This window comes from Bacillus mesophilum (assembly GCF_008923265.1).
Taxonomy (GTDB): domain Bacteria; phylum Bacillota; class Bacilli; order Bacillales; family Cytobacillaceae; genus Cytobacillus; species Cytobacillus mesophilum.
In genome coordinates this window covers 57,672-173,014 of the sequence record NZ_WBOT01000004.1, presented here as the reverse complement: position 1 = coordinate 173,014, position 115,343 = coordinate 57,672, and the positions used below count along the sequence as shown (strand labels likewise).

Genomic DNA, 115,343 nt, shown 5'->3' with positions numbered 1-115,343 from the left:
TCATTTATCGGATTTCACATGCTACCCATCATAACACAGGCGATCAATGGTGCATCTATCCGATGTATGCTTTTGCACATCCCTTGGAGGATGCCATTGAAGATGTCACACACTCGCTTTGTACAACAGAATTTGAGGATCAGCGTCCATTGTATAATTGGGTGGTACAAGAATGTGAAATGGAAAGCCAGCCGCAGCAAATTGAATTTGGCCGTTTAAACTTAACCAACACGGTCATGAGTAAACGGAAGTTAAAGCTTCTTGTAGATGAAGGCATCACAGATGGCTGGGATGATCCCCGTATGCCAACGATCTCCGGCTTAAGAAGAAAAGGCTTTACTCCTGAAGCTATTCGAGAGTTTGTAAAAGAAACAGGCGTATCTAAAGGCAGCGGAGCAGTTGATGAGGCAATGCTAGAGCATTATGTGCGTGAGGATTTAAAATTAAAATCTCCTCGTACGATGGGAGTCCTTCGTCCATTGAAGGTTGTGATTACAAACTACCCTGAAGGCGAAAGTGAAATGCTTGAAGCGGAAATCAATCCTGAAAATCCGGAAATGGGCATGCGCCAAGTTCCATTTTCACGAGAAATATATATTGAGCAGGATGACTTTATGGAGGATCCTCCGAAAAAGTACTTCCGTCTCTTCCCTGGCAATGAAGTGCGCTTAAAGCACGCATATTTTATTAAATGCCATGATGTCATTAAAGATGACGAGGGGAATGTCGTTGAAATCCATTGCACATATGATCCTGAAACAAAAAGCGGAACTGGCTTTACTGGCCGTAAAGTAAAAGGAACAATTCACTGGGTTGATGCAAACAGTGCGATCCCTGCAGAATTCCGTTTGTACGAGCCGCTTGTTCTCGACGAAGTGATGAAAGCAGCTGAAGAAGAAGGCGAAGATAAAACTTTCATTGATTATATTAATCCAAATTCAATCGAGATTATTAAAGGTTATATTGAACCAAATATGGAAAATGTTCAGCCACAAGACAAATTCCAATTCTTCCGCCATGGCTATTTCAATGTTGATCCAAAACACTCTGCACCAGGAAACATTGTGTTTAACAGAATTGTTTCACTTAAGAGTTCTTTTAAGTTAAAATAATCGCCCTGAAATAAAAAAGAAGGTAACGCTCTGCTACTGCTGAGGGGTTACCTTCTTTTTTATATTTTCAAAAGCAGTATGGAGAAAATTCAGTGCAGCCGCTAATGGATGAAATTATCTTATGACCAGCCATAATTCCTTTTATCCCAGTCCTTTTTCGGCAGTCCTGAGACAAAAGGGTTGCCTTTTACATAATATCGAAGCAGCGCCGATGTCCATATTCCTTTATTTGGGATACCAATGCGAGGAGACTCAGCAATTTCCAATGGTGTTTTTTTATCTGCCTCATGAATAAATAATTCGCAATCCCCGATGTTCTGACCGTCTATTGCTTTTGTGATCTCCATTGCTTTTGTTAGTTTCCCAGGACCATTGCTGACCTGTACCCCTATATGACTTCTATTTCTCTCCATGTGTTCTATTCCTTCTGCCGGTTCAATCGATCTTATTAAAACAGCCTGAGGATCTTCTTCTTCCTTTGTCACAATGTTTAACATATGATGAGTATGCATGGTGTATATGTAGATCGTACCGCCTATTTGGAACATAGAGGTTACTTTTGGCGTACGCCTTCCGCCAAAGGTGTGGCATGCCTCATCAGCAACACCCACATAGGCTTCAGTTTCAGTAATATAACCGCTATAAACCTTTGTTCCAATTCTATGAATAAGTTTTTTGCCAAGCAGCTGCTTGGCCACTTCTTCTGTGGAACTATTTACATAATCAATCATAGAATCCACCTTTCGTAACCCTTTTTTAACTTAGTATTCCTTTTTTATCTTTTGTTTAAGCTATTTACGGTTAGATTCGCAGTATTCGGTCGGTTAAAAATGAAGAAAGAATCCTTTTTTTCATTCATTCGGACAGTTTCCAATCAAAATTTATGAATTTCCTATCAAACTATTTCTGTTTCCTATCAAACTTGCTCGATTTCCTATCAAATTTTCCGGTTTTCCTATTAAACTTCATCCTTTTCCTATCAAATGCCTTTTTTGACTATTCAAAAGGTCACTTCCTCTCTGATATTAAATTAAAAAACGGATGCGATCAAATCGCACCCGTCTAACTTAGTTATTCATAAAACGCTCTGGAAAATCACTCATTATAACTTCAACTCCAGCTTCAAGAAGCGGATTTTGTTCGTGCGGATCATTAACCGTGTATACCCGCAATGGAAAACCTTTTTCTATTGCCTGCTGACCAAATGAAGAGAGAGCAAACTCCGGCTGACAATGGATTGCGTTCGCTCCGATTCTTTTGGCCGTCTCCACCGCATTCTCTGGAATCCCTATAATTAAGTAACCTATTTCAATCGTTTTCTGAAGTGAGCGAACCTTCTTTAAGCTTTCTGAATTAAAAGAAGAAATGATGACCCGATCTTCCAATTTATACTGCTGTATTAAATCGAGAACCTTTTCTTCCATTCCTTCATAGCGCAGCTGATCATTTTTCAGCTCAATATTAATGCTTAAATCATTCCCTGGCATAACTGCCCACTCAAAAACGTTTTTTAAGGTTGGAATGGATGAGCCCTCAAATTTTGATGAAAACCAGCTTCCTGCATCAAACCTTTTTAACTGATCGTATGAAAAGTCTTTAATATAGCCGATTCCATCAGTTGTTCGATCAATCTGCTCATCATGTATAACGGCAAGCTCACCATCTTTTGTGAGCTGGACATCCAATTCTATCCCTGCAGCCCCTGATCGCAACGCAGCTTCAAAAGCCTCCATTGTATTTTCTGGATAATCACCACTTACACCACGATGGGCAAAAATAGAAGCTTGCTTAGTCACATGAATCTCCTCCCTGTCATCGGCCTGATTGTATTTCTTTATTGCATCTGTATTTATGTTATTAGCGAAAGCCTTATTAATTCCCGCTTTTTTTGGCAGCTGCCTCCAAAGCCTGATTGGTTTCTTCCACAGCACGGTCAAGTGCTTCCTTAGGATCCACCCCTTGATATAAACTCTCCATAGCACTTACAACCTTTTGACGAGCTTCTGGGAATACTGATATTAAAGCACCTTGTGTAGCTGTAGATGGTTTCGTATCTTTCAGCTGATCAACAGTTACTTTTAATTGCGGATACTTTTCCCACTCTTCCTGAACGATGTCCTCTTCATATGCCGCTGGGTTAATTGCAAAGTAACCTGACTGCAAATGCCACTCAGCCTGTACTTCTGGAGTTGTTACATATTTCATAAATTCCCATGCAGCCTGCTGTTTTTCCTCTTCAATATCGCTTGTCATCCAAAGAGATGCGCCGCCAATAATAACCCCTTGACGCTTAGCTTCGTCTGGTACGGGCAAGTAAGAAGCGCCAACTTCAAATGGAGAGTTATCGACCATTGCTCTAATACCCGCTGACGAATCAATATACATGGCAATTTTTCCGGATTGGAAAGCAGCACGCATATCATCCCAAACTTGTCCTGTATTGTAGAAAGTACCCTCATTATACATGTCACTGATTAATTCAAAAACCTTTAAGCCTTCTTCACTGTTAAATACCGCTTCTGTTGCATTTCCAGCACGTCCGTTATCTTCATTTACAAACAAACCGCCTTGCGCAGCCAGAAGCTCTTCAAAGAACCAGCCATAATTCAAGATAGAGAAACCGACCTGATCGCCATTCGTTAATTTCTTTGCTGCATCCTTTAACTCATCATATGTAGCTGGAGCCTTTTCTGGGTCAAGTCCAGCTTCCTTAAAAGCATCTTTGTTATAAACCAGCACCGGTGTTGATGAGTTAAATGGCATCGAATATTGTACGCCATCTACTGCATAATAGTTTGTAATATTTTCTTCCCATTGAGAGGTATCATAGCCTTCTTCATCGATGAACTTTTGTACTGGCTGTATTTTACCAGAGTCTATCATATATTTTGTTCCTACTTCAAAAGTCTGCATAATGGTTGGTGCATCCTCTGTACCCGCAACAGTATTAAACTTTGTGATTGCTTCTTCGTATGTGCCCTGGAAAACAGGTTTTACTTCAATTTCTTCTTGAGAAGCATTAAAATCATCTGCTATTTTCTGAACAGCGCCTTCTAGTTCACCGCTCATAGCATGCCAGAATACAACCTCTGTTTTTTCTTCAGATCCAGCTTCCGTCTCCGTCTCACCCTCTGCTTCTGCTTCATTGCCAGCAGATTCACCAGAACATGCAGAAATCACCATAGAAACTGCCAATAAAAGCATAAATAACCATCTTTTTTTCATCTTAAAAACTCCTATCTTATTAGTTTTATATAAAAAAACTGATTACTTTAAAGCTCCCTTTGTTAACCCTTCCTGCAATCTTTTTTGTCCAAGGAATAAAAGCAATAATGTCGGTAAAATTACCATAACTACACCAGCCATCACCACCCCCCATTCTGTTGAAATTTCTTGAGATTGCATTTGCTTCAGGCCAATTTGGACGGTGCGCACTTGCTCGTCGTTTGTAACAAGCAATGGCCACAAATACATATTCCATGCAGTTAAGAAGCAATACATCCCAAGCGTCACCAAGCTTGTCTTAGAGACAGGCATTACAACTGAACGAAAGAAACGGAAATTGCTGATCCCCGCAACCTGCGAGGCTTCATATAACTCTTTTGGAATCGTTTTAAACTGCTGTCTCAGCAGAAATGTTCCAAATGCCATTGCAAAGAATGGAACCGTCAGGCCTGTGTAGCTATTGAGCCAGCCGAGCATCTGAACTGTCTGAAAGTTAGGTACCATCGTTGCTTCCCAAGGAATCATCATGGTTGAAATAAAGATAAAAAATAAAACGTTTCTCCCTTTAAAGGGAATGAACACGAAGGCAAAGGCTGCTAAACTAGAAAAAATCACCTGACCCAGCATGATAAGAAATGAAACAATCAGGCTATTAAACAAGTATGTTAACAGCGGCACTTTCTCAAATGCGTTAATATAATTGGCAAATGTAAATTCTTCTGGCCATAGATTCCCTTGCAGCACTTCTCCGCCTTGCATAAAGCTAATTAAGAAGGCATAGATAATCGGGAAAAACATAATGGCCGCAGCGATGAAAAGCAAAGCATAGGTGAAAATCTTTTGGCCCCAGCTCATTGGTAATGCACCTTCCTCTCACCTAGCTTAAATTGGATTAGAGTGACAATCAGAATACCGAAAAAGAGCAAAACTGCCTGGGCACTTGCAGAGCCAACATTGTAATTAATAAAAGCATCCTTATAAATCGCATACACAATGACATTGGTCGTTTCCATCGGTCCGCCCTTCGTTAAAATATCAATCTGTCCAAACGTTTGAAAAGCGTTAATCATTGATACTGTAATAACGAAAAACAATGTGGGTGAAAGCATTGGCAACGTTATTTTTCTCAATGAATAAAACCGGCTGACACCTGCTATTTTCGCACTTTCATAAAGCTGGCTATCAATATTCTGCAATCCGCCCAGCAGAATCATAAAGGTGAAGCCGGTATTCATCCAGATTGTTGCAATGGAAACGGAAATTAACGCCCAGCCAGGATCAAGCAGCCATTGAATTTCTGACAAGCCCGCCCAGGTAAGAAAACGGTTTGCGATCCCAATGGCCGGATTATACATAAACATCCAAATAACAGAAGATGCGGCCACACTCATTCCCATTGTCGATGAAAAAATAGTCCTAAAAAAACCAATGCCCCGCAGCTTTTCATTTGCTAACAAAGCCAATGCTAACGCTAATATAATTCCTGGCGGCACGGTATAGAGCACAAACAACAAAGTAGCTTTCATACTTGTCATAAAACTTGATGAGGAAAACAATTGTACAAAATGATCGAAACCAGCAAATGAAAGTGGAACACCTTGAGCATCTGAATAAAAAAAGCTCAAGTACAAAGTCTTCATTAATGGATAAAATAAAAAAACCGTAAATAACAAAATGGAAGGCAACAAATAGAGAAGCCCTTCTAAAAGCGATGCAAATCTCCTCGAATTCCCCAGCCATCTCTGCTTCACAAATGACTGTGTTTCCTGCTGTACCTGCGGAAGACTCATAATACAACCTCCAGCACATTTTTGGAGTGAGTTTCCTCCAAACGTTCTCCTGTAACCGCATCAAATAATTCGATTTTGTTTGGATCAACAGAAACCTGGAGAATTTCACCTATTTCAGCGCTCCATTGACCGGGCCACTTAGCAATCCACTGTTTATTTCCTTCTAATTCAAAAGATACTAGTGTCTCCGTTCCAAGGACTTCAACATTGACCACTTTAACATCTGCAGCAGGAAGCATCTCATTGGCAGGCAGTATGGCTTCTGGTCTTACACCTAAAATGACTTCTCCATCTTGATAACCATCGACCATTATGTCCCACTTGTTTGCGATCTGCAGCTTGCCTTCATTCACATGTGCAGCAGTTAAGTTCATTGGCGGTGAGCCAATAAAAGACGCAACAAATGTATTTTGCGGGTTATTATAAATATCGAGGGGCTTTCCAACTTGCTGTACCTCGCCATGGTTTAAGATCATCATCCGATCAGCCATTGTCATAGCCTCTGTCTGATCATGGGTAACATAAATCATGGTAATGCCGAGCTTCCGCTGAATTTGCCGAATTTCTGAACGCATTCTCGCACGGAGCTTTGCATCTAAGTTCGAAAGCGGCTCGTCCATCAGACAAATAGGAGCATGTGTGACAATGGCTCTTGCCAAGGCAACACGCTGCCTTTGTCCGCCTGATAATTCCTTCGGTTTGCGCTTTAAATAGTCAGATATCCCTAGCATCTCTGCTGCTTCCTTACAGCGTTTGATCTGTTCTGATTTGGCTATTTTCTTTACATGTAAGCCGAACATAATATTCTGCTCTACTGTCAAATGCGGAAATAGAGCATAGTTTTGAAAGACCATGGATAAATCTCTTTCATTTGGACGCAGTCTATTTGCTGTTTCTGAACCAATGATCAGCTCTCCTTCCGACACCTCTTCAAGACCGGCAATGATACGCAGCATTGTACTTTTCCCACAGCCCGAAGGTCCAACTAATACAAAAAATTCTCCAGGCTCGATTGCTGCATTGATCCCTTTCAGCACTTCAGGATTTTGACCATAGGACTTTCGAATATGCTTTAGCTGCACTGCTTTCATGAAAGCACCACCTTTTCCTCCGATTTATAAACCCTCCATAACTGCTGTTTCCCTGTAGAGGCTGCCATCGCCCCGCCTTCTATTGCATCTTGAATTTGGCTTCTATAATGTATAAGCCCGCCAGTAATAATAGGGATATCTGTTTCTTCCTTTATATCTTTCACAATCCCAGGAAGAAGCCCTGGCATAAGTTCCAATGCATCTGGCTTGATCTCTCTACTTACTTTTAAACCGTTTTCAACTGCTTCCGAATCAATGAGGAACAATCTTTGAATGGCAACCAAACCTTCTTGTTTGGCTATTTTAATCAGTGATGGTTTAGTTGCTACAATTCCAGTCGGTTTAATGAATTTTGAAATAAAGCGCAGGCCTTCCTTATCCTGACTAATGCCCGGGATCTTTTCTAAATGGAGAAAAACGAGTCTGTTGTGATATTTAAGCAAGTCAACATACCTTTTAATGACACTGATATTTCCCATTAACAAAAATGCAGTATGGATATCACGAGTTAAGAAGTAATCCAATGATTTTGGATCCTTGATAGCCGCGATCACCCGCTCTTCTTTCATGTTTTTCAGAAATTGCTGTTGCTGATCCGTCATATTAATCCTCCCAGCCATTTAGTTTCGGTAGGATAGACCTTACACTTTTAAAAAAAGCCATAAAAACATATGGAGGGATCAAGATCATCTCCATGTTTTTATGGCTTCTCATATTCATAACCGGTCTATTCACTTGTCATTCACAAGGCTCATTCTATCCTGTTATTGTGAAGAGCGTGTTAAAAAAATAGTATATTTTTGTAAATTCAAAATCATTCCCCTTGTGATTTCCATCATTTATAAATTTACCTTATAATAATAGTAAGATTATATGAATCTCAGAATGTTCAAAACTTACATATGAAGACAAAGGGGAGAATGATGAATGGGTGTTCGTCTAAGGAAAGGGCAAAAAGTAGATCTTACGAAATCAAATCCAGGCTTACAAGTGGTTGTCGCAGGCCTGGGCTGGGATGTAAGCGGCGGTCCGGCAAACTATGACCTGGATGCTTCCGCCTTCCTGACCAATGGTGCCGGCAAAGTACATAGTGATCTCGATTTTGTCTTTTATAATAATCCTAATGGAGGCAATGGTTCTGTTATATACACTGGTGATAATAGGACTGGTGCCGGCCATCAGGATGATGAGCAAATTAAAATTGATCTGAATCAAGTACCGGCATCAATTGAAAAAATTTCATTTTCGATTACGATTCACGACGCCCAAATGAAGGGGCAAAATTTTGGACAAATTCAAAACGCATATGTACGCATTTTTAATGCTTTTACAAATGAAGAATTGCTCCGCTTTGATCTTGGCCGGGAATTCACTGTGGAAACAGCAATCGTAGCGGCGGAGTTATACCGTCATAACGGAGAATGGAAGTTTAATGCAACTGGAGCAGGCTTCCAAGGAGGACTTGCTGCGCTGTGCCGCAATTTCGGCATTGCTGTAGACGACGAGCCTGCACCTGCACAGCCACAAGGAGGTAATTTTCAGCCTTCCTTCCAGGCTCCGCCAGTACAGCCATCTTATCAGCAGCCTACCTATCAGCAAAACACATATAGCCAGCAGCCATCCTACCAGAATCAAAGTCAGCCAGCTTTTGGTCAGCCTAACTATAACAGCAGCACTTCGTACAATCAGGCGTCCTACTCACAGCCTGGATACGGATCAGCAACACAGCCGACACACCAACTTCAGTCTTCATCCAATTATGGTGATAATGTCAACTGTACCCGGTGCGGTTCCACAAATGTAAGGACTGGTGAGAAAGGGTTCGGCCTTGGAAAAGCAGCGATTGGCGGACTGATATTAGGGCCAATTGGACTGCTGGGCGGTTTTATCGGGAAAAACCAGCTGAAATTCTCCTGCAATCAGTGCGGAAATAATTGGTCTCCCAATCAAACGGATTATGCACAATGGGCGAACGATCAAAAGAATAAAGCACAAGCTTTATTTGCCCGTTATAAAAGTCAGGATGTTCTTGATGCGGTTGTTGCCTCCTGTGCGCTTGTCGGCATGGCAGATGGCCGCTTAGATCCAAGTGAACGTCAAAAAATGATGGAATTTATTCACCAAAGCCAAGAGCTGAGAGTTTTTGAGACCAATAAGGTCGTTCAGCAATTCAATATGTTCGTGCAAAAAATTGAAATGGATCCGATTATCGGCCGTGCAGAGGCATTTAAAGCGGTTGGCCGTGTCCGTTCAAAACCGGAAATAGCCCGTTTAGTTGCCCGCTACTGTATCGCGATCGGCTATGCAGACGGCCACTTTGATCCAAATGAAAAACAGGCTGTCACTGAAATTTGCATGGAACTTGGCTTAAATCCGCATGAATTTCTTTCGTAAGATATGTGAGGTTAATTTCGATAAATTAATAGTATGACTCAGCTATAAAAAAACATGATTTATCTTATTTAAGGCTCTGCTTTTGCTGAGCCTTTTTTGCATCTCCTCTTTCTGATGAATAGTTCTTCTGCATTGAGGGTAAACTCTCTTAAATGATATGTGGCAAAGGAGCTGAGTTAAATGCATGAAAATTCTTCAACTGAACGATATATGCCTGTCACCTCTTCAACAAGCGGAATGATCCAAAATGCTGCAGATGGTGTATATGCTTTTACCGTTCAGATTGTTAATGTTTGTTTTGTTGTAACAAATACAGCTGCAGGAGAATGGGTATTAGTAGATGCCGGCATGCCTAAATCAGAAGAAAAAATTATGGAAGCTGCAGAGGAGCTTTTTGGAAAAGGCGCAAAACCAAAGGCAATTATTCTAACACATGGACATTTTGATCATGTAGGAGCCATTATAGACCTTGTAGAGAAATGGAATGTGCCTGTATTTGCACACGAATTGGAAATCCCCTACTTAACAGGACAGAAAAATTATCCTGAGCCAGATCCTTCAGTAGAAGGTGGTTTAATTGCAAAAATGTCTCCCTTATTTCCGCATGAAGGCATAGATCTTGGCGCCCATGTTCAACCACTGCCAGCTGATGGTACTGTTCCTGCAATGCCGGAATGGAAATGGATTCATACCCCAGGACATACACCAGGACATATTTCCCTTTTTAGAGAGAATGATAAAATTCTAATCGCTGGAGACGCATTTGTAACAGTTAAACAAGAATCACTTTACAAAGTTTTGACGCAGGAACAGGAGATAAGCGGACCTCCTAAATACTTAACAACTGACTGGAACGCTGCTCGTTCTTCTGTACAAACACTGCAGAAACTGGATCCTTATGTTGCCATTACAGGTCACGGCATTCCAATGGCGGCAGCTGAACTGGAAGAAAACTTGCTGATGCTCGTTCAAAACTTTGACTCAATCGCCATTCCGGAGCATGGGAAATATGTAGATGAATAACAAAATTGCTGCTGGGACTTAAGTATTCAACACGACCATAGAACAGGATGATTAGGAAGTGACTTTTTCTAATCATCCTGTTTTTTATAATTTATCTTTCTAAACATGAGTGAAATGGAGCGGAGGACACTCGACTCCTGTGGGCAATAGAGGTAAAGGTGAGACCCCGCAGGAGCCTGCGACGAGGATGCTCAGCTTGTGATCCCACGAAAAAACAGGGTCCGCAGCGCAATGCAACGGGCTTGTTTAAACAGCCAAAACTATGACATTTGTATATTTGAAATCTTATTATTGTTTTGTCCAGCCACATTTTAATACCGAAAAAAGTTTATCTTTATTCAAAAAAGGAACAGTAATACAAACATCATTGTTAGGAGAGGTTCCTTTATGTTTTTAGATGGATTTATAAACCAGAAGGTCCAAGTGAAATTTAAGAACTTGCCTGACTATTTAACAGGACCTGTCACAGGTATTTATGAACCAGATGAATGGTACTTAGTCAAACTTGTGAAAACAGAGAGCATGGGGATTTGGGTTGAAAATCCTTGTTACAAACGTACAAAGATCAAAGAAGAAGATGGAACAGATATACCAAAAGAAAAGCAAAAAGAAGAGGAATGCACAACAAACCTATTAATCCGCTGGGAATATGTTAGTTCAGTCATTACCTTTCCAAATGATGCTTCCTTAGGAGCAGATAAGCAGGCAAGGTTAATAGGATTTGAAATAAAGTAGGTGTTCGTTCAAGTCAAACGGAAAATAATTTTCCGTTTTTTCTTTTGTACTTTTCTCCTCCCCTTCTGTGAACCTTACTGAAGACCATTGCCTTAAAACTTTGAATTTTTGTTCATCTCGAAAGTTTGCTATGATTATAAAAAAAGCACAGGAGGTTTTTCAATGACGAAAAGAAAAATGATCATTACACATTCTATACATGAATCATACATCCAAGACATACAGGAAGCTGTACCTGACTGGGAAATAATCGTTGGAAAAGATCCTCATATTTGGCAGGAACATTTACAAGACGCTGAAATAATTGCAGGCTGGAAAAAGGGGATTGCAGAATTACTGGAGGGTGACAATCTTAAGCTCAAGTGGATACAATCCTGGAGCGCTGGCGTTAATTACATGCCTCTCTCTGTCCTTTCTTCCCAAAATATTAAACTGACAAGTGCTGCTGGCGTGCACGCGTATCCTATTTCTGAAACAATTTTTGCCCTTATGCTTGCTCTCACTCGAAAAATTGATCAGTATGTGAAAAATCAGCAGCAAAAAAAATGGCATCATGCTGATATTAACCTTGAAATCCATGGGAAAACAATTGGTATTTTTGGATTTGGAGCAATCGGAAAGGAAACAGCCAAGATTGCGAAAGCATTCGGCATGCATGTCATTGGCGTCCGTTTTAGCGGCAAATCAGATCCGTATGCAGATGAAATGTATACTGCTGAAGAATTAGATGAAATTCTGCCCAAATGTGACTACATAGCCGTTACTTTGCCTCTTACCGACGAGACAAAACACCTTTTTGGTGCTAAGCAATTCTCGCTGATGAAACCTTCATCCTTCTTTATTAATATTGGGCGTGGAGAAATTGCTGACGAACAGGCCCTCATCGAAGCACTAAGGGATAAGAAAATTGCTGGAGCTGGCCTGGATGTATTTGAAAAGGAACCTTTAGACGAAAACAGCCTCTTATGGGAGCTGGATAATGTCATTATTACACCGCATACAGCCGGCTCAACGGAACATTATGATCAGCGCCTAATTAGGGATATTTTCCTTCCAAATTTAAAGCAATACCTTGCTGGCGAGGATCCGCCTATTAACTTAGTTGACTATAAAAAAGGCTATTAAACCATTTTATCTTATAATAAAAAACGAGATTCCCGCATAGGGTATCTCGTTTTTTGGCTTCTACATCGTTTGTGTCTTATGCTTTCGCTTAGAAAGGATCTGTTCTAAAGCTCCTGATCCAAAGAGCACGCCGCTGACAATTAAAACTAGCCCCAGGAGGTGAGATATTGTAATCACTTCACCTAAAAATAAAGCAGATCCTGCAAGCGCAAAGAAAGTATTTAAGTTTAAGAAAATGGATGCTTCCGCTGCCCCAACCCTGCTGATCGCCGAATTATACACCATATGGCCAACACCGGTAGCAAGAATGGCAGAAATAAAGAATAATAGCCAAACATATCCTGGAGCAGAGGAAATTTCAGAGAGTCCTCTTGGCTCGACAATCAGACTGATGACAAATAAAATAATGGCTCCCCATACCAGCATATATCCTGTCAAAAGACGGGCATCCATTGTCTTTGATGCCTTGCTTATTAATATAAAACTGAGCGCCTGAGCTAAAATAGACAGAAACACATAGAAGTCACCGATTGATAAACTGGAGATTCCTTCACCGCCTGACAGAACAATAAATGTTACGCCAGTGCCTCCAAGCAAAAATCCGCACAATTGGATAAAGGTAGGACGATTTTTCAATATAACCGTTGAAAATATAGCCGTCAATAATGGACCTGCTCCTAAAATAAGACCTCCATTAGTAGCAGAAGTTTCTGTTAAACCGATCGATAAAAAAGCATGATGGGCGACAACATTTAACAGACCAGCAAACAGTATGTAGACCAATTCTTTTCCACTTGGGCCTCTCAGTTTTTTTAACAGAAACAAAATCAAAAACACAGTAATGCCTGCTGTTAAAATCCTTAATGACGTAATTGTAATTGGCGAAAAGCTGCCGACCAATACTTTTATAATGGAAACGTTAAATCCCCATATCGCCATCACACCTGTAAGCAGCAAAAACGTTGACAAGTTCTTCAACTATAATCCTTCTCTCCTATAAATTTACTTCTTATCTTAACATAGTGCAGAACCAGATGAGCAATCTAATTTTCAATGGAAACCCGTTGCTGTACAGAACAGATAGATGTATTGTAAAAGAAATACTAGAAACGGAGTTTTAACATGATACAGTTACAGTTTCAATTATCAAATTACTGTGTTAAAAAGGAAAATCAGCACATACACTTGCTGCGCAAAGAATTTTACTTATTACAGTTTTTATATGATCATGCCAATCAGCCTTTTACAAGAGAACAGCTGCTAGATGCTGTATGGCCGATGGAAATGCCTTCTGACAGGACGGTGGATGATCATATCTATCGCCTGCGAAAAAAACTAAAGCCTTGGGAAAATGATCTGAAAATCGAAACGATAAAAGGCTTTGGCTACCAGCTCAATTGTAAAAAAACTGAAAAGACCTTTGCTTTAAGTAATGATGAGGACTTTCAAATGTTATCTCAGCGGCTGCTAAGTTTATATCACTTATACGGACATGGAGAAGCAATTGAAAAAATCATTCAGCAATCAGAACTGGGAATTGCCATCCCATCACATTTTCATAAAATTATTGCATTTATGAAGGGCGACTTTTGGAGCCTTATTGATGATCATTTAAACATAGACGATAACCTTTATTTTCTTATCAATATATTTCAAACATTATCCCATGATTACCAAAGAACACTGCATTATAATACAACTGCTATTCAAAAAAATATGTTCTTAGGCAGCACCATGCTTGAAGCAAAAACGCTTGGCATGCTAACTGCTTATATCCTGAACAAAGACTTTACAGCAGCCAAACACCATATAGAAAATATTCCTGAGATTGAACCAAAGATTAAGGATCCAGAACACGGGTATTTTCCTTTTCTCATGACATTGCAATTAACGATCGCTATTTGTGAAGATAACAAAAAAGATATTAAGAGATTGATTTCTATCCTCAATCGTTTTTTTGAGGATCGGCCGTATAAAAGAGAAATGGGTATTTATAACATTCTGGAGGGCAGCTATCTTATTAAATCAGGACATATAGAGAAGGGCCGTTTAAAAGTCGAAAATGGATTTGACATTATTAAGCAGAGTCATTTCACCTCACATCTTTACTATGCAACAGATATTTCGCTTTTCCTTCTTAATAATTTCGTGGATGATCCAACACTCTATAAACAAATTTTGTCCATGCGTTCTATGCTTATTCCAGAGCAGCAGGCAGAAGAAGCTGTTGCAGTCTTAAAAGAAATTCTTGATAAAAAAATCGGAGAACGATGATATTCCTCTGACATACCGCCTCTATAGTTGAGATAGAAATCTTAATGAGAAAAGGTGATAGGATGTCAGAAAAAAACAAAACAAATAACAGTATATGGCGCAATTCGATTTTCATGAGAATTTTCGCTTCTTATTCCGTATCCATTATGGGCAACTACTTTGATTCGGTAGCACTTATGATCATGTTTGGCTATCTTTGGCAGGCGGAACCAATTGTAATCGCATTTATTCCTGTCGCGGTTGCCTTGCCTCAGGCTATATTAAGCCAATTTACAGGTGTCCTTGCGGATAAAATGAACAAAGTGAAACTCATGCTTGTTTCTGATTTATTAACAGCATTGCTGACCCTTTTATTGTTATGGGCTGCCAATCCATGGATTGCCTTACTTTTAATCAGCTTGCGCTCTACCGTTAACGTCGTTCACTTTCCAGCACAGCAAAGCCTGATAAAGCATGTTGTCCCAGAACAGCAGCTGCTTAAAGCTGTATCTTTAAACGGGATGGTTATGCAGCTTTCTAAGATTATCGCTCCACTTCTGGGCGGAATATTGGCTGGCGCTACCTCCCCGCAGGTTTGTATTCTTTTAAACGCAATTGCCTTTTTTATCTCAAGCGTCATTTTAATGACACTTGTAAAAAACAAGAAAATTTCTCATACATCTGCAGACCGTAATGAGACAGATGATGCTTCCGCACTTCCGGCTTCCTTCTGGCAGTCTTGGAAGGAAGGATGGGGATTTATTTTTAGCAGCCGCATTCTCAAAGTCAGCTTTTTACTATCCTTTATCGGACTAAGCTTTATCCAAATGATTGATGTCCAGTTCACCACCTGGCTCAGGGTTTACGCACCGGAACGGCCAGAGCTTATCGGCTGGATTTTCGCTTCTTCGGGTTTTGGCGCATTGATGATGATGATGTTTTTAAATCGGTTCGAGCATTTCCGTTCCTATGGAACCCTTCTTGGCGGCAGTATCTTATTTATCGGAGCTGGATTTGGCGGATTTGGTTTCTTAACAGAAAATTTTGCCATGTGGCTGCCTGTATTATTAGGTATTTTTATCGGTCTCGGTGTCGGTCTCTACTCCATCGGGTTTCAGTACATTATTCAAAAACATACGACGGAAAAGAGCATTGGCCGGGTATCTGGCATCAGCAACTCCATATCAAGCATGACCGTGGTGATTGCGCCGTTAATTGGGGGCATGCTCGTGCAGAAATGGGGACCTGGAGATATTTTCTTAACTATAGGGATTATTTGTACACTTATAGGAATTGCTTCGATCCTTTTACAAAAGATTTTATGGAAAGAATCAAAGGCAGTTAATAGTAGACTAGAACAAGAGCAGGGTATCTAGCCTGCTCTTGTTCTTGTGAATAGAAAAAACGGTAATAAGAGAAATAATAACAACCCTTTTTCTAAAAAATTGAAACCAAAGCTGCTTTATCTTTGTCTAACAGTTGTTAAGGAAGGAGGCCGGTGATGGAAAAAAGCGAAAAAGACAAATTATTAATTACAGCCATGGACGACTATGGCCATTACTTAGTTCGCCTCGCTTATGTTTTTGTAAAGGACGAAACTAAAGCAGAAGACATTGTTCAAGAAGTTTTCCTCCGATATTATTTGAAGCTCGAAGTCTTTGAAGGCAGGTCAAGCGTAAAAACCTATTTGTATCGGATGACCGTAAATGAGTGCCGAAATTATTTTAAGAGCTGGTCGTACAGAAAGTTGGAATTTTCAAATTGGGCAGGCTCTTTACTGATTCATCAGAATACACCTGAATCACAATACGTAAAACTTGAAGAAGAAAAAGCTTTGGCTTCCTTACTTGACAGGCTCCCCCTTAAATATAAGGAAGTTATCTGGCTTCATTACTATGCAGAATTCTCGATAGCGGAAATCGCCGGTATCTTAAATTGCTCTATAAACACGGTTAAAACGAGACTAGCGCGCGGCAGAAAAAAAGCAAAGCTCGCTCTGACTGAGGAGGAGTTCAAGCATGACGAAGAATATTAAGGAACGCTTAGATCATATTGTGCCAGACCATATTACCCTAACACATAGCAAAAAGAGCAAGATCCTAGCTGAAGCAGGTCACCATATAAACCACAAGCGGGGGGAAGCAAAAAGATCAATTATTCCTGTTTTAAGCGTCCTATTCATCATAATAGTTACAGGTATTTCGGCTGCCGCATTCATTCAGCAGCACGAGCAAGAATCTGCATTGCAAGCAGTTCTTAATAAGGACTTAAAAGCAGTTACGATCCCCGGAATCGATTACTCACAGCTAATTACTTCTCAATATATAGACGATACAAATGAGTTAGTATATATAAATGATGACGAAATATATGCCTACTCGACTGAAAATCAAGAAATTCAAAGACTGGTTGCTAGTAATGAAAATGCTCAAATTAATAATTTTACAGCAAATCAAAATTGGCTTATATGGGAAGATATTCACTCAAATACGCTGCATGTTCTTAATCGGCATACACAAGAACAGGATGTTTATCATCATTCATCAGCAAGTATTCAGCTAGCCGATGATTATCTGATAACCAACAGATTCGATTCATTTCCTGGTTATTCAATCATTCATTTACCAACAAAAGAGACTAAAAACGTTCACAGACAAACTGGTTTAGGTGCAAACAGCATGGCAGGTATATTAGGTGAATATCTCGTCATTCCAGAAAGATTTCAAGAAGGCAGCAGTAAATTAACCAGATTCTTTTTATATAATATAAAAAGCGGAAAACTGCTTGAGGAATATACACTACCTTATGAACAAGCTGAAAATATCACAATAACTGAAGAGAAGATATACGCTCAACTTTCCAATTCAGATGAGCCATACATTCTAGGGTACATTGATCTAGAAAGTGGCAAGTACCACAAGTTGGATGTACCCGCCTTTGATGCATATGCCGTTCATCATAATTATTTAGCATTAAGCATTCCAGATAAAAAAGGCTCTAATACTGTAGAATTATTTAAACTTGAAGAGAAGTCCACAAAGCCCATTCGAGCGTTTGCTGATATAGAAGAAAGGCTGGTTAAACCTCGGTTTACAGGTAACGGTACATTGGTTGTTAACAGTGAATCCACTTACTTTTCAATGTATTTATTGGATGTAAATAACTTGAATGAAAAATGAGGAGCCCCATCTGCTCCTCATTTCAGCTTTTAAAGTACAATAATAAATTACCCCTTCAGTACATCATGATCTACATAGCGCTCACCGTTTAGTTCGCTAATTACGTTAATTGCCACTTTTGCTCCATCCCCAGCAGTCACAATGGTATGTACACTGACACCAGCAACTGTCCCAGCAGCCCAAATGCCTCTAACATTTGTTTTCCCAGCTTCATCTGTATCAATGATGGTTTTTACACGCGGCTCTGTACCTTCCTTTGTTGTGACGCCTGCTTCCGCTGCCAAATCGGCCATAAAGCCTGTTGCAAGTATGATATGCTTTGCCTCATATAAAGCTTGATCTGTTTTAACAACGAATCCAGAATCTCCGCCTTTAATAGACTCAACGGTTCCCTGAACAAACTCCGCACCAAACTTTTCTGCCTGCTTCTTCCCCTGCTGTACAAGATCTGGTCCGGAGATTTCAGATACACCGTAATGATTTTCAACCCAGGCACGCTTTGTAACACCTTTATCATTGTCAATCACAAGTACCTTTTTTCCTGCTTTCGCTGCAAAAATGGCTGCACTTGCACCAGATGGACCAGCACCAACAATCAAAATTTCATACATTGTATCTCCTCCTTATCTTCTATATTTAAAGAATATTAAAAATAATTTTCTTTGTAAAATTGAAAGACTTAACCAGAAGCTATATTTTGCTCATTCAAAGAAATTTGTTCACAGAAAAATCAAGATTACCCGCTATCTCGCAAAACCGGTCTTTATAACACGAAGAGGGCGAGCTTCACTTATTAACGAAGCTCGCCTTCTTTTAATTCTCATCTCGTTTTATTGTGTTAATCAGTTTTTCAAGCCAATGGATGCTGGACTCATTTAGAGATGAAATATAGCTGCTCATAAAATCAACGAACCATTCATTTTCTTTGCTAACCTGCAGCTGTTCTTCAATTCCTTTAATTTCGTCCCAATGCCCTTTAACCTTTTCTAATCTATTTTTGAGAATGTTTACGACTTCATCTCGCTCAACATATTTTAAATTGACTAAGCCTACCGTCATGCCTTTAATATCATCTGCGTTTTTAAATAGACTGTAAATTAATTTAGGCAGCTCTTCACGGCCTTTAGCTGTAATTGAAAATACTTGCTTATCAGGACGATTTTCTTCTTTGATGATCTCAACAGTCTCAATTAAACCTTTCTTGGCTAAAGAATCAAAATGGTAATATAGCTTACTCTCAGTTAGTCCGCCTAGCTGATCTAGGGGAATAGGTTCTGAGAGCTGTTTTTTTAATTTATATGGATAAGTGTTTTCTTTCATTAGCTTGCTCAAAATAAAAATTTGAACGGACATGATTTTTGCTCCTTCAAGAAAAATGATCTCTTTATTATAGCAAAAACTAAGCAGTGACTTCAGTTGTATTCTTTAATCCTTCTGTTTCAAGGGTATCTTCTGTGTTTTCAACAGGCTCTGTTTTATGAACGAATGCAACTATTAGAATGTTCAGCAGCAATGCAGCTGCGCCAATAGCAGCCATTAACCAAATAAATGGTGCAGGGCTGATGCTTCCATAAAGGCTCGCAAAGTATGCCTGTACAGAATAATACATTGGCGAAATGTGGCTCATCCATTCATATGGCAGATACATCATATCACGAGTAACCGTAACCCCATTTGCTAAGGTTTGAATTAATAAAATCGGTAAGTTTAATACCATTCCGGCTTCACCAACTAAAAAGACGAAAACAGCTGTAAAGTTAAAACAAACGATATAATTTAAGACCTGATGTCCAAATAATTCTAAGAATAGATCCCCACTAGGTTTATTAATGAGGTACGTAATGCCTAACGCAAATAAAGATGATACAACAGCAACCAATATAGCCGTTAATTGTACATAAGTGAATAAACGTTTCTTACTTGCTTTTCCCCGGCTTGCTCTATAGGCACTTACTAATTGCATGGCACCAATCATAGCACCGGTATAACCTGCCATTGTTAAAAACATTGGAAGCATATTATGATGCATTCCATCTGGCACTTCATTGATTGTGATGACATTGCCAACATAAGCTGTTTCAATTTTATTCGCTAATTGTTCCGCTTGATCTTCCGGCACATTGAAATTCATGATGACTCCCTTGGCCGTCTGCTCTGAGAACTGTGCACTCAGCTGGCTGTTAATCTGTGTAACCACCGAATTCATCGTAGAAGAAACAGTTGTTGCACCAGCTTCATTGATTGTGAAATCAATACTGGATGAAACTTCTCCTTTTTGGAGATCATCAGAAAAGTTTTTAGGAATATGCACAACTAATGCTAAATCATTATGCTCTAAATCATTTAATGCTTGTTTATTCGTTAATTCCGTTTCAATTTCCTTAAAAGGCAGATTCTCTTTCAGCTGATCCGCGATCGTGGCCCCATAATCCCCAGCATCCTCATTAATGATCGCAATTGGCAATTGATCAACATTCCCCGGAATCGATGAGTAGCCCGGCAAAAATATTCCCAGCATAGCAACCGCATAGAATACACCCATAAAGATAGTTGCAATTGCCCCTTTTGTTTTTAGAAACTGAGTAAATTTCATTTTTCTATCTCCTTTATATCACAAATCTAATTAACAACTTTTTTCAAAGTGTTTTTTTCAAACTACTTTAAACAAAGTACTTATGAAGTTTACTCCAATCACTTTACGAAGTCAATATTCGAATTGTAGTTTTTGCATAAAAAAAACGCTAAGCAAACGAAATCATCTGTTTGCTTAGCGAGTTTTTGTTTCAATCTGTTATTAAAAGGAAAACATAAGATTAAGGATGGCTCTCAAACTAGCGAGTTTAGTCTTCATCCTTAATATCTATATCTTCTGGAATCGGTTCATTTAATATCTCTTCAATTAGTTGCTTATACTTTTCCACTTGCTTGAAGTGTGATTGAAATTGATCTTCATTAATTAAATACTCTTGTCCATCATAGAGAGCACGAATCTTATTGTCCAGGATTAGCTTTTTTACTTGAGATTCTGAGCAAGTCAATCGTTCTGCTGTTTCCTTAACGGTTAAATACATGATTTACATCCATCCTTCATTCATCGTTTCCATTTCCTGCGACTAGCTAAAAATAGGTACTTCATTTAAAATGAACTAGGTACAAAGATTCATCTTTTGAATACTAACTCATATTATACTAAAAATAAGACAATAAAGCGGTCGGACTTAAACATTTTCCTAATATAACTTTACTCTGAATGTTACTAAAAGGAAAATATTATAAAGCTAACATTCATATTTCGGCACGTACGCAAAAAGGAGCAAAGCTAAAAGCATGAATAAAAAAAAGATTATCGGTTTGTATTGCATAGCTGGCTTGATATGGATATTTGGCACGAATTATATATTGGAGCAATTTGAGCCTTCTCCTTTTCTGCAGTTTATTACCAGCAGTAAAGAAGTTTTATATATTGTTCTGACAGGATTACTATTTTATTATTTCATCAAAAAAACAGAAGAGCTCAATAAATCACGTGAAGAGGAACAGCGACTTTCTACGCTAATTAATTCCATGGTTGACTTCGTAAACTTTAAAGATGGACAAGGCAGATGGATTGAAGCAAATGAATTCGGATTGAAGCTCTTTGACTTAGAAGATGTCGATTATAAAGGAAAAAAGGATTCTGAACTTGCACAATACACGGAGTTTTACCGTGAAGCCTTAATCTATTGTGAAGTGTCAGATGAGGCTGCCTGGAAGCATGGCACCATCAGCCGCGTCGAAGAAGTCATTCCAATGAAGGATGGCAGCTCAAAAACCTTTGACACCATTAAAGTTCCCCTATTCAATAAAAACGGGAGCCGTCAGGGGCTTGTCATTATCGGGCGTGATATTACCGATCGAATTGCTGTGGAGCAGTTATTAGAAGAAACGAAACAGCAATATAAATCGCTTTTTGAATATAATACAGGCATTATTATGATGACAGATCTAAAAGGTCAAATTACTCAAGTTAACCCGCAATTTATAGAGTCTACTCGGTTTACAGAAAATGAAGTACAGGGAAAAGCCCTCTCGAGTTTTATTGAAGGAGAGCAGCATTCCGCTATCCTTGAAAAAATCAATGAAATGGATGCTGATCCCCTGCCAAAGATAAGTGAACTTGAATTAACGACAAAAAACGGCGAAAAGATTATGCTGGAATGTAACATCCTTCCGATTGTCATTAATGGGAAAACGGCCGGAATGATTGTACAAGGAAAAGATATAACAAAATTGCGGATGACAGAAGAGAAACTTCGCTTATCTGAGAAGCTTTCAGCCGTTGGTGAACTATCTGCCAGTATCGCCCATGAAATCAGGAATCCACTTACTTCACTTAAAGGCTTTGTACAGCTGCTGGAACGCGAAAATGAAAAGCATCATTTTTATTACCGCATTATGCAGGAAGAATTGGACCGAATTAATTACATTGTGAGCGAGCTTCTTTTACTGGCAAAACCGCAGGAAGTAAGATTTGTAAAGGCTGATATGCAAACCATCCTTTTTAATGTGACGTCCCTTTTGAAAACAGAAGCTACTTTGTTTAATGTCTCTATTGATTTAAAAAGAGCAAAGTTCCCTGCCGAAATCGAGTGTGAACCGAATCAGCTGAAGCAGCTGTTTATTAATATTATAAAGAACGCGGTTGAAGCTTCAATCAGCGGCGGAAAAGTAACTGTATCTTTCCATATCGAGCAAAACGAAGCTATTGTATCAATAAAAGACACTGGAATCGGCATAGCTGAGGAAGATTTAAGGAAGCTTGGCGAGCCATTTTACTCATCAAAGGAGACTGGAACAGGATTAGGTTTAACCGTCAGTTATCGTATTGTACAGCTGCATAAAGGAACAATGAGCTTTAACAGCAAAGTTAGTGAAGGGACTGAAGTACTTATTCGCCTCCCTCTGACCCGCTCAGCCCAGTAAAGGCAGATAAATGGAGCTAGTAGATGAGTAAGTTCCCTAGCGTCAATAGAAAGCATTGCAGCTCTAAAATAGGATCGGCAGGCTCCTCAGATAAAGAGCATTCCATCCGAAAAAAACTGAACCCCACATTCATACGTGAAACAATTTTATCAAAAAGCCGTTGCCTCATTCCGAGGTAACGGCTTTTTCTTTTTATTATTCACCTTTGATCTCAAGGAGTTTTACGCGAAGGTCATTTTCCATATTAGCAAGGTCCTGCTCGGCTTGTCTGCGTTTTGTTCTGCCTTCCTCTTGAATCCTTAACGTCTCTTCTAGTGTAGAAATTAAATTTTCCTGTGTTTTCTTAAGAGTTTCAATATCTACTAATCCACGCTCATTTTCTTTTGCTGTTTCAATCGTATTCGTTTTCAGCATTTCTGCATTTTTTAAGAGCAAATCATTTGTAGTTTTTGAAACTTGTTTCTGCGCTTCAACGGCCGACCGCTGGCGAATGAGTGTCAGTGCTATCGCCACTTGATTTTTCCACAAAGGAATGGCTGTCATAATGGACGATTGAATTTTTTCAACAAGCGCCTGGTTCGTATTTTGAATAAGGCGAATTTGCGGAGCGCTTTGAATCGTTATTTCTCTGCTTAGCTTTAAATCATATAAACGCTTATCTAAACGATCTGCAAATTGAATCATATCATTTACTTCTTGGAACTTCATTTGATCATTAGATTTTTCTGCTTCCTGCTTTAAGGCAGGAATGGTCTTCTCATGAAGTTCCTCCAGCTTTAACTCTCCAGCAGCGATATAAACATTTAAGGCATGAAAATACTCTTTATTGCTTTCATAAAGCTTTTCCAGCATAACAATATCTGTTAATAAAAGGTTTTTGCTGCGATCAAGCTTTACACTGATCCGGTCAATTTGAGCCCCGGTTTTCTGATATTTGGACAATACTTCTTGAATAGAACCTGACAGTCTTCCAAACATCCTTGAAAAGAAACCTGCTTTTTCCGGCTTTAACTCATCAGGATTTACTTCATTAAACTTTTTCATTAAATCACCAATAATCTCGCCTATTTCACCAACGTCCTTTTTCTGTACATGTTCAAGCATGGTATGTGAAAAGGAAAGCAGCTTTGATTGCGCTGGTGTTCCATACGAAATCATCGCCTGGTGATTTTTCGGATCTATTTGTTCGGCAAGCTGGTATGCTTTTGCCCTATTTTCCTCTGGAATGACATCAATGAGTCGAGGCTGTTTCTTTGCCCCAGTATCCTCATAGGCTGGCATTTGGGGACTTTCATCTCCAAATGGGTTTGCCAGCAAGTCATCGAGCAGATTGGCATCGTTTGTCTTTTTTAACAGAGGGGAATTTTGTTCATTCATTTTATACGCCTGCTTTCATCTGCATTTTTACGGGATTCCTGCAATGTTTTAATGGAATGTTTTGCAACATCTATTTCAAAGTGCAGCTGATCAATATCTTCTGCAATCACGTCATATAAGTCCTTCTCCACAAAAGCAGTTAATTCCTGCAATGTTTTTCTTGTATCCCTTAAAGAATGTTCAAGCTCCATGGTCATTTTTGGCTGAGAGGATAAAAAGACATACTTCTCCGCTAACTCCACAGCTGAGTCAAGATGTGAAAAATAAAACCGTTCAGCAAGATAAAATCGCTTTGGTTCTTTTTTCGTCAGACGGTAAATTTTTCGAGTAACCCGGATAAACTGCACCCGTTCTTTTAAGGACGGCATGTGCCGAATCGACATTAATGCTTTATGAAGCCTTGACAGCTTTCCTTTTGCTTCATCCAGATTTTTTTCAATATACGCATATTCCTTTCTGGAAAGACCATGCCGCTTTAAAAATCTTGATTTCATTACTGCACCTGATACCCAAAATGTGATAATGCCCGCACTGACCCCTATAACACCAGAGAGTGGAAATGTTTGATCAAAAGCAAAAAATGCAACGAGCCAGACTGATACAGCTGTTGGAGCTGCAATTAAAGATCTTAATATAAACGCTAAAAACGAATTCATCATTGATCGCTCCTATCCTAACCCTTTATTTATATACGAAATATGAACATTGAAGGTTTCAACAGACAAACACCAAATTTTTCATGTGAGGCAGTTTTCTTATCTTCTACGATACACGAAAATTCAACAAGTCTCCATAGACCACAATCCGATTATATTCTAAGACTTAAGGCTTAGGGCTTGTGTGTTTGGCCATTCTGCGCTGATAATTCTATCTCACAAGATGAATTACCTCTTATTTAATTATTGAATCCCCGATCGAGATATGGCAGCTGCTGATTCGATATATTTAACTGGTTTGATAGCGTTTGATATTAAAAACCTTTTGCATCAAAGGAAAAAAGCGCAGTGTAATTTGCGAACTCGCCTTTATTGCTGTGTAAATTTAGGCAGCTGAACTGTAACGATTGTTCCATGACCTGGTGTGCTGTCAATTTGCATGGTTCCATTATGCTCTTGAATAATCTTATTGCTGACAGTCAGACCGAGACCTATTCCCTTATCTTTTGTCGTATAAAAAGGAGTGCCCAAATAATGAAGGATTTCCGGCTCAATTCCCATACCTGAGTCAGAAATCTGAACTTCAACCATGTCTTCCTCTGTCTCACTGATACAGCAATGGATAAGACCTCCGTCTGACATGGCTTCTATGGCGTTCTTAAAGAAATTCATAAAAGCCTGCTGCAATTGATCTGGATTGCACTTAAGAAAGTAATCGTCTTCCTCGATAGAGTGAATGATCTTCACATTATGTATGTAAGCATCTGAACGAAGCATTTTTATCGAACTATTGATAATAGAGAACAGACTGCTGCTTTTTAGTTCTACGGCCTGGGGTTTTGCTAAAGCTAAGAATTCGTTGACACTTTTATCAATATTTTTTAATTCATCCATAATAATTGTTAAATATTCTGCTTGCCGTTCCTTTGCGTCACTATATTGAAGCAGTTTTGAGAACCCTTTAAGAGCTGTGAGCGGGTTTTTTATTTCATGCGCAATACTTGCGGCCATCTGTCCTATAATTGATAAGCGGTCTAAGTTCCTCAGCACTTCATCATTTTTAATGCGGTCATCTATATTTCTGCTGATTTTTAAAAAGAGGTCTATCTCATTTGCTTCGTTATATATAGGTGATATATTTGATTCGATATGCATGAATTCATTTTGCTTGGTTCTGGTTTTTGCCTGGATGATTTCAGATTTTCCATTCTTTGCGATTCTCTGCAGCAGTTCATCTACCGGTTCATCATTTATCGGCTGAATTAGCTTTTCCAGCTTTTGCCCTTTCAGTGTTTCAGGAGAAACGCCCAGTTCTGTATGGTGTGAAGGGGATGCATACAATACTTCATAATCCTTTGTATAGATTTTAATCATATCGGTTGTATTTTCAGTAATTAAGTTGTACAGCTTTTTGATCTGGATTAATTCTCTTTCCATTTCCTTTAGTTCCGTGATATCCCGCAAAACCGCAATAATCCCCATTACTTTTCCATTTGAGTCGCGAAAAGGCGAATAAGAGACAGCAATATCCAATTGCCTGCCATCTTTATGATAGCGGATCGTGTTTAAATTACTGTAAACCCTCCCTTTTTTCACTTCCCTGATAATATCAATAACGGATACAGGGTTCGGCATTTCTGCAATATTTCTTCCAAGCACTTCCTCTTCTGTATATCCAAAAATGTACGTAAACGTCGGATTAATCCTTCTAAAACAATCCTGCATATCAAAGATCGCTATTCCATCTGCACTGCTCGCAAGAAACAAATCAAGCACTTCATTGCAGCTCACACCTTCCGTAAAATCTAATTCCGGATCACCCTTCAGCATAAAAAACCTCTCCAGCCCTCTTTTTTATATTATTTTACAGAATGTTGGGATAAATAAGAATACCTTTTTTTATAGGGGTGTCACTGTGACGCCCCGGGTTTTGTCGATTCATGTCAGTATGTAGGAATGAATAAAAAAAGCAAGAGTCATTGATTTAACAACGCTCTTGCTTTTGCTGTGCTTATTATTTTTTAAATATCCCAAATGCTTTTCCTACCGGCAAAACAACTCTGCCAAAATGCGTGTTTAAGACCACAGCCGCTGAACCGTAAAACGATAATAAGGCAATTCCCATTTCAGCCAGTGCTGCCAGCATATGTGTAGCTTCTTCCATGATTCCGAAGCTGCTTAATGATAGACCAATAAATAAAAAATCTATAAGAACAAAAATAAAGAATAATACTTTATGTGTTTCCATTGCACCGACAGTCATGAACAGGCTAAAAATCAGATAACCAACAAATGCCATGCCAAGCTGATGCGGATCTGCTGCTGCAGCTAATTGTTCACCGAAAGCTCCAAGCTGAATCAGCCAGGTCATTCCTACACCAAACCAGAACAAACCAAATGCGCCAAACGCTGTCATTCCAAAGATATTATTATGCTTTGCATCTAGCACTGCCGCAAATAACTGCGCTAATCCGCCAAGAAAAAATGCCCATGGCAAAATGAGAGAAAGTCCCTCTGTTAATTCAAGCTTCTGCGATGAGGCTACAAAAGTGACCATCGCTAAACCGAACAGACCTAACGCTGACGGATCTGCTGTTGTAATCTTTACTTCTGTTTGATTCTGAATCCCCATAAAATCCTCCTATATATTCACACATATACATGTTCAATAAATAACAAACTCATCAAACATACTTATGTAATGTATAAGAATTGAGGGGGACATGTCAATAGAATTTTTTGGCTGTCACTGTGACGCCCCGGAAATCCTCGAATTTTGTCGAGAATTACTCGCCTTTAATTTATATGCCGCTGCATTTTGATAGTGTTATGATTCATGCTTCACCCCTTTTATTCAGCGGCAAAAGCTGGTGAGCCAAGCTCTGTGATGGATCATACATATTTTTTACATGATCTTTACACTTCCTCAAGAAATTTTTCAAAGTGGTCTAATACAATAATAGTAGAACTTTAATGGCTGGAGGGATGAGGTTGAGGATTACTGTAGTAGGAACAGGTTATGTCGGATTAATAACGAGTATTTGTTTGTGTGAAATGGGCCATACTGTCACGAATATTGATATTGATGACAAAAGAATCGCGCAGCTGAAGAACGGCCGCTCTGTTATTTACGAACCTGGATTACAGCAGCTGCTGGAGAACAATCTAAAGGAACGCAGACTCCTTTTCACAATTGATCCAAGGATTGCCTATGCACAAGCAGACCTCATTTTTATTGCAGTTGGAACTCCTGAAAATCCCGATGGCACAGCAAATTTAGAATATCTTCAGGAAGCAGTTTATGCGATTGCTTCACATATTGAAAAAGATGTCATCATTTGTACGAAAAGCACTGTTCCCGTTGGTACGAATGAAAAAATCGCCGAAATGATTAAAGATATGACACCTTCTCATTTGAATGTCAGCATCGTTTCTAATCCTGAATTTCTGCGTGAAGGATCTGCTATAAATGACTTTTTCCATGGAGACCGAATCGTTATTGGAACAGAGGACGAGAAAGCAGCTGCAGTTCTGCAAGAGCTTTATGCTCCGCTTAAGACTGAAATCATGGTGACAGATACCCGCAGCGCAGAAATGATTAAATATGCTTCAAACGCTTTTCTGGCAACCAAAATCAGCTTCATTAATGAAATTGCTGCTATTTGTGAAAAGGTTGGAGCTGATATTAGTCAGGTCGCAAATGGAATCGGCAAGGATAAACGAATTGGTTCATCGTTTTTAAAAGCTGGTATTGGCTATGGAGGATCCTGCTTTCCAAAAGACACAAAAGCACTTGTCCAGCTGGCCGGTCATGTTGATCATCCATTTGAATTACTTGAAGCAGTCATCGGCGTCAACAATCGCCAGCATACATTAGCTGTCGCAAAAGCCAAAGAAGCAGTCGGCGAACTCGCAGGCAAAAGAATTGCGCTGCTGGGGCTGGCATTCAAGCCGAATACCGATGATATTAGGGAGGCACCTTCTCTAACTATCTTAAAAATGCTGATGGAGGAAAATGCGGATGTGATTGCATTTGACCCTGCTGCTGTCTTAAATATACAAAGCATATTCGGGAACGAAATTCAGTATGCCGAAAACATAAATGAAGCCTTAAAAGATGCCGATCTTGCAATTATCGCGACAGAATGGGATCAAATCACCCAATTTCCGCTTGTTCAATATGAGGAACTAATGAAAACACCTCTGATCATTGATGGACGCAACTGTTACTCTCTCAGTGATATAGAACGTCATTCGATCACTTATATTTCAGTCGGTAGATCGCCCCATGCACAATCTGCCATAGCAAGGGTGTAAAGATATTAAGAAAGGACTTATAGATATGAAAATCTTACATGCTTTATATGGGATAGATTGCAGAGTTTTTCAGACGGTAAACCGCCATTTTGAAAACAAAATATTAAACCCATTTTTCCGCACCATTACCCATGTGGGGGGAGCGCGTTTCACAATCGCTATTACACTCTTGCTCATGCTTGCTGCACCTTTAAGAATAGCCGCTTATTCAAGTGCATTATCATTGCTGATCAGTCATTTGCCGGTGCATTTTGCCAAAAGATTTTATCCGCGCAAAAGACCATACCTGACGCTGGCCGATTCATTCAGTCCTGATAATCCATTGAAGGATCACTCTTTTCCATCTGGTCATACGACAGCTATTTTTGCTATCATTATTCCTTTTACTCTCTTAATTCCGTATATCGGTATTATTCTAATTCCGTTGGCTTGTATAGTTGGAATCTCGAGAATTTATTTAGGTCTTCATTACCCTACAGATGTCCTTGCAGGTTCGCTGCTTGGCACGATTACTGGAATAGCTTGCTTTTTTGTTTTTCATTCTTAAAACGAGAGGGAGATTCAGGTGAAAATAGCTTTTTTTACAGATACCTTTTACCCTGATATCAATGGTGTTGCCCGTACATTAAAACGTTTCACTGATTATCTATCCTCACAAAATATTGAAGTGAAGGTATTTGCACCAGATGGGGAAAATACAGATGAATATATCTCAGCAAATATCCATCGATTTAAAAGTCTTTCCTTTTTTTTATATCCCGAATGCAGACTTGCACTTCCTAATCTATTTAATATGAAAAGAGAATTGACTGAATTCCAGCCAGACCTTATTCATGTGGCAACTCCCTTTAACCTGGGTTTGTGCGGAGTCTTCTTCGCTAAGAAGTTAAATATTCCACTCGTAGGCTCATATCATACAAATTTTGATCATTATTTAGAGTATTATGACCTGCAATTCTTTTCTAAGATGGTTTGGAAATATATGAACTGGTTTCATCGCCCTTTTCGTAAATTATTTGTGCCTTCGCTTGATACAGAAGAACAATTAACTGTACAGGGATTTCACAATTTGGAAATCTGGTCAAGAGGAGTAGATTGCGAACTGTATCATCCTTATTATGATAAATATGCTGTTCGGCAAAAATATAATATTCGCAGCAAGTACCTGCTCGTTTACGTCGGCAGATTGGCACCAGAAAAAAACGTCGACACCCTGCTGGAGATTGCAGATGATCTGCCGCCTCATTTAAAAGAGAACAGTCACTGGCTTATCGCAGGGGATGGACCATCGCGAAGTGAAATGGAGAAAGCTGCACCTTCAAATATGACATTTACAGGTTTTTTAAAAGGAAAAGAACTTGCAAATATATATACAGCAGGCGATTTATTCGTTTTTCCTTCAACTACAGAAACCTTCGGAAACGTAGTACTCGAATCTCTGGCAAGCGGTACTCCTGTTATTGCTGCAAATGCAGGCGGTGTAAAAAATATTATCAAACACGGCTCCACAGGCACTCTATGTACACCAGGTTCTGCTGTAGAATTTGCAGATTCCATCATTTCCTTACTCTATGATGATAAATATCGCTATCAAATGGGCACAAATGCCAGAAATTATGCTCTCACCCAAAAATGGGACACCATTTTCAATACGCTTCTTGATCATTATTCAGATGTAATAAAAGAACGTTCTGCCGAAAAATATGCCTGAGGCACTGCCAAATGTCCTCTATAATAATAAATGGTTCCAGCTTATCAAACTGGAACCATTTTATGTATTCACTTATTTTTTTACTATCGCTAACTCTAACTGTTAGGTGCCAATACAAACACCATTAACGACTTATCTTCTTTAAAATTCCAATCAATCAAAATATCCTTTACATGGGATTTAAAAATGGATTCAAATTTACCGCTTCGATGGAAGTAACTTTTTTCGAGCTCGTCCTTTGTATATCTAAGCTCTTTTTTAAACCCTTGAGATATAAGTGCTTTTTCAATCGGGATTAATATTCCAATTCTTTCTATTACAAGTATCGTTTTCGAAAGAGGATAGGTGTTAATTTGGTCAGGCATCTTTTGCACAACTGCACTTATTCTCCCAACCTCATTTTCAAGACTTTTAATGTCTAAATCGGTTTGAAAATTTTCTCCCTCCCGTTCCTCCAGTACAAAGATCAGTACACCAGAGTTATTGGGGAAGTTCCAATCATGATAACAATCTGCCACATCAACATCTAATGTCACCTTCACAAGACCTCTAATTTCATCCAAAAGATGATTAATAATGGAGGTTCTGGCATCGTCCACATATTTCCCTTGTCCTTGCTGTATCAAGATCTCTTCCATCGGATTTATAAACCCCGTAATGTAGGTTACTAAATGTTTTTCGCCAACTGTAGTCCGACATGATTGTGGCCCTCTGCCAAAGTTTTTTCTTAATAATTTGCTAATATAACTGCTTATGTACTCTACTTTCGTATGCTCCATCTATTGGATCTCCCCTTCTTATAAGTATATTGAAGTATGTTGTAATCCAGATCTTTATTATGTAAAAAATTGAGAAGAAGAAAGGGAGATGTCCCGAATGGTAAGTTCACATCTCTTTTCGAAAAGTAAATACAAGCAGACTTTTATCACTTTGATAATCCCACATGATAAAAATGTCTTCGATTATGCGGTTAAAGGAGACTTCTAAAGAAGACTTTTGCTCAAAATATCCTTTTTTAACACTCTCAGAATAACGATAAAGGAGGTTCATTTTTCCCATTTGAAAGACTAGATTTTCAAGCGGAGCCATTATACTATCTGCTTCAATTATGCAAATACTGGGCGTATATTTTAGGATACTTAAATGTTCCGCTCTCTTATGGAAGCGTGAACCAATTTTATCAACCATAGCAAGAATTCTATTTTTGGTTCCTGCAGGCAATCTTTCTTCAACATTAGCTTTTCCGCTAACCAGCAGAATCATTCCAGTGTTTTTCTCGTAATTCCAATCATGATAAAAACTGGGATATCTCTGATCTAATGTTTTAGTAATTTCCGAAGAAAACTCTTTAATTACAGCTTCAATAATCGCCGTACGGAAATGAATGGCAATTTCCCATTGTTTACTCCCCAGTAACACTTCTTCCGCAGGAGTAATAAAATTTCGCATAAAAATATAAAGTTTTTCTCCATCTCCATTAACATAGCAAGTTTCAGGACCCTTACCGAATCTCCGTTTCAGCAACTTGCTAAGCGTACTGCTCAGATGAAGCATATGATCTTGAGTAGCGTTAATAATAACCTCTCCTTTCCCTAAATGTGGATGCTGGTCACTCAGCCCGAAAAAGCAAAAGATAGACTGAAATAAAGGTCGCTTTAACCTTATAGGGAGTGTATCTTCTGACATCATAGGGCTAACCGCTGCTGCAGCCAGTCATACTGAGATGCCAAAGAAACTGCCAAAGCTGCCCTTCGTTTGTCAAACTGGGGGCAACGTGCCAGCAAGCAACTTAGCGAGACTAGCTTCTTTTAAATTGAAGTGATGCTGACGGTAATGCTAAGATCAATTTTTCTTTCGCTTTCGGCTCCATTAATGCTGTACTGCCACATTTTTCAGCCGGCATCTTACAGGTACTATTCTTTTTCAATATGTGATGGTGATTATCGTATATAGTTAGTGAATTTAGGCACCCATTTTAGCTGTTGTGAATTAGTCAAACTGGACAATCTTCCTAATTAAATATATATGTCTTTTTCCCCAACTATCTATCTTTACAAACCACAATAGTGTCTATTTCAAAAGAAATGGTTAAAACAGAAGATTAATTAAATAGATTTCTGCTCAACATTTAGAAAACAAAAAGGCCTAACTTCCAAATTAAGAAGTTAGGCCACGGATAAGACGACTAATTATAGTTTCTTCCATTTACCATACAGAAATATGAATAGATATGTATTTTCTCAAAGAATGCACTACTCTAATCCTAATGACAGCAAGACATTAGACTATATTATTTTATCATTATAAAAGTGCTACTGCAAACATTACGATTCACGTGGTAAGACCACTTCAACTGATGTTCCCGTTGAGCTGCTGCTGATTAACATATCTCCCTTATGCTCTTTAATTATCTGATAACTGACCGGCATCCCCAGACCAGTTCCTTGCTCTTTTGTTGTAAAGAACGGCTCGCTAATCCGTTCTAATATTTCTGCAGGAATTCCCGGTCCTTGGTCAACTATGCGGATAATGACTTGATTTTCTGAGAGAAACTCTCCTTCAATTAGTATTTTACCGCCATCTGTCATAGCCTCGATTGCATTTTTTATATAATTTATAAAAACCTGCTTTAACTGATTTTCATCTCCATATATAGAAGCATCTTCAAAGCAATATGCAGCTTCAATCTCTATGTCATTAAGAAGTGCCTGCGATCGCATTAATGTGAGAATTTGCTCAAGCAGCGAATCCAAATTCACATTTTTATAGAAAACCTTATTTGGTTTGGCTAGGACCATTAGCTCTTTTAAAATTAATTCGATCCTTTCAATTTCCGATTTAATAATTTCAAAGTAGCTCGCCTTTTTCCCTTTGTAATCTCTCATCATTAACTGCAGGAATCCTTTTATGGCTGTCATTGGGTTTCGAATTTCGTGAGCAATCCCTGCCGCCAGCTGGCCTGCCACAGCTTGCTTTTCCGACATGAATTTTTGCTCTTTATGATGTGTCATTTCTTTTATAACAGCATAGCTGCCTATTATTGCTTTATGTAGGATGATTGGAAAAGCTGTAAGCTGAACATGAATCAATTCTCCTGATTTTGCTCTAATATGTATGTCAGAGTGGCACAGTGAATCTCGAGCAAACTCTTTAAAATAAGAATTTTCCTCATTCAGAGATGACGGTTGAAAAATATCAGAAATCTTCATAGTTTTGATTTCTTCAACTGAATAACCAATAAAACGCTGACACTCTTCACTTATATAGGCCAATTGCCCATTCTTTTTAAGAATTAAAAAAGAATCTGCTGTGTCAGATAGGATCGAAAAATCATTCATCCTATATAAATACGTCTCTAGATGGAGATTTTCCCATTCTTTTTCGCATATGGCCATTGAACTACCTCCTTTCTAAAATCTATATCAATAAAAATAAAAATAAAAAAGCCAAAATAAGTGTAGCTGCTCTACACTTATTTTGGCTTAAAACCCAGCATATCACTGGAGGATCTTTCCTTCTATCATATGAAGTTTTGCATTAATAATACTAGTAAGGTAAAGCTTCAAACTCAAACCTCATGTTTAATTTTATACTTATTTCTCCATTCTTTCAATTTGTTTTCATATTTTTCAGTTTTATATTTAATTTCAATCAATTTCAAAAAGGGAATTCTTATTTTCTATATACATCTTCCCGAGCATGAAATCCATCAAGAATAATGGTTTCGTCGATATTGTTAGCATCAACGGCGATTGGAGGCAAGAGCAGAAATGGGACATGAGACTTTCCATTATTTACCGTTTCTTTCACCCCTATATCCTCGCCAGCTGCCAGTTTCACCGCCAGCTCTGCCACTTCTTCGGCAAGTATACTAATCGGTTTATAAACAGTCATAGTTTGCGTACCATCAACAATCCGTTTTACTGCCGCTAGATCTGCATCCTGTCCGGCAACAGGAATTTCACCTGCAAGCCCCGCTTCCTCCAGTGCCTGTATAGCTCCGCCAGCTGTGGCATCATTTGCAGCAATGACAGCATCAATTTCACCAGCGTTTGCCTCTAGCGCTTGTTTCATATGCTTGTAGGCATTTTCCGGATCCCAGTTTTTTGACCATGCATCATAAATAATCGTGATATCACCCTGATCAATGGAAGGCTGCAGTACATTGAATACGCCTTTTTTAAATAGGTGGGCATTATTATCTGTTTCAGCTCCTCCAATGTAAACATATTTGCCTTTTGGAACAATCGAGCTGATTGCTTTAGCCTGCAGTTCACCAACTTGCTCATTATCAAAAGAGACATAAAAATCAATATCAGCATTGCGGATCAGCCGGTCATAGGAAATGACCTTAATTCCTGCCAAATGAGCCTTATGAACTATAGCTGCCGTCGCTTCTGCATTGTGAGGTACCACTACAAGCAGATCAACTCCTTGATCAATAAGCGTTTCTGCTTGTAAGACCTGCAGTGCGTCATTGCCGTTTGCAGCCATGACTCTGACGTTTGCTCCTAAATTCTCCGCAGCCTGTTTAAAAAGATCTCTGTCCTTATACCAGCGCTCTTCTTCTAGCGTATCCATTGAAAATCCGATTTCAATAGGATCCTTCGAAGGAGCAGGAGCTTGGATTTTTACTGGGGGAATAGGCTGCTGCTTCGCCGTTTCATTATTTTCACAAGAAGTTAAACAGGCTGCTGCCGCCAAAAGCATAAGAAGAAATAATTGCCGCAATGGTTTTTCCTCCATTCTTATTTTCGGAGCACTGATTTACGATATTCCATCGGTGTGATGCCGCACATTTTTTTAAACACCTTGCTAAAATAGTTGGGGTCATGATAACCCGTTTCAAAGGTGATTTCTTTTATACTTTTCTTTGAATCTCCTAATAAGCCTTTTGCCTTCTCCATACGGCATTGTGTTAAAAAATCAATATAATTTATCCCTAGCTTTTCCTTAAACATTTTACTAATATAGATGGGACTTAATTCAACAAGCTGTCCTAAAGATTCGAGAGAGATATCTTCATGTGAATGTTCGAAAATATATTGTTTCAGTTTGTGGAACGTGTCAGCTTCAAGACGATCATAATGGATCACATATAATTGTTTCATTCCTTCAAACATATGGTCAGTAGCTCTCTTAAGCTCACTGACATTTTTTAACTCATACGAATAGACAGGTGTTTCAACTTCCATGCCAAGCTCACTCATTACACGGGCAGCCACCCAAAGCACTTCGAGTACTCGCTGCTGTGTGGAGTGAATGGAGGTTCCTTTCTTTTCGTAATAAGTAATCATCTCACTTACATACCGTTTGATGTATTCCCACTGACCCAATCTTATTTGATCTGAGAATTCTTTGCGCTGATGAATCCGTGGCTTTCCATCACTTTTATTTCCTATTTTAGGCACATCCTCATAGAATCGATATTTCACAGGAAGAGATGTGTCCATCGTGGCGATTAATGCGTGCTGATATGACTGTCGGATTTCTTTCAGACTCTTACATACACTGCCAATACCGATAAACCATCCATCTGTTTTAGCTTTTGATAAAGATATTAGTTCACGTGCAAGGTTCAACGCCTGTGACCGATATGTTTTTTCATGATCACAGCATATAATGATGGGAAGCTGATTTCCATATATGGCACCGATCCAGCCCGTTTTTCTGCTTCGAATTTTTTCTTTTACCAAAGGATAAATATGTTCTTCTCCTGCCGGCACTATTAGCAGCATCACATACATATCCGTCGTATATGGAATTTCAAGCATCTCCACAAGCAGATCAACATGGACATCGTGAACATGATCAAATAAAAGCTGTGTAATGATGTCTGTTTCAGCTAGCGCAAGGGTTTTTTGCTGCTGAATCCTCCGTTTTTCCAAAGAAAGATGCTCAGCTTCAATTTTTTCCAAAACCTTTCCAATCACAGAGACAATATCACTGGCACGGCTGGGTTTCAGTAAATAATCCTTTACCCCCAGCTTTATCGCCTGATGTAAATATTCAACTGTATCATAAGCTGTCACCATAATAAACTGAATGTCAGGAAATTCATCTTTAATCATTTTTACAGCTTCCAGTCCATTGATCCCTGGCATTTTTATGTCCATTAAAATCAGATCAGGATGAAAAGTTCTGGCCATTTCAGCTGCCTCCTGCCCATTCCTGGCCTGTTCAATTAGAAGTGTCGAGAAGCTGTTCTCTAGTATCGCCTGCATCCCTTCTCTTTCAATTTGCTCATCATCCACCAACAGGAGTTTCATCATGACATTCAACTCCTTGCTTATTTATTTTCAAGACCACTTTCGTCCCGCTTCCTTTCTCACTTATGATCTCAATGACATCTTCGCATCCATAAAATAGCCGCAGTCTTTTTACAACATTCGGAAATCCAATTCCAGTTGAATGACCTTCTGTCTGAACTGGCCGCTCTTCAAGAATTTGCTGAATTTTTTCTTCTGGCATCCCATTTCCGTTATCCTCTATTTCTACGAGGACAAAGCCACCTTCCTCTTTTATGCGGAAATAGATAACCCCGCCTTCAATATTCGGTTCAACTGCATGAATCACAGCATTCTCAATAATCGGGTGCAGCGTTAATGCTGGAATTGGCACATTCAGACATGCAGGATCAACGTCGATATGCAGCTGAAGGCGATCTGTAAAGCGCGCCTTTTGAATATCCATATATTGCTGCAGTACCAGTACTTCTTCTTGCAATGAAACAGAGCGGTCCAGTTGTTTTAAGTTATAGCGAAGAATCCCTGCCACACTTACGAGAAGATTACTTGTCTCCTCTGAACCTTCGAGATACGCTTTTTTCGAAAGGGTATTTAGTGTATTGAATAAAAAATGCGGATTTATTTGACTCTGCAAGCCTCTAAATTGACTTTCCTGCAGAAGAATTTTACTTTGCTGCAGCTCCCGTTCAAGCTGAGCTTTATGTTTCATTTCGGAAATTAACCCATTAATATTGATTCGCATCCGATCAAAGGTTTTCGCTAAAAAAGCAATTTCTCCCTTTGTTTTTATTTCAATTGGCAAATCGAACCTTCCTTTGGATAACTCGTTTGCTGCTTTCGTCAGCTGCAAGACTGGTTTTGTAATACTTAAAGAAAACCAATAAGTCGCCACAAGCAGTAAAAGTGTAATCAGGAGCAATATCCATAATCCCAGTTTCAGCACTTCCTCCGATTGTGCAATAATGCCGCGGTAAAACCGATCATACGTTTTAAGCTCTTGATCTAATAAAGTTAACGTCATTTCTGAGATATAAGTTGAAATCCTTGTCGCCTCTGAAAATTCCTTCGTGTATGCTTCATTATCTCTTTCTCCGTAAAACAGAAGCAGCCGATCAGTGGTCTCTGTAAAACTATCAATCATATGCATATAATTGGTTAACGTAAATTGATTTTCTGCATTGCTTAAAGTGGATACTTCATCTTTCGTTTCTTCTATATGTGCCATGCTGTCATTCAATTGGGCAAGCTTGACCTCCGCAGGATCCAGCAGATAGTTGTTCAAGTCTGTGATTACTTGCTGAGTGGCATTCGTCATTTCATTCATGATTAAATATCGCTGCAGAATATCATTATATTGATTATGCGTTTTATAATTGTAGTATGTAAGCGTTATCCAAATTGTCGACATAAAAACCATAACAATCGTTGTTAACATTAATATATTTCTTTGAATACTGCTCATTGCATGTTTCCTGCTTTCACAATGTGAATATCGGTATAGTATCCATTGATATTCAGCGGAACGGTTTCCCCATCTAACCACTCAAGGAGCCTTTGAACACCAATTTTACCCATCATTTCCGGATCTTGTTTTACGATGCCATCCAGTTTTTCCTCTTCAAGCAGCGGCTGAAGTTCTGGACCATCGTCAAAGGTGTAAAGAAACATTGGTTTTATTTGAAAACGTTTACTAATCTCTTGAATCATCGGCCCTGCCATCTTCCCATTTAATGCAATAAATGCTTTTGCATCCGGGTACGTGTTTAATACCCCCTGTGTAGCAGCAATAACGGGTTCTCGCGTATGTGCTGTTTCCGTTAGAACGAGCTTAATATCCGGATATTGGCTGAATTCATCCTGTATACCTCGCAGCCTTTCCTCCTGATAAAATTCAGAATGACTATCATACAGCAGCACGACACTTCCAGCCTGGCCCATATCCTGAATTAAACTTGATGCCAGCATTTTTCCGGCCTTGAATTGATCTGATCCTACATAAGTTTTACGAAGACTTTCTGTCATTGGCACATCATTAGCGATCGTTATAACCGGAATGCCATAAAAGGATGCTTTCACTTTCGTCATTTCTTTAAACTCTTCTGTATCTAACCCTTGGAGAATTAAACCATCAACCTTTGATTGTATAGCAATATCTATTTTTTTTAGAAATTCTTGTTCATTATTATTATAACTGCCCCAAACCTCAAGGCTAACAAGCTCCTCTTCAGCCTGCTGTGCTGCGCCGCCGGCAACTCCATCCCAAAAGGGCGTATCTAAATCTTGAGTAATTAATACGAGTCTTCGCTGTTCCTCTCCTTTTATCGAGCTGATTTTCTGTGAATCTGAGCGAAGAATTTTCTTCGCAGAATCTACTGTTAAAAAACACAGTGTAATCAATACACTGATCAGCAAAATAAGAGCCGCTTTTTTTCGCAATCGAAATGACCCCTTCCCCCTATGCGAATCTAAGATCATTTTATCATGACCATAAAAAATTTGGATATTAGTATTTTTGGATAAAATAGGCCGACCAGGTGCACAATTCGAGGATTATCAGATTTGGGGTCTAGCTTTTATCTAGATGAAATAATAAAGGGGACTTATTTTTTATAGCCCCCCTTGCAATCTATCTTTTTTTCCTTGTCATAACATCAAAAATAACTGCTCCAGCAAGCACTCCGCCGCGGATCATATATTGATACGAAATCCCGACACCAAGCAAGTTCATCCCATTTGTCAGTGAAGCCATAACAATTGCACCAATGATGGCACCTGTTACCTTTCCAACACCGCCAGCAGAAGAAACCCCGCCTACGTATGCAGCAGCAATTGCATCCAGTTCAAATAAAGTTCCTGCTGTTGTCGTCGCAGACTGCAGCCGTGCCGTAAACAAAATACCTGAAAGAGCCGCCAGCATCCCCATCGAACCAAATACAATATAAGTAATCTTTTTGACATTCATACCGCTCAGATGGGCTGCTTCTGGATTGCTTCCCACCGCATAAATATGACGTCCCAGCACGGTCTTCGTTGTAAGAAAGTGATAAAGTATTACGACAAGCAGCATAATGATCACTGTCCATGAAAAACCATTATATCCTGCTAAAATCCATGTAATATAGGCAATAATCGCCGAAACAAAGACTAATTTTAAGACAAAGATACCTTTTGAAACAACCTCAAATTCATACTTAATTTTATTTTTTCTGTTGGAGAACTCACTATAAATATAGAATAAAATACCGGCAATCCCGACTAAAATAGAGAGCAGATGCAGCCCGCTGACTTGCAGCAGAGATGGGATATAGCCATTTCCAATCGCATTAAACGTATCATCCTGAATAATAATGGTTCCAGTTTTTTCAGTTACCTGCAATAACGCTCCGCGGAAAATGAGCATCCCTGCCAATGTGGCCACAAAAGAAGGAATCCCAATTTTGGCAACAAGGACCCCATTTAACAGTCCCACCATTACCCCAAGAATTAAAATGATTGGAATGGTTAAAAACACGGACACACCGGCCTGTGTTAATAAAATTGCGGCAATGGCGCCGAGAAATCCAGCTGCATAACCAACTGATAGATCAATATGCCGGATGACAATCACAAGTGTCATCCCGACAGCAAGCACCGCAATATAACCTGCTGAATCTAATAGATTACTAATGTTGCGGGAAGACATGAAAAGGCCGTCCGTCATAATCGAAAACGTCAAAATAATAACGAATAAAGCAATATACATGCCATAATCACGAATATTTTCACTAACGAGCGTTTTTGCTTCGTTAAATAAGTTCATCTGTTTAACCTCCTATTGCGTTGCGAGTTCCATGATTTTCTCTTGATCGGCCTCTGCTATTGAAAGCTCACCTTTGATCTCTCCCTGTGCCATCACATACACCCGATCACTCATCCCCAGCACTTCTCCCAGTTCAGAGGAAATCATGATAATACTTAATCCGTTTTCAATCAGCTCATTCATAACCGAATAAATCTCAAACTTAGCTCCAACATCAATTCCTCTTGTTGGTTCATCTAAGATCAGCAGCTTCGGCCCTACAAACAGCCACTTTGCAAGTGATACCTTTTGCTGATTGCCGCCGCTTAACTTGCCAACATTCTGTTCAATAGAAGAAGCTTTTATATATAGTGACTTTTTATAGCTTTCAGCCACTTTGATTTCCTCATTATCATTAATCACCCCGCCAGAAGCGATATGATGCAGATTGGCTGCAGAAATATTGTTTTTAATATCCTGAAGAAGGAAAAGTCCATCTCCCTTTCGGTCCTCTGTCACATATGCTAATCCAGATTGAATCGCATCACTTGTATGCTTAAATTCTTTTAACTCTCTATTGACCATTAAGTCCCCTTGAAGCTTATACGACTTGGCATTTCCAAAAACGCTAAGAGCCAGTTCTGTGCGCCCGGAGCCCATCAAGCCCGCAATACCGATAATCTCTCCCCGCTTAACATGAAGATTGACGTTTTTAACGACATTTCTGCCTAATTGCGGATCATAAGCAGACCAATTATGCAGCTCCAGAATTTTCTCTTCTGAAGTGTGTTTTGGTCTCTTTGGATAAATATCATCGATTTCGCGGCCAACCATATTTTTAATAATGACGCTCTCTGATATTTCACCCTTCATCGCATCAAGTGTGCAGACGGTCTCTCCATCTCTCAGCACTGTTGCTTTATCAGCAATTGAGATAACTTCTTTGAGTTTATGAGAAATCATAATACTTGTAATTCCCTGGTCCTTTAACTCCGATAAGAGATTTAGGAGGTTTTCACTGTCATCTTCATTGAGAGCGGCTGTTGGTTCATCTAAAATCAGCAGCTTTACATCTTTTGTTAGTGCCTTAGCGATTTCTACAAGCTGCTGTTTCCCAACACCTAAATCCTTCACAAGCGTTTCTGGATTCACCTGTAAATTCACTTTTTGCAGCATTTTTTTCGCTTCAACAATGGTCTGATTCCAATCAATGACACCGCCATTTTTCACTTCATTGCCGGCAAAAATATTTTCATAGACTGTTAAATCCGGGAATAAGGCCAGCTCCTGATAGATAATGGCAATTCCCTCTTTTACACTATCGCTTATTTTATGAAACTGCTGTACTTTTCCTTCAAAAACGATATCGCCTTCATATGTTCCATAAGGATACACACCGCTGAGCACCTTCATTAAGGTTGATTTCCCAGCACCATTTTCACCTATTAAACAATGAATTTCTCCTTTTTCGACTTTAAAGCTAACATTGCTTAAAGCTTTGACACCCGTAAAGCTTTTTGAAATTGAGTTCATTTCTAGAATATTTTGAGCCATACTTTCACTCCTATCACCTAAGCGGATGTGTACATCACTTCACCCGTTCACATTCTTCACCAGCAAGGGGCTTAGAATGGCGAAATAGTGATAGATTGCTCTATCACTACCTGCCACCAGCAATCTTACAGTCCTGTAAATTCGCTTGCCTCGTAATACTCTGAATCAATTAATTCCTTCTGCACATTTTCTTGGTCCACGACAATGACGTTTGTCTGCTTTGCTTTGACTTCAACTGCGCCATTATCATAAGAACCTGTTGTTTCAGGTGTATCACCGTCTAGAATTGAAATCGCCATTCCCATTGCATCTGTTACAAGGGTACGTACATCTTTAAAAACGGTCATAGATTGTTTGCCATCAATGACATATTGAATGGACGCTTTTTCTGCATCCTGCCCTGTCACTGTGTAAGAAGAAATATCACCATCAGAAGCAAACACATCTGCAATTGAACGAGATGTTCCATCATTAGGTGCAAGGATTGAAATATCGCCCTTCATATCAGCTCCAACAGCAGTTAAGTTCGTTTGCGCTTTATTTTTTGCTTCATTTGGATCCCAGTTTGTTGTTACCTGGCCAAGAATTTTACTCATTTCATCGCGTGTAAGCTCTGCCTTGTCTTTTAGCGCTTCTGCTTCACTTGAATTGGCAATTTTAAAAGTGCCGTCAGCGATTTTAGGCTGAAGAGTGCTCCATGCTCCTTCAAAGAATAAGAATGCATTATTGTCTGTTGCTGCTCCTGCATACAAGTAAAGCGGTACATCTGTGCCTGATGCTTGATCGATTAAATATTGACCTTGTGCCGCACCAACAGCAACGCTATCAAATGTTACATAATAATCTACTGCGTCTGTATTTGTAATAAGACGGTCATATGCAATAACCGTAATGCCTTCTTTCTTTGCAGCCTCTACAGCAGAAGCCGCTGCATCACCGTCCTGCGGACAGATAATGAGAACATCGATGCCTTTGCTGATCAATGTTTCCACATTTTCCTTTTCTTTTGCTGAAGAGCCTTGGCTGAATAGTATTTCAGTTGTGTAGTCAGAATCATCTAAAGCAGCTTTGAAGCGTTCTTCATCCTGAACCCATCTTGGTTCATCCTTTGTCGGCAGGACAATCCCAACATCTACTCCGCTGCCGCTTCCGCCGGCACCGCTGCTGCAAGCTGCAAGCATCGCTGCAAAAAGTGTAAAAACAAGCAATAAGGACAATCTCTTTAAACGTTTTCTCATTCTGAAACCCCTTTCAAAATTGTTTGTCTGTTTACACTTTTTATTATATTTCGGCAGGGGTTTATTTTGTAAGCGTTATCAATAGTAATCTTTTAGCATTAACTGGATTTTTTTATTATTTGAGGTTTATAGGTTGAGGATGGTTATGCAGGATAGAAAGAGTTTTGGATGAAAAATTACATATTTAATATTTATTACTTATTAATAAAGCAGGATCACGCTATGTTATGTTGGTTGATTGAAGCGGAAAGCGGCGAGACTCCTGTGGGACGCGTGGGAAGGTGAGACCCCACAGGCGCATGATGCGCCGAGGCGGCTCACCTCCCGCCCCGCGGAAAGCGAGCTGCCTGAAGTGGAAATCAACCTAGGCAGAAACTCTTAAATTTTTCCTCTGTTTCCTAAATACCGCTTTCCAAACTATAAAGTTAGCAATTAATAAGATGCCTAAGTATAGATACGAACCGTAGCTCAGCTGATTAATTGCTAAATAATGCCCGCCTGCTAATAGTCCAACAGGAATGAACAATATAAATGATTTCCACCCTTGAGAATTGCCCACTTCTTCAAAGGGTTTCGAAAAAGGAATCCTACTCCCAAAACTAACATAACAAATCACTGTATATAGGAAGCCTGCCACGAGAACAGCTGCTAAGTCCGGAATAATTCTTGTTCCATAAATGATGCAGAAAATAATGCCTAAAACAATATATAGCGGAATATAAAGCGAAATTAAAAAGGCTTTTAAACTGCTTTTACGTAAATTGGTATAATCGTCAATCGGAAAAATTTTATACACCCAGGAAGCCTTATACTTACTCGAATAGCCTAACATGAGCACTGTCGTTGGGATAATCAGCATACTGAAATAAATATTCAGATAGCTGACACTTTCTGTGAAATCAGCTTCCCCGCCAGCTGCAACGTTAAATATAAAGATAAATGGAATTACCAATGAAAAACCTAGTGATGGATAGACCTTCAGCTTAAACTCCCGCTCCTGCTTCATCATTAAGGACGTAAAGCGATAGAAAGCTCTTTCATCGTTCGTTTTGCAAATGATTTTTAACAGCAATTCTTTGAGATGATTTTTTCTTTCTTTTTTTGATTTGCTTGAACTTAAGAGTTTCTGCAGATTTCGCTCAAATGTCGGAATAAGTTTCATATATAACCAGATGGATATAATAGGAACGACGATAGCTAAAGTGCTAAAAGCAATTGTCATAATGGAAGTATTTCCATTCAGCAATAATTCGTAAGGTGCCGCAAACCACATGGGAATAAGGAAAATACTCCACCAATGATAATCTGCCACCATATTTAAATCGACAAATTCAAAAGACCTGGCAAGGAATTGATACCCCACCATCAGCACTAAAGATAAGCCAATTTGCACATAATTAATCATATCTTTTAGCTTTTCTCCATCAAAAAACTTCAAAATGGCAATATATAAGATTGCTGTGATAACAACAATAAATATATTAATAAGGATCAATTCTATAATGGTTATAAGGAAAAAGAAGATTCCTTGCCTAAATAGGCTAACCACAAGCGGAATGGCTGTCAAAGCGATCGATAAATAAGATAAATAAATGAAAATATGCATAAACTTAGCCGCATTGATTGTTTTGGCAGAAATTGGCTTTGTTAATAAAATACTTCGATCTCTAACATCAAGTAAGACATTGGAAAAATCAGCAATCATCGACGTCATAATCATAAAAATAATAATGGCATAAGCAATACTAAGCTGAAACAGATAACTGTCTCCAAAACCCATAAAAGGAATTAGAACAAGACCAATAAGAACATAAATCCATAGTGATTTCATGTATCCATACTTTTTGTCCTCTTGCCCTTTTTTGTTGGCATCTTGATTAAAAAAAGTGGGTACTCTGCGCTCATCCATGGTCAATTTGATCTGGAGAATTTTTCTCATGGCAGTATAATCCACACCGATTTTCGCAAACAAAACCTGAAATTTATCAAGCAGCTGTAAGGTTTTAAAATCGTCCATTACTGCACCTCTTGAACAACGGAAACAAATCTTTCGCCAATTTCCTTATGATTATTAAAGCCTGTCAATTGATTAAAAATACCTTCAAGCGAGCCGCCCATATGCCCTGCTTGCAGTTGTTCAAACGTGCCATCTGCTGCAATTCTCCCATCATTCAGCAGGATAATGCGGCTGCTGATTTTCTCAACGACATCCATAATATGTGATGAGTAGAAGATTGTTTTGCCCTCTGCAGCAAGCTGGGCCAGAATCTCTTTAAAAATCATCACACTATTTGCATCGAGACCATTAATCGGTTCATCTAAAAATAATAAATCCGGGTTATGTATGACACTCGCAATAATTAGTAGCTTTTGCCTCATTCCTTTTGAATAAGAAGAAATCCTGGAGTGATACACTTCTCCTATTCCAAACAGCTCCATTAAGGACTTTGCCTTTTCTGCAGCCACATCCAACTCCATGCCGTACATCTGTCCAATAAAAGTCAAATACTCGTAACCTGTTAAGTTATCATAAATATCTGCTACTTCAGGAACGTAGCCGATTCTTCTTTTGTATGCTATTCCGCTTTTTTGAATATCCTCGCCAAACAGCTCTATATCTCCTCCGTATTCTCCTTCAATCCCTAAAATCATTTTAACTGTCGTACTTTTTCCGGCACCATTAGGTCCGATATAGCCAATAATTTCTCCTCTTGAAACACGCAAGTCTATGCCTTTCAGAATCTGCTTGCTTCCGAAGCTTTTCGTCAAATTTGTTATTGTTAAAACTTCCTGCTCGGCCATTCCATATACCTCCCATTCATTTTCCAGTTACTATAACATACGGATGAAAGATAAAACAGTTTCTAAAATTTAGATTTATTGTGCAAATTTTGCTTTCTGAGGATAAAATGATGATGATTTTGATACTCTATGGTACTTGCTTTCTACCAGGGAAGGTGCCGAAACTCTGCATCGCTACCTTTCTGTGGGTTCTGAAGCTCCCCGTTTATAGCCTTTAAGAAAATTTTTTATAATTTGAATTTGTCACTTGAACCTCTAGTTCCTAGAGGTTTTATAATAAACACATACTTTTAAGAAAGAGGGATGATCATGGATAAAGGCAATTCGTTTTCTATTGGGCAATTCTCTGAAAAAACAGGGATCTCTATTCGAACTTTACATTATTACGATGAAATTGGCCTCTTAGTACCTGAAAAGCACCCCAGTTCTGGCCACCGAATTTACAATCACGATGATATCCTGACATTGCAGAAAATTATTAGCCTTAAATTCCTTGGATATAGTCTTGATAAAATAACAAACTTATTAAAAGAAAGCAGTTTTACTGTAGATTTAAATGAAACATTAACACTTCACTTGGATGCATTAGAAAAAGAGAAAGAACGAATTCAGCAATCAATAGCAGCTATACAAAGGGTAATCAAGGTACTGCAAGCGGAAGAAGAAATAGACAGCACAATACTATTCACCCTAATCCATAGCGTGCAAACAGAACAAATACAGGCAAATTGGATGGAACGTCATATGCCGACAGATATTAAAGATTGCTTATTGCTGAAGACAGAGGATGATAAAGCCAAACTAGATCAAACGTATATTCAATTATCCAAGGAAGTAAAGGAGCTATATGGTAAGCCTTTTGACGATCCAAAAGTCCAAGATATGATCAGTGCCTACATTAAATCCTCTTTTGAATTTCTCGGAGACGATCTGATAGAAAAACTCGCTAATACTAATATAGAAGAAATTGATATCAAAGAACTGGAAGAAATGACTCAAAATCCATTTACTGAGGAAGAACAAGAATGGCTTAATTTAGCGATGGAATATCATATGAAACAAGCTGGGTTAGAATAGCTCTTTTATCTGATGGCGGGTACTTATTCTCGCGCTTTGTGCCCGCCGGCTTCCTTTTTTATGGTTGACGGGCACTTTCTCTCGCGCTTTGTACCCTTCAGCTTCCTTTTTTATGGCTGACGGGCACTTATCCACCCGCTTTGTGCCCATCGGCTTCTTTTTTTATCGCTGACGGGCACTTTCTCACGTTCTTTGTGCCCGCCGACTTCTTTTTTTATGGCTGACGGGCACTTATTTTCCCTCTTTGTGACCGCCGGCTTCCTTTTTTATGGCTGACGGGCACTTATTCTCCTTCTTTGCGCCCCTCGGCTTCCTTTTTTATGGCTGACGGGCACTTTCTCACGTTCTTTGTGCCCGCCGACTTCTTTTTTTATGGCTGACGGGCACTTATTTTCCCTCTTTGTGACCGCCGGCTTCCTTTTTTATGGCTGACGGGCACTTTCTCTCGCGCTTTGTGCCCTTCAGCTTCCTTTTTTATGGCTGACGGGCACTTATCCACCCGCTTTGTGCCCATCGGCTTCTTTTTTTATCGCTGACGGGCACTTATCCCTGTTCTTCGTGCCCCTCACCTTCTTTTTTCACAACTGACAGGCACTTTCACCCCCTCTTTATGCCCCCCACCTCCTTTTCCCACACCTAACGAGCACTTTCATCCTCCCTTAAACCAACTTAGACCACCACCCTGTCATCCTGTCATCCTTTCTTCCTTAAAAAGCAAAAACCCGAACTATTTTAACCATAGTTCGGGTTCACATCTTATATCTCAGATTCTCAGAACACTTACTTATATAGCAGAAACTGCTTTCTTACTTTTAAGAATGAACGTAATTCGTTTTCCCATTTGTTTTTCATTTCTTCCACAGACTTCCCTGATTCAATGTCTTCGCGTACCCATCCATTGCCGATTAGCTGGTCGAAGAAGGAGATTCCGCTGCTGTTTTCGGCTCTGAATTCAAATTGATCAGGGTATAAATCATGAATTGTTTTAACAATTTGCAAGCCTGCCTCAACTGGTTTAAAGTCATCACGATCGGTAATATGGATTTGGACTCCATGTGAAAGACTGCCTGCGTGCTTAGAGAATGTCGGTGTGAAAGAGGCAGCTCTGAATGTTACTCCAGGCAGCTTCTTTTCATTTAAGCTTTTAGCAAGGTCATCGCCATTGATAAAAGGCGCCCCAATAAGTTCGAATGGCTTTGTAGTGCCGCGGCCTTCAGATAAATTGGTTCCCTCGATTAAAGCACCGCCAGGATAAGCTAATGCTGTATCCAAGGTTGGCATATTCGGAGATGGCATGACAAATTCCAGAGGCGTATCATCATAATACATACTCCGCTTCCAGCCTTTCATTTCGACCACCTGCAAATCTGCACCAATTTCAAATTCTTCGTTAAAGAGCTTTGCCAGTTCCCCAACTGTCATCCCGTGACGGAGCGGAATAGCGTAATTGCCGATAAAGGAAGAATATTTCATATCCAGTACAGGTCCCTCTACCTTTAATCCCCCGAGAGGATTGGGCCTATCCAGAACAACAAAAGGGATATTGTTTTCCTTTGCTGCTTCCATTGCATAAGCCATTGTGTATATATACGTGTAGAACCGGGTCCCTACATCCTGGATGTCAAAAAGCAGAACATCTACTTCTTCGAGCATTTCTGGTGTCGGTTTTCTCGTTGCGCCATATAAGCTGTAAACAGGCAAGCCGGTTTTTTCATCAATATAATATTCAACATATTCTCCTGCCTGTGCACTTCCCCTTACTCCATGTTCAGGTCCGTATAATGCAACAAGATCTGTTTCTGGATCCTCGTGCAATACATCAACAATGCTGTTTAATGATTGATCAACGCCTGTTGGATTCGTAATTAAGCCGACTTTTTTGCCTTTGATTAAATCCTTTTCTTTATCTAATAACACCTCAACGCCTAATTGAAAGCTTTTCCCCTTCTTTTTCTTGTCATTCTTCGCTGAAACGCCTGCTAAACCGGAAAGCACTAATGTCATGGTTATTAAGAAAATGATCCATTTCTTCATTCAAGCATCTCCCCTCAAATGTTTCCCAGAAACAGCAGATCCCTCTTACGAACCCGCTGTTTCTAAAGAACTTTTTAATAGTTCAAGCCATGCCCAAATTCATATAATGTATTTCCCTCATGATCAGGTATGGTAACAGGCAATTGGCCGCTTGGAGTGATCTCACCGAAAATTGCTGCTGCAGAAGCCTGGAAGCTGGCCGTTCTAAATCCGTATTGCGCGATGTAAGCATCCACTTCATTGAAAGACATGATATCGTACGGGTTGCGAATTCCAACTGCAATGACAGGCGCCTCTGTCTGGGCTGAAATATCTCGGATCATTTTCATCTGCGGATGGTCGTAAGCGCGGCCAGCTACATTGGATGTATGTGAACCGACTATGACAGCATCTGCATTTGCGATCGTTTCTTTCTGTTCATCGGTTAGTACAAAGTTAGACGCTACTGTAATAACCTCTGCATTCTGATGATACTTTTTAATTGCATCACCAAGCTCTCCAATATAGCTGCTGCCTACTACAGCAATTTTTTGTTTTTTATTAGCATGAAGCGGAAGAACGCCGTTATCATTTTTAACCAATGTAATGGATTGCTGTGCCGCTTCTTTTTCAATTTGTTTATGTTCTTCAGAGCCCACTACTTGCACCGCATTTGCAACTTTATCTTCAATGGACTGCGGCTTTTCCTGCTTGATTACACCACGGTCAAGTTTTAACTTTAAGATTCGCTGTACAGATGCTTCAATTCGATTTTCAGAAATATCACCTGTTTTCACTGCCTCTACAAGTCCTTCGGCAACCTCCTGCAAGCCAACAGGCATAAGAACAATATCTGTTCCCGCTTTCACCGCTCTGATTGCCGCATCAACAGGCCCAAAATGATCTGCGATGGCTTTCATATTCATGGCATCGGTTGTTATAACTCCTTCATATCCCATCTCATCTCTCATCAGCTCTGTCAGCACTTTATGCGATAATGTCGCAGGAAGTGAAATTTCTTCCCCCGTTTTTTGTGAAATTACTTTTGTATCATCAATGTTCGGGAATGTGACATGAGCCGTCATGATTGCATCAATTTTTGCCTCCATTGCTTTTTGAAATGGATACAGTTCTACTTCTTTTAATCTTTCTAGGTCATGCGGAACCTCAGGCAGACCTAAGTGTGAATCGACTGCCGTATCTCCATGTCCAGGAAAATGCTTGGCCGTTGCTGCCACACCTGATGCTTGCATGCCTTTTGTATACGCAACACCCATTTCGGCGACAAGCTCTGGATCTTCTCCAAACGAACGTACGCCAATCACCGGGTTATCAGGATTATTGTTTACATCTAATACTGGTGCAAAATTCATATTAAAACCAAGGGCGTTCAATTCCTCACCGATTGCATGCCCAACTTTTTCCGCCACTTCAGCAGAGCGGGTCGCTCCTAATGCCATATTGCCCGGCATGTCGGTGCCTGATTGAAGACGGGTGACGATACCACCCTCCTGATCAATGGTCATTAGAAGTCCATATTTTTCAGAAGCTTCTTCATAGGCAGAAACCAGCCTGGCTGTTTGCTCTGTTGTCACAACATTTTCTCTGAAAAGAATAACTCCGCCAAGATGGTAATCCTTAACGAGCTGTTCGATTTCAGGGAGCATTTCAGTTACATTTTCTCCCTCCCAAGTTCGGAAATCCGGCATAAGCATTTGTCCGACCTTTTCTTCAATGGTCATAGAGTTAATAGACTTTGCAATTACATCATACTGCTTGCCTTTTTCTTTCTTAAAAAATGGTTCTTTGGATTTGTGATTTCCTTTGAATTGAATGGCAATTCGATCACGATCCTTGCCGGCTGATACTGTAATAAACGTATTTCCTTTTTTGCCGGTGAGTGTAATTTCACCATTGCTGCTAACAGTTGCAACATTTTTATTAGAAGACTTCCATTTTAATGTTTCGTTATTGACTGTTTTGAATTGGCCATCGTTATAGACATTCAGGACAGTCAGTTTATAACCATCAGCGGGCTGCCGATCTAAGTCAGGCACATTTTCCAATAAAATAAGATCTTTTGTTTTGCTCTTGGCTGCCTGTACCCCAGCTGGCAATGCCATAGAAGCAAGCAGCAATATTGTCAGGATACCTACAAGTCCATTCTTTAAGAAGTTTTTCATGAAGAGAGCCTCCTCTATTTAATATCTTCTTTTTTCCCAGCCATCGGTTGATAGTTTCAATTTCATGTCCTTTCCATTTGGCTGCTTAATCATTGCGTCATGGATATACCAGCCCCGTCCGTTTACAGTTGCATCTGTATCGTACCGGAAGCGGATATAGTTGCTTCCTTTCGGGATGAGAACTGTGCTCTTCTTCCAATCAATACTGGTTCCTGTGTAAGGAGCTCCTATAGCTGTCCAATTCTCACCATCTTTTGAAACCTCAATGTATCCATAATCGCTCTCATTCTCAATTCTGTACCAAGTATCAAAAGTTAATACTGCACCTTTTTCCGCCTCAACTTTGGCAGTTAAGGTGCGATTAAGCTCATCACCATAGCCAGAAAACCACGCTTTCTTTTTAGAAGGCATCGCCACAGGAATGGCATCTGCTGTTAACCTGGCAACCTGTCTTCTGGCAGGATTTGTAGAAACCGTCTCACGGGTTGGATGAACCCGGTTTGTCAGCAGAATGCTGATGGTAGCGTTATTTTTGTTCACTACAATGGAAGTTCCAGTATATCCTGTATGACCTAAAGTACTGCCTTCAGATAAGGCATCCATATACCAGCCTTGGCCCAGCTCCCAGCCGAGACCATGGTCATCTCCAGGAAAAGCTTCATTCTGGTTTTCCTCCAGCAGCTTCACGGTCTCAGCCTTCAAAATCTGCTTGCCGGCATATTCGCCCTCATTTATAAACATATGAGCCAGTTTGCCTAAATCCTCTGCTGTTGAAAACACACCAGCATGGCCAGCTACTCCCTCAAGTGACCAGGCATTTTCATCATGCACCTCACCCCAGACAAGACCTCTGCCAATTGAGGACTGATCTTCTGTTGCAGCAATGCGGGGCTTCAGTGATTCAGGCGGGTTGTACATGGTATCCTTCATTCCTAGTGGTTCGGTAATATGCTTTTTAACAAACACATCGAGACGATTACCTGAAAGCCGTTCCACTAATGCACCAAGTGTAATCATATTTAAATCACTATACGTATACTGAGTGCCAGGTTCTGCTTCTAATTCATGCGAAAATACAAGCTGTAATCTTTCATCACGGTTATTCGCTTGAGAATACAGTGGAATTCCAGGTTCAAATCCAGAAGTATGCGTCATAAGCTGTCTGATCGTTACTGCTTCTTTTCCATTCTGCTCAAACTCGGGAATATAGAGAGAAACAGGATCATCTAATTGAAATTCCCCTTCTTCATATAGCTTCATTGCCGCTACAGTTGTAAAAATTTTGCTGATGGAAGCCACGTCAAAAATCGTATCCTCTTTCATTGGTATAGGATTGTCTGCTTCAGTGAACTCTCCATCGGTATACTGATAGGCGTTCCCATAAGCCTCATGCTTTACAATATGACCTCTCCTTGCCACAAAGGCGACTGCACCAGGCATCGCTCCTTCTTCAATCAGCGCTTCGATTGCCGGATCCATTTCCTTTAGAGGCTGTTTCATCATTCCTGCACTGCGCGGTGAACCTTTATGCAGAACAGGTGAAATGGGCCCCGGACGATCCCAGGAAAATAGCGGATGCATCCTTTGACTTGATTTTTTCTTTTTTTCCATCGATTCCATCCCCGGAGGTTCATTTAATGGATGTTGAGCCATAACGGGATCTGCTCCTGACATTAAAACGGATGTAGTGAATAAAATTGCGGCAACAGTCATTGCTTTTCTTTTCATTGGCACACCTCCATTTATTTATGACAGCACTTACATTTGTGCTTCCCTTTTAGGGTATCGAAATAATAGTATAGTTGTCTATACCAAAATAGTCTTAAAATTCAGATGGTTCTAATTATCTAGAGAGTGAAATAACTTCTAAAATTCATAAACGTATATATACTTGCCATATCGTTTTCCAAACATACAAGAAGCGGAGACGACTTGGTAGTATACCTGCCAGACAGGACGTCCCCTTCAATGGTCATCACACATCCATTCATCATAAAAAAAGAACCTGCCTTTCATTAAGAAAGAACAGGTTCTGAGTTTTTATGGGTAGTAAATTGGTGAATCAGTTCCAATTGGAATACCTGTCAGCATCCAAATTAACAGCATCCCTACCCAAGCGATTGTAAATGCGATGGAGTATGGAAGCATAGTAGAAATCAAGGTACCAATACCAACCTTTTTATCGTACTTCTGCGCAAACGCGATGACGATTGCAAAATACGGCATTAATGGTGAAATAACATTCGTTGTTGAATCAGCAATACGGTAAACCAGCTGAGTAAACTCAGGTGAATAACCTGAAAGCATCATCATTGGAATAAATACCGGCGCCATAATTGCCCATTTAGCTGAGGCACTTCCGATAAATAAATTGATGAAGCCTGAGATCACAATAAAAGTCAAAATCAGCGGAATGCCCGTAAAGCCTGTTGCGTCAATAAGGTCAGCACCCTTAACGGCAAGGACAGTTCCAAGATTTGATTCAGTAAAATACGCCACGAATTGAGAGGCAACAAATGCCAATACAATGTAAGAGCCCATTGTTGACATGGTATCTGCCAGCTGGCTAGCTACATCTTTATCATTTTTGATTGATTTGGTAATTCTTCCGTACACCAAACCAGGGATGAAAAACATGATAAGGATTACAGGCACAAGCACACCTAAAAATGGAGTATCAACAAAATTTTCTTGTCCTGCACGTAATGGTCCCCAAGATGGGATAACCAATAGTGCAATAGCAATACCCGTTACAATTAAAGATAATAATGCTCCCCATAAACCTTTTTTCTCTTCTGGCTTTAGATAGGAAACATCTTCAGCGACATTTCCTTTATATGTGCCCAGACGAGGCTCAACAATCTTATCAGTAATAATCGTACCAACTATGGTAATAAGGAAAACAGAGGCAATCATGAAATAGTAGTTCATAGCATAATTCATGCCTGCTGCATATTCCGGATCAATGATTGCTGCTGAATCCATTGTTAAGCCGCCTAATAGCGGGTCCAATGAAGTCAACAGTAAATTGGCGCTGAATCCGCCGGAAACCCCTGCAAATGCTGCCGCTAATCCTGCGAGCGGATGCCGACCAAGTCCGGCAAATAATACCGCTCCAAGAGGTGTTAATACTACATACCCTGCATCAGCAGCCATACTGGACATAACACCGCCAAATACTAAAGCAGCTGTCATTAATACACGCGGAACACTTGTTACCAGGCCGCGAAGTGCCGCACTAATAAGTCCTGAACGTTCTGCAATTCCAATTCCCAGCATTGTCACAAGAACTGTGCCGAGTGGAGTAAATCCAGTGAAGTTAGAGACTGCGCTTTCAAAAAGGTATAAGATCCCTTCTGAGTTTAATAGGTTTTTGACTTCTATCATTTCTCCTGCGTTCAGCGGGTCTTCTACTTTAAGGCCAGCAGAAGCAAAGATAGCAGACAAAACAACTACTGCTACAGCAAAAAAGAAAAACAATGTAACCGGGTCTGGCAGTTTGTTGCCGACACGCTCAATTACATTTAGAAAACGCATAACGAAACCATTCTTTTGAGCTTTTTCCAAGATTAAACCTACCCTTCAATTTAATAAAAATGATAATTTTTATACATAAGTTAGTATAGACAATAGTTTCATAGAATGGAATAGATATGGAAGTATTCAAAATAGTAATATAGTTATAAATATTATAAAAATGTTTAGAGTTAATTTCTCTTTAGCGATTAAAGTCCGTACTATTTTCGGTTAGATTCATATTTTTTCTACATATCCAGTAGATTTTTTAAGCGTACTGCTTAATCTCTTAGTTAAAGCTCTCCAGTAAATATAATATTTAATCTTATATAAAAGTAATGAATGTCTAATTATATGAAAAGTATTTCTATACACGAAATATACAAAATTTATTCATATTGTTCACAGTGACTGAGACTGAGCTCAATAATTATTCTATAAAAAGGATTTGATGTTCGTTCTTCCATTGTGCTGCGGCCAATCACTTCTTGTGGTGATGCAGAGTTGTAATAAAATCCCAGTGAAAAAATGCAATTAACTCCTTGTTTAAATACTTTGAAAAAAACCATTTTGAAAAAAGATTTTATTAAGACCTAATTTATAAAAAGCTGTATAAAATTTAGGCTGGGACAAAATGAAATTAATATTTCTAAAACACGAATATTCAATATCTCAATTTCGGTATTTAATCAAGACTGTTCCATTGCGCTGCGGACCCTCGCTTTCCGCGGGGAGCAAGCTGAGCCTCCTCGTCACTTCGTTCCTGCGGGGTCTCACCCTTTGCTCTGCAGCCCGCAGGAGTCGAGGGCCCTCCGCTCCATTTCACTCATGTAAATAAAATATATTTTATAATTATAAATAAAAAAACGAATGATTAGAAAGATGACCTTCCTTACCATTCGGTCCAATAGGTGTGTTAGTTACTTATGTCCCAGCCTCTTACTTCTTTTTTCAATAAGCGCGCCATATTGTTGAAGACCGTTATTGAACTAAAGCACCCGATAGTTTAAGTACAACGCTTCACAAACTAATTATTACTTAGATTTACCGAAATTACAAAATAGGAAGCGTTCCCCTTCTCTATAGGAAACGCCTGTTACGTATATAGTACTTTTAATCAAACGTTTGGCATTGTTTTTCGATTTCTTCTTGTGATATATGTTTCTCAACTTTTACATTCGTCACTTGTAACCCTGTTAGGTTAGAATCTCGTACAGAAAAAGTAAGTTTATCAAAATCCCCACCGTGGTGTCCAGAATAATTTAAAGCACTAGCGAAAATGATGTGTCTCCTGGGGTCCCCATCAATGGGTTCAATTCTGATTTTAGGACACATAAAAAAATCTGAATAAGATGGCTCCAATTCATTTAAATAACGTGTATACAATGCTTCTTCCAGCAATTCTTCTTTGGTGGGTCCATACGATTCTTTCCTCCATCCTACTATGAGCCAATCATAAAGAGATTGTGACTTTAATTGTATTTTTTGACTATTATCCGAAACAATTAATTCTCCATCTTTAGCCGTGCAGGTTTTCTGCATAATCTCAACTTTGCACGTATATGCTGGTTCAATTGTAATCACTTCATCATTTGCCATTTTTAAAGTCATTTTATTAGATGGATTTTTTGATGATATCTCGATTGTTCCATTTACTCGGCTAGAATTATTAAGCCAGTGTACTACTTTTCTCAGTGCACGTTCTTGAAAACCATCGTTGATACTGAATACACGCCGTTGCCCAGAATCATTTTCAATTTTAATGTTTTGAACCTCTTCATACTTTAATGAATTTGTCTTTAATTGCTCAAAAAAAAGAAGTTGTTGATTCATATTATTCGTTGCTTCAGTCGTTTGGATGTGTGAAATAATTAAACACCCTATGAGGAGTGGAATTATAAAAATATATTTCCTCATAATATTGATTTTCCTAAAACTATATAATCATCTCTTACATTCCAAGTTGTATCATCGTAAAAATTGTTCGGTCCCAAAATGAACAAGTGGGTAACCTCCTTGCTTTTAATATAATCTCATTTTTAGTTTTTGAAATAACATTATCCATTATTCATATCCGACTAAATGCCCCGTTTGCGAAATAAGAAAAGCTGCCTGAATTGGCAGCTGGCTTGAATATAAGACCCGTATGCTCGAGAGTAACATTTCACAAATATAAATAAATAATGGAAAGTGGGAAAAAATACTTGAAAAGGAGGTAAACAAATGAATAAATGGTTCATTGCCCTTGCTATTCTCTGTATTTTGGTTACTGGTCCATCGTTTCAAGCTAAAGCCTTAACATTTGATCATCTACCAACGAACCAAACAAGCAAACAGTGGTCTGTCCAGATTGGAAAAGCAATAGAATCTAAGGGTTCAGTAAAACCGGAAATAAGTAAATTTCATACATATTCTTTGAATCTTAATAACATCGGGGAAGATGTACTCACTGTTAAAGTTAATATGTATAGAAATGAGCCTGATTCAAAAACAAAATATTCTCTTACTGGTTGTTCTGATGAAAAGGATTGTAATCAAAATAGCCACGAACAAGCAATGGCCTTGGCTAAACAATTGAACGAGAAAATGCCTTATATATATCAAAATTTTCCTTTAGCAGAAAAGGCAACAGAATTAGAGGTTGAAATTATTTGGATGCCAAAAGAAAACCCAGGCAGACTGTTAAAAGAAACATTTGTATTTACTCAATAATAGTATGGAAAAAACAAGGGGAAGTATTTTCTCCTTGTTTTTCCAATTTAATTAGACATTCAGTTACCTCTGTTAATTTCCGACTTTGTTATTTATGTTCATCTTCAACTAAACTGCCCCTTTTGTTACATAAGAAAAGCCGCCTGAATTGGCAGCTGATCTTGAACATAAGCATCTGTTTGTTTAAGTGAAGTTTATTACAAACTTCTTTTTTTACTACAGCTATAAAGTTTTGAAAGTAATAAATATCATGATTATGGTACTATTTTCGTTTAGAGGACACTCTTATATAATAACCATCAGGATCAATGACTCTAAAATCAAGCATCCCCCAAGTTTGTAGTTTTAAATCAGATTCAATTGAATTAGGATTTTTTTGTTTTATATTTTTATATATCTCTTCAACTTGATCCGTTATAATGATAAATTCTACACCACCACCCATTTTAGCAAAGTTATGCTTTTTAAAATAATGATTGTCATCTAAAACCTCAATTGAAGTTAAAAGAAGAAAAGATTCGTTGCTAATAAAACTTACACTTTTTTCTCCCTGTTGTGATAATTCAAGCTTTAAAAGGTTTTGATAGAAAAAAATTGATTTCTCAATATCGTTTACAAAGAACTCAATTCTAAATGCCATATTAATACCTCATATTATTTATAGATTGGTCAAATTCTTTTCAAACTTCTAAATTCAATATATTCTATTAAAATCCTTTTTTCCTTAGCTAACCTGCCCCGTTTAGTCCATTAGAAAAAAGCCGCCTAAATTGGCAGCTGTTCTTGAACATATCACTCTAAATGGTAAAAGCAAAACGGATTTTTTCTATTTACCTATGTAGAGTTCTTCCCATTCTTCTATAGATACCTTATCAATATTTCTTAAATGTTCAGGTATTTCAATGTAACACATTAATTCTAAACTGTTTCCATCAGGATCTTCAAAATATACAGAAGCATTTCCTTGATATGGTCTTACAAAAGGTTCTACTGATGTTCTACCTCCGAAAGGAACAGCTGAAATACCTTTACTTTTTAACCATCCTAACGAACTTTTCATATCCTCATAAGAAATAGTAAAGGCTAAATGCCTTAAAGAAGGGTGGTATAGGGTTTTAACTTCTTTCCCTTCCCATAACCCTACCCAACTTTCCCCTTCAACTATCCAGAAGAATGCGGTATCTGAACTACGCCAGGCAAGCTTTAATTCTAAATTATGATAAAACTCTATTGATTTATCTAAATCTTTTACAGGTAAATGGGCTTCATAAATCCCTTTAATCATTTATATAACCTCCTTACATTTAATTTTAAATAGTCACCAAATTATTACCTCCATGTATAGATTGAAATCCCCTACAACTTTAGCTGTAGAATTAATGGGACCTCATATTCTCTATTCAACAAACCTGCCCCTATAGCTCCATAAGAAAAGGCTTCCCATTTATTTAAGGAAAGCCCCTGTTAGTTGAAGGAGACTTCATTTTTCAAATCTCACTAATGTTTTTTCAGGTATACTAATTTTGTCTATGTCAAAGTTTTTTAGTTGGAGAGTTAACTCTCCTTCCCGTTCTTCATCTTCTTCCCCAACCCAACAACTATATAGTTCGAAATAATCCCCTTTTACGAGAAATTCATCCATAATTTCACAGAGTCTAATAAGCTTTTGCTTTGATTCGTTACGAACACTTTCGTTTGTATATTCCGAAATGTTAATTCCCCAATCAGTTGAAACCTCGTAAACATAAGGGGTAGTTAATTGATGTTCCCTAACAGCTATTCGGTGGCTTTCATCCGAAAAACAATTTCCTATAATGATTATATCGTTTGAATCTTCATCGCTAAGTGGAACTTCTACTTTGCAGCCAATATAGCTTGCCAAACTCATTTTCAGTTCTCTCCTTTTTAACCCACTTCAACTATTCTGCATATGTCTAAGTAATTTTCATTTTTCTTTATGTTTTCCAACCCAATAATGTTTCAATCTTTCTTCAACTACCTGTCCATAGTTTAATTAGGTTTCTTCACAAATAGAACTCATAGTACTTATCACAAGATTTTTGTCCTTTGCGCCCATTTGCTTTAGCAAAAATTATTATTTTAATTGTTTTTCAAGTAAAGACAATAATTTTGTTTGGGCTTTCTCACTACGAATAATTTTTTTAACCCGAATGTTATTTTGTAAGTAAGCTCTAACGTTTCTATTTGTCATAAATAATCTGTGATATCTCTCGTCATCGTATATTTTTTTAAACCAAGTTTCTTGTTTTAACATTTCAATATTTTTATCAATTTTTCTTGTATCCAGAGCACCTGTACTAACACCAAGCATATTTGATAACAAATCAGATAAAAGGTCAAACATTAATAAGTCACACCTAAAATTAATTAAATTTATTATTGATTATAGCTTTTTCTTATTTAACAAACCTGCCCCGTTGGTTAAATAAAAAGCTGCTTAAATAGCAGCTGAGCTAGAACATAACCACCTGCTGCAACTTCATAAGCTTGGAAAATGCTTTTAAGTTAGCTCCTCTAACCAACCTTCGAACCATTCAATAGGGAGTTTTATTTTTGAAAAATCCAACTGTTGTAGTTCTTTAAGAGAGAATGTGTTAGCTAAATACAAATCCCATTGTGCAGAGATATCCCCTAAAATGCCGTAAAGCTTTTCATCACCTAGATTATCTTCATTAATATAGTTCATATATTGCTTATCACACCAATGACAAATCTGTTGATGAGTATATTGATCTGATTTATTTATCGCACCCGTTAACAAATAAACAAGGTTTTCCTCACTAAAAAACAAATCAATTTCTATAAAATTTGATTCAATCCAGCTACCTGCATATCGGTTTCTGCTCAACAGTTCCACCTCGGTATAAAGTTTAATTTACTTGTATTTCAACGTATGACGTAGAGATTCCTTCTTCAACAAACCTGCCCCGTTTATTACATAAGAAGAATTGGAAGCAGATCTTGAATATAAGCACCTGTTGTTGGATAAATAATGAGTTGTTATGCGAACTCACGTTTTGTCGGTTTAACAAAGGATGGTAATGTGTTACAAATGGTTTCATAAGAAGAGAAATTTGTGTTGTTGGAAAGCACCATAACACTATCTCCGTCATACCCTATCCAGAAAACACTTATCTCCTTATCTATTTTTACCACAACTGCTTCGCCAACTTTCCCTTTCCAATTACCTTGCCATTCACATTCTTCTACATGAAAAATATCTTTATCTGATGACCATATAACTAAGTCATTACTACTGCCAATAGAATTAAAAATAGGGAAAATCTTAAGAAATTGATTTATATCTATAATTTCAGTAACAGACACCGATAATCTAGAATTATTAGATAAGTATTTATATTTAATGTTACATTTCTGACATAAATCCTCATATTCTACTTTCCAATAGGAAGGAATTTCAGCACAGAAATATACTGGAAATGCTTTGGTATTTTCCATCCATAAAGGAAGAAAATTCTCATTAAAATCAGGAGGATAAAAACCGTCTATTGAAATTACATATAGAGGAAGGTTCCCCTCGATGGCGAACGGAAAATGACCACCAGCATTGGGTTTGGAACTATAATAATATTTTGGAAAATATCCAATTTCTACATCCATCTTGGATTACCTCTTTCAAATAGATTCTTCCTGATTATACACTTAATTAGGTAATGAAAGGTTCTTCTCTTATTGAACTAACCTGCCCCTTTACTTCAACAAAAGAACCACTAATCCTTCTTAGATCAGTGGCTGTTCTTCTTTCATATTCGCTCGTTAGCTCAATAACTTCGCTTACTCTGTTACTGCTGCAATCAATTCAGCAATGGTTCCAATACATTTCTTAACTTCAGGTAAATGGTAAAACGTACTGGTTGTTTCGAATTTATTCACTTCATCATCTTGTGAGTAGAGATAAATTCTTTTTCCTTGTCCAAGTGCAATCCCAAACTCAATATGACTTCCTTTACCTGCTGGTAATAAAACAATAATAAAGTCTGCTTCCAATACAGCATTTCTTTCTTTCTGTCCTATTTCTTTTAAATCCTCAACCGTTGAAACTCTTTCATTTTGTGTCCAATCATATGTTTGAATGTAACCTTTATTTTTCAACTCGTTACTAACGTAACGAACTGTATCTATGTTTTTAAAGCTCGATGCAACATAAAACCTTTTCATAATTATCAAATCCTCCTATCACTTAAACATTACCACAAAAACCAAATCCTTCTTCAACTAAACTGCCCCGTTTATTACATAAAAAAGCTGCCTGAATTGGCAGCTGAACTTGAACATAGCACCGGTTACTTCAAGAAGAATTTATAATAATGGAAGAATATCAGACAAATCGATAAATTCTAGTTCAGCTTCTGCTTTCGAACGATAAACGGTAATTTTATCATAGGGTTTCATGTTGTCTTGCCATGTTCCTATATTACTCAGAAAATCTTCTACGTTTTCAGAAATTATAAAGCACTCTAAATCCCTATCGATATAACAAATTGGTGCGTCACTTTCCGAATCACACTGTTGATAAACAGTTCCGATAAATCCTCCTTTACTATCTTTTGCCATAATATCTACATGTGGAACCGTAAAAAACTCTAAATGCGGAATGTCATCGTCAAAGATAAATTGAATATCATAATCGTTAGCGTATCTTTGATACTCCTCATTTCTATCATGAACACCCATTGAATAAATGGTTGTTCCTGCTGATATAATCTCAGTATCTTCTAAATTAACACCTATGGCTCCAGAGAATGCTGTTCTATCTAGATAAAGTTTTCGCATATAAACCCCCATTAAATCTAATTTTAAAGTAAAATACTCATTACTTTTGTGATTTCTTATTCAACTAACCTGCCCCGTTAGTCGCATAAAAAAAGCCGCCTAATTTGGCAGCTGATCTTGAACATAAGCACCCTATAATTTAAGATAATTGTTCATAAATAAACGTCCCCTTTGATTCATTTATTAAATAATACTGCCCCTAAGCTATACATGCGGTCTAAATTAGCAATAAACAACAATTATTTGAACACAATTAGGAATAGTCAAGCCTGATCCTAACCTTTTTTAGTCAAAATATTCTTTAATACGATGAATTGCACCTCTAGCTAGTAAGTTGAGCTTTATGTTTAAACATGTAATTCCTTAGTACAATAGATATTAAGCTCAATATTAAGAATAATAATCCACCTAATACCACATATTGTGTACCCATTCCTGATATAAACAGTCCACCCACTGTTGTTCCAATGGTTATACCTAAATTACTACCAGAGAGAAATAATCCATTTGCAAGGTCAGGAGATTTTGGAGCCGCTGATGTAATCCAATATTGACTAACATTATTACCTATTGCAAATAGGATTCCCCAAAACAGAATTGTGATCATCATTGGGCCCAAAGATTTCCCAGTAATGAATGACAAAAGATGAACAGCTCCTAACACGATAGGAAAAATTGTGGCGGTTTTAAGAGCATTTTTAGTAAGGAAATTCCCAGCAGCTATAGTTCCAACTAGACTTGCTAAACCGAATATAAATAATGCTAATGTTAAGAGATTTCCAGTTACATTCGTAACCGCTTCAAGATATTCTGTAATGAAGCTATTAATACTGCTAAATGCCGATCCTATAAATACTACTGTAGCAATTGCTAACCAAACGACTGGCTTTTTCAAAACGCTTATTTGAGCTCCATAAGTCATTCTTTCTTTAACTGGTAAGGCTGGAACAAATATTAAAGTAGCTATGAAAGCAAGAGCATTTACAATGGTGAAAAATAAAAATGACATTTCTAAAGAAGTCTGATTCGCAATATAATTAGTAATTGGTACACCAAGTATCATACCAGCATTCACCCCAAATATTACTTTGGCGACAGCTTTTGGTGCTTCTTCCTTTCTAACGGATGTAGCAGCTACCGTTAAAGCCAAAGCACAATAAACAGGATGAAAAAACGCTGGGATCACACGAGCAATTAGTAAAATAGTAAAATTAGTTGCAAATATCGAAACAATATTCCCTACAACGAATATACCAAGTACAAGCAGCATAACCCACTTACGATTTATACGTGAAAATAATAACGGCAATATAGGACCAGATATTGCTACAGCAAGTGCAAAGAGACTCACTAACAACCCTGCTTTAGCTACACTTATATCAAAATGTTCAGCAATGGAAGGTAATATCCCGATGATACCCATCTCGGTAGTTAGAATGCCGAAAACTCCTATAGTCAAAATATATATAAGAAGTCTATTCTGATTAGACATGAAGTTAATCTCCTCTTTTCATTAATAAATCTATTATTTTCTTTTCTAGGTTATACACCCATATTTATCTACCAAAAGATCTGCTAAAAGATTGTCCTGACTGAACAATCTGACGGACGTGTTTTAGACGAAGAGATTCATATTCCAAAAGAGACTCAGATGCTGATTTGCCTTGTATTCCCTTGGCAACACTGTCGGCCAAAGCAGCCGCATCTTGTAATGAGGCATTAAATCCCTTTGCGGTTAGTGGTGTGGGAAGATGTGCCGCATCTCCGACGATTGCTATACGCCCTTTTACAAGATTGTCAGGAACGTATTCGGCGATCGGAATTCCAACCAGATTACGTGTTTGAATACTATAAAGAATTGCGTCTAACCACGGTTGTGGCCATCTAATAGAAGCCTTTTCAGCTAGCTCAATTAATGTTTCTTCAGGAATGTCTGCAGCATGAAGTGAATGTTGTACAATGTCTCCTTTTACACACCCCAGACGACGTAACAAGGCATTTTGAGTGTTATCGTACCAAGCCCACCCAAGTCGTCGCTCTCCTAAAGTGTAAGAACCGTTTATTCCAGCTAAAATTGTTCCGAGTAAAAAGTCCCCGATCCCTTCTGGCATAGAAAACTTCTGTGCATGGGGGCTAGGACGGTATTTTTCTGGTATGTTGTACTCATCTACAACAGCTACCCATATCAGGTATCTTGCAAAAGTTGCATTTGGCTTATGTGGTGCCACATGATGTCTAACCGTACTGCGATAACCATCAGCTCCCACCAAAATATCTCCATGGAATGTTTCTCCTCCATCTGTTATAACCCAGGCAGAATCGTTATCCTGATTAACTGTTTGAACACGTGTATCATAACGCAAGTCTATTTTAGGATCAGCTTCAGCTTCTCTGCGTAATCGAAACTGTATGGATGACCAAGCCTCAGCAGATCTTACTCCGCCAGAAGCAACTTTTCTTAAGAATTTGGCTGTTTTAGTTCGATCAATTTCACCACTGTCAACTTGAAGAACAGCTCCACTACGTGGGTTCGCTCCAACTTTCTCTAAAATTGTAACTTTCAATCCAGCTTTCGATAGAGCAATCCCTGTCATTAAACCAGAAAGCGATGCACCGACAATGACAGCAGAACCTTTAGCTCCTTTGGCTGATTGGCTATGGAGAACCTTTTTCATCATTGTTCTTTCTCCTTTTTTTATTAGTGTCTTTAAAATTGGAAAAACCGAGTTTCCTTAATGGAAGTCGGTTTTTTAGTGGCTGAAAATTACATAAATCTTACCAAGCCAACCCTTCATAGCTTGTTTAGTTAGACGAATTAAAATTTCGTTGATAGCAACACTTTTAGGTATGTTAATGGTATAAGGTACTGCTATTGCAAATTCTTTTGTCTTAATAAAAGCTTCTTTAATAACATTTTCCTTCAACATTTCTACATGCCTTGGAACGCCACCAGCTTACTCTGCAATTTGGTGTTCCCTTAGTCATGTACTTTTAAGCTGTTTAGCATTTCCGCAGGTGAAGCTTGTAAATAGTCGATTAATTCACTGTGTCCTAGATCTAAAGCGGAAATTTTTTCAATATCTTCATTAGTTAATTCAAAATCAAAAACATCCAAGTTTTGTTTCATACGATTTGGATTTGTTGACTTTGGAATCACTACGACACCTCGTTGAATATGCCAGCGTAAAACAACTTGACCTACTGATTTTCCATGAGCTTCTGCAATCTCTACTAATGTTGGATTCACAAAAATATTTTTACCACCTTGGGCAAATGGACCCCATGATTCAATTTGAACACCGTATTTTTTCATGGTTTCAATGGCAATTTTTTGTTGAAAGAAGGGGTGAGTTTCAACTTGATTCAAAACCGGGACGACTTTATTATTGATAATTAAGTCAGCTAAACGAGCATCGTCAAAGTTACTCACACCAATGGCGCGAACATTTCCATCTTCATATAATTCTTCCATAGCATGCCATGCACCATAATAGTCACCAAATGGTTGATGAATTAAGTAAAGGTCTAAATAATCCAAACCCAATCTATCTAAAGAAGCTTGGTAAGCACCTTTCGCAGCTTGGTAGCTTGCATCTTGAACCCACAATTTTGTGGTGATAAAAAATTCTTCACGAGGCACACCACTTTTAGCGATTGCTCGTCCAACAGCTTCTTCGTTAAAGTATGCAGATGAAGTATCAAAAGAACGATATCCAGCATTAATTGCCTCTCCGACGATTCGTTCACATTCTGCCATGTCCGTGATTTGATAAACGCCAAAACCGATAATTGGCATTTTTACTCCATTGTTTAAAGTTACGTATTCCATAATAAGTATCTCCTTTAGATTTTTAATAAATTTTCTATACTTAACTGTTGAATCCATCCACTGTTTCGCTTGTTAATTACAATACAGTTTACACCTCGTTCGAATATGAGAGTGGCTGTTCCATTGTTATGATAACCGCATATTTTCACGGACTTAACAGGAATACTCCAAACCTAATCTATATTTCATCACCGATCTTATAATTACCCATCCATTTCACGATTTCAGGGTCAGTATGAGAAAAGAACAAACTCTTTCCCGTATCTAATGAAGCAATCTCATCCATATCTTCTTTGTTTAATTCAAAGTCAAAAATATTAAAGTTTTCGATCATTCTTTCCTTACGAACGGATTTTGGAATCGCAACGACTCCTCTTTGTGTTAGCCAACGTAAAACTACCTGGGCAACAGTTTTATTGTACTTTTCAGCAATTGATACTAAAATTCCATTCTGAAAGAGGTCATTTTTCCCTTCCGCAAATGGTCCCCACGACTCAATTTGAACGTTGTTCTCTTGCAAGACTTTTTGACTTTCTATTTGGTGGTTGAAAGGATGGGTTTCAACCTGATTTACAGCGGGAACCACTTCGTTATGAACGATCAAATCCACCACCCGGTCGGGAGAGAAATTGCTTACTCCAATTGCCCTAATCTTACCCTCACGGTACAACTCCTCCATAGCACGCCAAGAACCATACACATCACCAAATGGCTGATGGATTAAATATAAATCTAAATAATCCAATTGAAGTTTTTCCAGGGATTTTGCGAATGCCTTTTTAGTATCCTCATATCCAGTATCCTGTACCCAAAGTTTGGTCGTAATGAATAGTTCTTCTCTTGGAACGCCGCTTCGTTTAATGGCTTTTCCCACCGCTTCCTCATTCAAATAAGTAGCAGCCGTATCAATTAATCGATAACCAGTCTTAATAGCATCATAGACTGCCTGTTCACATTGGTCTTGATCTTCGATTTGGAAGACACCAAAGCCCAGTATTGGGATCTCCACACCATTGTTCAATATAACTTTTTGCATAAATTCTCCTCCTTGCTTTATATAATTTTGTGTCAAGCCAACCTTTTCATCCCATCTTGGATTTACAGTATTAGTACGCTTGTGCTAATATAAGCCTACTACCTTCGTGTTACACGAAGTCAATACTTTTGAATAATTGAAATTAATTTTTCAATTTGGAACTAAAGCAAACTGATACTTTTAAGTTAGCATTTCTGTACATCGTTCTTTTCGGGATTACATTAATAGCAACTTGAACATGACCATCCTATCACCTTCGTGTAGAACGAAGGCAAGGGGTTTAATAATTTTTGGGGGAGTGGATAAAATGTATACTGTGAAGGAAGTGTCCAAACTTCTAGACCTGACTGAACATACCGTTCGTTTCTATTCGGATAAAGGATTAGTTCCAAGCTTACAGCGTGACAAAAACAACAATCGCCTTTTCGATCAAGAATCAATCAACTGGCTTATTGGTGTTAAATTTCTGAAACAATGTGGTATGTCAGTGGAGGATATTAAATCCTATGTGGATTTGTGTTTGGAAGGTAATAGCACCATTCAGGAACGATATGAAATCATTCTGAAGCAGAAAGAGATAGCTCAGGTACAATTAGAGGAAGCAAAACGAACCGTAAAATATATGGAAGAGAAGGCCAGTCATTACTTTGATATTATCAATGGTTTGATGCCAGATGATACGAATCCTGGAGATTGGGAGTCAAAATATGCTAATAACCAATTTAAAAAAAGCACAAGCTGATTGTCAAATGGGAATCGGCTTTTTCATTGTATTCAAAATTAATGATTTGTGAAGGAATATACTTAAACTAACCTGCTCCTTTAGTTAAAGTATTCAACCAAAAAGGGCTTAATCCTTTAATAGAACAACTCCCCCGCATTTTTAGCTAAAGAAGGAAAAATAATGTTGACGTAGAATATACATCAAATCAACAAATATCGGTTTAAATCAACAAAACTAAAGGAGTTATTCTAATGAATACTATTTTTGAACACTTACATACAGAAGAAATATTAAAACGACTCGACAACTTAAGTGAAAATTCACGACCATTATGGGGGAAAATGGATGTCGCTCAAATGTTAGCTCATTGCTCAGCCTTCCAAGAGATTCCTATGGGTTATTCTACGCCTCCAAGAGGTTGGTTAGGGCTAATAGTAGGTGGGTTCGCAAAACCCATTTTTTATAACGACAAGCCTTTACCACACAATATGTCTACTATACCAAGCATTTTAATAGCAGATAAAAAAGATTTTGAAATAGAAAGAGAAAAATTGAAACAACAAATTACAGCATTCCAAAAGAATGGACCAGAGGCTTGTTCAAATCACCCTCATCCTTTTTTCGGAAAACTTTCTCCTGAACAATGGGGTAGAGGGATATACAAGCATCTTGACCACCATTTAAAACAGTTTGGGGTTTAGTTGAGGAATTTGAATTTTTTTCAATTATAGTTTGATGATTTTACTATACCTTCTTGAACTAACCTGCCCCTTTACTTCAACAAAAGAACCACTAATCCTTCTTAGATCAGTGGCTGTTCTTCTTTCATATTCGCTCGTTAGCTCAATAGCTTCGCTTACTCTGTTACTGCTGCAATCAATTCAGCAATGGTTCCAATACATTTCTTAACTTCAGGTAAATGGTAAAACGTACTGGTTGTTTCGAATTTATTCACTTCATCATCTTGTGAGTAGAGATAAATTCTTTTTCCTTGTCCAAGTGCAATCCCAAACTCAATATGACTTCCTTTACCTGCTGGTAATAAAACAATAATAAAGTCTGCTTCCAATACAGCATTTCTTTCTTTCTGTCCTATTTCTTTTAAATCCTCAACCGTTGAAACTCTTTCATTTTGTGTCCAATCATATGTTTGAATGTAACCTTTATTTTTCAACTCGTTACTAACGTAACGAACTGTATCTATGTTTTTAAAGCTCGATGCAACATAAAACCTTTTCATAATTATCAAATCCTCCTATCACTTAAACATTACCACAAAAACCAAATCCTTCTTCAACTAAACTGCCCCTATAGCTTAAGTTTACAAACTTTCTTTATTAAAGGAATGTTGTCCATTTTGTAATTAAAAAAGCCGTCTGATTTGGCAGCGGATCTTGAACATTAGGTTAGGTGCTTTGTTCAAAAATGTTTATTTTTAATGTCTTTAACACTTCAATAGCTTCTATTACTGGTAAATTGGGTAACATAAACTCTTCTGTTAGGACTTCTCTAATATCCCCTGGCGATGATAATGTAAAAACATTTGTTTTACCATTCGAATAACGTATACTGAGCTTATTATTTACCAAAGAGATACTTCTTTGTTTACTGGTCTGATATAGTTGGCATCTTAAAATAGTCATAAATGTGGAGTTAGGTTTATTAGATTTTTCTATTACATCATTAAAATCACTAACTTTTACTTCTTTTCGAGAATTAAAATGCCATGCTTTTCCGCTTTGTTTCCCATTAATATAGCGAACATATTTATACCTATTTCTATGAGGCTCTTCTGGTAATATATTCACTTCATCTTTACCAAAAGAAGAAATATTCTCAAAATTCCCCTCAAAACGTACCGGCTTGAAAAAGGGGGCAGCAGCACCACAATCAATATAAAATCGTTCATTATCAATCTTCACTATAATGGCCATGTGTTCTTCTCCAAGCATTACATGATAACAATCAAACCCGATCTTTGTTAATAAAAACATTAAGTTGGAATTTAAGGTGTAGCAAGTTCCTCCATAGTTGTATTCCTTAAAGTTCTTAATAAATAATTCAAATGTAGGTAAATTAAAATTACTATAATGATGATTTTTAAAATATAGCAGCTTACTTATATTTTCAAAAGGAAAAGTATTTAAATGGGCATAACAAATTTTTTCTAAATACTTATATGATGGCTTCTCTAAAATTAAATTAAGACAATCCAAATATTTATTTACAGTATCAGTTATATTGCCCAACCCGTTCTGCCTCCCTAAAATTCTTTTGTGAATTTATTTTTTAAACAACCAAATATTCTTATGTTAAATAGGTTATTCCATAAAAAAAACGCAAATCCTTTCTGGATCAACGCATTCTTTAGCTACCAGATTGAAGTTCATACATTTGTTTATTAATATTCCTGCCCCTCGTTATAAAATGCTGCATCAATCAGCAGCACTTAAAAGAATTTCTTGTATAATTCACGTCTTAATTGTCCGCTTAAATAAGCGTATACTCTAGTAGTTTCGCTTTTTTCGTGTCCCAATAAGTTTTGTATTACCTCTAATGGTGCTCCATTATTAAGAAGAGTCGTTGCGTAACTATGTCTAAGCTGATGTGGATGAATAGACTTATTTATCCCTGCTCTTTTAGAGATCTGTTTAATGACATATCTCATTTGTGCAATGCTCATTCGATGCGGCGCCCGAATTGTAACGAACAGTGCTTTTTGATCATCGGTTCTTTCTTCAAGATATCTCTTTAACCAAATGCTGCAGCGAGTATTAAAATACACTTCTCTTTCTTTTTTGCCTTTTCCGAATACAATAACGGATTGTTCTGTCATATTTATAGAGTGCTTATCTAAGTTTACAACTTCACCTATCCTGCAGCCTGTTGAATACATAAATTCGAATAAGGCTTTTTCAAAAGTTGTTTTACAGGCTTCACGGAGCAATTCAATTTCTTCTTCTGTAAGAAACTTAGGGATTCTACTCTCTGGTTTTGGTTCTTTAATGGTAGTTACCGGGTTAATCGGAATATACTTCTCTTCTTGAGCCCATTTAAACAATGATTTAATAAAGCGTATCCTATGACAGAGACTAGATGCTTTTAACTGAGTTGCCACTTCTCCAAGATATAATTTAATAGATTCTGTTGTAATATCGGTTATCTTAATATCCCCCAAATATTTGATTAATAAGGACATTTGCACTTTGTATACCTTTAAGGTTTGAGAGGAATATCCCTGAATTTGTTTATCTGCTTTATAAAGATTCCAGGCTTCAGATACAAGCATAATGAACATCTCCCTAATTGTTCTATTACTATCATTATTCGCCTGAAAACTATAAAATATACTAGTTTTATAGATTTTTTTAAGTTATTGCACCCTATAGTTTAAGTGTAACTCTTCACAATTCCCTATCCTTTTGATTCATTTATCACAGGGATTGCTGCCCCTTTCGCATTATAAATTCACCCAGTTATTAACAACCTCCTCACTCCATTACCATTTTTTCTGCCCTATTAAAATGGTTCTAACAACTCAAGAATATCAAACCTAGTCCACAAAGACCTTCCGATTGTCGTAAGAGAAAATAATCATTAAAGCAGCCATAATTGCACAAATTTGGTACATGATTGAATAAGTAAAAATATCTGCCAGTGGACCCATTATCACACCTCCGAGTGATACACCTAAGTCAGCCATAGCAATAAATAGGCCAAGAAGAATATTGCGATTAAATTTAGGAAGAACAAAACTTAAGTAAGTCGTCAATGTCGGATAGAGTAGTGCCTGTGCGATCCCCATTTGAATAGCACCAATGTAGAAAAAAACTACACCACCTGTTACAGAAAAACTTACGAACTGGGAACCTAGCGCTAAAAGGAGCATGGTAATCATCATAAAACCAGAATGCCATTTTCCATCCGATGGAATGTTTTTTCTCAAAGTAAACCTGCAAACGACAACCGTTATTGCCATAAGCCCAAGATAAATTCCGGCATTCCCATTTCGAATTTGGTCTGCATAAAGGGGAACAAATACGGTCGCTGCTCCAAATACAATCGATCCAATTAGCATTAAAATACTGCATTTGAACAAGTGGGGATTTTTATATAGTTCACCAAACGAAGCAAAGGTCTGTATATTGCTCTCTGTTTCATTAGATGAATTAGCTTTTTCTTTTCTGTCGATTCTGGCACTATATCCAAAAAGTCCAGTAGAAACAGCGATGACAATCATAACAATTGAAAAATACTCCATTCCGCTCTGCCAAATGCCTAATGCAAGAAAAGGTCCAACGATTCCCGGTATGTATGAAAACAAAGAATACAGAGAAATACCTTGTGAGCGATCTTTTTCAGGTAGTGCATCAATAATTCCTATTTGCAGTGCCATTGAAAAGAAAGCTGTTGATACACCTTGCAGCATTCTGCCTACCAGATATCCTTCCAAACCTGTACATGTATACAAAATTAATGCACAGCCATTTAAAATAAGAATAATACGTAATACTTTTATCGGCCCAAATTTTTGGATAACCTGACCTGCCCAAGGTCTAAAAAGCATGGTTGTGAATAGATAAGCACCCATAATTAAGCCAATTGTTGTATTTGTAGCTCCCAATGCACCTCCTTGTAATGGAATGATGACATTAAGTAATGAATTAGCACTAAAATAAAGAAGTACAAGTAAATATAAACGTAAAAAAGGCCATGACATTGCTCCACTCAAGGTTATCTCTCCTCCAATTAAATGAAAATTAATGTTAAATCTCCAAAGTGCAAATCGTAATTATTACGATTAATTTCCATCAATTGAATTTTAGCACATAACTCGCGGTTAAATGAAGTCTTTATATATTTTATTATGAATACCAACTGCTCTGATTTTAATACAAAGAGTTTAATACCATACATATCTCTAACGATTTTAATTAAACTATGCATTTGAACTTTTGTGGTAAGGCATTAAAGTTGCTCTGTCCAGTAACAATCATTAATAATAGATTGGGTACTTTTGACTTGACACCGTATATTCCTTACATTATTATCAAATCGTAATGATTACGATTTATTAAGGGGTGTATTAATGAAGAGTTTTTTTACTAGATACATAGGGGCTTTAATTGCTATTTCAGTATTAGGCGCCTGCCAATCTGGAGAAATTGTCAAAGATACTAGTAATAAGGTAGAGGAAAATCAGAGTCAATCATCTATTGAAAATGATATCAATGAACCTAACGAAATCGTTGCTATCGCAGGATTGGCTGATCATTATCATACGGGTGATACTATTGAATTAACAGCTGAGCTAGAAGAAGATTTAGAATATGACCACTGGCATTGGTATACACTTGCACCTAATCAAGATCCTGAGAACGATGACGCTTGGGAAGTTGTTCCTAATAATGAAACGAAAACTTTTTCTGGTACAGCCACAGAGGATGGTGAACAAATTCAAGCTAGATTATTTGATAATGACCATAAGATTGTTGCAAAAAGTGTGCCACAAATTATTACGATAGATGATCATCATGGAAGTGATTATGTATCAAAACGAATCTATGAAGGCTTCTTTTACTTTGATGAGGTAGGAGAAAGGGAATTGTCCGACTTTGCAGGAGACTGGCAATCAGTCTATCCATATCTTTTAAATGGCGAGTTAGATGAAGTAATGGAAGTCAAAGCTCAGAATAATGATAAGAAGTCAAAAGAAGATTTTATTAAACAATATCAAATTGCATATGAAACAGATGTAAATAGAGTTGTTATTAGCGATGATTCCTTTACATTTTACTATGATGATGGTCGGGAAGTTAGTGCAAAATATAAATCTGAAGGTTACGAAATTCTAGAACGTGATGCTGGAAATAGACAGGTTCGGCATGTCTATAAAAAGAGCGATGATACAAAAGATATGCCAACATATATGATCTTTAGTGATCACAATATTAATACAGCACCAGCTCACCATTTCCACTTGTATTTTGGAGAGGACCGAGATGCATTATTAGCAGAACGTACACATTTTCCGACATATTATCCTTCAAAGTTAGATGGTGCTGGTATAGTAAGAGATATGCTTGCTCATTAAGGTATCATTATATATTAATATCAGTGAGAATTTATTAATAGTTTCTTAAATATAGAGGAGAAGGAAGGCAGATTAGCGCCTTTCTTCTGCCTATTTTTGTCTTAGCCCTTGAGCATGACTTTGTTTTAGCTTTAATTGATTGATCCAATCGGGAGATAGTTCAAATCCTGGCTTAGTATTATCCAAATAACAAGGAGAACCAAATTTTCATTCCTCTATAGTCCTGTGCACATGCGACACGCTTGAACTTGGCAATACAAAACCTATAATAATTGTCTGAGATATAGAGTGATAATAAACTTGTTTAATTCTTGTTCAACTAAGCACCCGTTAGCTTAAGTACATTTATTCACAAACTTGTCTTTTGCCATTTCTTTTATTGCAGGAATGCTACCCCGTTTTTTAAAAGAAAAAGCCGCCTGATTTGGCAGCTGATCTTGAACATAAGTCCCCGGTAGTTGAAGAAGCAAGTTAAAAAACCCGTATTGCTATGAATGCTAATTTTTCTTGATTAAAAAGTTAGTTGAATTAGACATTTCCGTATACTACAGTTAAAATTATCAACAATATTTAACTTAAAACCACATCATATTATATTCAACATATAATAAACACCCTAAAATTGAGAATTATTTCTTCTAACCTCTAGGGTGTACATCAATTCAAGAAACTCTTAAATTATATTCATTTTATAAATCTGCAATCATACCGCCGTCTACTACAAATTGGGAGCCAGTGCAATAACTTGAATCATCAGAAGCTAAGAAAACGACCATTTTAGAAACCTCTTCGACTTTTCCCGCTCTCCTCAAAGGAACACCCTTTACTAATTCATTAACATAATCAGCAACATCGCCTTGTGCAGCCAATGGTGTTTCTATGGTTCCAGGATGTACAGAGTTAACCCTAATACCATATTGGCCTAGATCTGCTGCAGCGCCCTTTGTCATTCCAGTAACCGCATGCTTAGAGGCATTGTAAGCAACTCCCGTAGGTGCCCCAACTAAACCACTAACAGATGAAATGTTAATAATTGAGCCCATTTTTTCTTTTTTCATTGACGGCAGAACAGCCTTCATACCTAGAAAAACACCTAACTCATCAATTTTAAAGGTTAGTTTAAAATCCTCCTCAGTTAAATCTTCTAATGGTTTAAAAATACCAACCCCTGCGTTATTCACTAATACATTTATCGGACCGAATAATTCTTCAGTTTTTTCTACAGCATTTTTCCAGTCATCAGAATTCGATACATCTAATTTGAAGTATGTAGCATTTTCACCCATTTCCTCTGCCAGTTGTTTAGCAGCTGCTTCATTAATATCGGTAATAGCTACCTTAGCGCCTTCATTTATAAAGTTTCGTACGTGTTCAGCACCCATACCTTGAGCTGCTCCAGTAATAATAGCTACTTTTCCAGTTAAACGTCCCATTAAGATCATCCTTTTTATAAGTATTTGATTGCTATTTTAGTATAAAAAACATAATAAGAATTTTCAAATAAATGAATTTAATACAATCTTTATAGAATCCAGTAGGCATCCGTTACTCCCAGTATATGGCGGTTCGTTAAGGTAGCCGTAATAGCGTGTTAAATAAGCTTTTACATTGGATATTTGCCCTTTTAAAGATCAAAAATAATTTCCGATAATGATTAGAATTTAATTTAACTATATTTCAAACTCCTATTAAATTGCTTAGAGCAACATTTCAATATACTAGTAGGCACTCTGATGTCATTTAACATAAAAGTTGGTACTTTGATTACATTCGTCAATTGCGATTTACATAAAAGTACTAACTAACTTATTCTTAAATTGTATAAGCCACCATCAATGGTATAAGAAGAAGAAGTTACGTATTTGGATTCATCTGAAAGTAAGAAAGCAATCAAACTAGCTACTTCTTCAGGCTCACCATATCGTTTCATTGGTACAGAATCAGAATATGCCTGTTGTGCTGCTTCTGCTGAATCCGGAGCAACGTTAGATTCGATATTACGCATCATTTTAGTATTAATAACACCTGGATTGACTGTATTTACACGTACATTAAATCCAGCTGCTTCTAATGCTGCAACTTTATTTACACCCATCACAGCATGTTTAGAAGAGTTATATAACACCATATTTGGAGAACCAATTAACCCTGCTACAGAAGAAGTATTAACGATAGAGCCATATTTTTGTTCCTTCATTACAGGTAATATATATTTTAAATTAGTAACTTTAAATCAAATCTTCTTTTTTGATTATGAATTCAAATCCGTTAAAAATAATACTAAAGTAGTTTTATCTAAAGCTTCTATTTCCTCAATATTCTCGTAAGGCCCTGTTATAGCGTCTCCCTTTTTGAGTATCGTTTCCTTTACTCTGACTTTTCCATCCATAATATATAACCATGGCATTAAATTTTCTATTTTAGGAATAGAGGTAACTATTCCTGATTCCAAATGTGCATCAAAGATAGCGATATTATTACGAATTTTCAGAGGTGCACCAGAATCTTTATGGCCTCCAAGTAAATTCCATTCTTTAGAATAAGATACCTCTCTTTTTAAAAATTGAACTTCACTAGCTAATTCCAACTCATTTGGCATCATCAACACTTGGAGGACCTCAGCTGATTGTGATGATTCTTCATGAAAGAAACTTGATCCTGCATTCATTAACATAAGGTTATTAGGTGATACTACTTTCTCATCCCCCACTGAGTCCTTATGATACATTTCTCCTCTCCAGACATAACTTAATATTTCATCATTTCGGTGCTCATGCATCGGGATTAATACATTATTTAGTTCACAGTGCATTACTAAGAGCAACGGTCCTAATCCGTTATTAGTAATATCTGAGAGGTCATTCTCTGATGTTTCAAAAATTTGTTCTGGTCGAATGACTCTAATGCGAAACCTCTCATGACCACCCCAAGGGGTATCTTCGGACCTTAATATTTTTATTTCATTTTGTTTCACCATATTCTTAATCACTCCTTAAATAATCTTTTGTTTATTAAAAAGCAAAAGATTAAAACACCTTGGTCACTTAATAGCAACCATATTTAAAATATTTATCATAATTCTATTTAATAATTCTTACATTTCTTCTGTTTCTAATTCAATTTTAACTTTCATTGGACGAGTATCTTTTAAGAAAATTGAAAGTATCAATCCGGTAAATGCTATAATTGTTGATACCAAAAATGCAGTATTTAGGCCATTTATTGTGCCATCTGAATTAGATCCAGTTAACGTGAAAGTAGACATTATAGTAACAAGTACTGCCGTACCAATAGACCCTCCAACCATACGCATGGCATTATTCATTGCAGTTCCATGAGAGATAAGCTTAGAAGATAGTTGATTGATACCAGCTGTAGCTACAGGCATCATAACCATTGAAATACCTAACATTCTTATCATGTAAACAAAAACCACAAAAGAAATTGAAGTAGTTAGTTGTAAATTAGTTAAAAAAATACTAGTTACTGTGATTATAGTCATTCCTATAATTGCAAGATATCGAACTCCATATTTATCAAAGATTTTACCTGTTATTGGCATCATTATTCCCATAACAATGGCACCAGGAAGAAGTATAAGACCTGATTCGAGTGGACTAAGATTCAATACATTTTGAATATAAATGGGAATTAAGGTTTCAGCGCTTATCATTGAAGTAAAAACAATAACACTCAGTATTGTTGTGATAGTGAAAATTGGGTTTTTAAACACTCTAAATTCTAGCATAGGCTCTTCTAACCGTAGCTGTCTTTGGATAAACCATATTAAAGAAATAAAACCAATGGTTATTGATATGATTACATTTATGTGGGTAATACCTAAACTACCTAATATACTAAATCCATATAATAGCCCTCCAAAACCGAATGACGATAAGACGATTGATAATATATCAAGCTTTGGATTTGTTTTTTCAGTAACATTTTTCATAGTAATACTAGCTAGAATTATATTTATCGTCACAATAGGTAAAACAACAAAAAATAAAGACCTCCATGGAAAGTGTTGTACTAAATACCCTGATAATGTAGGTCCAATCGCAGGGCCAAGACCTATTACTAATCCAACTAGACCCATTGCAGAACCTCTTTTTTCAACAGGAAATAAGTTGAGGATGACTACTTGACTTAGTGGCATAGTTACTCCAGCCCCGACTGCTTGAATAATACGCCCAAGTAATAGATATTCAAAATTAGGAGCTATACCTGCAATTAATGTACCTAATGCAAATATCATCATTGCTCCAATAAATAGTCTTCTAGTAGTAAAAGTGCCGATCAAAAATGCTGTAATGGGAATCATAATCCCATTTACTAGCATAAATGCAGTAGTTAACCATTGAGCTGTGTCAAAATTAATATCTAAATCATTCATGATAGGAGGAATTGCAGTAGCTAATAATGTTTGGTTTAGAATAGATACAAAAGTACCTATCAAAAGAACCATCATTATAGGTCCTTTTTGGGTTTGATCAATTGACACGATTTAATCACTCCTTTATTTTCAAACTTAATGAGCTGTCCAGCTATAGGACAGCTCATTTCTAAATTTCTAATTAGAGTTTAAGCATTTGATTTCAACATAGGTTTATAAACATCAACATTTTTAAATAACAAGTAGATATTCATTGCCAAAATTAAATAAGCTGGCACACCAGAAATAAATTCTAAGAAGAAATGAAAGAATGCCATATTAACAGAAACAGGTATAAATATAACCAATGCTAGTGGAACAAATCTATTAGTTAATAAAGCAACACCACAAGCGATTTTCACAATGGATAAAAACGGGATAAAGTAATTAGTGTCTTCAAATGCTTTTAAAAATGCATTGGCTGCCTCACTCTCATACTCAACTGGCGCCCCACCCATGAAAAGCATAGCTGCACCTGAACCTGCTATCATAAATCCAAAAATAAATCTAATTATTGTATAAATCTTTCCTTTTTCCATTAGTAATTAGTCCACCTTTTTAATTTCTTGATTTTTCAAATCTAAAATTTACTTTTTCAAATTTTAGATTTGGAGGAGTTGCTTCAAACATTCTCAGGAGGTAATATTGGACGAGGATCAAACGCAACTCTTACCTGGCTGATTAAATTATTCTCCACCTTTAACCAATTAACACCAGATATTAGCTCATTACTTTCAGAATGCTGGATTTCAAACCATGTCAATACGTCAGGACCATCAACCCATTGCTTTACGATCACAAGTTCCTTTGTTATTCCAAATAACCATTCAAGCGCATTCCGATAAGCTTTTGCTCCTTCAATTAAGCCTAGAGGTCCTCTAACACTAATATCCTCTGAAAACAGGGCTTCCACCTTTTCAGGATCATTCGTTCTCCAGGAGGAAAAATAGTCGTTAACTATCGATTCCGGTTTCATTTCAATCCCCTCTCCTTTTGAATCATGTACGTATTAAAATACTTATTTTCTAATGGTACTTAAAGCCCCAGTCCATGTTATCAATTGATCAAGCATTTCATTAACAATAGGAACATGTAGAGGCGCAGGCTTAAATGTTTCACGATCTGCAAAATCAGTAAAAACTGATAACGTTGGGTGAGTTCTTACATCTGCAATTAATAACTCTCCCAAAATGCCTCTTAAATGTTCTGCAGCTCTAGCTCCCCCAGCTGCACCATAACTAACTATGGCAGCAGCCTTGTTATTCCATGGTTCTCGTGCTAAATCAAGAGCGTTCTTTAGGGCACCTGTAATACTGTGGTTATATTCTTGAACAATAAAAATAAACCCATCATAAGAAGCAATTGTTTTATTCCATTTCATAATTCGAGAATCATTAAAATCGGTTGTACCGAAAAAAGGTAAATCAAATTCTGCAATATCAACGATCTCATAAATAGCGTCATTGCGTTTATCAGCAATCTCTTTTACCCACTTTCCAACTTGTGGACTTTGTCTACCTACTCTCGTACTACCTAAAATAACTCCAATTTTTTGTTGATTCTTCATGTGTAAGTCCTCCTTAAATTTTTACTAATTACCTAAATGGTTTGTCAATCGTAGTAAATTTATGTCCTTTACTATTAAGTTGTTTCAAAATGCTTTCTAGGGTTATAATATATCCTAAGGATTAATAATTGAAGAAGGCACTTTAATTTTACATAGTTACTTTTAGGAGACTATTAGTATTTATAAAGAAAAATCACATGGGGGAATATATTATGAATTATAAAAAAGAGAATCATCCAACAGACAATTGTGCAAATATCGAAGTTGCTTTAGATATTATTGTGGGGAAATGGAAGCCTGTAATCCTTTTTCACCTTTTAAATAACGAAAAATTACGATTCAGTGAACTGCAAAGAGCTATTCCAGAAATATCAAAGAAGATGTTAACGACTCAATTGAGAGAATTAGAATATCATGACATAATTGATAGGAAGGTATATGCTCAAGTGCCACCAAAGGTTGAGTACTCTTTGTCTGAATATGGAACAGGATTAATCCCAGTCTTACTATCAATGCGTAAGTGGGGATTATCACATATAAAACATTTGGAACAACTTTATGGCAATACAAACTAAATTAAAAGACCAATTATATGCTGGTAGCCCCATCTTCGACTAACTGCTCGATTGGTTTAAGCTAATCTATTCAAAAATTTTTATAAAAGATTCTTTTCGAATTAGTAATCGTCAAGCCAATTCTTTCTTAATTGAATTAACCTACCCCTTTTGTGAAATAGAAGCAGCTGCCTTATTGGCAGCTGCTTCTACAATATAAATACGAATACTATGAGGAAAAAACTTTTTTTACAAACTTCATCTGCTCTATTAAGGTATTTTCACTTCCTCGATTCATCCTTAATATTGATTCTTTAGGTGATATGTTATCCTTGTTTTTTACCTCCTCAGAAAACACTACCTATTTTATTATTTATTAATTTACCTTGTTCAACTAAACTGCCCCTTTTGTTACATAAGAAAAGCCGCCTGAATTGGCAGCTGATCTAGAATATAATCACCCCGTTGGGTTAAGATGATATATCTTTACTTTGATTTATCTTTTCTTCTAAGTTGGAAATTCGTTTATTTAATTTGTAAATCACAGGTGTAAACATAATAACCACAGTACCCAGTCCAGCAAGAAAAATGAAAAGGTTACCTTCCATTAAATCCCTCCTCTTAAAATTAGTATTCGTTACGTTATTTCATTATTCCTTCTTCAACAAACCTGCCCCTTTTCTACCATAAGCAAGGGTTTCACTTATTACGGGAATGCTGCTCCTATAGCGATATAAAAAAGGCTTTCTTTTATTTAAGGAAATCTCTCTTTAGTTGAAGTGTATTTGTTCACAAACTAACCGCCTTGCGTACTTCTTGACAGAATACGTCCCCTCTTAATATCTCATTAATAAGAGTTACTTCCTAATTGGTTTACACAGAATATTAGACGAAAATCTCAAAACATAATGTCATATAATGATAACGAAAACAAGCCCCGCTTTCTTATTAGAATGTAGGGCTTAAAAATTTTATTTATTTTTCAAATAATACATACTAAAATTTAAATTTCCACTTCCATTTCCGATAAATTTAATACCTTTCCACCAACTTTGACTCCCATTTCTTGCCCTTTAACCATTAATTCAACTATTATTTCTGAAGGCTTTTTCATTGAATAACCCTGCTCCATTACAAAAGGGTGATCATGTACCTTTTTGATATTTTCGTACTTAAATAGATAACTTGCAAGAGCACCATTAGAGGTACCAGTAGCCGACTCTTCACTTATGCCATATAAAGGTGCAAAATTCCTGCAGTAAGTACTAGAACCAAACAAAGTTTCTAGTGTAAAAACATGATATCCTATTGTATTATATTTACTACTAATTCGGGATACTTCTTCAAAATTTGGTTGAATAGCATTTAATATGTTGATATTTTTCACAGGAACAAGTATATCCCTGAGACCAGTTGAAACGATTTGCACTGGCAGTTCATCTATCATTTCATTTTCAGTAATGTTCAACGAATCAGCAATTTCCTTTTTATTTACTATTTCATAAAAACTTGGGGTGTTTTGTTCCATCATAATAGATGAATCAGCCTTTACCTCCACACTTAAAATTCCTGCTTTCGTTTCTTGAAGAAATACTCCAGGTTTAATCAACCCCTTACTTAAGAGTACATAAAATGTTGCTATTGTAGCGTGTCCACAAAGATCTACCTCCTCTTCAGGGGTAAAAAACCTTACTTTAAAATGTGCGGATTCTGACTTCATGACAAAAGCAGTCTCACTAAAACCAATAGCAGCTGCAATATCTTTCATACTTTCATCAGATAAAGAATCGGCATCAATCACAACTCCGGCTGGATTGCCTCCTTCTATTGTTTTTGCAAATGAATTTACTGTATATACTTTTAATTTCATATTCCCCTCCTAATTAATGGATAACTAGTACATTTTAGCTCCTAATGCAAATACATTGACAGATTTTAGTTTAATTGTCTAATGAGAATGTTTTACGTAAATCGTTAGTACCTCTTCTTTAAAGCTTCTACCTCCTATTTAATAGCTTAGGAATACTTCAATAAGTTTTTAAAGAAAATTAAGTTACTTTGTTGAATTCCCTATTTTATATATGTTTCATGACAAAGTTAGATAAGATAATTTTGTCCCCACTTTCTTAGAGAATTAATGATAGTTGATAACTCATTTCCTTGTTCAGTTAAGAAGTATTCTACGCGTGGTGGGACAGTATCATCTACCTTTCTTTTCACAATTCCATCCGCTTCGAGTTCCCTAAGTTGCAAGGTTAGTATTCTTTGCGATATTCCCGGTATTAATCGTTTAAGTTCGTTAAATCTGATTGAATTTTCGGATAATATATCGATAATGATACCTTTCCATTTTCCACCTACAATCTGTAAAGCCATCTCAATAGGACAAGCCCTTATAACCTCTTCACTGCAATCGCCATAGTTTTTTAACCCATATCCCATATTGTCACCCCTTCATTAAGTTACAAAAATGTGCGTACTTACATGTATCAATCATTTTCATTATATTTAATATATCAGAAACGAAAGGAGTTCATATCATAATCACTTGTAAAATCTAATAGTCGAAACAAAACATTAATACATTTTGCAGGACAGGTAAGAAAAGGAATAAGGGAGGGAATTTTATGAAAAAACCTAAAATAGTGTTAATCACAGGCGGTAACAAAGGCATTGGTTTTGAGACAGCTAGACAATTAGGAAAAATGGGATATGAGATTTTAATAGGATCGAGAAATGAAAAAAAAGGACTTGAGGCAGTAACCTTATTGGAAAAGGAGGGTATTCAAGCTAAATCAGTGGGTATTGACGTTACAAACCCCAACTCCATACTCTTCGCTTTAGAAAGAATTAAACAAGAATATGGATTGCTTGATATATTGATTAACAATGCAGGTGTGTTTTTGGAAGGCAATATCACTCAGAGTGAACTAGATTTGTCCATCCTAAAAAATACTTATGAAACAAACGTTTTTGGTTTATTTTCAGTAACAAAAGCAATGCTCCCATTGCTCAGAAAGTCTACCTCCGGAAGAATCGTTAATCTTTCCAGCGGATTAGGTTCTTTAACCTTGAACACAGACCCAATGTCAGAATTTCACAACGTTAATACACTTGCCTACAATAGCTCCAAAACGGCCGTAAATGCTTTAACCGTTTTTCTTGCTAAAGAATTAAGCGATTCTCCTATTAAAATTAACTCCGTTTGCCCTGGATTTACAGCAACTGATTTAAATGGTAACAGCGGCTATCGTTCGGTTGACCAAGCTGCTTCCATTGTAGTAAAGCTTGCCACTATAAATAGTGATGGTCCAACTGGAGGCTTTTTTGATGATGAAGGAGTTGTACCTTGGTAAAATAGAAGGCTAAGCAGCTTGAAGGTGGTTTCTATACAAATAGGAGCCACCTTTTTAAACTCACTAGTATCGAAAGTGGTTATAGTTTCTCATGTAATGGTTATTTTTGATATTAGTTCTTTTAATGTCTTGGCTTTCAACTTCATCCTTAAAATGAACGAAAATTATTCTTGGAGAACATTATACCAACAGTTTCCCCTTCATGACATGGATTGACCTAGGCCATACTTTTAGAGTAATGCTGATAACTTGGGCTTGTATAATGATATGAAAAAATAAACCCGTTTTTTCTTTTTAGCATCGACAAATATATTTTTATGTAGTTAGTTTAAAGCCCTACATATGTAACTAAAACAAATATAATTTTGCGATTGTCTTCACTTAAGTTAAACTGTTTTTCCCCTCCGAAAGCTGGAATTTCTCTTTATTACAGGAATGCTGTCCTTTTTTTAAAAATGCAGCAGATAAATTTCGATTTCTATACTTTAAAGGTGATGTTAAAGTTGACAAAACAAGAAAATAATAATAAATATCTATTTATACTCTTTGGCATTTATATAGCACTATTGGTATACTTCATGTTTTTCGGATTTGATCGTCCGCAACGGCTTGTAGCGGTGCGAGAATTTCGGTATTCATTTGAATTTATTAGGATTCCTTTGTGGCTGCCTAATCATTTTTCAATAGATATTATTAAACTATGGATATTTTCTCTTGGTAACCTTTTAGCATTTGTTCCGTTTGGAATACTTGTTCCAATGGTGTTTGAAAAACAAATAAAATCATACTTTCAGTTTATTTTCTTGTTTGTGTTTTTTATTCTATGCTTGGAAATTTTACAAATGGTAACATATTTAGGTAGCTTTGATTTAACAGATATTGTTATAAATACAATGGGGGCAACAATTGGATTCTGTTCATATCGAGTAAGTGTACGTATGAATACTTCAAGAAAGTATTTCGTTACTATAGGATTGTCCATTTTAGGGTTTTCCGTGCTGATGTTCCTTATAGCGTGGGTATTTAACAGTACAATCACTCCATACCTGCTTAAAACACTCACAATTGATTAATTATCGATATTAATGTGCATTTACCAATTCTTTTCTTCAACTAAACTGCCCCGTTTGTTCCATAAGAAAAGCCGCCATATTTGGCAGCGACCTTAAATATAAGCACTTACAGGAAGGCTACCCATTTGCTGAATAAGCACAATCGCTACCTTTATTAACTAAATATATATAAATCAAAATGAATCTCCGCTTGAATTAAACTAGCAAATTCTATGATATCTTTCTGTAAATACATTGCGGGTTTTTCATTATTTTCAATTTGAATTACAATCATAAAAAGATAATCTAAACCATATTCCCCTTTGAGGAATGATAATTGGTCCGTTTTCCCAATGAGTGATTTTAGAATTACATTCAACTGGTCATTTATATCGTATGATTCTTGGTATCCAGTACTCAATGTCCAATCTGTCTCTTTTCTATATCTGATTTTGGTGGAGGATCTAGACCTTTCAATAATATCCCCTTTTTTATAAGTTTCTGTTGGTTCTAAACCCAGAGTGTTTGTAATTATCTCTAAAGGAAATTCATCACCAAATGCACTAAAGTAAGCCATAACCTTTGTTTTATCCAGAATTGTTCCTCCTCGCCGTAAATAAGTTTTCTTATTGAAACATCCTGCCCCGTTTAGTGAATAAGAAGAAGCCACCTGATTTGGCAGCTGATTTAAACACAAGCAGACGTTACTTGAATAAGAGCAATTAAAGGGTTTTTAATACACCGCAAATAATTAATATAATGACAAATGAAAAGTAGTATAAATACAACTTTTTAGCTTTCTGATAATATTCCTCTTTAGGCACTTTTGTCCTTTTAGTTTCTTTATTGAAATGTTTATACACCTTAATGGTTTCATATAAGGCTAAAAAAAATAGTAAACAACAAAAAACTTAATAGTTTTAATACGATTAATAAACCCATTCATACTTTCTCCTTAATCCAACAATCCTTCAAGATAATTATAAATTATTAGTAGGAAATTCGTATATAGTTCTTCCATTAACCTGCCCCGTTTATTACATAAGATCAGCTGCCTTGTATGGCAGTTGATCATGATCATATGTACCCGTTAATAAACAAGGATTTTAATGTATTTTCTTTTCTAATACAGCGAGTTTCTTAAATTTTTCATCATAACTTTCACGTTGAATAAGATTATTTAACCAAAATTTCGCTCTTTCAAAATCTTTGTTTTTTATAAATGTTTCTATGGCATGTTTAAAATTGTTACTGTATTTAAAATTCTCATTTATCATTATTTCAAGTCCTTGATTATAACAATCGGATGCTAATTTATATTGCTTTGCTTTTGTATATAACATCCCTAAATAAATTAAACCACTTGATTTTTCTTCTATATTGAATTTGGGTTGATTAATGGCTGAATTCATTATCTGAATTGCCTTATTTCGTAGGAATAAACTATCATAAGTGTGGGCTCTATAAACAAAATCCTCATACTTCTTTAAAGGTTTGATTAGTGAAATGATACTCATTAAGACCATCCTCTATTGATTTTTCTTTATTATATAAAATGTACCCTTAGAGGTTTTATATTTATTTTCCTCGTTAAACTAACCTGTCCCATTAGTTAAACAAAAGAATGACCACCGTAGCGATCAGCAACCCAAACAATAGTACCCGTTAGATCAATATCTACCCCAGCCTTTTTCTGTTTCATCCGATAATTTTCTTGTTACTTTGCCCATATACTTTCGTGCAGTATTCAATACTTTCCTATCGTCACCAAGTCTTTCTAAAATAGTTACAGTTACAGACAAGGTATTCACAACCTCATCATTACCTTGAGTTGCCATTATCTCAAATACAGTAAAAAGCCTCTGCAACTCTTGGGGTTTATCCTCATTTATATAATTAATAAAAAATTCATTGCACTCGCCAAAGTAAACATGCGGTAATAATCCTTCATAAAATTCAATATGTTCTTGTAATACAGGCTTTAAATCATTAAATTCCTCAATAAGTATCTTTATTGTATCCATCATGTCCACACCTTTTCACCTCTGTAAAACAATAGTTCTCTTTACACATGAATACATCCTTCTTAAACAAAACTGCCCGTTTCTACCATAAGCAAAGTTTCACTTATTACAGGAATGCTGCCCCGTTTGTTACATAAGAACGGTACAACTTTCTTTAAAACGGTGCGTCATTTTTTCAAACAGTACAACTTTCTTTTAAATCTACAGATGAGGAAGCTGGATGCTCTCCTGAATATAAGCCTTCCTCTATGGACTGCTGGAGTCGGGTGTCATTCGCTCATTTCACTCACGAGAAGATCGTATGTTAAAAAGCAACAAAAAAAACCGAATGATTAGAAAGCTGTTATGTTCTAATCATTCGGATATATCACTAGACCTAATCCTTATGTTTCAGCCTGTTTATGATTTAAAGCTTTTGAATTCCAATCAAATCTTCGCACACGTTCTTATCTAAACAAATCCAGCAGTAGGTCCCAAAAGCCTTTTTCTTCTTTAGGCTCTGCCGTTTTTGTTTCTTCTTCCTTCTTCTCAATGCTACTTGTTTTAATGACAAATTGAACAGAGTGTACGTCCTCATTTTTTGATGATGTAAAAGATACAGGAGTGAAATCGGATTTATCAAACTCACCGATCATTTCATTGATTTGCGCTTGCATTTCTGCTGGCATATCTTTTGTTTCTTCATATAATTGAGCTGTTCCATCTTGAAGAGCAGCTGTTCCTTCATTTAATTCACTCGTTCCATTCGCAATACCTGTAATGCCAGTATGCAATTGGCTATAAGAAGAAGCAAGCTGATTAACGCCGCCAGTATATCCTACCAATCCAGAGTGAAATTCACTGTAATTAGCGGATAATGCCGCCAATCCTTTTTGCAGTTCGCTCAATCCGCTCATATCCATACCTTGCAGAGAACCAGTAAGATTCTCAGAGATTGAAGATAATGTCCCGCTCATCTTCTTCATGTTCCCATTCAACTCATCTAATGAAGGCTTTACCGCAGCAAATGCTGCTTTGACAGCAGAATAAGTTGCTTTCACTTTTTGCGCAGCTTTATATGTCGCGATTAACTTATCCAGCACTTTTGCATCCGCACCGCTGGCATACAAACCTGCAATTTCCTGCTCTGTCAGCTGCCCTGCAGGAATTTCTGCAATTGCAGCATCTAAGGCCTGATAGCTTTTTGCATATTGATCGCTTAAAGTATTTAACCCGCTAGCAGCTTGGGTTAAACCAGCAGCAAGCTCCAAAAGGCCTTTTGGCAATTCAGTCAGACTGCTTGGGTCCATATTCGATGATGAACCTGATAAGGCACTGTTCATCTTACTTAATGCTCCGCCAATTTCTTTAGATGCATTAATGATCTCATAAGAAGAACCGTCCAGCTGATGAATGCCATTGAGATATTCACTGGAGCCACTTCCCATAGAAGATGCTCCGTCATTTAATTGAGACACTCCAGACCTTAAATCGGCAACACCGTTATTAAGCTCTGAAATCGCATCGGTTAAAGCACCCATATCATCTGTCAGATTGTTGATTTCTGATGTATCAATCGGCAGAGTGGATGGTGCAGCAGCGATATCAATTCCTTGAAACTCAAAATCATTGACATCTGCCTGCACGCTAAGCGTATCTTCCTGCCCTGGCATCACGGTAAATGTCACTTGCTTATTCTCGCCAGCATTGGCAATCATTCCGCCTGAGGCTTCAATATTTTCATATAGGTTTGAAAGCTGAAGAGAAACCTGAAGCAAATAATTTTCATAAAAAACACTGTCTACATTTTCATTTGCACTGACGTTTATTGAAATTTCCAGTTGTCCTGACTGTCCGGCAAGATCTGCAGCATTGGTTTCATTACCATCTAAGGAATAAGTGACCTCGATATTCCATGGTAAATCGGTATCCTCCTGCATATTGCCTTGATAATAAAATTTCCCCTCAGGAGCCTGAATTGAAATCGATTCATTTTCTTGCTGTATCTCTGATAAATCTGTTAAATTTTTAACACTATCATACATTCCAAAATCCTGAATTTCACCGGCTTCTGCAACATCAAGCGTGTTGACGACATAGATGTCTTCTAATGTGCCGCCTGCTTCTAAAGTTGCATATATAACCTCATCCTTCGAAGTAAGCTGACCCTTTGAAGCTTCTGCATAAGCATGGTCATGTGCAAATCCATTGTTAAGAAATACTGGAAAGATGATTACAAGAGCAAGCATACTTCGATACATCTGTTTTTTTCTCATCATCATTCTCCCTCATAAAATTTTGCTTTCATTGTCGTTTTCTTAATCAATTTATCAAATACAACAAGCAATGCCGGCAATATCACGACAACCATTACAAAAGCAAGCAATGCTCCTCTGCCTAATAATAATCCAATTGAAGATACGATTGGATTTGAAGATGTTGCCCATAGTATAAAGCCTACACTTGATAAAATAGCTGCAGATATTGAAATCGAAAACGTTTTTTCATCTATTGTTTTCATAATCGCTTGCATAGCAGGCATTTTCCGGCGATGTTCATTATATGCTTCAGTCAGTAAGATCCCGTAATCAACTGTTGCAGCCAATTGAACAGTACTGATGATTAAATACCCTACAAATACGAGTGGAGATTCTGTAAAGTAAGGAATAGAAAGATTAATCCACACAGAAGATTGAATGGTTAAAAGCAAGATGACAGGGAGCGATAAAGATTTAAATGTTACGAGTAGTACAACAGCAATGGAAGCGACTGTCAAAACATTCACAACTACATTATCTTTTGCCACCGTATTTTTAATATCATAAAGAGTTACACTTTCTCCTAGACTAAATGCTTTATCTCCATAATAACTCTCAGCAATCTCATCTACTTCACTTACAATTGCAAATGGGATATCTCCTTCTGTTGCCTGATTTGTATTTATAATAATCCTGCTGTAATTTTCAGAATAAAATTCATCAGCAATGGATTCTCCCAAGTATTCCGGCGGGATAACAGCCCCCACAGTATTCACGTACGCAATAACACTCGTTACATAATCAAGCTTTTCCAGGTCTTCAACAAGTTTTGCTTCCTTTGCCGTATCACCTTTAGGAACTAAAAGAACAACGGGAGTAGCTTCACCAAAAGTTTCTTTAATAGTGATGAAATCACTGCCAGCACGAGTTGTTTCCGGCTGTTCTCCAAGTCCATACGTAAAAGTTGTGTTTCCTTGCGCTAAATAGGCGGGAACGAGGATAATCAGCAAAAGGAATAAACTCGGAAATCTTAATTTCAGCATAAGTTTCCCAGTACCTTTAAAGCTTGGAATGAAGCTTTTATGCTGAGTTTTATCCATCCACTTATAAAAATAAAGCGTTAGGGCGGGCAAGAATACCATAACACTAATAAAACTTAAAAGGATTCCCTTCACTAAATTTAGCCCTAGATCAGAACCGATTTGAAACTCCATAAAGGTTAATGCAATAAAGCCGAAAAAGGTAGTCGCAGCACTAGCTGTAATTGCCGGAAATGATTTTTTCATGGCAAGCTGCATCGCTTCTTCAGGACTATTCGTTTTCTTCCGATAATCTGAAAAACTATGCAGTAAAAAGACGGCATAATCCAAAGAAACAGCCAGCTGTAAAATAGGTGCTACAGATTGTGTGACAAAAGAAACTTCTCCAATAAAAATATTCGTCCCTAAATTAATCAGGACCGATACCCCTATAGCGGTTAAGAAAAACAATGGTTCAATCCACGAAGTTGTCGAAATGACAAGAATAAAAATAATCAGGGGAACCAATAGGATCGCCGCATACATGGACTCTGTTCCTGCCATTTTTTGAGACGAAGCTGTATTGATCGCTTCTCCCGCAATAGCACCTTCCTCACCGATCAATTCATAGATCTCATCTGTAATGGCTACTTCTTCACCTGATGTGACAGCGATTGAAAACAACGCATTTCGATCTTTATAATAAGACTCAACTGTATCACGATCAGCCATCTCTAATGGCGTCTTTAAATCGACAACATCATCTAGCCATATTACCTCTGAGACTCCATCAATAGCTGTTAATTCTTCTTTAAAGCTAAGCGCCTCCTGCACAGTTACATCCGAAATCATTACTCGTGTATTGGGGACAGTGGCAGTGAACTCTTCCTCCATTATCTCCATTGCTTTGGTTGACCCCGCATCGTCCGGCAAGTAGTCCACCATATTATAATTGACGGACACAAAGAACTGTGCCACCGTAGAAAGGACCGTAACTAAAGCAAATATTAGCAAGACGGCTTTTTTATGTTTAATAATATGTTCTGCAATACGAATCTTTTTTCACCTCTCTTGAGTCATTTGTCATTACACTTTATCATTATATAAACACGGTGTTGGCTATTCAACAAACAGTTACCTTCATTATGTACGTTGCCCAACACATTTAACTTAAGTGTTGGCTAACTAATCATCATGGATAAAAGAAGAAAGGAATGTTGAATTTGAGTACGAAATTAGATAGACGCAAGCAATATACACGCATGGTATTAATGGATAGTCTGGTTGCGTTATTGCAGGAAAAACAAATATCTACTATTACCATCAAGGAAATATGTGAGCTTGCCGATATTAACCGTTCTACATTCTACGCCCACTATTCCAATCAATATGACTTATTACATTCTATCGAAGAAAAATTTATACAGGACATGATGTCTGCATTAGAACAATACAACTTCTCTAAAGAAGAAGAAGCTTTCTTAATCATTGAGAAAATTCTGGAGTTCATAGCTAAAAATAAGGTCATTTGCCAAGTCCTCCTTAATCAGAGCACCGAACGTCATTTTCAAAAACAAGGAACGCTTATTATTAAAAAATTTATTTTTAATCAGTGGATAGCTAAAAACAAACTTGATCGGCATCAGTTTGAATACATAAGCATCTTTGTGGTAGGAGGCAGCGTGTTTGTCATCAAAAACTGGCTGGAAACTGGGATGAAGGAAAGTTATCAGGAAATGGCAGAGATTATAAACAATCTTATTAATAAAGGCTTATCAACGATGCGCTAAGAAAGGATAATATTTAAACAATAAAAAACCCGGAAACGAGTTCGTTGTCCGGGGCATCATCTAAAAAGGAAAATCATCATCCCTAATAGCTTTTATTATATAGAAGAAAGATGAACTTCATCTCCAACTTGGATACTGCCTGTTTTCAAAACCGATGCATAGACACCAAAATGATTATTTCTTTCTTTAATCACCGTTTTATGTATACTCGGATCCCGTTCACCGCTTACGGGATCAACCGTAATGATCATACATCTTTTGCAGTACCTGACTAATTCTATTTCAACTTCATTTCCAATCTGAATTCGTCTGCCAAACCATTCCTCTTCTACGAATGGAGCTTTGTCGGTTAAATTAAGTATTAAGTTGGGGCGGAATCTTCTAGAATCCACCTCATTCCCCCATATATCTTCGAGCTTTTTCAGGGAAGCATCCGTAACAATCAGAAGATGTTCTTCTTCAATTGGACCGATGGGAACAAGGGAAGGAGAATACACAACCGTTGATACTGCACGCTTTGATTTTTTCTCCATTTCATGAAGTAAATGCTGATCGTCCCAATCAAAGATTTCGCCTTCTGGTGTCTCTACAACTACTCTTGGGTAATGATCAGATTCCTCTTCCCCCTGAAAACGCGCACTATATTGTACCATTTCTGGTAATTGTGTTATCGTTAAAAAATTCCCTTTTTTCGTTTCATCAAGATAAGCATGGCTGCGGTCTCCATACAGGCCATAACTCATTACTTTGGATGTTTGAACACTTTCTCCGCGTAATGATTTAACTGGATGACGGACAATCTGTTCAATGTGACCGATTAACAATATATTCACCTCAGTTCTGATTCCGATGATTTATGAAAATAAAATGCACCAGTTCCAACAGATTAAAGGGCATTTTTTACAGGTGGCAGAAAAGTCCCGTAAGAGACTCTCCTGCCACCTGCATATGCTTCACTTTATTTTTGTTCTGTTATTTGTGTAAAACTCCTGTTTTTGCTTTATGAATTTTACTCTTCTTTTAAATCCTCAATTGAATCAATGTCCATGTATTCAGGAACCACCAGCCCTAATTTTGTTCCATGCAGATTGGAACCAAGATCTTCAAAATTGCCTTCATATTCAGCAAAGTAATCAGCATGTGTTGTCGGCAGCCATGCACCTACAATCGCATCCCCGCTTCCATCTGCTACACCTGCCCACATTGGACCTGCATCAACCTGAACTAAATCCACTTCATACCCTACACTCTCAAGTGCACTGGCAACGACATTTGTACTGGCGATTACATCATCCCATGCTACATACAAGAGGGTAATTTCTTCACCGCTAGCCTCGTTTACGCCTTCAGTCCATTCACTTACTATATCTTCATTCTCACTTACCCATTGTGAAGCAGCTTCATCAGGTGCCGCTCCCTCTTGGATTAAGTTCATTACGTTTTCTATGTGCTCAGGTTCCCAATTAAACTGATCGAGCAGCAAGTGAGCATCTGGGTGATCCTCTTTTAAGCCTAACCGAGCAATAGTATGAACGTCCTCCGCTTCACCGTATAAACCTTCTGGATCCTCCAGGTATTTCAGATCAAAGGAATTAAATTTCCAGTGTGGACTCCATCCCGTTATAATGATAGGATCCTCTCTATCATAGGCTTTTTTAAGAGCTGCTGTCATCGCAGCACCTGAACCTTCTACAACTTCCCAATCATCTAATCCGTATCCAGGCAATACGTTATTAATCGTTAAATTCATGATTCCCGCACCTGGATCAATTCCAATGATTTCGTAATCAAGCTGCTCTCCAACTGACCCTGAGGAAGCCTCCTCTCCTCCACACGCAGCTAAACCTAATGTTAATGTTACTGCTGAAGCCATACCTAAAACTTTCTTAATCATTTACAGTTCCCCCTTCATTTTGTTTACAAATTAAGTATGGAAATGCAAATCAGGATGCATCTGGCACCCGCTGATTTACGTCATACTCATTAATAGAGGAATCTGTTTTACTATTATTAGCATAACCGTAATAACCTTTATCACATAAAGAAAGACAGCACACCAAAATAGAACCAACACAGCAGTTTTGGCTATAAAATGAAATTCGATATACATCTAATAACAAGAGATGTATCGAGCAGCATATATGAACGCAGCTAAAAGATGAAATATTACATGCCGAAATCTTACGTTCTGGAAACTCATCCTGCCTATCTTTTTTCAAGTAATGGATCGTGTAAACTTAGAGAGTTACCCATTAAAAGAATATCAGGATCATTTCCCAGTGCCTTTTGTCGGTTCAACAGGCTTTCGCACTCTTCCTTGTATGATGATTGAGGTGCTTAATAGAATACTAATATGTAAAAAACATCTTCCCCTGTGAATCATCTCAAATTTCTGCAATTTTCAAAATGATCTACTTCTATTATAGAATAATACTTTGGAACCTTACAAATAGCGTATCTGCTATGTAATGGTTAAAAACTCCTATGTCATATAACTGAGTGAAATAGACCGTCTAATGCTTACATATCCTCCTTTTTTCTAATGATTCCTTACAATTTGACTTTACTTCTCTCAAAAAAGAAGACTGACTTATTATTATTGTATACTTACCCTGTTAAGTTTATGAGTCTTAATTTCTATTTAAATGAGCGCATTTCATCAAAAATAATATAATAACTTTTTATTTATACCCGCTATTTCTTATATGAAACCTATTTTATAAAGAAACTTGCCCACTGGCGAAATAAAGGACAAACGATTCCGTATGCTTCTGAATTACAAAAGAAAGAAATTAATATTTCTTAAACAAGTCCGTTCCATTGCGCTGCGGACCCTCGCTTTCCGTGGGAAGGAAGCCTGAGCCTCCTCGAAGCAAAAGCTTCTGCAGGGTCTCACCCTTTCCTCTATTGCCCACAGGAGTCGAGGGTCCTCCGCTCCATTTCACTCATGTTTAAAAAGAAAATTTTTAAAATAAAAAAACCGAATGATTAGTAAGATTCACTTACTAACTATTCGGTTCTATTGTAGTGTTAATATTCTTATTTCTTGCCTCATTTTCAGTGACATAAGGTTTATGTAACGAATCGAAATGATAAATGAATTAATATGGATTCGTAGCCAGCATGCTAGCTGTTTTAACATAAATACGCTGATGTAATTTTAGTTGGGAAACAATTACTTCAGCAATGTCTTCTGGCTGCATGTATTTCTCATCATTATTTTCTGCAATCAGATTGGTTTTAACAGCCATGTCCGTTGCAACAGTACTAGGTGTTAAAGCTGTAACACGAATATTGTTTCTGCGGACTTCTTGTGCTAATGATTCCGTTAAACCGATCACACCAAACTTAGACGCGCTATATGCACTGGATGTAGCCGCTCCATTTAACCCGTTGGTTGATGAAATATTGATGATATCCCCTCTATTTTTTTCAATAAGCTGAGGAAGTACTGCATGGGTCATATAGTAGACACCCATCAAGTTTACATCAATGATGTTTTTCCAATCTTGCGGATCCATCTCCAGCAATGTCCCAAATTGACCAACACCAGCATTATTAATAAGAATATCTGCCGGACCAACTTCGTCCGTCAATTTTTCAACTGCTTGCTTGACTTCTTCCTGTGAAGATACGTCCACAGAAGCATATGCTGCTTTTACACCTAATGCTTCCACTTCTTTCGCAACTTCCTTGAGAGCATCCTCTGTTCTGGCAAGCAGTCCCAGGTTCACTCCCTCTTTTGCTAGTGCAATTGCTGCAGCCTTCCCGATACCTCTTCCAGCTCCAGTAACAAATGCCACTTTTCCTTTTAACGATTGTGCCATGTTCGACAACTCCTTTCTTGTTCTATTATATAATTGTGGATAAAAATTTCTAAGAATATGCTTTGTAATCATATTACTTTTATTAAGCAAGCTTGCAGGTTAGAAATTCAAACCTCTAACATTTTATATCAAATAAAAAACCCGGATTTCCTCTAAAATCCGGGTTTCTTTTCATGTGGCATATGCATTATAATAAAATTCATTCAAAAAATTATTTATTAACTGGCTTACGCGGCTTTGGTTTGAAATATAAACCAAGCTCTTTTTTCTCCTTCATTAATGAGCGATAAAGCGAAAGCATCATTAATATAACAATTATGGAGAATGGGAAGGCTGCGCCTATCAATAAATTTTGCAGAGCCTGTAATCCTCCACTATATAGCAGAGTAAGCGCGATTGCAGATTGTGCAATTCCCCAAGTTAACTTTACGGTATTAGGTGGTGTAAGGGACCCGTTTGTTGTCTGCATCCCAAGCACAAATGTTGCCGAATCGGCTGATGTAATGAAAAAAGTACAAACTAACACAAGTGCTACGATTGAAAGGATCATTGACAGCGGGAACTCATTAAAGACAGCAAATAATACTTCCTCTGTAGCAAATTGCGATAAGTCTATTCCGCCTGTATTTTGAGCATCAATTGCCGAGGTTCCAAATACCGCAAACCAAAAGAAGCTTACAATACTAGGCAGAAGCAGTACCCCAATTAAAAATTCTCGTATGGTTCTCCCTTTAGACACACGTGCAATAAAGATCCCTACAAATGGTGACCATGATAACCACCATGCCCAATAAAAAATGGTCCAAGCGTTAATCCATGCACGATGTTCCTCATTGAATGGGGCAATTCGAAAACTCATTTGTACGATGTTTTGAATATAGCCTCCAAGTGAATCAGTAAACAAATTTAATATAAGAATGGTTGGTCCTGCAACAAACATCAAGATCAGTAACGCAACCGCTAAAAACATATTAGCATTACTTAAAATTTTTATTCCTTTACCAAGTCCAGACCAGGCTGACAGGATGAACAGAACCGTAACAATTATAATTATAATAAATTGAACGGTAAAATTATTTGGAATTCCAAAGAGATATGATAACCCGCCATTAATCTGTGCGGCACCAAATCCAAGTGTAGTTGCAACTCCAATAACTGTAGATAAAACTGCCATTACATCTATTACTGTTCCCAGCTTACCTTCCATTCTCTTTTTACCCAAAATAGGTTTTAATGTCGCTGAAATGAGGCCAGATTCGCCTTTACGGAACTGGAAGTATGCTAGTGCCAGCGCAACAACGGCATAGACGCCCCATGCATGTATTCCCCAATGGAAAAAAGTATATCTCATCGCCTCTCTATTTGCTTCAGGAGTTCCACCCTCTGCGCGCGCAGGGTCTAAAAAATGAGAAAGCGGCTCTGCAGCTCCATAAAAAACGAGTCCAATTCCCATACCTGCACTAAATAGCATGGCAAACCATGATGCTTTTGAATATTCCGGTTTTTCATCAGGTTTCCCTAATTTAATGGTTCCAACTGGACTAAAAATAAGAAATATGCAAAAAAGAACAATAATGGTAACCAAAATTAAGTAATACCATCCAAAAGCGGTTGAGAAAAATGCTTGAATATTGCCAGTAACTTCCTCAAAACTTTCTGGTGCAGCAACACCAAATACTACGGCTACAAGGAGGATCGCAACCGATATCCAAAAAACGTTTGATATTTTACTCATAGAATATTCCTCTCTCTGTAAAATACTGATCCTTATAAATACAAATAACATCCTTTTATAACTTTTCCCAAAATCTCCACTTTTAAATTCATAGCTTCTACATTTATGATAAAAAATTTGAGTTGTAATTTTATGTTGTATATACGGGGTATTTAGAGGTGATCCCCAGGTGGAATTGCCTATTTTGCAGGAAATAAAAGAGTACTAACATTAATAACTTCCAAAAGTATCCTATGCCATAAAAGGATGTACTTGGCTATAAGGTATTATGCCAACTGCTTAATCTTAACACACCTCATCCTCGTAAAAAAAGCGAGAAGGCATGAGCATAGTCATTTGACAACAAAATTTCCGAACAATTTTCAGAAAAAATCACTTTATAAATTCACAACGTTTTTGCTTTATTAAAAGTATAAATAACTGTTGTTATATCAACTTTTCCAAGCAGAAAATTTTTCTTTAATTGCTTTTGATTTTCCGCTTTTGAAAACGTTTATCAATTTTCACCAAATTTTTTTTATTTTTTTTATATGATTACGGAAGATTTCACATAAAAAATCCCAAAATTAATACATATTATGGAATAAAAACATCTAGTTTACTTTTTCAAAATCAGCAATTCATCCATTTATTCCTTTGACAATTCGCTGAAAATTGTTAAAATACATATATTCTAAATATTTAGGCCTGTGGCTGTCCATGCAGGCAAGACCTAAATTAGCAGATTGATCTATTTTGCTGAATTTAGGTCTTTTTTAATTATCAGGTAAAGGAGTTAAAAAGCATGAAACCAGAGGATATCGTAAGAAGCGGTCCAAATCAGTATGTTTGCAAGGAAGGTGTCCTAAAAGATATTTCTTTCTTCTTAAAGGACTTTCAATCTCCAGTGGTAGTTACAGGACACAAATCATTCGAAGCGTTTACTCATTATACAAGCTTGCCTTCACATGTTGAAGTTCTTCAGCATAGTGGATATAGCTCAGATTCAGCTATTAACTCTCTAGCAGAAAGTGCACGTCAAGCAGATGTCATTATCGGCATTGGTGGAGGAATTATCCTTGACACCGCTAAATCTGTTGCTGACTTATTAAACATTGAAGTGATCACGATTCCATCTGTTATTGGCACATGTGCAGCAACCACTCCTTTAAGCGTCATTTATGATGACACAGGCTCTTTTATTAGAGTGGATTATCACAAACGCTCCAGCTATTACACTATAATCGATCCGGTCATGCTGCTTAATTCTCCTGTTGAATACTTTAAAGGCGGAATTGGTGATACATTGGCAAAGTGGTATGAGGCAGAGGCAATCATTCGAAACACTATGAAAGATGATAACTTTTCCATTATGATTCATTCCGGCTTACAGCACGCCGCTTTTATAAAGGAAATATTATTAAAAGAAAGTTTAACGGCAATCGAAAGTTTAGAAACAAATACGGTTTCTCCTGCCTTTATAAAGGTTGTAGAATCAGTCATCACTTTAGCCGGGACGGTAGGCGGGTATGCTGGTCGCTACGGAAGGATGGCTGGTGCCCATGCTATTCACAATGGACTAAGCTTTGTGAATGAAACACACAGTATTCTTCATGGTCAGAAGGTGGCTTATGGCATTTTGGTGCAATTAGTATTAGAGAATCGGCATGCAGAAGTAGAAGAACTGATTCCTTTTTATAAGGCACTCAACTTCCCTATTAACTTCAAAGATTTAAATGTCACCGAAAACCTGAGCCAAGCCATGGCACTAGTTGCTGCCCATGCAGCCAAGCCTGAAGAATCCCTTCAGCTAATGGGCACATTTACCGAAACTGACGTCATCACTGCTATGGAACAGCTTGAGAATATATTGGTTGGGAATTGAGTTTAATTCGGGTGGTCACAGTGACCACCCGAATTTTCTTGTTTCACGGAATGTTTCACATAGCAGGTATTTTTTTCTAAGAACGGCTAAAAGCCCCCGCATAAGCGAAGGCTAAGTCATGGATATTATTGGACTTCCCCACATCACATAAACTCTTAATTAAGACTCACATGTGGGATCTCAACCTTATTTTTGATTAGATGATCAATTGTGATTTTTAACATTTCAGGATAATTTTTAGAGAGGAAAACTCCAGGGGGAATACTTTTATCATTTTGGCAAAACCTCATGAGTTTTGAAATTAACGGGGCTTTGAGATGATCAGGAATTATTAAGAAATCAATGACAGTAAAATAGCCGCCTCCTGCCAAGGGAAGTATAAGACCCGTAAAAGCGTCATTGCTTGAAGGCTGTTTATACAATTTTGAGGTTAATACAACGGGTTTATATTTGAAGTAATCAAAAACGTCAACTAAGCAAAATATTCTTTCCGTTGCCATTTCCTCTATAAAAAAGAAGCTCGGAAATACATATTTCCATAAAGATAGTACTCTTTCAAGATTATGTTTCTTCCGGAATTTCCAGCCATATTCCTTCAAATAGAGTTCATAAACCGTATTCTTTTCAGCAAGCAAACTGCGTGAACAGAAAACGGCCCACCAATAATAGTATGGAAAATAATATTCCTTCTCCTTTTCACTAATAGGAAATTGATCAAGATACTCTTCTGTTTTTGGAATGAGGATATCACCATATTGATCTAGAGAAAAACAGGTAAAATCCTCAATGACCTCTAACAGCTGATCATTTGTTTTTTCTGATATAGATACGACATTTTTAAAAGTTCTCTGCAAATAAATCTTCCTTTCAATGATAGATTCCAAAAAAAATAGAAATGTTTTCGATATTGTGGGGTGACTGTCTGGGGCAGTTCTGCAGGAAATTATATAGTGGTTTGTTTGAGGGTAATTACATAAACTTATAGCTGTTCTATTCATCCTCCCTTACAAATTTTTGAACGATTAATATGCCATTGCTTCTATAGCTGCTAATTACTTTTATTCGTTAAAAATCCTCAATCTCCTACTAAATTTTAAAATTGTTCAAATAAAAAGTGTACCCAGGATCGAGTACACTTTCTTAGCTGTTAATCTATCGGAACCTCAATATCCTGCTTTTGCAAACTTCTAATATGTTCTAATTCAATCCCGCCACTAGATCCGCTTCCGCCAAAAGAAAGTTCAGGATCAGCTTCTTCACGATCTTCATCATAGGCGATCCATCCAAAATACATATACATCTCAGAATAGAAGCTGCTCATTATTGTTGGCTGTCTTGCCATTTCGACTTCAATAAAAGCATCCATAAATACTTTCCATTCTCGAGGTAACTCCATTAATCCATAAGATTCATCCTCAAGTGATACAGTCTCCTTCATTTGAACCTTTGGATCATAGAACTCAATTCCATCAGTCATATGATACCCTCTGTCTCTAATTAAAAATAAATCGATAAATCCCAGTTGATCATCAGGATGAATATTCCATACAAAACGATAGCTTGAAGGATCATTAGGATCAATTTTCCAAAGCACTGGATTTCCTTTTGTATGGACTGAATTTAACATCCACTTTTTGTTATGCCACGTCCAGAAAGAAAGGCCGTAATTCTCCTTATTAGAAATAAATGGGGCTAGAACATTGCGGTTATCAACAAAAATCGTGTCCTGGATGACTGCCGCATCAGCCTGCAGGTGAAAGCTATTAATCTCTTTTACTAGTTGTTCGTCTGCTGGCAAAGAGGAAGGTTCCGTAAAGAAATACCAATAAGCGATTGCTGCTAAAAGGAACACTAGGCCCCCGAGTCCTATGATGTATTTTTTCTTCTTCACCATTTACTCCACCACCTCCAGCACAGATGACTCTGAGCGGACATATAATTGCTTTTGTGGCGTTGTTATTAACAGCCCTTTTCCATCCTCTTCGATATAAGTTATAGCAGAGATACCGCTCCCCCACATTGGTGAAACCTCAATTAGCTGATATGGAAACCGTTCATTGACTACATTTTCATCTTCATACGCAATTGAATCTTCATACCACACAGCACTCATAATGGCTGCTTCCTTCATTGTTTTGATTTCATTTAGGAGGCTTTCTTTGTTTAATATTTGCTCCTCAGCTGACGGATGAATATTAATTACAGAAGCATTCTCAATGTTAGAAATATACGTAGATGGATTGTCATCAGGATAAACGAGCTGCTGAATAGGTATTGCTAACAAGGTTAATGCCAGAAAAATAAAATTCCCCATAAACGCTAGCCATGCAAATTTTCGATATGTCTCCCAGCGTCCTTCTTTTTGTTTAAGAATAAAGTACAGTACCCAGACACCAAGAGGAAGAAGCGGGATTCTTAAAAGTGTGCCAAAGAGCATCCAATGAAATGAAAAAGTAAATAAACCAATAATAAGAACAATTATAATCTTCCATATTTTCGGCTTATAAGTTTGTTTTCTATAAATTTTGTAAGCCATATATACAATAATCCCCCATCCTACAACTGAAGTCAGAACCGTCATAAGATTGAAGACAGGGTAATTTAATTCTATTTTAGGCACCTCCTTTTTTTGCTGTCACAGTGACGCCCCGGTTTTTCTTGTTTCACAGAATGTTCCACAGAACGCCATGGGAAAGTTAGCGCTCTCATTTAGTTGAAGAATCCCAGATGTTTTTTGCGTGAGCTAAGTTTTCTAGGGATATGAGGTTTTTCTGCATAGGAGGTGGACATATTTTGTTATGTTTCATGATTTTTTCATTTATTGCTTTTATATCTTCTTCTGATTGGCATTGGTGGATAGCTTCAGAAATTTGCTTTTGCAGCTTCAGCCATTCGGGCAAATATCCAGCATCCTTTGCGATCTTCTGAAAGTTTTGGTAAACATCTCTTTCCAAATAACCCTTTGGCAGAGGCTTTCCTTTTCCCTTAACTTGATCTTTCTCGCCAGTGTTTTTTAAAATATCCCCTATTAAGTCATTGTACTCTCTCTCCATCGTATTCCCCCTTTATTTTCATTTTTCTAATCGTACTTATTTAAGTTTAGAATTAATTCCTTATTTTGTAAATAGCGGTCACAGTGACGCCCCGGTTTTTCTTGTTTCACAGCAAATGTTTCACAACCGTATAGAGCCTAATCCTGTAACAGGATTAGGCTCTTTTGCTTTTTTTTGCAGAGAATTGTTCATTCCGTAATCAACCCATAAGCAGATATCTTCTTAATTCTTCGCGATACAAGCATGGAGACAACATATGCTAAAACAAAGATCGTTGTACAGATTAATAGGATGGTTGGCAAATGAATGGTGAAATCCAACCGCTTAACTCCTGCATTTGAGAGTAATAGGGACAGCATTGGATTCGTGAAAAAATAACCAAGTATTCCACCCATCACTACACCAGCTGTGACAACTGGAAGAAAACTGATCGATATTTGATTCATGAGCTGAAGGGTTGTATACCCTATTGCTTTCATGACCCCAAACTCTTTCTTACGCTTAATAATGACCGTTTTGATCACAAGATATAGAATTAGTACTACAACGAGAACAGTTATGGTCAAAACCATCAGCATCACAGCAAATACCGCAGCTGTATACATCCCCGTTTGAGTTTCAATATTATCGTCAATATCTAACGTTTCAGAAACCTGATCACCGTACTGTTGCTCAACTTTATACATAAAGTCTTTATTCGATATACCCTCCAAATAGACATATAGAGAAGTCCCTTTATATGTTGATTGTAATTGCTGCATGCCATCCATTGTCAGTGCGGCTACCTGTCCAAGATTCCCAACAGATTGACTGAGACCAGTTACGAGATAAGGCTTCTTTTCACTGCCATATTCTACTTCAACGGTATCGCCAATACCTTTATTGATTTGGCTGGACACAATCCATGAGATGGATATTTCATTTTCATGAATCGGCTGACGGCCATCATAAACTATATTATTTTCTAATTTGCTATAATCGTGTGTAACATTTGTATAAACAGTTTGATCATCAATTTTTACTGTAATTAAGTCGAATAAATTTACATTTTTCACATGATCTATTTTCTTAATGTCATTCAGCATGTCTCCTGTATCGACATCAGGTTTCACATTAACCATTACATTTGCAGGTTCAGTACCGAATATATTAATAAAGGCAGTTTTGTCTGAAGCTACATTATAGTACAGAACTGCAGAAAAGATGGCAGCTAAAGTTAATGCACTAATTATAATGAAGATCATTATATTTTGTTTTGCATTTATGAGCGTTGATTTAATCGCAAGCAGGAAATGAAGATTCCCTCTCTCTTTCTCCAATGAAAAGTAATTTTTTCTAAAACTATGCGTTTGAATGCCGCCGCGCAGTGCCTCGACAGGTAAAATCCTTCTGACTCGAAAGGCTGATAGCAGGGTAACGATCACAACTAAAAAAATGACAAGCATGATACTTACAAAATTTATTAAAACATCAAATTCCTGAAGCCATACTAAGCCAGATAAGGATGAAATAGCACCACCGAAGAAGGGCATTAAGACGTATGACAAAGCAATTCCAGCAGCCCCCGCACAAAAAACGATGACGATAAACTGCAGGATAATGGATGAAAGAATTTGCCTGCTGGTATAGCCAATTGCCTTTAATACACCTATATTTCCCATTCCATCTTCAATGCTATTAGAAACTCGGAATGTAATAACAATTAGTGATATGAGCACAATAATGGCTGCAAATGCTACCAGTATAGTCGCAATAATATTAATGGTTAACGTACTTACATTTTTCACTATTTCAATATCCAATCCTAATACATAGGAAGAAGTCTCTCCTGCAATTGTTTGCGGAAATCTCTTAGTGAAATCATTTAAAAGCTTCGGAGATTCAGTTTTTTCTTTCATCAGTGCAGATAGAATGATTCCATTTGATGAATCATCTACATGATCTGCCAGTGTTAGAAAGGCTCTCTCCGGCAGCATGAATTTCATAACTCCGATGTTGGTTGTACCCATAATGGTCGTTTCTAAGAATCCAGCTATGTGATATTCATAGACTGCACCAAGATATCTGATGGTAAAGCTATCTCCTAATTTGTATCCTCCATCCGTTTTAAAACTATAAGGAACAAAAATATCGTTGGCACTTGAAGTATCTAATTTTTCAATCAGTTTTAATGGTCCAATACTTCGGCTGTTTTCTGCATTAAAGATGGCAACACTGCTGGTTAACTCACTGCTTCCATAATTAAATTTAGCAAGGTTCATCATGACAATTTCTTCTGTCTCTGTTTTTGTTACCCCAGAGTAGTTTGTTAAAAATTCGTCATATCCTGAATGATAACTAGCTTGATCCATCATAATGGCTACATGGGGATCTCTTAATTCCTCAACTTTCCGATCAAAAAAAGGATTCATTTGGGTGATGACCATTAGGCCAATATTAAGAAGCATTGCAGCAATCGTTATAAAGATAAATAAAGAGACAGCAGCTGATTTACTTTTTCTAATATTAGCTAAGGCTAGTTTCATTATCTTCACATCACCACCCCATTTCTGCAAGGAAGTGTTTGAGCTTTTCAAGACGCTCAAGGTTCTCATTCTCACTAAATGCCCCTAGCTGCAAATCACCGCAAATGACTCCGTCTTTTAGATAAATCACGCGATTTCCCCGCAATGCCGTTTTTAGATCATGTGTAACTAAGACAATACTTTGTCCTTTCGTATTTATATCTGTAAAAACATCCAAAACACTGTCACTTGAAGCAGAATTCAGGGCACCTGTCGGCTCATCTGCAAATAATACTATCGGTCTGTTGATGATGGCTCTTACAATTCCAACACGCTGTGCTTCACCGCCGGAAAGCTGTGCTGGAAACTTAGCCCATGAGTTTTCCTCTATCCCTACTTGTTTTAGTAATTCTTTGGCTTTTTGAACGATTTCCCTCTTATTTTTACTAACTAAGAGACCGCTTGTCAGCACATTATCGAGCACACTCATATTATCAAGCAGGTAAATTTGCTGAAAGACAAACCCGCAATGCTTTCTCCTAAAAACAGCCAGCTGATCGTTGTTGAATTTTGCCAAACTTTTACCAGCAAAATCGATTTCACCTAAAGTTGGCTGATCCATACCGCTAAGCGCATAAAGCAAAGTAGATTTCCCTGAGCCAGAGCTGCCCATTATGATCGTAAAATCTCCTTCCAGTAAACTGATATCTAAGTTTTTCAAGACATGCTGCTGCGTTCCGCCACTTGAGAAGGTCTTACAAAGCTTTTCCGTTCTAATAATGGTTTTTGTCATAAGTTTGGCAACTCCCTTACTATTTAACAGAATAAAAAAGACTGTAAAAATGAGTACAGTCTTATCATACAAAATGAATTCTTATTAAATCTTTGTGCAATTCTTAACTGATTCTTAATTATTAAGCAAGCTTGATTTTAAGGGAGACAGTGAAACCTTCTTCTCGGCTGTGACAGCTAATTTGGCCGTCCATGCTTTCCATAAAGTACCTTGATATGTATAAACCCAGACCTGAACCGGTTTTTCCTTTCACATTTCTCCCCCGATAATATTTATTAAAAAGGAGAGGCACTTCATCTTCACTAATTCCCATGCCGAAATCCATTATGTGGAGTTCAAGGAAACCTTGATTAATTTGAGAGCTGATCTTGATCTGTGTACCTGCGTATTTATATGAATTACTAATAATATTATCTATGACCTGCTGCATTCTTACAGGATCGATAAGAATAATACACTGAGGCAGCGAACCATAAACAATTTGCTGATCATAATTGACGTTTTCAATCATATTATGGAGTTCTTCACTTGATACTTCAGTAACCGTTAACTTTAATTGCTGCAGCTCCTTTAAAGTAGCGTGGAACATATCCGTTATGAGCAAGTCAATTTGTTCTGCTTTCGAATAAATCGTGTTCACATGCTTTCTCACTTTCTCATCATTTGCCTGCACAAGCATTAATTCACTAACCGCTTTAATTGAAGCAACAGGTGTTTTTATATCATGACTCAATGTCGCCACCAGCTCCTTCTTGCTCTGATTAGATTCATATTCTCTTTGTTTGGCTGCATCAAGTTCTTCACGCAATAAATCAAAGCTTTCTGTGAATGCACCAAAATAATTATCCTTCTTTATAGGTAAAGGAATATCCAGATGACCTCTCGCTATATTCGCTGCAAAGTGCTGAAGCTGCTGAAATGGTTTCAATAGTGTTCTATGAATATAAACAATATAAAGAATACTAACTAGCATCAATATTCCAAATATAACACTTACAAAAGTGATTAATTCCCTCTTCATCTGCTGCAAAAGCTCTTGCTCATTATTGCGGATAATGACCTTTCCAACCGTTTCGTCATCACTCTGTATGTCTACAATAGTATCCCTATTTCTTACGGCTTCGTATAAATCGGTAAAATGATTGCCGGGTGTTTGATAGATCACGTTTGATTGATCATCAATGATAGCAAAAGACTGTTCGTTGTCACTGTTGTTGAATGGCATTTCGCTGAAATTCCTCCAATTTGCTTCAGCTGTTTTCACCACATCATTAATGGCAGCCAGATCGGCGACTGGCACATTTTTATTTTTTATAATGAGGATAGAGAAAATTAAACCTGCACTAAATACAGCAAAAATGATCATAATTAACAACTTAACTTTCATTAGCTGATATCCTCTAAAACATAACCTGTTCCCCAGACTGTTTTGATGTATTGCGGTTCCTTAGGATTTTCTTCAATTTTCTCACGCAAATGACGAATATGGACATTTAAGGTTCCGTCCCCTACAAAGGCATCTCCCCAAACATTCTGAAACAATTCATCTTTTGTGATAATTCGATTCTTATTACTCGCCAAGTAGGAAAGAAGCTTATATTCCATTGTCTTGAGCCCAATAGCAACTCCATTTACCCATACACGGTGCAGCTTTGTATCAATTTGAATATTGCCGAACTCTATAGTTTCCAGACTGCCTCTTTGACTGCTGCCATATCTTTTAAGTACAGCCTTTACTTTTGCCAATAAGATGCTCAGTGTATAGGGCTTTTGGATATAGTCATCTCCCCCTATGTTTAGGGCGATTAATACATCATCATCACTAGAACGCGCACTGATAAACAAAATCGGAATCTGTGTAGTCTGGCGCAATTTTTTACACAAGTCAAATCCTGACGTATCTCCCAAATTAATATCAAGAAGAATTAACGACGGCTGATTCGCCTCCAAAAAGCGCTCGCACTCCTCCGCCCCCGTCACAAACTCAGACTTCACATCAAACATATTAAAATACTCACAAGTCGACTCCGCCAAAGCAACCTCATCATCGACTATTAAACAATCCAGGATCATCTGCTGAACTCCTTTCGGTCTGCTTTATATTTATTGTACAAGAATATGGCGTCACTGTGACGCCCCGAAAAATATTGTTTCACAAGTTGTTCCACGGTTCGAATTAGTACTATGTGTATACACCAAAAACACCTGCATACATATGCAGGTGCCTTTTAAAAACGCGAAGAATATATTATTCCCCCTGAAAAGTCCAAAAATTATTTAATAAAAAGTTGACCAGCGGAATCACGAGAACCGTTACCAGCTCTCCCATGAAGTAATGAAAAGAAAGAATATGAACAACAAAAAATATAAGAATGACGTTCAATAAAAATCCAACCAGCGAAACTAATAAAAACCGAACTAATTTACGCTGAGTAAAACGGCTGTTAAATGTATACCGTATGTTTATTAAGAACGACACAATTGTCATGATGATAAAAGCAGCTGCAGATCCGATAACCGGATCCCATTGATATTTTTCAATGAAAATAAAAACAGAAAGAAAATATACACCCACACTGATGCAGCCGACCAAGCTATATTTTAGAAACCGTATAATTAAATCTCTCTGCAAAAGCATATATTTCCCCTCACTACCATCTACATACAGCGGATGCTAAAAATCTAGTTTTCTAAAAACCTTTTTTATAAACATGCCATTGCTCTTCATGATCGCTTTTTCTTGTAGTTGTCTTTTTCGGTTAATCAAAACAATTAATTGAAGAAAAATCACAGGCAAAAAGGATTTTTTGTATGCTAAATATTTCGGCTCCCAATCTGTTGCAAATTTACTCTTATATTCTTTTAAGCCTTTAAAGTTATATTTTTTATTTCCATAGCGATAGACCTGACGTATCATCTTTTCAGCCATAAAAGAATCCTGACCATCCCCAACATTGGAAAGAGGCGCCATTCCTAAACTGCATACTTGAAATTGATTATTTTTAGCCCATTCAAAAATGCTTAAAAATAGCATATCCATTGCACCAGGAAGACTGCTCTCGGTCTTTCTCATCAGATCAATGCTCAGTGTCTGTTTATAATCATCGGCTAATGTAGCAAACGCCGTAATTTGCCCGGAATCGTCACGCAAAAGCGCAATCGGAAAATGCGAAATATAATTTTGACAAAAAGAAACGACCGAAAAGCCCTTTTCCTTTTGACTTCCTAACCAAGAATTGGAGACTTCTTGAATTTCGGCAATCAGCATTTGTGAATGCGGAGGCTCTGCCACACTAAATGAAAAGCCGCTTCTGGAAAACTTACTCATCGTATTTCGGAATTTTCCCGCTTTTTTTCCTTCAAGTGTAAATTGATTTATCTTAATGACAGCTTCCTCACCCAGTTTTACAAATCGATAACCTCCATCATGATAAAGCTGCATGTATTGAGGAGTGACTTGGTAAAAAACCGGCTTTGCTTTTTTCCATTTACAATATTCATTAAATTCTTTAATAGCTCTGCCAAAATGTGCTTCGTCTCCGATTGGATCGCCAAGAACAACGAATTTATTAAAAATTTGCTTATACATAATTAAAACACTCTGATCACTTGACCAGAATTGTTGTTTATCTTGTAAAAAAATCAAATGCGACACATGATTGCCGCCTTTTTCTTTTAAAAAAGCTAACAGCTTATCAGAATGAACTTGCTGCTGATTTTCAGATAAATCCCTATTTACTTGTTGTCCTTGAAAATTAAAATTGAGATTTCTCATAAAAATCATAGGTCCTTCCTCCTGATAAATAGATAAATTTCACAGATTTGATCATACCATAAACGGGACCTTGTTCATATAAACAAATTATGGTCACTGTGACGCCCCGAAAAATCTTGTTTCACGAATTGTTCCACGGTTCTAAGGGAAGTAGAGTTTCTGCTGTATGTACAGTGTTTAAAACACGAAAAAACACCTACAAATTATGTAGATGCTGTTTTTTCGCAGCATTATAATACCGCCTAACCTCTATACTTAATCGCTAGCCCTTTCAAAAAGTTCCTCGCGAAATGGTCCATACAAACTTTATAGTTTTTATGACCTTCTTTTCTTAAAAATGCACCAAGTTCACCTTTTGATACGTTTAAGCCGGCATATTTGAATATTTCAATCATGTCTTCTGTTGTGAGAGACAAGGCGATTTTAACCTTCTTTAAAAGGATGTTATTCACGCTTGAGTTATTTTTGATGGGTGGTTCGGGAGTAGTTTCTTGGCCTGGTTTTGGCTCTTGCTTCCCTCTTTTATAAATAATGAAGCCATTTAAGAATGAATTCAGCATGCTGTTTGTTAGCTTAATTCTGTCTGTCTCTTCTTCTTCGTCTTCTTTCTTGAGAATCCTCACTACCTCTGGAACGGTAACCTCGTGGCCACCGAGTTTAAAAATCTCTGCCATTTGGCTATTTTTGATTTCTAACGCATATCTTAAACGGATTAATAGATCATTATTATCGATCATTCTACTTCCTCCTATAACTTGTACGGTTCTGCTTAAAAAAACTTGTGGAATACCTTCTAAAAGGCATTACTCATTTTAACATAAAATCATTTGATCTTCGTTCAATTCATAAAGTTTCCGTTAAACCTCTTTCAAGGTTTGCTAATATTCTTATCATAACCAATTATCTCTCCAAAAATGAAAGAGCCCTCCATATGGAGAGGCTCTTTTCTTTTTTAAGGCAGCAAAGCAAAAGAACGAACTGGAAAACCTGTAGCCTTTTCGGGCTTTGCACAAATATTGAAGATAACAGCACCTTTGGCCGGCAATTTATTGAGATTGGTTAATAATTCAACCTGATAGGTATCCTGTTCCAGTACATAGTATTCTCCAATTAGAGATCCATTTTTACGAACATCGATCGCTGCATCCGTATCAAATGTTTCATGTCCAACAGCCTTTATATTTCTTTCTTCAAATAAGAATTTTAAAGCCTCGATCCCCCAGCCTGGAGTGTGGCTATTTCCCTCTGTATCCTTATTCTCAAAAGCAGTCTTGTTCGGCCAGCGAAGACTCCAATCCGTACGCAATGCGACAAAGGAGCCTGCTTCGATGGTTCCATGCTCCTCTTCAAATTTTAGAATATCTTCAACACCTAGAATAAAATCATTATTTTCTTCCGCTTCCTTTGATTGATCAATGACAACCAAAGGCAGAACCAATTCCTTTAGGCCGAGTTCCTCTAAGTAACGCTTATTGCGAACAAAATGAATAGGAGCATCAATATGGGTACCATACTGTCCAGGAAAATTAAAACGCTGTGCAAAAAAGCCATCATCATGTGTAAAAAGTGTTTGAATTTCTGCATCTTCAAATGCAGCGAAATGAGGAGAATCTGGTCCAAATGTATGTGTGAGATCGACCCATTCCTTCCCTTTCAGTACCTCAATAGCCTGCAATAAATCATTCGCATTTTTTACAGTTGACATTACCAGCACCTCACCAATCTTTATAAAATAAAAAACCCTCTTCACAAATAAGAAGAGGGATAAATAAACATAAACTGCTGCCGCTCTTCTTATCTTCTAGCACACGCTACTGGAATTGGCACAAACTTAAAAGTTCGCTGCCGAGGCTTTACAGGGCCAGTCCCTCCACCTCTCTGGATAAGAAAAATTTTCTAAATATTAAGTTATTGTATTTACCATATAGTTAATATACTCACCTGTCAATACAAAAGTATTTATCTTTCATTTGACAAGTGAAGCGGCAGAAACTCAGCCAGCTGCTGTTCATGCTTATCAAGCATGATCTGTTCAGCCTTAATGCCTTGCTCCAGAAGCACTTTGATATTCTGCACAAGGAATTCGTCACTGCCGACAACATAGTAGAGACCATCTTTGTCTGCAGCCAGATTTTTCACTTCTTCGTAGTATTCTTCACGGTTATCAACGAACTGTGATGTAACCTTTTTATCTGGTGCAGATGCAAAAACATCTGTGAACAAGAACTGCTTTGATGAATCGATGTTTAAGGAATGAATTTGATTAACATTGTCAGCTCTGTTTAAGAAATCAAGTAAGAGCGGTCTAAAGGTTGCCAGGCCGACACCTGATGACAGCAGATAAATATTTTTCCCTTCTCTTTTCAGCGGAACATTTGAGTGGGTCTTAAAGATGGCAACTTCATCGCCAACTGTAAGGTTTTTTAGTATCGTTTTGAATTCAGAGCATTGCTCTCTAATGCGTGTTGTGATTCCAATCGCATTTTCATGAGGTAAAGTGGAGATGGACATATGGCGAATCAAACTGCGGTTGGGTTTATCTCCTGCATTAAAACCTTCTAATGCGAAGTGGGTGTGAGAACCTTCTTCCCATGTAAAATCTTGCGGACAGGCAAGCAGGTACGTTCTCACCTCAGGTGTTTCTTCAATAATCTTGTTAATTTTCACCCAATATATTTGCATGGTGATCCTCCTCATTGTGTGTTCCATTTTCATCTAATAATTTAATAATCTAATAAACAGCTATCGGCCCATAAGGACCTTCAATAATTTCAATTTTCGTTTCAAAAATATCTGTTAAAAGTTTTGGATCCATAACCTCTTCTACAGTGCCAAAAGCCGCAATTTGTCCTTCTTTCATTGCACAAATCCGATCAGAATATTTAGCAGCGAAATTGATATCATGCATAACAGTCAAAATGGTTCTGCCAAATTCATTCGCAACATGCCGCAAATATTCCATCATTTGAACAGATCGGGCAACATCAAGATTGTTTAAAGGCTCATCCAGAAGCACATATTCAGTTTCCTGGCAAAGCACCATTGCGACATATGCTCTTTGTCTTTGGCCGCCTGAAAGCTCATCTAAATATCTGTCTTCCAGATCCGTTAAGTCTAAGAAATCGATATACTTAGAGATAATCTCTTCATCTTCTCTCGTTAATCTTCCCTTTGAATAAGGAAAGCGTCCAAACCCGGCCAGCTGTCTAACCGTTAGCCTCGTCACAAAATGATTTTCCTGCCGCAAAATGGTAACAATTTTCGCTAAGTCATTTGATTTCGAAGAAGTAACATCCATATTCGCTACCATGATCTGACCTTCATCCAAATCCAGAAGCCTTCCAATCATTAATAGTGTCGTAGACTTTCCAGCACCATTGGGTCCAATTAAAGAAGTGAACCCAGCCTTTGGTATTTCAATATTCAAAGGTCCAATTTTTACTTCTTCCGTATATAGCTTTCTAGCATTTTCAATCTTTATCATAGCGACCTCTTCCTTAAAATGACGATTAGAAATACGATTCCGCCAAACAGTTCAATAAAAACGGAAACAGCTTGAGAATTAAATACATGATACATTAAAAAGTATGCACTCGTTAAAACAAAGAACCCGATAGCAAGAGCCATTGGAAAAATATATTTGTGATCATAAGTTGGCGCAGCCTGATAACTCAAAATGGCAACTAAAAAGCCAAAGAACGTAAGCGGTCCAACTAAAGCGGTTGATATCGACATTAAAACAGCGACAAGTACCAGTGTGTAAATGACATTTGATTGATATTTAACGCCAAAAGTAGTAGAGACATCTTTTCCAAGTGACAATATATTTAACTTCCTGGAAAAAACATAAAGCAATAATGCGACAATGATGACCATTGGAATGACAATCGGAAAATATGCTGGATCGGCATTATTAACAGAACCAATTAATCTTGTCTGCAGAAGGTCAAATTCTGATGGCGCAAGGAGTTTCCTCATAAAAGCGGATATCGTATTCAGCCCAGTTCCAATAATAATTCCTATCAGAAGCACAAGCTGTAAATTCCCATATTTCCCCGAAAGCAGCCAGCCATACAGGATCAAACTCATTAAGACCATAAGACAAACTTGAAGAAAGAATGGTCCAATGCCGCTAAAACTCACCATTGCGCTAGCACCAAAAATAAACATTGTACTCGTATGAATGGTTGAGTACAGTGATTCAAAGCCTAATAAAGAAGGCGTTATAATGCGATTATTCGTAATGGATTGGAAGGCAACAGTCGACAAACTGTGGCAAATGGCCGCAATCAGCATGGCCACAACAGCGACGATCCTTCTTTCAACAACTGGAATGAACGAAGGTGAATCAACTGGTACCGGATTGTTATAAACCAAAAGGCCGAATGCAAAGAGAAGACCCAAAGCAATCAATGTTATAAGCAGAATCCAATACCGTTTTTCATCCTTCTTCGTGCGAAAAGCACTAGCAGACCTGCTTTTATTATGGAGGCTAAAATCGATTTTCTTCATATTTTCTTTCTTTTTATATTCTAAAGCGTTCATCTTAGCCTCCTTGATTTTCTTTGTCTCAATAAGATCGAAATAAACACAACCGATCCGACTGATCCAAGTATTAAAGAGACAGGTACTTCAAAAGGCATAATAATGGTTCTAGAAATGATGTCACATAGAGTAATCGTCCCCATACCGATCAAACATACCCAAGGCAAATTACTTCTAAGATCATCTCCTCTGATCATGGAAATGATATTTGGGACAATTAAACCTAAAAAAGGCAAGTTCCCAATTACTGCTGCAACAATACCAACTGCAACCGCAATAAGGCCATTAGCCAAAAGAATGAGCGTATTATAATTAACTCCAAGACTTGTTGCTACATCTTCTCCAAGGCCAGCTAAAGTCAATCTGTTTGCATATATAAAAATAAGAACTGTTACAATGACAATGATCCATAAATACTCATACCTTCCAGCCTGAACAGACGCAAAAGAACCGACAAACCAGCCTTCAATCACTTGCGACATTTGGAAAAAGAGTCCTAAAAAGGTGGAAACAGCAGAAATGACTGCACCCAGCATCAGACCAATAATCGGTACAATTAAAGAGGAACGAAGTCTGACCCTTCTTAAGAATAAAAAGAAAATCATGGTGCCCACAAATGAAAAAATGATTGCACCCGTCATTCT

At 37.5% G+C, this 115,343-nt stretch carries 107 protein-coding genes and 1 riboswitch (2 of these 108 cut by a window edge); of the genes, 23 read left to right on the top strand and 84 right to left on the bottom strand.

Annotation, left to right across the window (positions count from 1 at the left end):
- On the top strand, nt 1–1,112 hold the 3' portion of the coding sequence (locus tag F7732_RS13990; protein ID WP_151574657.1) for a glutamine--tRNA ligase/YqeY domain fusion protein. The gene continues 553 nt to the left of window position 1, outside the view; 1,112 of the gene's 1,665 nt are visible here — the last part of the coding sequence; the start codon falls outside the window, past its left edge; its stop codon occupies nt 1,110–1,112.
- Nucleotides 1,113–1,231: 119 nt separating this feature from the next.
- On the opposite strand, the gene F7732_RS13985 is transcribed toward F7732_RS13990, so the two are convergent.
- From F7732_RS13985 to F7732_RS13955, 7 genes are all read right to left on the bottom strand, one after another.
- Nucleotides 1,232–1,840, bottom strand: a complete 609-nt coding sequence (locus F7732_RS13985; protein WP_192913039.1) for a DNA-3-methyladenine glycosylase — start codon at nt 1,838–1,840, stop codon at nt 1,232–1,234.
- Nucleotides 1,841–2,179: 339 nt separating this feature from the next.
- Complete coding sequence (locus F7732_RS13980) at nt 2,180–2,908, bottom strand: glycerophosphodiester phosphodiesterase (RefSeq protein WP_151574655.1); 729 nt, start codon at nt 2,906–2,908, stop codon at nt 2,180–2,182.
- Between the two features lie 76 nt (nt 2,909–2,984).
- The gene (locus F7732_RS13975; protein ID WP_151574654.1) at nt 2,985–4,337 is read right to left on the bottom strand and encodes an ABC transporter substrate-binding protein; all 1,353 of its coding nucleotides are present in this window, start codon (nt 4,335–4,337) and stop codon (nt 2,985–2,987) included.
- 42 nt (nt 4,338–4,379) lie between these two features.
- Nucleotides 4,380–5,192, bottom strand: coding sequence for a carbohydrate ABC transporter permease (locus F7732_RS13970; RefSeq protein ID WP_151574653.1), 813 nt, complete (start codon nt 5,190–5,192; stop codon nt 4,380–4,382).
- A complete protein-coding gene (locus F7732_RS13965; RefSeq protein WP_151574652.1) occupies nt 5,189–6,127 on the bottom strand; it encodes a carbohydrate ABC transporter permease in 939 nt (312 codons plus the stop codon). The genes F7732_RS13970 and F7732_RS13965 overlap by 4 nt, the downstream gene beginning before the upstream one ends.
- A complete protein-coding gene (locus F7732_RS13960) occupies nt 6,124–7,218 on the bottom strand; it encodes an ABC transporter ATP-binding protein (protein WP_151574651.1) in 1,095 nt (364 codons plus the stop codon). Before F7732_RS13960 ends, F7732_RS13965 begins: the two co-directional genes overlap by 4 nt.
- Nucleotides 7,215–7,820 carry a glycerol-3-phosphate responsive antiterminator gene (locus F7732_RS13955; RefSeq protein WP_151574650.1) on the bottom strand — a complete coding sequence of 202 codons (606 nt, stop codon included), beginning with the start codon at nt 7,818–7,820 and terminating at the stop codon, nt 7,215–7,217. The genes F7732_RS13960 and F7732_RS13955 overlap by 4 nt, the downstream gene beginning before the upstream one ends.
- 325 nt (nt 7,821–8,145) lie before the next feature.
- On the opposite strand from F7732_RS13955, the gene F7732_RS23275 reads away from it, so the two are divergent.
- The 4 genes from F7732_RS23275 to F7732_RS13935 all read left to right on the top strand — a co-directional run bounded on the left by F7732_RS23275 (nt 8,146) and on the right by F7732_RS13935 (nt 12,495).
- A complete protein-coding gene (locus F7732_RS23275) occupies nt 8,146–9,612 on the top strand; it encodes a TerD family protein (protein WP_151574649.1) in 1,467 nt (488 codons plus the stop codon).
- A 180-nt stretch (nt 9,613–9,792) separates the two neighbouring features.
- Nucleotides 9,793–10,635: an MBL fold metallo-hydrolase gene (locus tag F7732_RS13945; RefSeq protein ID WP_151574648.1), complete on the top strand. Its 843-nt coding sequence runs from the start codon at nt 9,793–9,795 to the stop codon at nt 10,633–10,635.
- Nucleotides 10,636–11,022: 387 nt separating this feature from the next.
- Nucleotides 11,023–11,370, top strand: a complete 348-nt coding sequence (locus F7732_RS13940) for a hypothetical protein (protein ID WP_066450021.1) — start codon at nt 11,023–11,025, stop codon at nt 11,368–11,370.
- A gap of 162 nt (nt 11,371–11,532) precedes the next feature.
- Complete coding sequence (locus F7732_RS13935; protein WP_151574647.1) at nt 11,533–12,495, top strand: D-2-hydroxyacid dehydrogenase; 963 nt, start codon at nt 11,533–11,535, stop codon at nt 12,493–12,495.
- A 60-nt stretch (nt 12,496–12,555) separates the two neighbouring features.
- Here F7732_RS13935 and F7732_RS13930 read toward each other — a convergent pair whose 3' ends face one another.
- The gene (locus F7732_RS13930; protein ID WP_240056627.1) at nt 12,556–13,473 is read right to left on the bottom strand and encodes a DMT family transporter; all 918 of its coding nucleotides are present in this window, start codon (nt 13,471–13,473) and stop codon (nt 12,556–12,558) included.
- A gap of 144 nt (nt 13,474–13,617) precedes the next feature.
- On the opposite strand from F7732_RS13930, the gene F7732_RS13925 reads away from it, so the two are divergent.
- From F7732_RS13925 to F7732_RS13910, 4 genes are all read left to right on the top strand, one after another.
- Nucleotides 13,618–14,769, top strand: coding sequence for a winged helix-turn-helix domain-containing protein (locus tag F7732_RS13925; protein WP_151574646.1), 1,152 nt, complete (start codon nt 13,618–13,620; stop codon nt 14,767–14,769).
- 62 nt (nt 14,770–14,831) lie between these two features.
- Nucleotides 14,832–16,124, top strand: coding sequence for an MFS transporter (locus tag F7732_RS13920; protein ID WP_161598884.1), 1,293 nt, complete (start codon nt 14,832–14,834; stop codon nt 16,122–16,124).
- A 125-nt stretch (nt 16,125–16,249) separates the two neighbouring features.
- Nucleotides 16,250–16,783, top strand: coding sequence for a sigma-70 family RNA polymerase sigma factor (locus F7732_RS13915; RefSeq protein WP_151574644.1), 534 nt, complete (start codon nt 16,250–16,252; stop codon nt 16,781–16,783).
- Nucleotides 16,767–17,927, top strand: coding sequence for a hypothetical protein (locus F7732_RS13910; RefSeq protein WP_151574643.1), 1,161 nt, complete (start codon nt 16,767–16,769; stop codon nt 17,925–17,927). Before F7732_RS13915 ends, F7732_RS13910 begins: the two co-directional genes overlap by 17 nt.
- Before the next feature lie 47 nt (nt 17,928–17,974).
- Here the strand turns inward: F7732_RS13910 and F7732_RS13905 are convergent, their stop codons facing one another.
- The 4 genes from F7732_RS13905 to F7732_RS13890 all read right to left on the bottom strand — a co-directional run bounded on the left by F7732_RS13905 (nt 17,975) and on the right by F7732_RS13890 (nt 20,998).
- A complete protein-coding gene (locus F7732_RS13905) occupies nt 17,975–18,538 on the bottom strand; it encodes an FAD-dependent oxidoreductase (protein ID WP_151574642.1) in 564 nt (187 codons plus the stop codon).
- A gap of 202 nt (nt 18,539–18,740) precedes the next feature.
- The gene (locus F7732_RS13900) at nt 18,741–19,280 is read right to left on the bottom strand and encodes a PadR family transcriptional regulator (RefSeq protein WP_151574641.1); all 540 of its coding nucleotides are present in this window, start codon (nt 19,278–19,280) and stop codon (nt 18,741–18,743) included.
- Nucleotides 19,281–19,326: 46 nt separating this feature from the next.
- Entirely contained in the window at nt 19,327–20,520 is a 1,194-nt protein-coding gene (locus tag F7732_RS13895) for a YhgE/Pip domain-containing protein (RefSeq protein ID WP_151574640.1), read from the bottom strand.
- A 247-nt stretch (nt 20,521–20,767) separates the two neighbouring features.
- Nucleotides 20,768–20,998 (bottom strand): excisionase family DNA-binding protein, encoded by a 231-nt coding sequence (locus tag F7732_RS13890; protein WP_151574639.1) that lies wholly within the window; start codon nt 20,996–20,998, stop codon nt 20,768–20,770.
- A gap of 256 nt (nt 20,999–21,254) precedes the next feature.
- On the opposite strand from F7732_RS13890, the gene F7732_RS13885 reads away from it, so the two are divergent.
- A complete protein-coding gene (locus tag F7732_RS13885; protein WP_151574638.1) occupies nt 21,255–22,889 on the top strand; it encodes a PAS domain S-box protein in 1,635 nt (544 codons plus the stop codon).
- Between the two features lie 195 nt (nt 22,890–23,084).
- Here F7732_RS13885 and F7732_RS13880 read toward each other — a convergent pair whose 3' ends face one another.
- From F7732_RS13880 to F7732_RS13865, 4 genes are all read right to left on the bottom strand, one after another.
- Nucleotides 23,085–24,266 (bottom strand): toxic anion resistance protein, encoded by a 1,182-nt coding sequence (locus F7732_RS13880; RefSeq protein ID WP_151574637.1) that lies wholly within the window; start codon nt 24,264–24,266, stop codon nt 23,085–23,087.
- Entirely contained in the window at nt 24,263–24,922 is a 660-nt protein-coding gene (locus F7732_RS13875) for a 5-bromo-4-chloroindolyl phosphate hydrolysis family protein (RefSeq protein ID WP_151574636.1), read from the bottom strand. The genes F7732_RS13880 and F7732_RS13875 overlap by 4 nt, the downstream gene beginning before the upstream one ends.
- 369 nt (nt 24,923–25,291) lie before the next feature.
- On the bottom strand, nt 25,292–26,752 hold the full coding sequence (locus tag F7732_RS13870; protein WP_151574635.1) for a PAS domain S-box protein: 1,461 nt from the start codon (nt 26,750–26,752) through the stop codon (nt 25,292–25,294).
- Between the two features lie 184 nt (nt 26,753–26,936).
- Nucleotides 26,937–27,548 (bottom strand): acetate uptake transporter, encoded by a 612-nt coding sequence (locus F7732_RS13865; RefSeq protein WP_066451775.1) that lies wholly within the window; start codon nt 27,546–27,548, stop codon nt 26,937–26,939.
- Between the two features lie 365 nt (nt 27,549–27,913).
- On the opposite strand from F7732_RS13865, the gene F7732_RS13860 reads away from it, so the two are divergent.
- From F7732_RS13860 to F7732_RS13850, 3 genes are read left to right on the top strand one after another with little or no spacing between them, the layout of a single operon-like run.
- Nucleotides 27,914–29,239 (top strand): UDP-glucose dehydrogenase family protein, encoded by a 1,326-nt coding sequence (locus F7732_RS13860; RefSeq protein ID WP_151574633.1) that lies wholly within the window; start codon nt 27,914–27,916, stop codon nt 29,237–29,239.
- Between the two features lie 25 nt (nt 29,240–29,264).
- Nucleotides 29,265–29,786, top strand: coding sequence for a phosphatase PAP2 family protein (locus tag F7732_RS13855; RefSeq protein WP_151574632.1), 522 nt, complete (start codon nt 29,265–29,267; stop codon nt 29,784–29,786).
- 18 nt (nt 29,787–29,804) lie between these two features.
- Entirely contained in the window at nt 29,805–30,950 is a 1,146-nt protein-coding gene (locus F7732_RS13850; protein ID WP_151574631.1) for a glycosyltransferase family 4 protein, read from the top strand.
- A 95-nt stretch (nt 30,951–31,045) separates the two neighbouring features.
- Here the strand turns inward: F7732_RS13850 and F7732_RS13845 are convergent, their stop codons facing one another.
- The 12 genes from F7732_RS13845 to F7732_RS13790 all read right to left on the bottom strand — a co-directional run bounded on the left by F7732_RS13845 (nt 31,046) and on the right by F7732_RS13790 (nt 46,570).
- Entirely contained in the window at nt 31,046–31,729 is a 684-nt protein-coding gene (locus F7732_RS13845; RefSeq protein ID WP_151574630.1) for a Na-translocating system protein MpsC family protein, read from the bottom strand.
- 106 nt (nt 31,730–31,835) lie between these two features.
- A complete protein-coding gene (locus tag F7732_RS13840) occupies nt 31,836–32,639 on the bottom strand; it encodes a Na-translocating system protein MpsC family protein (protein WP_151574629.1) in 804 nt (267 codons plus the stop codon).
- A gap of 635 nt (nt 32,640–33,274) precedes the next feature.
- A complete protein-coding gene (locus F7732_RS13835) occupies nt 33,275–34,345 on the bottom strand; it encodes an ATP-binding protein (protein WP_151574628.1) in 1,071 nt (356 codons plus the stop codon).
- A 277-nt stretch (nt 34,346–34,622) separates the two neighbouring features.
- On the bottom strand, nt 34,623–35,681 hold the full coding sequence (xylF, locus tag F7732_RS13830) for a D-xylose ABC transporter substrate-binding protein (protein ID WP_240056626.1): 1,059 nt from the start codon (nt 35,679–35,681) through the stop codon (nt 34,623–34,625).
- 17 nt (nt 35,682–35,698) lie between these two features.
- Nucleotides 35,699–37,222, bottom strand: coding sequence for a response regulator (locus F7732_RS13825; RefSeq protein WP_151574626.1), 1,524 nt, complete (start codon nt 37,220–37,222; stop codon nt 35,699–35,701).
- A complete protein-coding gene (locus tag F7732_RS13820; RefSeq protein ID WP_151574625.1) occupies nt 37,197–38,660 on the bottom strand; it encodes a sensor histidine kinase in 1,464 nt (487 codons plus the stop codon). The genes F7732_RS13825 and F7732_RS13820 overlap by 26 nt, the downstream gene beginning before the upstream one ends.
- Nucleotides 38,657–39,634, bottom strand: coding sequence for a sugar ABC transporter substrate-binding protein (locus tag F7732_RS13815; RefSeq protein WP_151574624.1), 978 nt, complete (start codon nt 39,632–39,634; stop codon nt 38,657–38,659). The genes F7732_RS13820 and F7732_RS13815 overlap by 4 nt, the downstream gene beginning before the upstream one ends.
- A gap of 190 nt (nt 39,635–39,824) precedes the next feature.
- Nucleotides 39,825–40,997, bottom strand: a complete 1,173-nt coding sequence (locus tag F7732_RS13810; RefSeq protein ID WP_066450072.1) for a sugar ABC transporter permease — start codon at nt 40,995–40,997, stop codon at nt 39,825–39,827.
- A gap of 12 nt (nt 40,998–41,009) precedes the next feature.
- Entirely contained in the window at nt 41,010–42,530 is a 1,521-nt protein-coding gene (locus F7732_RS13805) for a sugar ABC transporter ATP-binding protein (RefSeq protein WP_151574623.1), read from the bottom strand.
- A gap of 125 nt (nt 42,531–42,655) precedes the next feature.
- A complete protein-coding gene (locus F7732_RS13800; protein ID WP_151574622.1) occupies nt 42,656–43,768 on the bottom strand; it encodes a sugar ABC transporter substrate-binding protein in 1,113 nt (370 codons plus the stop codon).
- Nucleotides 43,769–44,132: 364 nt separating this feature from the next.
- Nucleotides 44,133–45,785 carry a hypothetical protein gene (locus F7732_RS13795; RefSeq protein WP_151574621.1) on the bottom strand — a complete coding sequence of 551 codons (1,653 nt, stop codon included), beginning with the start codon at nt 45,783–45,785 and terminating at the stop codon, nt 44,133–44,135.
- Nucleotides 45,785–46,570, bottom strand: a complete 786-nt coding sequence (locus F7732_RS13790) for an ABC transporter ATP-binding protein (protein WP_151574620.1) — start codon at nt 46,568–46,570, stop codon at nt 45,785–45,787. Before F7732_RS13790 ends, F7732_RS13795 begins: the two co-directional genes overlap by 1 nt.
- Before the next feature lie 309 nt (nt 46,571–46,879).
- Here F7732_RS13790 and F7732_RS13785 point away from each other — a divergent pair, with 309 nt between their 5' ends.
- A complete protein-coding gene (locus F7732_RS13785) occupies nt 46,880–47,647 on the top strand; it encodes a MerR family transcriptional regulator (RefSeq protein WP_151574619.1) in 768 nt (255 codons plus the stop codon).
- A 780-nt stretch (nt 47,648–48,427) separates the two neighbouring features.
- Here F7732_RS13785 and F7732_RS13780 read toward each other — a convergent pair.
- The 5 genes from F7732_RS13780 to F7732_RS13760 all read right to left on the bottom strand — a co-directional run bounded on the left by F7732_RS13780 (nt 48,428) and on the right by F7732_RS13760 (nt 57,276).
- Nucleotides 48,428–49,681, bottom strand: coding sequence for an exo-beta-N-acetylmuramidase NamZ family protein (locus tag F7732_RS13780; protein WP_151574618.1), 1,254 nt, complete (start codon nt 49,679–49,681; stop codon nt 48,428–48,430).
- A 74-nt stretch (nt 49,682–49,755) separates the two neighbouring features.
- Nucleotides 49,756–51,843 (bottom strand): glycoside hydrolase family 3 N-terminal domain-containing protein, encoded by a 2,088-nt coding sequence (locus F7732_RS13775; RefSeq protein WP_151574617.1) that lies wholly within the window; start codon nt 51,841–51,843, stop codon nt 49,756–49,758.
- Nucleotides 51,844–51,861: 18 nt separating this feature from the next.
- A complete protein-coding gene (locus F7732_RS13770) occupies nt 51,862–53,571 on the bottom strand; it encodes a serine hydrolase domain-containing protein (RefSeq protein WP_151574616.1) in 1,710 nt (569 codons plus the stop codon).
- Between the two features lie 312 nt (nt 53,572–53,883).
- On the bottom strand, nt 53,884–55,380 hold the full coding sequence (locus tag F7732_RS13765) for an AbgT family transporter (RefSeq protein WP_192913038.1): 1,497 nt from the start codon (nt 55,378–55,380) through the stop codon (nt 53,884–53,886).
- Nucleotides 55,381–56,472: 1,092 nt separating this feature from the next.
- The gene (locus tag F7732_RS13760; RefSeq protein ID WP_151574614.1) at nt 56,473–57,276 is read right to left on the bottom strand and encodes a hypothetical protein; all 804 of its coding nucleotides are present in this window, start codon (nt 57,274–57,276) and stop codon (nt 56,473–56,475) included.
- A gap of 306 nt (nt 57,277–57,582) precedes the next feature.
- Between F7732_RS13760 and F7732_RS13755 the strand changes: the two genes are divergently transcribed.
- Nucleotides 57,583–58,071 carry a hypothetical protein gene (locus tag F7732_RS13755; protein WP_151574613.1) on the top strand — a complete coding sequence of 163 codons (489 nt, stop codon included), beginning with the start codon at nt 57,583–57,585 and terminating at the stop codon, nt 58,069–58,071.
- A 262-nt stretch (nt 58,072–58,333) separates the two neighbouring features.
- On the opposite strand, the gene F7732_RS13750 is transcribed toward F7732_RS13755, so the two are convergent.
- The 12 genes from F7732_RS13750 to F7732_RS13695 form a co-directional block, all read right to left on the bottom strand.
- Nucleotides 58,334–58,711, bottom strand: coding sequence for a VOC family protein (locus F7732_RS13750; protein WP_066448707.1), 378 nt, complete (start codon nt 58,709–58,711; stop codon nt 58,334–58,336).
- A 186-nt stretch (nt 58,712–58,897) separates the two neighbouring features.
- Complete coding sequence (locus tag F7732_RS13745) at nt 58,898–59,356, bottom strand: VOC family protein (protein WP_151574612.1); 459 nt, start codon at nt 59,354–59,356, stop codon at nt 58,898–58,900.
- Nucleotides 59,357–59,551: 195 nt separating this feature from the next.
- On the bottom strand, nt 59,552–59,959 hold the full coding sequence (locus F7732_RS13740; protein ID WP_151574611.1) for a KH domain-containing protein: 408 nt from the start codon (nt 59,957–59,959) through the stop codon (nt 59,552–59,554).
- Between the two features lie 207 nt (nt 59,960–60,166).
- Nucleotides 60,167–60,436 (bottom strand): hypothetical protein, encoded by a 270-nt coding sequence (locus F7732_RS13735; RefSeq protein WP_151574610.1) that lies wholly within the window; start codon nt 60,434–60,436, stop codon nt 60,167–60,169.
- Between the two features lie 156 nt (nt 60,437–60,592).
- Nucleotides 60,593–60,940 carry a hypothetical protein gene (locus F7732_RS13730; protein WP_151574609.1) on the bottom strand — a complete coding sequence of 116 codons (348 nt, stop codon included), beginning with the start codon at nt 60,938–60,940 and terminating at the stop codon, nt 60,593–60,595.
- A gap of 152 nt (nt 60,941–61,092) precedes the next feature.
- Nucleotides 61,093–61,713: a hypothetical protein gene (locus F7732_RS13725; protein WP_151574608.1), complete on the bottom strand. Its 621-nt coding sequence runs from the start codon at nt 61,711–61,713 to the stop codon at nt 61,093–61,095.
- Nucleotides 61,714–61,887: 174 nt separating this feature from the next.
- Nucleotides 61,888–62,271, bottom strand: a complete 384-nt coding sequence (locus F7732_RS13720) for a group-specific protein (protein ID WP_151574600.1) — start codon at nt 62,269–62,271, stop codon at nt 61,888–61,890.
- Nucleotides 62,272–62,412: 141 nt separating this feature from the next.
- Nucleotides 62,413–62,886, bottom strand: coding sequence for a hypothetical protein (locus F7732_RS13715; protein ID WP_151574607.1), 474 nt, complete (start codon nt 62,884–62,886; stop codon nt 62,413–62,415).
- A gap of 322 nt (nt 62,887–63,208) precedes the next feature.
- The gene (locus F7732_RS13710; RefSeq protein ID WP_151574606.1) at nt 63,209–64,378 is read right to left on the bottom strand and encodes an MFS transporter; all 1,170 of its coding nucleotides are present in this window, start codon (nt 64,376–64,378) and stop codon (nt 63,209–63,211) included.
- A gap of 64 nt (nt 64,379–64,442) precedes the next feature.
- The gene (locus tag F7732_RS13705) at nt 64,443–65,564 is read right to left on the bottom strand and encodes an FAD-dependent monooxygenase (RefSeq protein ID WP_151574605.1); all 1,122 of its coding nucleotides are present in this window, start codon (nt 65,562–65,564) and stop codon (nt 64,443–64,445) included.
- Between the two features lie 299 nt (nt 65,565–65,863).
- Nucleotides 65,864–66,715: an aldo/keto reductase gene (locus F7732_RS13700; RefSeq protein ID WP_151574604.1), complete on the bottom strand. Its 852-nt coding sequence runs from the start codon at nt 66,713–66,715 to the stop codon at nt 65,864–65,866.
- 178 nt (nt 66,716–66,893) lie between these two features.
- Nucleotides 66,894–67,751, bottom strand: coding sequence for an aldo/keto reductase (locus tag F7732_RS13695; RefSeq protein ID WP_151574603.1), 858 nt, complete (start codon nt 67,749–67,751; stop codon nt 66,894–66,896).
- A gap of 307 nt (nt 67,752–68,058) precedes the next feature.
- Between F7732_RS13695 and F7732_RS13690 the strand changes: the two genes are divergently transcribed.
- Complete coding sequence (locus tag F7732_RS13690) at nt 68,059–68,493, top strand: MerR family transcriptional regulator (RefSeq protein WP_151574602.1); 435 nt, start codon at nt 68,059–68,061, stop codon at nt 68,491–68,493.
- 233 nt (nt 68,494–68,726) lie between these two features.
- A complete protein-coding gene (locus F7732_RS13685; protein WP_151574601.1) occupies nt 68,727–69,176 on the top strand; it encodes a DUF1569 domain-containing protein in 450 nt (149 codons plus the stop codon).
- Between the two features lie 155 nt (nt 69,177–69,331).
- On the opposite strand, the gene F7732_RS13680 is transcribed toward F7732_RS13685, so the two are convergent.
- From F7732_RS13680 to cntE, 4 genes are all read right to left on the bottom strand, one after another.
- Nucleotides 69,332–69,715 carry a group-specific protein gene (locus F7732_RS13680; RefSeq protein ID WP_151574600.1) on the bottom strand — a complete coding sequence of 128 codons (384 nt, stop codon included), beginning with the start codon at nt 69,713–69,715 and terminating at the stop codon, nt 69,332–69,334.
- A 166-nt stretch (nt 69,716–69,881) separates the two neighbouring features.
- A complete protein-coding gene (locus tag F7732_RS13675) occupies nt 69,882–70,724 on the bottom strand; it encodes an arylamine N-acetyltransferase (RefSeq protein WP_151574599.1) in 843 nt (280 codons plus the stop codon).
- A gap of 200 nt (nt 70,725–70,924) precedes the next feature.
- On the bottom strand, nt 70,925–71,764 hold the full coding sequence (locus tag F7732_RS13670) for a tyrosine-type recombinase/integrase (protein ID WP_151574598.1): 840 nt from the start codon (nt 71,762–71,764) through the stop codon (nt 70,925–70,927).
- Between the two features lie 264 nt (nt 71,765–72,028).
- Nucleotides 72,029–73,207, bottom strand: a complete 1,179-nt coding sequence (cntE, locus tag F7732_RS13665; protein ID WP_151574597.1) for a staphylopine family metallophore export MFS transporter CntE — start codon at nt 73,205–73,207, stop codon at nt 72,029–72,031.
- Nucleotides 73,208–73,564: 357 nt separating this feature from the next.
- Here cntE and F7732_RS13660 point away from each other — a divergent pair, with 357 nt between their 5' ends.
- Nucleotides 73,565–74,569: a ZinT/AdcA family metal-binding protein gene (locus tag F7732_RS13660; protein WP_151574596.1), complete on the top strand. Its 1,005-nt coding sequence runs from the start codon at nt 73,565–73,567 to the stop codon at nt 74,567–74,569.
- A 689-nt stretch (nt 74,570–75,258) separates the two neighbouring features.
- Here F7732_RS13660 and F7732_RS13655 read toward each other — a convergent pair.
- The 7 genes from F7732_RS13655 to F7732_RS13625 form a co-directional block, all read right to left on the bottom strand.
- The gene (locus F7732_RS13655) at nt 75,259–76,002 is read right to left on the bottom strand and encodes an SDR family NAD(P)-dependent oxidoreductase (RefSeq protein ID WP_151574595.1); all 744 of its coding nucleotides are present in this window, start codon (nt 76,000–76,002) and stop codon (nt 75,259–75,261) included.
- 368 nt (nt 76,003–76,370) lie between these two features.
- Complete coding sequence (locus tag F7732_RS13650) at nt 76,371–76,778, bottom strand: SDR family NAD(P)-dependent oxidoreductase (RefSeq protein WP_275670932.1); 408 nt, start codon at nt 76,776–76,778, stop codon at nt 76,371–76,373.
- A gap of 42 nt (nt 76,779–76,820) precedes the next feature.
- On the bottom strand, nt 76,821–77,546 hold the full coding sequence (locus tag F7732_RS13645) for a pirin family protein (RefSeq protein WP_151574594.1): 726 nt from the start codon (nt 77,544–77,546) through the stop codon (nt 76,821–76,823).
- Nucleotides 77,547–77,663: 117 nt separating this feature from the next.
- Nucleotides 77,664–79,073: an MDR family MFS transporter gene (locus tag F7732_RS13640; RefSeq protein WP_338024106.1), complete on the bottom strand. Its 1,410-nt coding sequence runs from the start codon at nt 79,071–79,073 to the stop codon at nt 77,664–77,666.
- 80 nt (nt 79,074–79,153) lie between these two features.
- On the bottom strand, nt 79,154–79,543 hold the full coding sequence (locus F7732_RS13635) for a DUF3185 domain-containing protein (protein WP_151574593.1): 390 nt from the start codon (nt 79,541–79,543) through the stop codon (nt 79,154–79,156).
- An 83-nt stretch (nt 79,544–79,626) separates the two neighbouring features.
- Entirely contained in the window at nt 79,627–79,980 is a 354-nt protein-coding gene (locus F7732_RS13630) for a nuclear transport factor 2 family protein (protein WP_151574592.1), read from the bottom strand.
- Nucleotides 79,981–80,022: 42 nt separating this feature from the next.
- Nucleotides 80,023–80,571: an NADPH-dependent FMN reductase gene (locus F7732_RS13625; RefSeq protein WP_151574591.1), complete on the bottom strand. Its 549-nt coding sequence runs from the start codon at nt 80,569–80,571 to the stop codon at nt 80,023–80,025.
- Nucleotides 80,572–80,783: 212 nt separating this feature from the next.
- Here F7732_RS13625 and F7732_RS13620 point away from each other — a divergent pair, with 212 nt between their 5' ends.
- Nucleotides 80,784–81,146, top strand: coding sequence for a winged helix-turn-helix transcriptional regulator (locus F7732_RS13620; RefSeq protein WP_151574590.1), 363 nt, complete (start codon nt 80,784–80,786; stop codon nt 81,144–81,146).
- 449 nt (nt 81,147–81,595) lie between these two features.
- On the opposite strand, the gene F7732_RS22675 is transcribed toward F7732_RS13620, so the two are convergent.
- The 3 genes from F7732_RS22675 to F7732_RS13610 form a co-directional block, all read right to left on the bottom strand.
- On the bottom strand, nt 81,596–81,733 hold the full coding sequence (locus F7732_RS22675) for a hypothetical protein (RefSeq protein ID WP_161598883.1): 138 nt from the start codon (nt 81,731–81,733) through the stop codon (nt 81,596–81,598).
- A gap of 395 nt (nt 81,734–82,128) precedes the next feature.
- Nucleotides 82,129–82,995: a PhzF family phenazine biosynthesis protein gene (locus F7732_RS13615; RefSeq protein WP_151574589.1), complete on the bottom strand. Its 867-nt coding sequence runs from the start codon at nt 82,993–82,995 to the stop codon at nt 82,129–82,131.
- A 227-nt stretch (nt 82,996–83,222) separates the two neighbouring features.
- Nucleotides 83,223–83,567 carry a winged helix-turn-helix transcriptional regulator gene (locus tag F7732_RS13610; protein WP_151574588.1) on the bottom strand — a complete coding sequence of 115 codons (345 nt, stop codon included), beginning with the start codon at nt 83,565–83,567 and terminating at the stop codon, nt 83,223–83,225.
- Nucleotides 83,568–83,752: 185 nt separating this feature from the next.
- Between F7732_RS13610 and F7732_RS13605 the strand changes: the two genes are divergently transcribed.
- Together F7732_RS13605 and F7732_RS13600 are read left to right on the top strand one after the other, a co-directional pair.
- On the top strand, nt 83,753–84,481 hold the full coding sequence (locus F7732_RS13605; RefSeq protein ID WP_151574587.1) for an SDR family oxidoreductase: 729 nt from the start codon (nt 83,753–83,755) through the stop codon (nt 84,479–84,481).
- A gap of 503 nt (nt 84,482–84,984) precedes the next feature.
- The gene (locus F7732_RS13600; RefSeq protein ID WP_205068218.1) at nt 84,985–85,554 is read left to right on the top strand and encodes a VanZ family protein; all 570 of its coding nucleotides are present in this window, start codon (nt 84,985–84,987) and stop codon (nt 85,552–85,554) included.
- A gap of 154 nt (nt 85,555–85,708) precedes the next feature.
- Here F7732_RS13600 and F7732_RS13595 read toward each other — a convergent pair whose 3' ends face one another.
- From F7732_RS13595 to F7732_RS13575, 5 genes are all read right to left on the bottom strand, one after another.
- Entirely contained in the window at nt 85,709–86,110 is a 402-nt protein-coding gene (locus F7732_RS13595) for a DUF4279 domain-containing protein (protein WP_151574890.1), read from the bottom strand.
- Nucleotides 86,111–86,639: 529 nt separating this feature from the next.
- On the bottom strand, nt 86,640–87,050 hold the full coding sequence (locus F7732_RS13590; RefSeq protein ID WP_151574585.1) for a hypothetical protein: 411 nt from the start codon (nt 87,048–87,050) through the stop codon (nt 86,640–86,642).
- A gap of 153 nt (nt 87,051–87,203) precedes the next feature.
- Nucleotides 87,204–87,557, bottom strand: coding sequence for a DUF7674 family protein (locus F7732_RS13585; protein ID WP_151574584.1), 354 nt, complete (start codon nt 87,555–87,557; stop codon nt 87,204–87,206).
- Between the two features lie 446 nt (nt 87,558–88,003).
- Nucleotides 88,004–89,812, bottom strand: a complete 1,809-nt coding sequence (locus F7732_RS13580; protein WP_240056624.1) for a YhgE/Pip domain-containing protein — start codon at nt 89,810–89,812, stop codon at nt 88,004–88,006.
- A gap of 2 nt (nt 89,813–89,814) precedes the next feature.
- Nucleotides 89,815–91,758: an efflux RND transporter permease subunit gene (locus F7732_RS13575; protein ID WP_240056642.1), complete on the bottom strand. Its 1,944-nt coding sequence runs from the start codon at nt 91,756–91,758 to the stop codon at nt 89,815–89,817.
- A gap of 278 nt (nt 91,759–92,036) precedes the next feature.
- Between F7732_RS13575 and F7732_RS13570 the strand changes: the two genes are divergently transcribed.
- Complete coding sequence (locus tag F7732_RS13570) at nt 92,037–92,603, top strand: TetR/AcrR family transcriptional regulator (RefSeq protein WP_151574581.1); 567 nt, start codon at nt 92,037–92,039, stop codon at nt 92,601–92,603.
- Between the two features lie 95 nt (nt 92,604–92,698).
- On the opposite strand, the gene F7732_RS13565 is transcribed toward F7732_RS13570, so the two are convergent.
- From F7732_RS13565 to F7732_RS13550, 4 genes are all read right to left on the bottom strand, one after another.
- Nucleotides 92,699–93,427, bottom strand: a complete 729-nt coding sequence (locus F7732_RS13565; RefSeq protein ID WP_151574580.1) for an MOSC domain-containing protein — start codon at nt 93,425–93,427, stop codon at nt 92,699–92,701.
- A 185-nt stretch (nt 93,428–93,612) separates the two neighbouring features.
- A complete protein-coding gene (locus tag F7732_RS13560) occupies nt 93,613–94,497 on the bottom strand; it encodes a glycine betaine ABC transporter substrate-binding protein (RefSeq protein WP_151574579.1) in 885 nt (294 codons plus the stop codon).
- Between the two features lie 1,207 nt (nt 94,498–95,704).
- A complete protein-coding gene (locus F7732_RS13555; RefSeq protein ID WP_151574578.1) occupies nt 95,705–96,430 on the bottom strand; it encodes a 3-ketoacyl-ACP reductase in 726 nt (241 codons plus the stop codon).
- A gap of 211 nt (nt 96,431–96,641) precedes the next feature.
- On the bottom strand, nt 96,642–98,165 hold the full coding sequence (locus tag F7732_RS13550; RefSeq protein ID WP_151574577.1) for a glycine betaine uptake BCCT transporter: 1,524 nt from the start codon (nt 98,163–98,165) through the stop codon (nt 96,642–96,644).
- 784 nt (nt 98,166–98,949) lie between these two features.
- Between F7732_RS13550 and F7732_RS13545 the strand changes: the two genes are divergently transcribed.
- Nucleotides 98,950–100,029 carry an iron-containing alcohol dehydrogenase family protein gene (locus F7732_RS13545; RefSeq protein WP_151574576.1) on the top strand — a complete coding sequence of 360 codons (1,080 nt, stop codon included), beginning with the start codon at nt 98,950–98,952 and terminating at the stop codon, nt 100,027–100,029.
- Nucleotides 100,030–100,184: 155 nt separating this feature from the next.
- Here F7732_RS13545 and F7732_RS13540 read toward each other — a convergent pair whose 3' ends face one another.
- The 16 genes from F7732_RS13540 to F7732_RS13465 form a co-directional block, all read right to left on the bottom strand.
- A complete protein-coding gene (locus F7732_RS13540) occupies nt 100,185–100,883 on the bottom strand; it encodes a hypothetical protein (protein ID WP_151574575.1) in 699 nt (232 codons plus the stop codon).
- 293 nt (nt 100,884–101,176) lie between these two features.
- Nucleotides 101,177–101,923: a hypothetical protein gene (locus F7732_RS13535; protein WP_151574574.1), complete on the bottom strand. Its 747-nt coding sequence runs from the start codon at nt 101,921–101,923 to the stop codon at nt 101,177–101,179.
- Nucleotides 101,924–102,565: a hypothetical protein gene (locus tag F7732_RS13530; RefSeq protein WP_192913031.1), complete on the bottom strand. Its 642-nt coding sequence runs from the start codon at nt 102,563–102,565 to the stop codon at nt 101,924–101,926.
- A 169-nt stretch (nt 102,566–102,734) separates the two neighbouring features.
- The gene (locus F7732_RS13525) at nt 102,735–103,082 is read right to left on the bottom strand and encodes a DnaJ family domain-containing protein (protein WP_151574573.1); all 348 of its coding nucleotides are present in this window, start codon (nt 103,080–103,082) and stop codon (nt 102,735–102,737) included.
- A gap of 188 nt (nt 103,083–103,270) precedes the next feature.
- On the bottom strand, nt 103,271–105,607 hold the full coding sequence (locus tag F7732_RS13520) for an ABC transporter permease (protein ID WP_151574889.1): 2,337 nt from the start codon (nt 105,605–105,607) through the stop codon (nt 103,271–103,273).
- A gap of 10 nt (nt 105,608–105,617) precedes the next feature.
- Entirely contained in the window at nt 105,618–106,379 is a 762-nt protein-coding gene (locus F7732_RS13515) for an ABC transporter ATP-binding protein (protein ID WP_151574572.1), read from the bottom strand.
- A 121-nt stretch (nt 106,380–106,500) separates the two neighbouring features.
- Complete coding sequence (locus tag F7732_RS13510; protein WP_151574571.1) at nt 106,501–107,766, bottom strand: HAMP domain-containing sensor histidine kinase; 1,266 nt, start codon at nt 107,764–107,766, stop codon at nt 106,501–106,503.
- Nucleotides 107,766–108,452 carry a response regulator transcription factor gene (locus F7732_RS13505; protein ID WP_151574570.1) on the bottom strand — a complete coding sequence of 229 codons (687 nt, stop codon included), beginning with the start codon at nt 108,450–108,452 and terminating at the stop codon, nt 107,766–107,768. Before F7732_RS13505 ends, F7732_RS13510 begins: the two co-directional genes overlap by 1 nt.
- A 175-nt stretch (nt 108,453–108,627) precedes the next feature.
- Nucleotides 108,628–109,017, bottom strand: coding sequence for a GtrA family protein (locus F7732_RS13500; protein WP_151574569.1), 390 nt, complete (start codon nt 109,015–109,017; stop codon nt 108,628–108,630).
- A 36-nt stretch (nt 109,018–109,053) separates the two neighbouring features.
- The gene (locus F7732_RS13495; protein WP_151574568.1) at nt 109,054–110,163 is read right to left on the bottom strand and encodes a phosphatidylglycerol lysyltransferase domain-containing protein; all 1,110 of its coding nucleotides are present in this window, start codon (nt 110,161–110,163) and stop codon (nt 109,054–109,056) included.
- A gap of 233 nt (nt 110,164–110,396) precedes the next feature.
- Entirely contained in the window at nt 110,397–110,888 is a 492-nt protein-coding gene (locus tag F7732_RS13490) for a YehS family protein (protein WP_066451784.1), read from the bottom strand.
- 218 nt (nt 110,889–111,106) lie between these two features.
- Nucleotides 111,107–111,859 carry a cyclase family protein gene (locus F7732_RS13485; protein WP_151574567.1) on the bottom strand — a complete coding sequence of 251 codons (753 nt, stop codon included), beginning with the start codon at nt 111,857–111,859 and terminating at the stop codon, nt 111,107–111,109.
- Nucleotides 111,860–111,945: 86 nt separating this feature from the next.
- A riboswitch (SAM riboswitch) is annotated at nt 111,946–112,043 on the bottom strand.
- 70 nt (nt 112,044–112,113) lie between these two features.
- Nucleotides 112,114–112,836: a dihydropteridine reductase gene (locus F7732_RS13480; RefSeq protein ID WP_151574566.1), complete on the bottom strand. Its 723-nt coding sequence runs from the start codon at nt 112,834–112,836 to the stop codon at nt 112,114–112,116.
- Nucleotides 112,837–112,885: 49 nt separating this feature from the next.
- Nucleotides 112,886–113,638, bottom strand: coding sequence for an iron ABC transporter ATP-binding protein (locus F7732_RS13475; protein ID WP_066450172.1), 753 nt, complete (start codon nt 113,636–113,638; stop codon nt 112,886–112,888).
- A complete protein-coding gene (locus F7732_RS13470; RefSeq protein ID WP_066450176.1) occupies nt 113,635–114,699 on the bottom strand; it encodes an iron chelate uptake ABC transporter family permease subunit in 1,065 nt (354 codons plus the stop codon). The genes F7732_RS13475 and F7732_RS13470 overlap by 4 nt, the downstream gene beginning before the upstream one ends.
- Nucleotides 114,696–115,343, bottom strand: partial view of an ABC transporter permease gene (locus F7732_RS13465; protein ID WP_151574565.1) — the 3' portion only. It continues 369 nt past the right edge of the window; 648 of the gene's 1,017 nt are visible here — the last part of the coding sequence; its start codon lies off the right edge, out of view; the stop codon is at nt 114,696–114,698. Before F7732_RS13465 ends, F7732_RS13470 begins: the two co-directional genes overlap by 4 nt.

Bases quoted from the DNA above. Each gene is read 5' to 3' on its own strand.
- F7732_RS13975 (WP_151574654.1), bottom strand. From the start codon at position 4,337: ATGAAAAAAAGATGGTTATTTATGCTTTTATTGGCAGTTTCTATGGTG.
- F7732_RS13970 (WP_151574653.1), bottom strand. From the start codon at position 5,192: ATGAGCTGGGGCCAAAAGATTTTCACCTATGCTTTGCTTTTCATCGCT.
- F7732_RS13965 (WP_151574652.1), bottom strand. From the start codon at position 6,127: ATGAGTCTTCCGCAGGTACAGCAGGAAACACAGTCATTTGTGAAGCAG.
- F7732_RS13960 (WP_151574651.1), bottom strand. From the start codon at position 7,218: ATGAAAGCAGTGCAGCTAAAGCATATTCGAAAGTCCTATGGTCAAAAT.
- F7732_RS13955 (WP_151574650.1), bottom strand. From the start codon at position 7,820: ATGACGGATCAGCAACAGCAATTTCTGAAAAACATGAAAGAAGAGCGG.
- F7732_RS23275 (WP_151574649.1), top strand. From the start codon at position 8,146: ATGGGTGTTCGTCTAAGGAAAGGGCAAAAAGTAGATCTTACGAAATCA.
- F7732_RS13945 (WP_151574648.1), top strand. From the start codon at position 9,793: ATGCATGAAAATTCTTCAACTGAACGATATATGCCTGTCACCTCTTCA.
- F7732_RS13940 (WP_066450021.1), top strand. From the start codon at position 11,023: ATGTTTTTAGATGGATTTATAAACCAGAAGGTCCAAGTGAAATTTAAG.
- F7732_RS13935 (WP_151574647.1), top strand. From the start codon at position 11,533: ATGACGAAAAGAAAAATGATCATTACACATTCTATACATGAATCATAC.
- F7732_RS13925 (WP_151574646.1), top strand. From the start codon at position 13,618: ATGATACAGTTACAGTTTCAATTATCAAATTACTGTGTTAAAAAGGAA.
- F7732_RS13920 (WP_161598884.1), top strand. From the start codon at position 14,832: ATGTCAGAAAAAAACAAAACAAATAACAGTATATGGCGCAATTCGATT.
- F7732_RS13915 (WP_151574644.1), top strand. From the start codon at position 16,250: ATGGAAAAAAGCGAAAAAGACAAATTATTAATTACAGCCATGGACGAC.
- F7732_RS13910 (WP_151574643.1), top strand. From the start codon at position 16,767: ATGACGAAGAATATTAAGGAACGCTTAGATCATATTGTGCCAGACCAT.
- F7732_RS13905 (WP_151574642.1), bottom strand. From the start codon at position 18,538: ATGTATGAAATTTTGATTGTTGGTGCTGGTCCATCTGGTGCAAGTGCA.
- F7732_RS13900 (WP_151574641.1), bottom strand. From the start codon at position 19,280: ATGTCCGTTCAAATTTTTATTTTGAGCAAGCTAATGAAAGAAAACACT.
- F7732_RS13895 (WP_151574640.1), bottom strand. From the start codon at position 20,520: ATGAAATTTACTCAGTTTCTAAAAACAAAAGGGGCAATTGCAACTATC.
- F7732_RS13890 (WP_151574639.1), bottom strand. From the start codon at position 20,998: ATGTATTTAACCGTTAAGGAAACAGCAGAACGATTGACTTGCTCAGAA.
- F7732_RS13885 (WP_151574638.1), top strand. From the start codon at position 21,255: ATGAATAAAAAAAAGATTATCGGTTTGTATTGCATAGCTGGCTTGATA.
- F7732_RS13880 (WP_151574637.1), bottom strand. From the start codon at position 24,266: ATGAATGAACAAAATTCCCCTCTGTTAAAAAAGACAAACGATGCCAAT.
- F7732_RS13875 (WP_151574636.1), bottom strand. From the start codon at position 24,922: ATGAATTCGTTTTTAGCGTTTATATTAAGATCTTTAATTGCAGCTCCA.
- F7732_RS13870 (WP_151574635.1), bottom strand. From the start codon at position 26,752: ATGCTGAAGGGTGATCCGGAATTAGATTTTACGGAAGGTGTGAGCTGC.
- F7732_RS13855 (WP_151574632.1), top strand. From the start codon at position 29,265: ATGAAAATCTTACATGCTTTATATGGGATAGATTGCAGAGTTTTTCAG.
- F7732_RS13845 (WP_151574630.1), bottom strand. From the start codon at position 31,729: ATGGAGCATACGAAAGTAGAGTACATAAGCAGTTATATTAGCAAATTA.
- F7732_RS13840 (WP_151574629.1), bottom strand. From the start codon at position 32,639: ATGATGTCAGAAGATACACTCCCTATAAGGTTAAAGCGACCTTTATTT.
- F7732_RS13835 (WP_151574628.1), bottom strand. From the start codon at position 34,345: ATGGCCATATGCGAAAAAGAATGGGAAAATCTCCATCTAGAGACGTAT.
- F7732_RS13825 (WP_151574626.1), bottom strand. From the start codon at position 37,222: ATGATGAAACTCCTGTTGGTGGATGATGAGCAAATTGAAAGAGAAGGG.
- F7732_RS13820 (WP_151574625.1), bottom strand. From the start codon at position 38,660: ATGAGCAGTATTCAAAGAAATATATTAATGTTAACAACGATTGTTATG.
- F7732_RS13810 (WP_066450072.1), bottom strand. From the start codon at position 40,997: ATGAACTTATTTAACGAAGCAAAAACGCTCGTTAGTGAAAATATTCGT.
- F7732_RS13805 (WP_151574623.1), bottom strand. From the start codon at position 42,530: ATGGCTCAAAATATTCTAGAAATGAACTCAATTTCAAAAAGCTTTACG.
- F7732_RS13800 (WP_151574622.1), bottom strand. From the start codon at position 43,768: ATGAGAAAACGTTTAAAGAGATTGTCCTTATTGCTTGTTTTTACACTT.
- F7732_RS13795 (WP_151574621.1), bottom strand. From the start codon at position 45,785: ATGGACGATTTTAAAACCTTACAGCTGCTTGATAAATTTCAGGTTTTG.
- F7732_RS13790 (WP_151574620.1), bottom strand. From the start codon at position 46,570: ATGGCCGAGCAGGAAGTTTTAACAATAACAAATTTGACGAAAAGCTTC.
- F7732_RS13785 (WP_151574619.1), top strand. From the start codon at position 46,880: ATGGATAAAGGCAATTCGTTTTCTATTGGGCAATTCTCTGAAAAAACA.
- F7732_RS13780 (WP_151574618.1), bottom strand. From the start codon at position 49,681: ATGAAGAAATGGATCATTTTCTTAATAACCATGACATTAGTGCTTTCC.
- F7732_RS13775 (WP_151574617.1), bottom strand. From the start codon at position 51,843: ATGAAAAACTTCTTAAAGAATGGACTTGTAGGTATCCTGACAATATTG.
- F7732_RS13770 (WP_151574616.1), bottom strand. From the start codon at position 53,571: ATGAAAAGAAAAGCAATGACTGTTGCCGCAATTTTATTCACTACATCC.
- F7732_RS13765 (WP_192913038.1), bottom strand. From the start codon at position 55,380: ATGCGTTTTCTAAATGTAATTGAGCGTGTCGGCAACAAACTGCCAGAC.
- F7732_RS13760 (WP_151574614.1), bottom strand. From the start codon at position 57,276: ATGAGGAAATATATTTTTATAATTCCACTCCTCATAGGGTGTTTAATT.
- F7732_RS13755 (WP_151574613.1), top strand. From the start codon at position 57,583: ATGAATAAATGGTTCATTGCCCTTGCTATTCTCTGTATTTTGGTTACT.
- F7732_RS13750 (WP_066448707.1), bottom strand. From the start codon at position 58,711: ATGGCATTTAGAATTGAGTTCTTTGTAAACGATATTGAGAAATCAATT.
- F7732_RS13745 (WP_151574612.1), bottom strand. From the start codon at position 59,356: ATGATTAAAGGGATTTATGAAGCCCATTTACCTGTAAAAGATTTAGAT.
- F7732_RS13740 (WP_151574611.1), bottom strand. From the start codon at position 59,959: ATGAGTTTGGCAAGCTATATTGGCTGCAAAGTAGAAGTTCCACTTAGC.
- F7732_RS13735 (WP_151574610.1), bottom strand. From the start codon at position 60,436: ATGTTTGACCTTTTATCTGATTTGTTATCAAATATGCTTGGTGTTAGT.
- F7732_RS13725 (WP_151574608.1), bottom strand. From the start codon at position 61,713: ATGGATGTAGAAATTGGATATTTTCCAAAATATTATTATAGTTCCAAA.
- F7732_RS13720 (WP_151574600.1), bottom strand. From the start codon at position 62,271: ATGAAAAGGTTTTATGTTGCATCGAGCTTTAAAAACATAGATACAGTT.
- F7732_RS13715 (WP_151574607.1), bottom strand. From the start codon at position 62,886: ATGCGAAAACTTTATCTAGATAGAACAGCATTCTCTGGAGCCATAGGT.
- F7732_RS13710 (WP_151574606.1), bottom strand. From the start codon at position 64,378: ATGTCTAATCAGAATAGACTTCTTATATATATTTTGACTATAGGAGTT.
- F7732_RS13705 (WP_151574605.1), bottom strand. From the start codon at position 65,564: ATGATGAAAAAGGTTCTCCATAGCCAATCAGCCAAAGGAGCTAAAGGT.
- F7732_RS13700 (WP_151574604.1), bottom strand. From the start codon at position 66,715: ATGGAATACGTAACTTTAAACAATGGAGTAAAAATGCCAATTATCGGT.
- F7732_RS13695 (WP_151574603.1), bottom strand. From the start codon at position 67,751: ATGCAAAAAGTTATATTGAACAATGGTGTGGAGATCCCAATACTGGGC.
- F7732_RS13690 (WP_151574602.1), top strand. From the start codon at position 68,059: ATGTATACTGTGAAGGAAGTGTCCAAACTTCTAGACCTGACTGAACAT.
- F7732_RS13685 (WP_151574601.1), top strand. From the start codon at position 68,727: ATGAATACTATTTTTGAACACTTACATACAGAAGAAATATTAAAACGA.
- F7732_RS13680 (WP_151574600.1), bottom strand. From the start codon at position 69,715: ATGAAAAGGTTTTATGTTGCATCGAGCTTTAAAAACATAGATACAGTT.
- F7732_RS13670 (WP_151574598.1), bottom strand. From the start codon at position 71,764: ATGCTTGTATCTGAAGCCTGGAATCTTTATAAAGCAGATAAACAAATT.
- F7732_RS13660 (WP_151574596.1), top strand. From the start codon at position 73,565: ATGAAGAGTTTTTTTACTAGATACATAGGGGCTTTAATTGCTATTTCA.
- F7732_RS13655 (WP_151574595.1), bottom strand. From the start codon at position 76,002: ATGGGACGTTTAACTGGAAAAGTAGCTATTATTACTGGAGCAGCTCAA.
- F7732_RS13645 (WP_151574594.1), bottom strand. From the start codon at position 77,546: ATGGTGAAACAAAATGAAATAAAAATATTAAGGTCCGAAGATACCCCT.
- F7732_RS13635 (WP_151574593.1), bottom strand. From the start codon at position 79,543: ATGGAAAAAGGAAAGATTTATACAATAATTAGATTTATTTTTGGATTT.
- F7732_RS13630 (WP_151574592.1), bottom strand. From the start codon at position 79,980: ATGAAACCGGAATCGATAGTTAACGACTATTTTTCCTCCTGGAGAACG.
- F7732_RS13625 (WP_151574591.1), bottom strand. From the start codon at position 80,571: ATGAAGAATCAACAAAAAATTGGAGTTATTTTAGGTAGTACGAGAGTA.
- F7732_RS13620 (WP_151574590.1), top strand. From the start codon at position 80,784: ATGAATTATAAAAAAGAGAATCATCCAACAGACAATTGTGCAAATATC.
- F7732_RS22675 (WP_161598883.1), bottom strand. From the start codon at position 81,733: ATGGAAGGTAACCTTTTCATTTTTCTTGCTGGACTGGGTACTGTGGTT.
- F7732_RS13615 (WP_151574589.1), bottom strand. From the start codon at position 82,995: ATGAAATTAAAAGTATATACAGTAAATTCATTTGCAAAAACAATAGAA.
- F7732_RS13610 (WP_151574588.1), bottom strand. From the start codon at position 83,567: ATGGGATATGGGTTAAAAAACTATGGCGATTGCAGTGAAGAGGTTATA.
- F7732_RS13605 (WP_151574587.1), top strand. From the start codon at position 83,753: ATGAAAAAACCTAAAATAGTGTTAATCACAGGCGGTAACAAAGGCATT.
- F7732_RS13595 (WP_151574890.1), bottom strand. From the start codon at position 86,110: ATGGCTTACTTTAGTGCATTTGGTGATGAATTTCCTTTAGAGATAATT.
- F7732_RS13590 (WP_151574585.1), bottom strand. From the start codon at position 87,050: ATGAGTATCATTTCACTAATCAAACCTTTAAAGAAGTATGAGGATTTT.
- F7732_RS13585 (WP_151574584.1), bottom strand. From the start codon at position 87,557: ATGGATACAATAAAGATACTTATTGAGGAATTTAATGATTTAAAGCCT.
- F7732_RS13580 (WP_240056624.1), bottom strand. From the start codon at position 89,812: ATGAGAAAAAAACAGATGTATCGAAGTATGCTTGCTCTTGTAATCATC.
- F7732_RS13575 (WP_240056642.1), bottom strand. From the start codon at position 91,758: ATGGTGGACTACTTGCCGGACGATGCGGGGTCAACCAAAGCAATGGAG.
- F7732_RS13560 (WP_151574579.1), bottom strand. From the start codon at position 94,497: ATGATTAAGAAAGTTTTAGGTATGGCTTCAGCAGTAACATTAACATTA.
- F7732_RS13555 (WP_151574578.1), bottom strand. From the start codon at position 96,430: ATGGCACAATCGTTAAAAGGAAAAGTGGCATTTGTTACTGGAGCTGGA.
- F7732_RS13550 (WP_151574577.1), bottom strand. From the start codon at position 98,165: ATGAGTAAAATATCAAACGTTTTTTGGATATCGGTTGCGATCCTCCTT.
- F7732_RS13545 (WP_151574576.1), top strand. From the start codon at position 98,950: ATGAAACCAGAGGATATCGTAAGAAGCGGTCCAAATCAGTATGTTTGC.
- F7732_RS13535 (WP_151574574.1), bottom strand. From the start codon at position 101,923: ATGGTGAAGAAGAAAAAATACATCATAGGACTCGGGGGCCTAGTGTTC.
- F7732_RS13530 (WP_192913031.1), bottom strand. From the start codon at position 102,565: ATGGCTTACAAAATTTATAGAAAACAAACTTATAAGCCGAAAATATGG.
- F7732_RS13525 (WP_151574573.1), bottom strand. From the start codon at position 103,082: ATGGAGAGAGAGTACAATGACTTAATAGGGGATATTTTAAAAAACACT.
- F7732_RS13520 (WP_151574889.1), bottom strand. From the start codon at position 105,607: ATGAAACTAGCCTTAGCTAATATTAGAAAAAGTAAATCAGCTGCTGTC.
- F7732_RS13515 (WP_151574572.1), bottom strand. From the start codon at position 106,379: ATGACAAAAACCATTATTAGAACGGAAAAGCTTTGTAAGACCTTCTCA.
- F7732_RS13510 (WP_151574571.1), bottom strand. From the start codon at position 107,766: ATGAAAGTTAAGTTGTTAATTATGATCATTTTTGCTGTATTTAGTGCA.
- F7732_RS13505 (WP_151574570.1), bottom strand. From the start codon at position 108,452: ATGATCCTGGATTGTTTAATAGTCGATGATGAGGTTGCTTTGGCGGAG.
- F7732_RS13500 (WP_151574569.1), bottom strand. From the start codon at position 109,017: ATGCTTTTGCAGAGAGATTTAATTATACGGTTTCTAAAATATAGCTTG.
- F7732_RS13495 (WP_151574568.1), bottom strand. From the start codon at position 110,163: ATGATTTTTATGAGAAATCTCAATTTTAATTTTCAAGGACAACAAGTA.
- F7732_RS13485 (WP_151574567.1), bottom strand. From the start codon at position 111,859: ATGTCAACTGTAAAAAATGCGAATGATTTATTGCAGGCTATTGAGGTA.
- F7732_RS13480 (WP_151574566.1), bottom strand. From the start codon at position 112,836: ATGCAAATATATTGGGTGAAAATTAACAAGATTATTGAAGAAACACCT.
- F7732_RS13475 (WP_066450172.1), bottom strand. From the start codon at position 113,638: ATGATAAAGATTGAAAATGCTAGAAAGCTATATACGGAAGAAGTAAAA.
- F7732_RS13470 (WP_066450176.1), bottom strand. From the start codon at position 114,699: ATGAACGCTTTAGAATATAAAAAGAAAGAAAATATGAAGAAAATCGAT.